The following is a 115343-nucleotide window of genomic DNA, read 5'->3' as shown; positions in this document are numbered from 1 at the left end:
ACCTCGGCCGGGGACATGGCGTTGATCACGAACTGAGCCGGGTTGTCGTCCCAAAGAACGATATCAACACGCTCACCGCCCAACTCACCCGACACTGCCTGGACGCGCGAACCGCGCATACCGATGCAAGCGCCTTGCGGGTCGATGCGTTTGTCCTTGGAGCGAACGGCGATCTTGGCGCGCGAACCCGGATCACGGGACGCAGCCATCACTTCGATCAGGCCTTCGGCAATTTCCGGCACTTCGATGCGGAACAACTCGATCAGCATTTCCGGCGCGGTACGCGACAGGATCAACTGCGGGCCGCGGTTCTCGGTGCGGATTTCCTTGAGCAGCGCACGCAAGCGCACGCCAACCCGGAAAGTTTCGCGAGAAATGATGTCTTCACGGGCCAGCAACGCTTCAGCGTTGTTGCCCAGATCGACGATCACGTTGTCGCGGGTGACTTTTTTCACGGTGCCGGAGATGATTTCACCCAGGCGCTCGCGGTAAGCGTCAACAACCTGAGCGCGCTCGGCTTCACGTACTTTCTGCACGATGACTTGCTTGGCAGTCTGTGCAGCAATGCGGCCGAACTCGATGGATTCGATTTTCTCTTCGACAACGTCACCGACCTTGGCGCCAGGATGCGTTTCGGCAACCTTGCTCGGCCAGGTTTCGATGGCCGGATCGTCCAGGTCTGCTTCCTCGACGACCGTCCAGCGACGGAAAGTCTCGTAAGCGCCAGTGTGGCGATTGATTTCCACACGCAGATCAACTTCGTCTTCAAAACGCTTTTTGGTCGCAGTGGCCAGAGCCAGCTCCAGCGCTTCAAAAATCACGTTTGCCGGTACGCCCTTTTCATTGGATACCGACTCAACAACCAGCAGTACTTCTTTGCTCATCGTACGCCTCGCCTTTCGCAAGCCATTGGATCCGCGGGATCCGCAGTATCTGGCACGCCTCAGTCAAAACTGGGAATAATGTTGGCCTTGTCGATCATATCGATCGGCAACAGGAACTCATGGTCTTCTACTTGCACCACGACATCCTGCTCTTCTACGCCGCGCAGAAGGCCCTGAAAGTTGCGTCGACCTTCAAAAGGCGAGCGCAGCTTGATCTTCACTTGTTCACCGGCAAATTTTGCAAACTGCTCAAGAGTGAACAGAGGGCGTTCCATGCCAGGCGAGGAAACTTCAAGGGTGTATTCAACGGCGATTGGATCTTCAACATCCAGCACACCGCTGATCTGACGGCTGACGATGGCGCAATCGTCCACCAGCACGCCGCCTTCTTTATCGATATAAACGCGCAACATTGAGTGGCGACCCTGGGCCGAAAACTCAATACCCCAGCATTCATAGCCTAGGGCCACGACCACCGGGGCCAGCAAGGCCTGCAACTCTTCTAGCTTGCTCGACACCTGAACCCCCTAGTGCATGTATGTGCATGCTATGCAAAATAAAAAAATGGGCTAAACGCCCATCCTTGAAACGCCGTCGAACAGCGGCGTTGAAAGTGTCCAGCTAACAAAAAGCCCCTTAAAAGGGGCTCCTTAAACTGGTTGCGGGGGCCGGATTTGAACCGACGACCTTCGGGTTATGAGCCCGACGAGCTACCAGACTGCTCCACCCCGCGACAAAGCTGGGGCGGAAGTATACGACCGATCCCCTACAGGGTCAATGTAACCTTCCACCTGCAAGAAAGCCCGCAACAGCGGGCTCTCCTGACTAATTGGTACCGAGAAGGGGACTCGAACCCCTACACCCTATGGGCACAACCACCTCAAGGTTGCGTGTCTACCAATTCCACCACCTCGGCAATACTACGTTTGAAACCCTTCTTACTTCTGCTCTTGAGCTGGAGGCACGTCAGTCGCTGGAGTAGCCGACTTTTGCTCTTGAAGCACCGGGACATCATCAGAAGCCGGTTGTTGCTTTGGAACTTCCAGTACCGCCGGGTTTGGGAGACCTACTTGAGTCAGCTGGTGAGCCTTCTCTTTAGCAAAGTAACCTAACCCCAAGCTGGTTATGAAAAAACCTGCGGCAAGTATAGCAGTAAACTTACTAAGAAAGGTAGAGGAACCTTGGCTTCCGAACACAGTATTTGAAGCACCTGCTCCGAAAGACGCGCCAGCGTCCGCACCTTTACCCTGCTGCAGCAAAACCAGAGCTACTACGCCCAATGCACCCAGCAGATGAAAAACGACTACGACTGTTTCCAGCATTTTTTCAGTTTCCCGCGGCGCGACAAATCGCACCGAACTCATCTGCATTCAGGGAAGCCCCACCAATGAGACCCCCATCGATATCCGGCATGCCGAACAGTTCGACCGCATTGGCCGCCTTCACGCTGCCGCCGTATAGAAGCCGCACACCTTGTGCGACCTCAGAATTCTCTGCCGCCAACTGGGCGCGAATGGCTGCGTGCACATCCTGCGCCTGTTGCGGCGTAGCAGTCAGCCCGGTGCCTATGGCCCAGACCGGCTCGTAAGCGATCACTGCCTTGGCAAAGGCACCGACACCCAGCTCCTCAATGATACTGCCCAGCTGACGCGAGACAACCTCAAGAGTCTTACCGGCTTCACGCTGCTCAAGGGTTTCCCCTATGCACAACACCGGAATCAAGCCACATGCCTGCGCCGCTGCGAACTTGCGGATCAGCACTGCGTCCTGCTCGCCCATGATCTGGCGGCGCTCGGAGTGCCCGACAAGCACCAGGGAACAACCTGCATCCACCAACTGACTCGGTGCAACTTCACCGGTCAACGCACCTTGTCCGGATTCCACCGCAGAATTCTGCGCGCCGACCGAAATCGACTTTCCTTTCAACCCATCAATCACTTGATTGATATGCAGAAAAGGTGGGAATACCGCGACATCAACACCGCTCGGCAAGGCCAAGTCACGAAGGCCGTTGATCAGCTCAGCGACGCTGGCGCGGGTACCGTGCATCTTCCAGTTACCAGCTACCATAGGGCGACGCATGCTGTACCTCGTCGGTCAAAGTGGGCGCAGATGTTACCCAACACAATCAAGGCTGGCAAGCCGAATTCAGGCAGAAACTTCAGTAACCAGTTTTGCCAGCTCTTCGGCATAGCCACGAACCTGCGCTTCGTCTTCGCCTTCGACCATCACACGCACCAGCGGTTCGGTTCCGGACTTGCGCAACAGCACCCGCCCACGCCCCGCCATGGCCTTGGTCACACGCTCGCTGGCTTCTTTGACCGATGGATGCTCAAGGGGGTTTGCACCACCGCCGAAACGCACATTGATCAGCACCTGCGGGCACTTGCGCAGCGCCTGCCGGGATTGCGCCAGACCTTCGTCACGCCTGCTCAGCGCCATCAACACCTGCAGCGCCGCAATAATTGCATCACCCGTGGTGGTGTGGCTGAAACACACGATGTGCCCGGAGTTTTCACCACCTACAATCCAGTTGCGCTCCAGCAGCTCGGCAATGACATAGCGGTCACCGACATTGGCACGCACGAATGGAACACCCAGATCAGCAAGGGCCAGCTCCAGCCCCAGGTTACTCATCAGGGTTCCAACCACCCCGCCCTGCAGCTTGTTGTGCTCATGCAGATCACGGGCAATGATGAACAGCAATTCGTCACCATCCACCACCGCCCCCGTGTGATCGACCATCTGAACGCGGTCGCCGTCACCATCGAAGGCGATACCCAGATCGGCCTGCTCAGCGACGACGGCAGCCTGCAGCTGCCCCATATGGGTCGAACCGCAATTGTCGTTGATATTCAAACCATTCGGCTGCGCCGACAGCACGACGACTTCAGCGCCCAACTCGCGGAACACGCTCGGCGCCACTTTGTAAGTCGCACCGTGGGCGCAGTCGATCACGACTTTCATACCCGAGAAGCTTGTGCCGGTCGGCACGCTGCTCTTGCAGAATTCGATATAACGCCCCGACGCATCGTTGATTCGCGACACCTTGCCGATCTTGCTCGACTCCACCACGGTCATTGGCGTATCGAGCAACTCTTCGATCATCAGCTCGACTTCATCCGGAAGCTTGGTGCCCTTGCCGGAGAAAAACTTGATGCCATTGTCATCATGCGGATTGTGCGACGCACTGATCACGATGCCGGCCTCGGCGTGAAAGGTGCGCGTCAGGTAGGCAATCGCCGGGGTCGGCATCGGACCAAGGAGCATTACATCGGCACCTGCGGAAGTAAGCCCCGCCTCAAGTGCAGACTCGAACATGTAGCCGGAGATCCGGGTGTCCTTACCTACCAGGACCTTGCAGGCGCCCATCTTGCGGAACGCCATACCTGCAGCCCAGCCAAGCTTGAGCATGAAATCAGGAGTAATCGGGTATTCACCGACGCGCCCACGAATACCATCGGTGCCAAAATATTTTTTGCTCATAAGTGCTCCATCATTCTTATTCGGCTGATTCCACTGCGGCGATCATCCGGACCACATCCACTGTTTCGGCTACATCATGGACGCGCAATATACGCGCACCTTTCGCCGAAGCCAGTGCCGCGAGCGCCAAACCACCATACAGTCGGTCTTCCACCGGACGATTCAATGCCTGGCCAATCATGCTCTTTCGCGAAACCCCGACCAACAGGGGCCGCCCGAAGGCATGCAGGGCTTCCATATGTTTGAACAAGCTCAGGTTGTGCTGCAAGGTCTTGGCGAAGCCAAAGCCGGGGTCAAGAATGATCCGCTCAGCTGGAATACCCGCCATTGAACACTGATGCATGCGCTCGGCGAGAAACTCACCGACTTCCCTTGTAACGTCCTGATACTGCGGATTGTCCTGCATATCGCCTGGCTCTCCCAGCATATGCATCAGGCAAACCGGTAGTCCGGTGGCTGCCGCTGCATCCAGCGCGCCATCGCGACGCAACGAACGCACATCATTGATCAACCCGGCACCCAGCCGCGCAGTTTCACGCATGACCGCTGGCGTGGAGGTATCGACCGAGATGATGACGTCCAACTCCCGACTGATGCGCTCGACAATGGGCGCTACGCGCTCCAGCTCCTCCAGTGGCGACACCGCCCTGGCACCAGGACGAGTGGATTCGCCACCGACATCGATCAGCGTCGCGCCGGCCGCCACCATGGCCTCGGCGTGGCGCATGGCCGCGTCGAGCTGGCTGTATTGGCCACCATCAGAGAAAGAATCAGGAGTGACATTGAGAATGCCCATGACATGCGTCTGGGCCAAATCAAGAACCCGGTTGCCGCAAGGCAACCGGGTCGAGGACTGAACAGAAGTCATTTCAAACCTTATACGTCAGCAGCAGGACCGCCGATCGGTGTTTCCGGACGCCCATCCTGCACCACCGGAGGGGTGCCGGAAGTACCCGTGCCACCCGACCAGTCGCGCGGCTCGCGAGGCGGACGACCCGCCATGATGTCGTCGATCTGTTCGGCATCGATTGTTTCGTACTTCATCAAGGCATCAGCCATTGCATCGAGCTTGTCACGGTTGTCCGTGAGAATCTGCTTCGCCGTGCCATAGCACTGATCGATGATGCTGCGCACCTCGGAGTCGATCAGCTTGGCTGTCTCACCGGAGAAGCTTGCATTCTGACCACCGCCGCCACGACCGAGGAACACTTCACCCTCTTCTTCGGCATACATCAACGGGCCGAGCTTTTCCGAAAGACCCCACTTGGTCACCATGTTCCGCGCAATCTGGCTGGCACGCATGATGTCGTTGGAAGCACCGGTGGTCACGCCATCGAAGCCCAGGGTCATTTCTTCAGCGATACGACCGCCGTACAGCGAGCAGATCTGGCTGATCAATGCACGCTTGGACAGGCTGTAACGATCTTCTTCCGGAAGGAACATGGTCACACCCAGCGCACGACCGCGCGGGATGATCGACACCTTGTACACCGGATCATGCTCAGGCACGACACGACCCACAATGGCGTGGCCCGCTTCGTGGTAAGCCGTGTTCTGTTTTTCTTTCTCGGACATGACCATGGATTTGCGCTCGGCGCCCATCATGATCTTGTCTTTCGCCAGTTCGAATTCCTTCATCTCGACGATGCGCTTGCCGGCACGGGCAGCGAACAGCGATGCCTCGTTCACCAGGTTGGCCAGATCGGCACCCGAGAACCCTGGAGTACCACGAGCGATCACGGCCGGAGCAACGTCGTCGCCCATCGGCACTTTGCGCATGTGAACCTTGAGAATCTGTTCGCGACCACGGATGTCTGGCAGACCAACCACAACCTGACGGTCGAAACGACCTGGACGCAGCAGTGCAGGGTCCAGCACATCAGGACGGTTGGTGGCAGCAATCACGATGATGCCGTCATTCATTTCAAAGCCGTCCATCTCGACCAGCAACTGGTTGAGAGTCTGCTCGCGCTCGTCGTGACCACCACCCATTCCGGCACCACGATGGCGACCGACAGCGTCGATCTCGTCGATGAAGATGATGCATGGAGCGTGTTTCTTGGCCTGTTCGAACATGTCGCGAACACGGCTGGCACCCACACCGACGAACATTTCGACGAAGTCGGAACCGGAAATGGTGAAGAACGGTACTTTGGCTTCGCCGGCGATGGCCTTGGCGATCAAGGTTTTACCGGTACCCGGAGGACCGACCATCAGGACACCGCGAGGAATGCGGCCGCCCAGCCGCTGGAACTTGCCCGGATCACGCAGGAACTCGACCAGTTCACCGACTTCTTCCTTGGCTTCGTCGCAACCGGCAACGTCAGCCAGGGTAGTTTTCACCTGATCTTCGGAGAGCAGGCGCGCCTTGCTCTTACCGAAGCTCATCGGCCCACCCTTGCCACCTGCACCGCCCTGCATCTGCCGCATGAAAAACATGAACACGGCGATGATCACCAGGATCGGGAAGCTGGCGACCAGAAGTTGAGTCCAGATGCTTTGCTGCTCAGGCTGCTTGCCTTCGACCACGACGTGGTTATCCACCAGGTCGCCGATCAGGCCGTTGTCCTGGATCGCCGGGCGAATGGTCTTGAAGCTGTCGCCATCGTTGCGTTTGCCGGTAATCACGTAGCCATCAACCGCCACGCGCTCGACCTTGCCATCCTTGACCTGCTGGATGAAGTCGGAATAGTTGAGGGTCTGCGGCTCGTTAGGGCTGGAGAAGTTGTTCATCACCGTCACCAGGACAGCCGCGATGATCAACCACAGGATCAGATTCTTTGCCATATCGTTCAATTAACTACCCTCTGAAGCAAGCTCCGCTACTGGCGCGCGCTTCGCATGATATTCACCGGCCTAACTTACTACATTACCTACAACTTGGCAGGCGCCGTCTGTAACCCTTTGTGAAACACTTCCTACACAATATTCGCTAATTCTGACAAGGCGTAATACAAAAATCCTATCACCCTGATCGAAAATTCACTCATTCCTCACTGCGGCCGCGGAAACCGCGGCCCAGCAGGTACTGCTCGCGAGAACGGTCGCGCGACGAGGTCGGTTTGCGCATCTGCACCTTCTCGAACTGCTGGCGAACGCTCTTGTGGAATTCGTCGAAACCTTCGCCCTGGAAGATCTTGATCAAAAAATCACCACCGGGTTTGAGCACCCGCGTCGACAGATCCAGTGCCAATTCGCACAGGAACATCGCGCGCGGCATATCAACGGCCGGCAATCCACTCATATTGGGGGCCATGTCGGAAATCACAAGGTCTACTTCTTTATTTCCGACGGCGTCGAGAATCTGGGCCAGCACGGCATCCTCGGTAAAGTCGCCTTGAATGAAGGTGACGTCGGGGATGCTGTCCATTTCAAGAATGTCAGAAGCGATCAGTGTGCCCTGCCCACCAATCAGACGACTGGTCACCTGGGACCACCCACCGGGTGCCGCACCAAGGTCGATTACGCTCATACCAGGGCGGATCAGGCGATCCTTTTCCTGGATCTCCAGCAGTTTGTAGCTGGCGCGGGAACGGTACCCGTCTTTTTGTGCCATTTTGACGAATGGGTCGTTGAAATGTTCTTGCAGCCACTTAAGGCTTGTCTTGGAACGGGCCACGGGATACCTCGGAAATAAAACGGGTCGTGATTAACTGGGCGGTCCCGGACTCGCTCGGGTAAACTGGCCGCCGCTTTTTACAAGATCAGACGCAGGGGTCAGATTATGCCGCTCACTCAAGAGCAGAAGAAACAGTACAAATCCATTGGCCACCATCTGAAACCAGTTTTGATTGTGGCAGACAATGGTTTGACTGAAGGTGTGTTAGCCGAACTCGAACGCGCTTTGGCGGATCACGAGCTGATCAAGATCAAGCTCAACATCCTCGATCGCGAATCGCGCCTGGCGTCCATTGCAGAGCTGTGCAAGGTCGGCAAAGCGGATCTGGTTCAGGTCATCGGCAAGATGGCACTGATCTACCGCAAGAACTTCAGCGTCAACAAGCAGCTGTCGAACGTCCATCGCTTCAAGTGATGGCAAGGGTCAAGGGTGTGCTTCGCGCACCCTGCCACTCCATCCCGGTATTGGCTGTAACACCAGCACCAGCCCGGAAAAACCCAGAACAAGATAGCTGAACGACTGCCAACGCACGGCATCCGGCCAGCCGAAACGCACCGCGAAGTACATCGCACACGCATACAGCGCCATCACCAGCAGTTGCCCGCGAATATCCCGCCATAGACTGACAAGGCCCTCGGCCTTTATCAGCACCAAAGCCTGAAATATCACACACGCCGTAGCGAACCCCACTACCAGCGTATTGAGCATGCCTGCGATTTCGTCGATCAGTAGCGGCGCCAGGCCAATTCGCCCCAGCACCGGCAACAGACCGATTTGCAGTAGCCACAAGCCGCCGACCCACAACATCTGGGTCAGCTGCCAAAGCGTGGCGCCCGCTCGAAACGGGCGCTGGCCTTCAGATGTGGCGAACTTCGACAATCTCGTACTCGATAACGCCGCCAGGCGTCTTGACTGCAACCACATCACCCTCTTCCTTGGCAATCAAGGCGCGGGCAATCGGCGAGCCGACAGAGATCTTGCCAAGCTTGATGTCAGCCTCGTCCTCACCAACGATCTGGTAAGTCACGCTTTCATCGGTTTCGACGTTGGCGATTTCCACGGTGGTACCGAAAATCACCTTGCCGCTGTGAGGAATGGTCGTCACATCGATAATCACCGCATTCTGCATGCGGCCTTCAATATCACGGATCCGCGCCTCGACCATACCCTGCTGCTCACGGGCAGCGTGGTATTCGGCGTTTTCCTTCAAGTCACCCAACTCGCGGGCCGTACCGATGTCCTGGCTGAGCTTCGGACGAACGACCTTGGTCAGGTGAGTGTGCTCTTCTTCCAGGGCGCGAGCGCCCTGAACGGTCATTGGGTACTTCGTTATGCTCATGCCTTCAATCCTGCGTGTAGATCCTGCAAGCGGCGTACGGTCTTCTCGGGACCGAACTTCAGCGCTTCGCAGATGGCTTCGCCAGCAGCAATGGTGGTGGTGCAGTAGATCTTGTGCTGCAGGGCGTTGCGACGAATGGAATAGGAGTCGGCGATCGACTGACGACCTTCGGTGGTGTTGATGATCAGCGTGACTTCGTCATTCTTGATCATGTCGACCACGTGCGGACGACCTTCGGTCACCTTGTTCACACGGCGCACTTTCAGGCCTGCCGCCTCGATCAGCTTGGCAGTACCGGCAGTGGCGACCACTTCGAAGCCCAAGTTGATCAGATCACGGGCCACGCCCGCAACCAGCGGCTTGTCGTCGTCACGTACGCTGATGAACGCAGTACCGCCGGTCGGCAACACTTCGCTGGCACCCATCTGGGCCTTGGCGAACGCTTCACCGAAGGTGTCGCCCACGCCCATCACTTCACCGGTGGACTTCATCTCCGGGCCGAGGATCGGGTCAACGCCAGGGAACTTGGCGAACGGGAACACCGCCTCTTTCACGCTGTAGAAGTTCGGGATGATTTCCTTGGTGAAACCCAGCTCTTTCAGAGTTTTACCGGCCATCACGCGCGCCGCGATCATCGCCAGGGAAACACCGATGCACTTGGACACGAACGGTACGGTACGGGAAGCACGCGGATTGACTTCGATGACGTAGATGTCTTCGCCTTGCAGCGCCAACTGCACATTCATCAGGCCGACCACACCCAGTTCCAGGGCCATTTTCTTGACCTGTTCGCGCATTTCGTCCTGGATGTGCGCCGGCAGCGAGTACGGTGGCAGCGAGCATGCGGAGTCACCGGAGTGAACGCCGGCCTGCTCGATGTGCTGCATGATCGCGCCGATTACCACGTCCTTGCCGTCGCAGACCGCATCCACGTCCATTTCGATGGCGCAGTTGAGGAAGTGGTCCAGCAGCACCGGGCTGTCGTTGGACACTTGAACCGCTTCGCGCAGGTAGCGCTTGAGTTCTTCTTCTTCGTAGACGATTTCCATCGCACGGCCGCCCAGTACGTAGGACGGACGCACCACCAGCGGGTAACCGATCTTCGCGGCGGCACGAATGGCTTCATCTTCGCTACGCACGGTAGCGTTTGGCGGCTGACGCAGGTTCAGGCGCTGGACCATTTGCTGGAAGCGCTCGCGGTCTTCAGCACGGTCGATGGCGTCCGGGCTGGTGCCGATGATCGGCACGCCAGCGGCTTCCAGGGCACGCGCCAGTTTCAGCGGGGTCTGGCCGCCGTACTGGACGATCACGCCTTTCGGCTTCTCGACGCGAACGATTTCCAGCACGTCTTCCAGGGTCACCGGTTCGAAGTACAGGCGATCGGAAGTGTCGTAGTCGGTGGAAACGGTTTCCGGGTTGCAGTTGACCATGATGGTCTCGTACCCGTCATCGCGCAGCGCCAGTGCCGCGTGTACGCAGCAGTAGTCGAACTCGATGCCCTGGCCGATACGGTTCGGACCGCCGCCCAGGATCATGATCTTGTCGCGACCCGATGGAGCGGCTTCGCACTCTTCTTCGTACGTCGAATAGAGGTACGCGGTGTCGGTGGCGAACTCGGCAGCGCAGGTGTCGACGCGCTTGTAGACCGGGAAGATTTCCAGCTTGTGACGGTGAGCGCGCAGGCTCTTCTCGGTCACACCCAGCAGCTTGGCCAGGCGCATATCGGAGAAGCCTTTGCGCTTGAGACGGAACATCAGATCGCGGTCGATGCTGGTCAGACCCAGGGTCTTGACCTTCTCTTCTTCCTTGATCAGATCTTCCATCTGCACCAGGAACCAAGGATCGATCATGGTCATGCCGAAGATGTCTTCAACGCTCATGCCGGCGCGCATGGCGTCCGCCACGTACCAGATACGCTCGGCGCCCGGCACGGTCAGCTCGCGCTTGAGCACGCTCATGCTTTCCGGATTGGCCAGGTCAACCTTCTCGTCCAGACCGCAAACACCGACTTCCAGACCGCGCAGGGCTTTCTGCAGGGATTCCTGGAAGGTACGGCCGATGGCCATGACTTCGCCTACCGACTTCATTTGAGTAGTCAGACGGGCGTCAGCCTTGGCGAACTTCTCGAAAGCGAAGCGTGGCAGCTTGGTGACGACGTAGTCGATGGACGGTTCGAAGGACGCCGGGGTCTTGCCGCCGGTGATGTCGTTCGACAGCTCGTCCAGGGTGTAGCCCACAGCCAGCTTGGCCGCGACCTTGGCAATCGGGAAACCGGTAGCTTTCGAAGCCAGGGCCGAGGAACGGGATACACGCGGGTTCATCTCGATCACGACCATGCGGCCGGTGTTCGGGCAGATACCGAACTGAACGTTGGAACCACCGGTTTCCACGCCGATCTCGCGCAGCACCGCCAGGGAGGCGTTACGCAGGATCTGGTATTCCTTGTCGGTCAGGGTCTGTGCCGGAGCCACGGTGATCGAGTCACCGGTGTGCACGCCCATCGGGTCGAAGTTTTCGATGGAGCAGACAATGATGCAGTTGTCCTTCTTATCGCGGACAACCTCCATCTCGTACTCTTTCCAGCCGATCAGGGATTCGTCGATCAGCAGCTCTTTGGTCGGCGACAGGTCCAGACCACGGGCGCAGATTTCTTCGAATTCTTCACGGTTGTAAGCAATACCGCCGCCAGTGCCGCCCATGGTGAAGGACGGACGGATGATGCACGGGAAGCCGAGCTTCTCGAGGACCGCGTTGGCCTCTTCCATGCTGTGGGCGATACCGGAACGCGGGCACGCCAGGCCGATGGACTTCATGGCCTTGTCGAAACGCGAACGGTCTTCAGCCTTGTCGATGGTATCGGCGTTGGCACCGATCATCTCTACGCCGAACTTCTCCAGAACGCCTTCGCGCTCCAGGTCCAGGGCGCAGTTCAGAGCAGTCTGGCCGCCCATGGTTGGCAGCAGCGCGTCCGGACGCTCTTTCTCGATGATCTTGGCAACGGTCTGCCACTTGATCGGTTCGATGTAGGTGGCGTCGGCCATGGCCGGGTCGGTCATGATGGTGGCCGGGTTGGAGTTCACCAGGATGACGCGGTAACCCTCTTCGCGCAGGGCTTTGCAGGCCTGGGCGCCGGAGTAGTCGAATTCGCAGGCCTGGCCGATCACGATCGGGCCAGCACCGAGAATCAGGATGCTTTTAATGTCTGTACGTTTTGGCATGGGTTTGTCACTCAAATCCGCAGGTCAGTCGGCAAGCCGTCTTGTTCAATCTCTGAAGACTTGAGGGGGCCACCGGTGTCGGGACCACCCTCAAGCTTTGCAACATCAGGGCGAGCGATCAGCGTCGCTTGGCCATCTCGTTGATGAAGCGATCGAACAATGGCGCTACGTCGTTCGGGCCAGGGCTGGCTTCCGGGTGACCCTGGAAGCTGAAGGCGCTCTTGTCGGTACGCTCGATACCTTGCAGGGTGCCGTCGAACAGCGATTTATGGATCGCACGGACGTTGGCTGGCAGGGTCGCTTCGTCTACGGCAAAACCGTGGTTCTGGCTGGTGATCATCACCACGCCGCTGTCCAGGTCCTGGACGGGGTGGTTGGCACCGTGGTGGCCGTGACCCATTTTCAGGGTCTTGGCACCGGAGGCCAGGGCCAGCAGTTGGTGACCGAGGCAGATACCGAAGACCGGGATCTCGGTCTCCAGCACGTCCTTGATCGCCTGGATCGCGTAGTCGCAAGGCTCCGGATCACCAGGGCCGTTGGACAGGAACACGCCGTCCGGCTTCAGCGCCAGCACATCGGCAGCAGGGGTTTGAGCAGGCACAACGGTCACGCGGCAACCGCGCTCGACCAGCATGCGCAGGATGTTCACCTTGACGCCGTAGTCGTAGGCAACCACGTGGTATGGCAGTTCGGACGCGTCGAGGGTCGCGTGGCTGTCGGTTTTCAGATCCCAGACAGTCGAACGCCATTCGTAGGAATCTTTGGTGCTGACGACTTTCGCCAGGTCCATGCCCTTGAGGCCAGGGAAGCCCTGGGCGGCGGCGATGGCAGCTTCTTCGGAGATGTTGTCACCGGCCATGATGCAGCCGTTCTGCGCGCCTTTTTCACGCAGGATGCGCGTCAGGCGGCGGGTGTCGATACCGGCGATTGCCACAACGTTGTTGGCTTTCAGGTAATCGGACAGGGACATCGTGTTACGCCAGTTGCTCGCAACCAGTGGCAGGTCACGGATAACCAGGCCAGCGGACCAGACGCGGTTCGACTCGGCGTCTTCCGGCGTGGTGCCGGTGTTGCCGATGTGCGGGTAAGTCAGGGTAACGATCTGTTGGGCGTAGGAAGGATCGGTAAGGATTTCCTGATAGCCGGTCATTGCGGTGTTGAACACCACCTCACCAACGGTTTGACCGTCGGCTCCAATGGCTTCGCCGCGAAAAATGCTGCCATCAGCAAGGGCGAGTATGGCTGGCTTAGTCAAGAAGACCTCCCGTAAATAAAGCCTGAAAGGGCGATCGCAGGTTGTAAAAAAGCGGAGTGACGTATGGACACGTCACCCCGCTTCTTCACTGAATTATTCTGCGCGCTTTTAGTGGACACACTAAAGCTGTAGCTTACAGAAAAAGGCATTTTTGGTCTACCGCCAATGAGCCTTAAAGGCTGGAGAATGCGACAGGACGTCGCTTGGCGGAACAAAACCGGGCTCAAACGCTGTGCGTGAGCCCGATTTCGGGTGCATCTTAACGCAGTTCGAGCACGTCTTGCATGTCGTATAGGCCAGGCTCACGCCCATCCAGCCACAACGCAGCACGCACCGCGCCCTTGGCGAATGTCATGCGACTTGACGCCTTGTGGGTGATCTCGACACGCTCGCCATCGGCTGCGAACAGCACCGTGTGATCACCAACGATGTCGCCGGCGCGCACAGTGGCAAAACCAATGGTCTCGCGCTCGCGAGCACCGGTCTGGCCTTCACGACCATACACCGCCACCTTCTTCAGATCACGACCCAGGGCATCTGCAATCACCTCACCCATGCGCACCGCAGTGCCGGACGGCGCATCGACCTTATGCCGATGGTGAGCCTCGGTGATTTCGATATCGACATCGTCGCCCAACACGCGAGCTGCCGTGTCGAGCAACTTCAGGCACAGGTTGACGCCCACGCTGAAGTTGGCCGCGAAGACGATCGGAATGTCCTTGCCCGCTTCCGCCAGCAACTGCTTTTCTTCAACACTGAAGCCGGTAGTACCGATGATCATCGCCTTGCCGTGTTTACGGCAGAAGGCCAGGTTCTTCAGGGTCACCGTCGGGTGCGTGAAGTCGATCAGCACGTCGAACTCGTCGACCACCCGATCCAGATCGCCGGACAGAGGCACACCGATACGCCCCAGCGCAGCCAGCTCGCCGGCATCCGCGCCGACCAACGTGCTGTCAGGACGATCCACTGCCGCCGTCAGACCGGCGCCCGGGGTTTGCTGCACCGCTTCAATCAGGGTCTTGCCCATGCGCCCGGCGGCGCCCATCACTGCAATACGTCGCATGCCTGTCTCCTTACAAATCGCCGAAGAAGCGCTTCACGCCTTCGAACCAACCGGTGGTTTTCGGTGAATGACTGTTGTCGTCCGCCAGGGAGCTACGGAACTCCTCGAGCATTTCGCGCTGGCGACGGCTCAGATTGACCGGAGTCTCGACCGCCACACGGCACATCAAGTCACCCGCACCACCGCCACGCACAGGCGCAACACCCTTGCCACGAACACGGAACTGCTTGCCGGTCTGCGTCCCCTCAGGGATCTTCAGCTTGACCCGGCCATCAAGGGTCGGAATCTCCAGCTCGCCACCCAGCGCCGCATCGACGAAGCTGATCGGCACTTCGCAGAACAGATGCTTGCCATCGCGCTGGAATATCGAGTGCTCACGCACGTTGATCACCACGTACAGGTCGCCAGTCGGGCCACCCTGAGCGCCCGCCTCGCCTTCGCCGGACAGACGAATGCGGTCACCGGTATCGACACCGGCCGGCACTTTCACCGACAGGGTCTTGTACTCTTCGACACGACCTTCGCCGTGACAGGAATCGCACGGATCGGAAATGATCTTGCCCTGGCCATGGCAGCGCGGGCAGGTCTGCTGCACCGAGAAGAAGCCTTGCTGCATGCGCACCTGACCGATACCACCGCAAGTCGGGCAGGTCACCGGCGAAGAACCTTTCTTGGCACCGGAGCCGTCGCAAGGCTTGCAGTTGACCAGCGTCGGAACGCGGATGTTCACGGTCGTACCGCGCACCGCCTCCTCAAGGTCCAGCTCCAGGGTGTAGCGCAAGTCACTGCCGCGCTGAGCGCCGCCACGGGAACCGCCGCGACCGCCACCGAAGAAGTCACTGAAGACATCGCCAAAGATGTCGGAGAAGTTCTGACCACCGAACCCGGCACCGCCGCCACCCATGCTCGGGTCGACACCGGCATGGCCGTACTGGTCGTATGCCGCGCGCTTGCTGGAATCCGACAGCACTTCGTAGGCCTCGTTGGCCTCCTTGAACATCTCTTCCGACGCCTTGTCATCGGGATTACGGTCCGGGTGGTGCTTCATCGCCAGGCGACGGTAGGCCTTTTTCAGGTCCGCTTCGCTTGAGCCACGCTCAACACCCAACACTTCGTAATAGTCACGCTTTGCCATAAGTCTTTGCACTCTTAAGGACGTCCGACACAACCCTCCTGAGTCTGCCGAACTCGTTGAGCCCCAATACAGGCCCGGACCCAACTCACGTCAATTCAACGATCCTGGTCTTTGATTCGATCTGGCACTTTCAGCTCGGAAAGCAGGAGCATTCCCGGCAATGCCATCAGCATTCGAGCGTTGTCGCATGCTGTAAAAATTCGCGTATTCCAGATACGCCAACGCGGGAGCAAGCTCCCGCGCGGCGACATCCTACCAGTCGCCGCCCAAAGGCAGTCAACCGGCCGACAAACTACTTACTTGTGCTCTTTAACCTCTTCGAACTCGGCATCGACAACGTCATCAGCCTTTTCAGCCTTGTCGTTGTGTGGTGCCGCGCCTTCAGCAGGCTGAGCCTGTTCGGCGTACATCTTCTGCGCCACTGGAGCGGAGACTTTCGACAGTTCTTCAACCTTGGCGTCGATAGCAGCCTTGTCGTCGCCTTTGACGGCGGCTTCCAGGGCAACGACTGCCGCCTCGATTGCAGTCTTCTCTTCAGCGGTCACTTTATCGCCGGCATCGGCAACCATTTTGCGCGTCGAGTGAACCAGTGCATCACCCTGGTTACGGGCAGTGGCCAGTTCTTCGAACTTGCGGTCTTCTTCGGCGTTAGCCTCGGCATCACGCACCATGCGCTCGATTTCTTCGTCGGACAGACCGGAGTTGGCCTTGATCACGATCGACTGGGTCTTGCCGGTAGCCTTGTCTTTCGCACCTACGTGCAGGATGCCGTTGGCGTCGATGTCGAAGGTCACTTCGATCTGCGGCACACCACGTGGAGCCGGTGGGATGTCGGCCAGGTCGAACTTGCCCAGGGACTTGTTCTGGGCAGCTTGCTTACGCTCGCCCTGCAGCACGTGAATGGTCACGGCGCCCTGGTTGTCGTCGGCAGTCGAGAACACTTGCGATTTCTTGGTAGGAATCGTGGTGTTCTTCTCGATCAGCGCGGTCATCACGCCACCCATGGTTTCGATACCCAGGGTCAGCGGGCTGACGTCGAGCAGCAGAACGTCTTTCACGTCACCGGCCAGTACCGCGCCCTGGATGGCAGCACCCATGGCAACCGCTTCGTCCGGGTTCACATCTTTACGAGCTTCTTTACCGAAGAACTCGGTTACCAGCTTCTGAACCAGTGGCATACGGGTCTGACCGCCCACCAGGATCACGTCGTTGATCGTGCCAACGTCGATACCGGCATCTTTCATCGCGATGCGGCAAGGTTCGATGGTGCGCTGAACCAGGTCTTCCACCAACGCTTCGAGCTTGGCACGGGAGATCTTCACGTTCAGGTGCTTGGGACCGGTGGCGTCTGCAGTGATGTACGGCAGGTTCACGTCGGTCGACTGGCTCGAAGACAGTTCGATCTTGGCTTTTTCAGCAGCTTCTTTCAGGCGCTGCATGGCCAGCGGGTCGCCCTTGAGGTTCATGCCGCTTTCTTTCTTGAATTCGTCGACGAGGTAGTCGATCAGACGAATGTCAAAGTCTTCACCGCCCAGGAACGTGTCACCGTTGGTGGCCAGTACTTCGAACTGGTGCTCGCCATCGACTTCAGCGATCTCGATCACGGAAACGTCGAAAGTACCACCGCCCAGGTCGTAAACGATCACGGTGTGATCGCCCTTGGCCTTGTCCATACCGTAAGCCAGAGCAGCCGCGGTCGGTTCGTTGATGATACGTTTTACGTCCAGACCGGCGATGCGGCCGGCGTCTTTGGTGGCCTGACGCTGGCTGTCGTTGAAGTAGGCCGGAACGGTGATCACCGCTTCAGTCACGGTCTCGCCGAGGTAGTCTTCGGCGGTCTTCTTCATTTTCTTCAGGATTTCAGCCGAGATTTGTGGCGGTGCCATTTTCTGGCCGTTCACTTCAACCCAGGCGTCATTGTTGTCAGCCTTGACGATCTTGTAAGGGACCATCTGAATGTCTTTCTGCACGACTTCTTCGTCGAAACGACGACCGATCAGACGCTTCACCGCGTACAGGGTGTTGTGCGGATTGGTCACAGCCTGACGCTTGGCCGACTGGCCAACCAGAATTTCGCCATCGTTGGCGTAAGCGATGATCGACGGCGTGGTACGCGCGCCTTCAGCGTTTTCAATAACTTTTGCCTTGCCGTTTTCCAGCACGGAGACGCAGGAGTTGGTAGTCCCCAGGTCGATACCGATAATTTTGCCCATGTTCACTCTCCCGAAACTTTGGATTTGGTTGCCGCAGCAGTGGTGGCTAACTGCGGTAGCACTTAAACGCTTGACTTATAAATGGGGGCCTTGCGGCGGATTTCAAGCCTGCTCGTCAATCGAAGGCGAAACCGGCGCAGGCGCCTTGCTGACCACGACCATCGCCGGGCGCAGCAGGCGACCATTGAGCTGATAGCCCTTCTGGAACACCTTAAGAACGCTGTTCGGCTCGACGTCGGCGCTTTCCTGCATGGCCATTGCCTGATGTTGAACTGCGTTGAACGGCTCACCATGCGGATCGATCGCTTCAAGCTGATAACGCTTGAGAGTGTCCTGGAACATTTTCAGGGTCAGCTCGATGCCTTCGCGCATCGGACGGATACTTTCGTCGTCCGGGCTGGACAGTTCCAGGCCGCGCTCCAGGCTGTCGACGATCGGCAGCAGGTCGCTGGCGAATTTTTCCAGCGCGAACTTGTGAGCCTTCTCCACATCCTGCTCGGCGCGACGGCGGACGTTCTGCAGATCGGCGGCTACACGCAAAGCCTGATCCTGAGCGCCTGCCAGTTGCTCTTCGAGCACTTGTACACGAGCCGCCAGGTCTTCACCCGAAGCCTCGGGCGCCTGGTTGGCGTCTGGGTTTTGCGTATCCACTGTCTGTTCGTCAGCCATAGATTTCTCCTTTCAATATCGTCCGCGAGCTCAACTCGCGCTTCTGCCCAGCTATATGGGGCCGCAAAATCCGGCTTCAAGGGGGGCCGACGATTAACCCTACAAAAAACAACCGCTTTGTCATTCCCGCTCGCGATAAGGGTTTTGTCGGACCAAGCGAATCGAGCTAACGAGAGGCATTGTCAGCCCGAAACAAAACACTGTATAAATAACCAGACCTAACACCTGGGAGCGGCCCATATGCTGGTGCACCTGTCCGTACACAACTACGCCATCGTTGAACATCTCGATCTCGAACTCGATCGCGGGATGAGCGTTATCACCGGGGAAACCGGCGCGGGCAAGTCGATCATGCTCGACGCGCTGGGCCTTACCCTGGGTGATCGCGCCGACAGCGGCGTGGTCCGCCCCGGCGCCGACAAGGCCGATATCCTGGCCACCTTCGATCTGGCCGACATTCCGGAAGCCAGCGCCTGGCTGGCCGAACGCGACCTCGAAAACGACGGCCCATGCATCCTGCGCCGGGTGATCACATCCGAAGGGCGCTCGCGTGGCTACATCAACGGCACGCCCTGCCCGCTTGGCGATCTCAAGGCGCTGGGCGAGCTGTTGATCGACATTCACAGCCAGCACGAACACCAATCCCTGCTCAAGACCGACACCCACCGTCGCCTGCTCGATGAATATGCCGGCGCGACCGACCTTGCCCGGCAGGTTCAGCTCGCCGCCCAGCGTTGGCGCCAGACCCGCCAGGAACTGGAGCGACTCTCCAATTCCGGTGACGAGCAACGCGCCCGCCATCAGTTGCTCAGTTATCAACTCGAAGAACTGGAAAACCTCGGCCTTGGCGACAATGAGCTGGGGGAACTGGAACAGGAACACAAGAACCTGACCAACGCCGAGACCTTGCTCGGCATTTGCCGGCAAGTCGTCGAGCAATGCAGTGAAAGTGATTCCGGGAATGTCCTGAACGCCCTCACCGCCAGCCTCAACCGCCTGTCGAGCGTGAACAGCTCGATCGGCGCGCTGGGCGAAGCCAGCAGCTTGTTGACCAGTGCACAGATCCAGGTTGAAGAGGCCGTGGGTGAACTGAACCGCTTCCTCGACAATTTCGATGCTGATCCGTCGCGCCTTCAATACCTTGAAGAACGCCTCGACGCGATCTACACCCTGGCGCGCAAACACCGCATCCAGCCGACTGAAGTTGCCGAGATGCAACAGAAACTGCTGGATGAAATCGAAACCCTCAACGCCAACGACGAATCCATCGAGCGACTGAGCGATGAGCTGTCGTCCTATGCCCGGCACTATCAGGAAAAGGCCCGGGAACTGAGCGATCTACGGCATCAAGCATCGAATAGCCTGGCCAGCGCCGTAGAGCAGGAAATCCAGCGACTGGGCATGCCCGGCGGTCGCTTCACCATTGAACTGCGCCCAAACAGCAGCGATGAACTGCTGCCAAATGGCCTCGAGCAGGTAGAGTTGCTGGTCAGCGCCAACCCTGGCCAGCCACTGAAAGCCCTGGCGAAAGTGGCATCCGGTGGCGAGCTGTCGCGGATCAGCCTGGCGATTCAGGTGATCACCGCGCAGACCTCCCGTGTACCGACCCTGGTATTCGACGAAGTCGACGTCGGCATCGGCGGCCCGACCGCAGAAATCGTCGGCCAGTTGCTGCGCAGGCTCGGCGAGCGTGGGCAAGTACTGACCGTGACCCACTTGCCGCAAGTCGCAGCGCAAGGTCATCAGCATCTATTTGTGCATAAAGTACGCGGAGAAGATGCCACCCGTACGGCCGTTTCCAAATTGAGCAAGAATGACCGCGTCGAAGAAGTCGCACGGATGCTGGGCGGCATCGATCTCACCAAGGAATCCCTGGCTCACGCGAAAAAAATGGTGGTTGCCGCCAAAGCTTGAGTAAAGCCGGAAAGCACGAAGGCGACCCTGGGGTCGCCTTCGCTCGTTTCGCGAACGGATGTTCGCGCGACATGCTTACTTTTTCTTGCGCACGTACAGCACCAGATTGTGATCAACCATCTCGAAGCCATACTTGTCGACGATTGCTTTCTGAAGCCGCTCGATTTCTTCGTCGAAGAATTCGATCACTTCACTGGTTTCAACGTTGACCATATGGTCGTGATGCTTTCCGTCGTCCAGTTCGAAGACCGCATGGCCTCCGTCGAAGTTGTGCCGCACCACAAGGCCAGCTGCCTCGAACTGGGTCAGAACACGGTAAACCGTGGCCAGACCGACGTCCTCACCAGCCTCCATAAGGGCCTTGTAGACATCCTCGGCACTCATGTGGCGCTGCTCGGCGGAATCGAGCATTTGCAGAATCTTGACCCGTGGCAGGGTCACTTTGAGGCCGGCTTTGCGTAGTTCGCTATTTTCAACCATGGTCAGCTTTCTCGCGATGCTGCTTCGCAGCTTCTCTTAATGCGGGTATGATCGGCGTTTACGTTGTCCCAGCCAAGATAGTGGAAGTCGCCCACCGATGCAAAACACCAAGCTCTTGCTAACCAGTTTCACCTTTGTGGGACTGCTCGCACTCGCCGGTTGTTCATTCCCCGGGGTTTACAAAATCGACATCCAGCAGGGCAATGTCGTCACGCAGGACATGATAGACCAGTTACGCCCGGGAATGACCCGTAAGCAAGTACGGTTTATCATGGGCAACCCTCTGCTGACTGACACGTTCCATGCCGATCGCTGGGATTATCTGTACAGCCTGCAACCTGGTGGCGGTGAACGCCAACAGGAACGCATCAGTGTTATCTTCAACCCAAATGATCAGCTTGTCAGCCTCTCTGGCGATTTCATGCCAGGCGTGAGCCGTGACGAAGCCATTCTCGGCAAGGACAGCGGCACGACAGTGGCTGCCCCGGCAGAAAACGTCGAGAAGCCAAAACCGGAAAAACCGGTCAAGCCAGGTTCGTTGCTGGATCAGATCCAGAAGGACGTCGACGGTGTAGAAACCGTTCCGGTCCCGACGCCGCGACCACTGGAAACCTCGCCGCAATAATTTGCGACGCAATAAAAAGCCCGGCATGCCCGGGCTTTTTAATGTCTGGCGTTCAAGCCACTCACTGATTACGGGCTTTGGCCTCGGCAGCCTTTGCCGCGCGCAGTCGGCGAACCTCTTTGGGATCGGCCAGCAAAGGTCGATAAACCTCGATGCGATCCCCAGCCTGGACTGCCCGACTCTCTGGATCGGCTACAACCTTGCCAAAGATACCCACAGGGCATTGGGTCAGATCCAGCTCTGGAAACTCTTGAGTCAGGACCGACCCAAGCAAGGCCGCCCGCACAGTCGTTCCGGCAGGCACCGCCACCGTCAACAGCACCTGACGGTCTACGGCCGCGTAAACCACCTCGACTTCAATCATCACCCATGACCTCAACCATGTATCTGCTTGGCACGCTGGCAGAACGCGTCCACCAGGGTATTGGCCGCCTGGTTGAACAGCGGCCCCAGGGTGGCGCGAACCAACGGCCCGGCATAATCGAACGACAGATCAAGACTGATCTTGCAGGCCTTCTCGCCCAGTGGCTTGAACACCCACACGCCATGCAGCTGATTGAACGGACCTTCCTCAAGGTTCATTTCGATCGATTGCCCGGGAACCAGGGTATTACGCGTCACGAAATGCTGACTGAGGCCGCCCTTCGCCACCCCGACACTCGCCCGCATATGCTCAGGGGAGCTCTCCAGGACTTCAGCCGACGAGCACCACGGCAGAAACTCCGGATAGCGTGCCACATCGTTGACCAGGTCATACAGCGCTTGTGCCGGGTACGGCAGCAAGGCCGAACGTGAAATGTGTGTCGTCATGTCAGCGTCACTTCCACAGCTGGGCGGCAAACACTACGAGAATGCCGATGGGCGCCACATAGCGCATCAAGAACAAGGACAGGTCAAACAGCGCAGGGTTGCGGATCGACAACTCGTCGCGCACCGCTTCACGCCCCATGATCCAGCCCGCGAACACCACGAAACACAAACCGCCAAGCGGCAACATGAGTCGCGAGGTGAAGAAATCGATCACGCCAAAGAAGTCGAGACCACCGGTTGCTCCCCATTGGTAGAGGTGGAACATCCCGCCTTCGTTCACGAAGAACTTGGCCTCCTTCCAGATATTGAAGGAGAACACCGTGCCCAGACCAACAAACCAGCAACTGAAAGCCAACCAGAAGGTGACCCATGCACGACTCACCTTAGTGCGTTCGACCAGGTAGGCCACCATCGGCTCAAGCAGGGAAATCGCCGAACTCCAGGCAGCAACCGCCACCAGCACGAAGAACACCACACCCATCAACTGCCCGAACGCCACGTTACCGAAGGCAAACGGCAGGCTGACGAACATCAGCCCCGGCCCTTCGCTCGGGTTCAGGCCCGCGGCGAAAACAATCGGAAACAATGCCAGACCGGCCACCAGGGAAACAAAGGTATCGAGCAGCGCCACGCCGACAATCGTGCCTGAAATCGACGAGTGCTTCGGCATGTAGGCGCCGTAGATCATGATTGAGCCGACGCCCACGCTCAGGGAAAAGAACGCGTGGCCCATGGCGGGCAGCAAACCGTCGAGGACTTTTTCGGGGTGGAAGTCGAACATGAAATGCACGCCTTCCATGAAATGTCCGGTGGTCATGCTGTAGCCCAGCAGCACGAGGACCATCACGAACAACAACGGCATCATGATGCGCAAGCTGCGCTCAAGCCCGGCAACCACGCCCTTTGCGATCACTACCGCTGACAACAGCATAAAAATCGTGTGCCAAAGTGTCAGGCGCCACGGATCGGCGATCACATTGCCGAAGTAGGCACCCACCTGGTCCGGCGTCGTTCCCTGGAAGTCGCCACGCCCCATGTCGATGATGTAATCCAGCGACCAGCCGCCAACCACACTATAGAAAGACAGGATCAGCAACGCCGTGATCATCCCGGCAAATGCCCCCCAGGACCATTTCGCCGAGTGCCCCGCCTCGACCGCCAGCATCTTCAAGGCATTGGCCGGGCTCTGCCGGGCACGCCGGCCGATCAGGGTTTCCGCCAGCATGACCGGCACGCCGATCAATGCAATACAGGCCAGGAACATCAGCACGAAGGCGCCGCCGCCATAGACACCGACCATGTACGGGAATTTCCAGATACTACCCAGCCCCACGGCCGAACCGGTCGCGGCGAGTATGAAGACCCAGCGGCTAGCCCAACTGCCGTGGACAGAAACCTTGTCTGTCGACATCGTTATCACGCCCAAGCGTTCAAAAAAGAGGCCGCATTGTCCGGGATTCAATCAACCTGCTCAAGCACGCAGCAACACCGTAGCCGACTCGCGTGCAACTCCCTATAATGCCGCCCCTATGGCTAAACAGAAGAAACACCCAACAGGGACCATCGCGCAAAATAAAAAGGCGCGACACGATTACTTCATCGAACATCGGTTCGAGGCTGGTCTGGTCCTGGCCGGCTGGGAAGTAAAAAGTCTGCGGGCAAGCAAGCTGCAGCTGGTTGACAGCTACGTACTGCTCAAGGATGGCGAAGCCTGGCTGCTCGGCAGCCACATTACGCCCCTGACGACCGCCAGCACCCACGTCATCGCTGACCCGGTGCGCACCCGTAAATTGCTGCTCAACCGGCGCGAGCTGGAAAAGCTGGCCGCCGCCGTGCAGCAGAAGGGTTACGCCTGCGTGTGCCTGTCCTGGTACTGGAGCAAGCACATGGTCAAGTGCGAGATCGCTCTAGGCAAGGGCAAGAAGGAATACGACAAGCGCGATACCGAGCGCGAACGCGACGCCGGTCGGGAGTTGCAGCGTGCGGTGCGCAACAAGGGCAAGGAAGAGTAATTCTTTCGCCTTGAGGTCCCCTTCGCGGGCAAGTCGGATCGCCGCACCGCCGCTCCCACAGGGTTTCGGTGTACCTGTGGGAGCGAGCTTGCTCGCGATGGCGATCGCAAAAACGATACACATCCGACTGACTACATCCCCTTGCGCCGCTCCGCCCGGGCCATGCGCTGCACTTCCTGACGCACTTCTTCCAGCACCTCCTGCACATACAAAATGTGCCGACTGGAAACTTCCCTTGCCTGCTCCGCCCGCCCTTCGATAATCGCCTGGTACAACTCCCGATGCTGCGTGATCAGCATGTCGCGGGTTTCTGTGCGCTGCTTGTACATGCCACCGATGTTGGTCACCACGTTGCGCTTGAGCAGGTCGAACAGTCCGCGAATGGTGTGCAGCAACACGGCATTGTGGCTGGCCTCGGCGATCGCCAGGTGAAAACTTGCGTCCGCCGCCCCCTCTTCGGCACGACTCACCTGTTCGTGACGCGAATAGCAGTCCTGCAATTCGTTGAACGCCGCGGTCAACCGCTCGCGATCCACATCCGTAGCGCGCAGCGCCGCGTAGTAGGCGCAAGACGCTTCCAGCGTATGGCGAAACTCCAGCAGATCGCGTTGCGCCTCGGGATTGCTTTCCAGCAGATGCAACAAGGGATCACTGAAAGTGCTACCCAGCGACTCCACCACATAGTTGCCGCCGCCCTGGCGACTGACCAGCAGACCCTTGGCGGTCAGCTTCTGAATGGCTTCGCGCAACGAAGGGCGTGACACACCAAATTGCTCGGCCAGCGCGCGCTCGGCCGGCAAGCGCTCACCCGCTTTCAGCGTGCCCTCGAGGATCATGCCCTCAAGCTGCTCGACAATATCGTCAGACAAACGGCGCTGACGAATCTGATCAAACCCCATAACTCGATTACTCCACGACCCGACGGCTCGCCGGGGCTCTATTCTGGCCTATCGGCGCCACGCCAGCACCTGTCACAACGCATTTGGTCATACCAGGCAGACGACCTGCGCACTTTGCATTCGACAAAAGTTTTAGGGCGGCAAATTGACACACCGCCTACAAGGCTTTTACCCTAGCCAACAGCGATTGTAAATTGGTCTTACCAATTATCCAAGAACGCTGATCAGTGCCTGACCAACAACAATTAGGGGCCACCCCATATGCAAACCTGGCAACAGCTCTATACCCCGCTCGGCAGCCTCGGCCTGTCCGCACTCGCCGCCGTCATCCCCATCGTGTTTTTCTTCCTGGCCCTGGCCGTATTCCGCCTCAAGGGCCATGTGGCTGGCAGCATCACCCTGGCCTTGTCGATTCTGGTGGCGATCTTCGCTTTCCAGATGCCGGTCGATATGGCGTTCGCCGCCGCCGGGTATGGCTTCGCTTATGGCCTGTGGCCGATTGCCTGGATCATTGTGGCAGCGGTGTTCCTCTACAAACTGACGGTCAAGAGTGGTCAGTTTGAAGTCATCCGCAGTTCGGTCCTGTCGATTACCGATGACCAGCGTCTGCAAGTCCTGCTGATCGGTTTCTGCTTCGGCGCCTTCCTCGAAGGCGCGGCCGGTTTCGGCGCGCCGGTAGCGATTACCGCCGCCCTGCTGGTAGGGCTTGGCTTCAATCCGTTGTATGCCGCCGGCCTGTGCCTGATCGCCAACACCGCGCCAGTAGCCTTCGGCGCCCTCGGCATTCCGATCATTGTTGCCGGGCAAGTGACCGGCATCGACGCGTTCAAGATCGGCGCCATGACCGGCCGTCAACTGCCACTGCTGTCGATGTTCGTGCCGTTCTGGCTGGTGTTCATGATGGATGGCCTGCGCGGCGTGCGGGAAACCTGGCCTGCTGCGCTGGTGGCCGGCTTGAGCTTTGCCGTGACCCAGTACTTCACCTCGAACTTCATCGGCCCGGAACTGCCGGACATTACGTCTGCCCTGGCCAGCCTGATTGCCCTGACCCTGTTCCTGAAAGTCTGGCAACCAAAACGCGCCGCCGGCCAACACATCGTGGGCGCCGTCTCGGCCTCCGTGGTGAGCGCCAGCGTAGGTGGTTTCGGCCAGAAGCGCACAACCGTGGCATCGCCTTACAGCCTCGGGGAAATTTTCAAGGCCTGGTCGCCGTTTTTGATTCTCACCGTACTGGTCACCATCTGGACCCTGAAACCGTTCAAGGCCATGTTTGCCGCCGGCGGCTCGATGTACAGCTTCGTCTTCAACTTTGCCATTCCGCACCTGGATCAGATGGTGATCAAGGTTGCACCAATCGTGGCCGCGCCGACCGCCATCCCGGCAGTATTCAAACTGGACCCGATTTCCGCGACCGGCACGGCGATATTCTTTTCGGCACTGATCTCGATGCTGGTGCTGAAGGTCAACTTCAAAACTGGTCTGACTACTTTGAAAGAGACCTTTTATGAACTGCGCTGGCCTATCCTGTCCATCGGCATGGTGCTGGCGTTTGCCTTCGTGACGAACTACTCGGGCATGTCCTCGACCATGGCCCTGGTACTGGCGGCAACGGGCGCAGCGTTCCCGTTCTTCTCGCCGTTCCTCGGCTGGCTGGGGGTTTTCCTCACCGGTTCCGATACCTCGTCCAACGCCCTGTTCAGCTCGCTGCAAGCGACCACCGCGCACCAGATCGGTGTCAACGACACCTTGCTGGTGGCGGCGAACACCAGCGGCGGCGTGACCGGCAAGATGATCTCGCCACAATCGATCGCCGTGGCTTGTGCCGCGACCGGCCTGGTGGGCAAAGAATCGGATCTGTTCCGCTTCACCCTCAAGCACAGCCTATTCTTTGCAACGATTGTCGGACTTATCACCTTGGCCCAAGCCTACTGGTTCACCGGAATGCTGGTGCACTAAGGACCACAAGCAACACGATAAAAACCGACGCCGGGCCACGCCCCCGGCGTCCGCTACTCACACCCCGGTCTGTAAGGCTGCTGAAAGCTTCTCTCTCTATATTCAGCGGCCTCAACGGACGAATAACCGGGACCACCCGGAGACACGCCTGATGAGCGAGCTTTTTTACAACGCTGTGCCGAATGCGACCCGTGTCGCCCCGCCACTGCCCGAGCCTCGGCAATACCCCAGCGAGAAACCGTCACGGGTCTATCTGTTCGGAACCTGCGTGGTGGATTTGTTCTACCCCGAAGCCGGAATGGACGCGATCCACCTGCTGGAGCGCGAGGGCATTCGTGTCGAATACCCGCAAGGGCAAAGCTGCTGCGGACAACCGGCCTACACCTCGGGTTACACCGAGCAGGCACGGACCGTGGCGCGCTCGCAACTGGCGTTGTTTGCCGGGGATTATCCGGTGGTGGTGCCTTCGGGCTCTTGCGCCGGGATGTTGCGCGAACACTATGCCGACTTGTTCAAGGACGAGCCGGAAACGTTGAAACAGGTTCAGGCGCTGGCCGCAAGAACCTTTGAGCTGGCCGAGTTCCTGTTATTCGTCTGCAAGGTGCAGCTCAAAGACAGCGGCGAACCGGTGAAAGTGGCGCTGCACACCTCGTGTTCGGCACGCCGTGAAATGAACACCCACCTGCACGGCCGCGAATTGTTGTCGCAGTTGAGCAATGTGGAGCGGGTCAATCACGATCACGAAAGTGAATGCTGTGGCTTTGGCGGGACATTCAGCGTCCGTATGCCAGACATTTCCGGCGCGATGGTGGCTGACAAGACCCGGGCGTTGAAGGAGTCCGGCGCGCACCAGGTATTGAGTGCCGACTGCGGCTGTTTGATGAACATCAACGGCTCATTGGAAAAACAGCAGGAAGCGTTGCGTGGTCAGCATCTGGCCAGCTTCCTCTGGCAGCGTACCGGGGGTGCCCGATGAGCACTTCCACGATTATTCCTACGGTTGCCGTAGAAGAAGATTTCCGCACCCGCGCCCACAACGCGCTGGGTGACGCGCAATTGCGAGGCAACTTTCGCAAGGCGATGGATTCACTGATGACCAAACGGGCAGCAGCTTTCAGCGATGCCCACGAAAGAGAACACTTGCGCGCACTGGGCAATGCAATCCGTGCCCGCGCGCTCTCCAAGTTGCCCGACCTGCTCGAGCAACTGGAACAGAACCTGACCCGCAACGGTGTGACTGTGCACTGGGCGGAAACGGTGGACGAGGCCAATGGCATCGTCCTCTCGATCATCCGCGCTCACGAGGGGCGGCAAGTGATCAAGGGCAAATCGATGGTCAGCGAAGAAATGGAGATGAACCATTTCCTTGCTGACCGGGGCATTGAATGCCTGGAATCGGACATGGGCGAGTACATCGTCCAGCTCGACCACGAGAAGCCTTCACACATAATCATGCCGGCGATCCACAAGAACGCCGGTCAGGTCGCGTCCTTGTTCCACGACAAGCTTGGAGTGGAATACACCAAGGACGTTGACCAACTCATTCAGATCGGTCGCAAGGTCTTGCGGCAGAAATTCTTCGAAGCGGACATCGGCGTCTCCGGCGTCAACTTCGCCGTGGCCGAAACCGGCACCCTGCTGCTGGTGGAAAACGAAGGCAACGGTCGCATGACCACCACGGTGCCGCCGGTGCACATCGCCGTCACCGGTATCGAAAAAGTCGTGGAAAACCTGCGCGACGTGGTGCCGCTATTGTCGCTGCTGACCCGCTCGGCGCTGGGTATCCCGATCACCACTTACGTCAACATGATCTCCGGCCCGCGCAAGGAACATGAACTCGACGGCCCGCAGGAAGTGCACCTCGTACTGCTCGATAACGGCCGCAGCCAGGCCTTTGCCGACAGCGAATTGCGTCAGACCCTGAACTGCATCCGCTGCGGCGCCTGTATGAATCATTGCCCGGTGTATACCCGAATTGGCGGCCATGCCTATGGGGAGGTTTACCCCGGGCCTATCGGAAAAATCATCACCCCGCACATGGTCGGCCTGGCGAAAGTCCCGGATCACCCGAGCGCCTCTTCGCTGTGCGGAGCCTGCGGGGAAGTATGCCCGGTAAAAATCCCGATCCCTGCTTTGCTGCGGCGCCTGCGCGAAGAAAACGTCAAGGCCCCGGACAGCCCCCATCAAGTGATGCGCGGTCAGGGCAGCAAGTATTCGCGCAAGGAACGGTTCATCTGGAACGCCTGGGCGAAGCTCAACAGTTCGCCGACGCTGTATCGCCTGTTCGGTTTTTTCGCCACCCGTTTGCGTGCCCTCACGCCGAGCAATGTCGGCCCGTGGACGCAAAATCATAGCGCACCGAAACCCGCTGCCCGCTCACTGCATGACATGGCCCGCGAGCACTTTGCCAAGGGAGACCGCTGATGAGCGCCAAGCAAAATATCCTCGCCAAACTGCGTAAAAGTCTGACAGGCACCACACCGGTGGCCGACAACTTTGATGTCGAACTGGTGACCCAGCCTTACACCTACGCTCCTGAGCAACGCATTGCGCAACTGCGCAAGCTGATGGAAGCGGTGCACACGGAAATTCATCTGACGTCCGGCGAAGAGTGGCCGACGCTACTCACTCAATTGCTGCGGGACCGCCAGTTGCCAAGCCTGCTGATCGCACCGACAACGCCCCACGGTCAACGCATCACACAACACTGGGCGAAGAATCCCGGCCTGCCAATGCTCAAGGCCTACGACCGCCCGGTCGAAGAATGGAAAGCCGAGCTGTTCAACGATACCCCGGCGAGCCTGACCACCACCCTCGGCGCCATCGCCGCGACCGGCAGCCTGATTCTCTGGCCGACCCGGGAAGAACCGCGCCTGATGAGCCTGGCCCCTCCGGTGCATTTCGCGCTGCTCAAGGCCAGTGAAATCCGCGACAACTTTTATCAGGTGCAACAGGAGTTCGAATGGGCGCAAGGCATGCCGACCAACGCGTTGCTGGTGTCAGGCCCGTCGAAGACCGCCGACATCGAACAAGTCCTGGCGTACGGCGCTCACGGTCCGAAAGACCTGGTGGTGCTGATCCTGGAGGACCAATGAGTCTACCGTCCGCTTTTCTGCGCGATGCACAACAACTGATTCCTCAAGAACGACGCTTCGACGACCCGCTGTCGACCCTGGCCTTCGGCACCGATGCCAGTTTCTATCGATTGATTCCGCAACTGGTGATTCGCGTCGAGTCCGAAGACGAAGTGGTGGCACTGCTGCAACTGGCGCAACGCGATCGGGTGCCGGTGACCTTCCGCGCCGCTGGCACCAGCCTGTCTGGCCAGGCGATCAGCGATTCGGTGCTGATCGTGCTGGGGGATAACTGGAACGGTCGCGAAATCCGCGGGCAAGGCGCGCAAATCCGCCTGCAACCGGGGGTGATCGGCGCCCAGGCCAACGCCTGGCTGGCACCGTTCGGACGCAAGATCGGCCCCGATCCGGCCTCGATCAACGCCTGCAAGATCGGCGGAATCGTCGCCAACAATGCCAGCGGCATGTGCTGCGGCACGGCGCAAAACACCTATCACACCCTGGCTGGCATTCGTCTGGTGCTGGCCGACGGCAGTCGTCTCGACACTGAAGACGCCGCCAGCGTTGCGGCATTTCGCCAAAGCCACGCCACCCTGCTGGAGCGCCTGGCGACTCTTGGTCGTGAGACCCGGACAAACGCTGAGCTGGCTGCGAGAATCCGTCACAAATACCGTCTGAAAAATACCACCGGCCTGTCGCTCAATGCCTTGGTCGATTTCGACGAGCCTGTGGATATCTTGAGCCACTTGCTGGTGGGCTCCGAGGGCACGCTCGGGTTCATCAGTGCCGTGACCTACGACACGGTGATCGACCACCCGAACAAGGCCTCGGCCCTGATTGTGTTCCCGGATGTCGAGACCTGCTGCAACGCGGTCACCGTACTGAAAAGCCAACCGGTGTCGGCCGTGGAACTGCTGGACCGACGCAGCCTGCGTTCAGTGCAGAACAAACCCGGCATGCCGCCTTTCGTACAGCATCTGTCGAACAATGCCTGCGCCTTGCTGATCGAATCTCGCGCCGCATCACCCACACTGCTGCATGAGCAACTGGCGCAGATCATGGCGTCGCTGAAGGCGTTCCCGGTGGAGAAGCAGGTCGATTTCACTGAAGACCCGCAGGAAAACGCCCGTCTCTGGGCCATCCGCAAAGACACCTTCCCGGCCGTCGGCGCGGTGCGCAAGACCGGCACCACGGTGATCATCGAAGACGTCACCTTCCCGGTCGAACAACTGGCCATCGGCGTCAACCGCCTGATCGAGCTGTTCGACAAACATCACTACGACGAAGCAATCCTTTTCGGACACGCGCTGGAAGGCAATCTGCACTTTGTCTTCACCCAAGGCTTCAACAACGCGGAAGAAGTCGCACGCTACCAGGCGTTCATGGACGACGTGGCGCAACTGGTGGCGGTGGAATTTGGCGGTTCACTGAAGGCCGAACACGGCACCGGGCGCAACATGGCGCCGTTCGTCGAGCTGGAATGGGGCAGCGATGCCTACCAGTTGATGTGGCAGCTCAAGCGTCTGCTCGATCCCAACGGCATTCTCAATCCGGACGTGGTGCTCAGCGAAGATCCGCAGATCCACCTCAAGCACCTCAAGCCCTTGCCGGCCGCCGACGAGATTGTGGACAAGTGCATCGAGTGCGGCTTCTGCGAACCCGTCTGCCCGTCGAAGGGACTGACCCTGAGTCCACGCCAACGCATCGTGATCTGGCGCGACATTCAGGCGCGAAAACGCGCCGGCATCGATACCACCGAACTCGAATCCGCGTACGAATATCAGGGCATCGATACCTGCGCCGCCACCGGCCTGTGCGCGCAACGTTGCCCGGTCGGCATCAACACCGGCGAGCTGGTGAAAAAACTCCGTAGCCGCACGGCAACCCATACGAAAACCGCTAACTGGCTAGAAGGAAATTTCGCCACGGCGCTACAAGGGGCGCGGTTCACCCTGCACGTCGCCAATGGCGCACGGATGTTGTTCGGCGCGCCACGCCTGGCAAAACTCTCGACGGCGCTGACGAAGCTGTCCAAAGGTCAGGTCCCGCAATGGACCAACGCCATGCCGCAGCCGGAAAAAGCCATCCGCTTCAGTCCCGCCGTGTCGGACGAACGCCCTCGGGTGGTGTACCTGGCGGCTTGTGTGTCGCGGGTTATGGGGCCAGCGGCGGGGGATAAAGAGCAGGTGTCGTTGTACGACAAAACCCGCGGGCTGCTGGAGAAGGCCGGTTACCAGGTGGTCTTCCCGGACAATCTGGACAACCTCTGCTGCGGCCAGCCATTCGCCTCCAAAGGCTACGCCGAACAAGCCGAACATAAACGCCAGGAACTGATCGGCGCCTTGCTGCACGCCAGTCGCGGCGGGCTCGACCCGATTTACTGCGACACCAGCCCGTGTACGTTACGGCTCACTCAAGACCTTGGCGAAGTTCGACTGGACCTCTACGACCCGGTGCGTTTCATCCGCACGCACTTGGTGGATCGCCTCGACTTCACACCGCAGGAAGCGCCGATTGCGGTACACGTCACTTGCAGCACTCAGCACCTTGGCGAAAGTCAGGCGTTGATCGATCTGGCGCGCAAATGCAGCAAAAACGTGGTCATTCCTGAAGGCATTCACTGTTGCGGGTTTGCCGGTGACAAGGGCTTCACCACGCCGGAGTTGAACGCCCATTCGCTGCGCACGCTCAAGGACGCGGTGCAACAATGCAGCGAAGGCATTTCCACCAGCCGCACCTGTGAGATCGGTCTGACGCAACATGGCGGCATTGACTACCACGGACTAGTCTATCTCGTGGACCGCGTTACCCAGGCTAGGGCGACCTGAGCAGAACCTCACGAAAGGCGCATTCATGCGCCTTTTTTAGTGCTTCCTGCCAGAACCGACAGCATTACAGCAATAAACAGAACCCTGACGTGCCGCCGCAGTCCACAGATCAAGTCCTGCAAACGTGGGACCTTTCCAATACTCGGCAGCCCGTCCTGATGGTCAGCGATGCCTGGCCACTCAGTTCAAGGAGATACTCATGAAACGTTCTGTACTGTTTGGTCTGTTCGTTACTGCCTCAATGCTGGCCTCCCCCTCGTTTGCCGCCGAAAAAGATCTATGCGCGGTCAATCTGCAAACCATCGAAAACGCAAAGGCACAGATTCCTCCCGAAATGGCTGAGCAAGTAGCGGACTCTGTCGAGAAAGCCCAAACCGACCATGCAAAAGGCACCAAAAAAGGTATTGATGATTGCGTCGCCGAGACCAACCAAACCATCCAGGACCTCAAGAACGCGAGCAAAGGCGGGAAGTAACTCTCAGCTCAGGGCCAGCCTTCGGGTTGGCCTTTTGGGCCTTGCATCAACAACAACGGAGTACTGGCAGCCGGGAGTTCAAAGCCCGGCTGCGTCCGATACGCAGCAAACCAAAACCCGCCAGTTGCGGGTTTTGTTGCATCCGGGGTTTGGAAATGTGTAACCGTGCGCATCTCTGGAAAAAGCTCGACACGTTTTCTGAAAAAACCGAATTCTTGCGTTGCGTCGTAGTCTTTTAGATAGGCCCCATCAATCGTGGCTGTTTTTCGGGCTCGGCCTGGCCGCCCGCTCATACGTCAGCACCGAGACCATCCGATCCAGGAGATATCCATGAAACGTACCGCACTCGCTGGCCTGTTCATTTGCGCTGCAATGCTGGCCTCTCCTGTGTTTGCTGCGGATAACAACCTCTGTACGAGCAAGCTGCAAGAGCTCAAAGGCAAAGTGAATGCGCTGCCGGCGACCTCCGGAAACACCACAATGGAGATCAAAAGACTGATGTCCAGCGCCGAAGCCTCACAAGCCTCCGGAGACGACAAGAAATGCGTCACCGAGGCCATCCAGGCATTGGCACTCGCTGACAAACAGAGCAACGAGCCCAACCCATAATTTATGGTGGCCAACCTTCGGGTTGGCCTTCTGAGTCACGTTGACGTACACTGTACAGGCTTGTTGCTCACTTGATTCAAAGAGCATCAGGCTCGGGGCCGTTTAGGATTCGACGCCGGTTGCGAAACTTTAGGTGCATGCCGAGTTGGTAACAGAACTCGTAAATCCACTGTTGCAACTTCCTATAGTTGCCAATGACGAAACCTACGGGGAATACGCTCTCGCTGCGTAAGCAGCCTTAGCCCTTCCCTCCTGGTACCTTCGGGTCCAGCAATCATCAGGGGATGTCTGTAAACCCAAAGTGATTGTCATATAGAACAGAATCGCCGTGCAGTACGTTGTGGACGAAGCGGCTAAAACTTACACAACTCGCCCAAAGCACCCTGCCCGTCGGGTCGCTGAGGGTTAACTTAATAGACACGGCTACGCATGTAGTACCGACAGCGGAGTACTGGCGGACGGGGGTTCAAATCCCCCCGGCTCCACCACTTCATCATCTAAAGACGTCCACGGACGTCTTTTTTTGTGCCTGAAATCCAGTAAACACGCGGCTTCCAGCGCTTTTGCGGTCTTTTGAGATTTTTTGAGTTCCAGCCATTCGGGTATTCCAAACGGTATTCCAGGCCATCCGGTGCTAATCTTTGGAATACCAAATCAGAGCCTGAGGAAAATCTCATGCCTGCTCAAACCCTCCGCCTCTCCGATCGGCAGCTCAAGGGAGTCAAACCCGCGTCCAAGGATTATGTCCTCACCGACGGTGACGGTTTACAGCTCCGTGTACGCAGCAATGGCTCTCTGCTGTGGAATTTCAATTACCGTGAACCGGTGACCAAGAACCGTATCAACATGGGCTTGGGCACCTACCCCGAACTGTCACTGGCGAACGCCCGAAAGATGGCGGTCGAAGCACGCGAGCTGCTCGCCCAAGGCATCGATCCGAAGGTGCAGCGCGATACGCTGAGTGAGGCCAAGCGCGCAGAAACGGAACACACCTTCGAGAACGTGGCCACCGCCTGGTTCGAGCTTAAGAAAGACTCGGTCACGCCGGCCTACGCCGAGGACATTTGGCGGTCGCTCACGCTGCATTTATTTCCAGACCTGAAAACAACTCCGCTTTCAAAAATCAGCGCACCAATGGTCATCGAACTGCTTCGCCCAATCGAGGCCAAAGGCAGCCTCGAGACAGTGAAGCGATTGAGCCAACGGCTCAACGAAATCATGACCTATGGGGTCAATTCAGGACTGATCTTTGCGAACCCCCTCAGTGGCATTCGCGCAGTATTCAAGAAACCCAAGAAACAGAACATGGCCGCGCTACGACCCGATGAGCTTTCCGAGCTCATGATCGAAATCGCAAACGCCAGCATCAAGCGGATCACCCGCTGCCTGATCGAATGGCAACTGCACACCATGACTCGCCCTGCCGAAGCGGCTACCACTCGATGGGCAGACATTGACTTCGACAAACGCATCTGGACCATCCCTCCGGAGCGCATGAAAAAGCGTCGTTCGCACACCGTCCCACTGACCGAACAGGCACTCGCGTTACTGGAGACGCTCAAGCTCCACAGCGGCCACAGGGAATACGTGTTCCCGGCAGATAGAAACCCGCGCACCCACGCCAACAGCCAGACCGCCAACATGGCGTTGAAACGCATGGGCTTCCAGGACCGCTTGGTCAGCCACGGCATGCGCTCCATGGCCAGCACCATCCTGAACGAGCATGGGTGGGATCCGGAGCTGATCGAAGTTGCGCTGGCGCATGTCGACAAGGATGAAGTCCGTAGTGCCTACAACCGGGCGGATTACATCGAACGCCGGCGTCCGATGATGGCTTGGTGGAGCGAGCATATCCAAAAAGCAGCAACAGGCAGTCTGTCCGCAGCTGCCATCAATGACACCAGGAACTGCAATGTCGTGCCGATACACTGAGCACTCACTGCCAATAAACTACCTTTCGGGTACAGCTGGCGCTCCTACCCACCGCGCGCGCTTCATCCGCTGGTACAGCTCACGTGCGAAGACCTAGATATCGAGCCAAGTGGCCGACTGCCAAATGCGGATGGAGATGCGGCCAGTGGGGCGTGAAGGTGTAGGACCTGGATTATCGTTGGGCACATGTACCAAGGGCGACTAACTGTACCTCCACAGGAAGGCAATCCTAATACCGACACGTACTGCTCAATTCGAGGTAGTTCAGGAGGTAGCTCAACTGCGCGAGCCGTACCATACTCCCGCGTTCTGTTTACGCGTAGAGCGCGCCACACATGAATTCGCGCAGCGAAAGACTTGGCTGGCTTAACACGGAATTGATGTCGAAGGGATCTGAGAACCATGTCTGACTATTTCACCACCGAACACTTCGAGTTGCTGAACAAGTGGATAGGGCAAAAGCGTGACGAATCAAACCCTGAACAAAACCAGGCCTACGATGATTTGAAGAAGGCCTACGAGGTAACAGAAACGTGGGCGAAAAAGCTAAAGACTGAGTTGTTTCCAATGGGCCGCGTGGAGATTCGCAAGCGCCCTACCAACCAAGGTAATAATTTCGCTGGCTACAACTGGGCAAAAATCTACCCCTCGTCCGAGGCGCCGAAGGAGTTGGCCTACACCGTAGGCATCGATGCCGATGACGGCTTCGTGGTCAAGATCGATACCGTGGGACTAGATGAGTCCGGTGCGCTGCGAAAAGCCTATCTAGCGTTGCGCGGCACCTATAACAACTCATCCCCCTTTGTCACCAAAATGCCTACAGGCGATGGTCTGGAGAAATCACTGGACCAGCTCGTTTCGTGGAGTATCGAAGCGATCCGTAGCTTCAAGCTGCGCTACGACGAAGTGGTTACCAAATTGAACCTCGGTAAGACACTGAGCGACGAGGACCTGCTCAAGCACTTCGACAGTAAACCCGCATTCCAGACTTTCCGTGCCTCGTGGTCACCACCTGACAAAGCGCTGTTCTGTCGATTGGCGCGGGCTGTCCATACGGCAGGTCTGGACTGGTGGCACATGAACAAGGGCGTCCAAGTGCGGTTTGGCCGCAAGAATCCCGGAAGCGAGCGCGCGGTTGGTGTGCTTGGCGTGATTCGGGGCACACGGACGCGGAAGCTCTCATGGATGCGGGAGATGGGTGCGTTAACCAAGCTCAACCGCGAACCGCTGACTGAGGAATTAGTCTCGAAGATCGAAGGAGCCCTTTCTGCTGAGCGTGAATCACTCGACGACTGGCTGGTGCTTGATACTGAGAGGCCGGGACTGTGGCCGGATCAACTTCGGGATGATCCAGTGGAGCAAGGTGATGATGCCGACGAAGACGAAACAGCCGACTCTGATGCAGCGAGATTTCCCATCAACCGTATCTACTACGGCCCTCCCGGCACGGGGAAGACCTACGAGTTGTCAAAGCTGCTTAAGCGAGAGTATGAGCAGGCCATGATCTCCGTATCCAAGGAAGAGTGGCAAAATCAATTTGTGGGCGAGAAGGCAGTGGGCCTCACCTGGTGGGAAGCAGCTGCAGCGGCTCTCTACCAGCTGGGCGGGAAAGCGAGCGTCGACACACTGCTCAACCACCCTTTTATGAAAGCTATTGCCGTCGCCAAGAGTGCGAACAAGAATGTACGAAACACCGTTTGGGGTGCCCTTCAGTACCACACGATTGAATCATCTGAAACTGTCAAGATGAGCAAACGGATGGCACCGGCTGTATTTGACAAGCTACCGGATTCGTCCTGGATACTTGCAGGGGACTGGGAAGACGCAGCCGCCGACCTGAAAAAGCTCGTGGATGAGTACGATGCCGGCCCACCCTCAGCCGAATACATCAAACGCTACAGTTTCGTTACCTTTCACCAATCCTATGGTTACGAGGAATTCGTCGAGGGGCTCCGACCGGTTCTCGACGGCGATACAGAGACCGGTGAAATCCATTACGAGATCCGCGCGGGGGCTTTCAAGGATCTGTGCCGGAAGGCACGATTGGCACCGGATCAGCAATTCGCGATGGTGATCGATGAGATCAACCGAGGCAACATCAGCAAGATCTTCGGCGAGTTGATCACCCTGATTGAAGCTGATAAGCGCGAAGGAGCTGTAAACGCCATTTCGGTGACGTTGCCGTATTCCGGCGAAAGTTTTTCGGTGCCAGCCAACATCGACATTATCGGCACAATGAACACGGCAGACCGATCGCTTGCATTGCTGGATACCGCGCTGCGCCGTAGATTCGAATTTGTGCCGGTGATGCCGGACGCTCGCGATGAGCCGGGTGCACCGCTCGCAGGCCTGCGGGTCAGTATGGGCGAGCAGCTGGTAGATGTGCCTCGCATGCTTGATGCCATAAACCAGCGCATTGAGATGCTCTACGACCGCGATCATTGTATCGGCCACGCATACTTCACACCATTAGCGCAGGTTCCTGATGGGGATGAACGATTTGTAGCATTGCAACAGGTGTTCAGTACTCGCATTTTGCCCCTGCTCGAAGAGTACTTTTTTGAAGACTGGCAAAAGATCCGTCTTGTATTGGCGGACAACCAGAAATCCCCCGCCGCAAGTTTTGTTGTAGAGGGGCAAGATCAGGAGGACGATTTGGCTCGTCTGTTCGGCAGCGACCATGGCATGGACAGCTACTCCACTAAGCGCCACTACGCCGTGCAGGAGGCTGCGTTCTCAAATCCGGATGCCTACATCGGCATCTACCTGACGTTGTCGACTTGAATGGTGAGGAGCGCGTGAGCGGCATCTCGATCTACGAATTTGACGTGCTAACAGCTGCGACGTCGAGTGATGTGCATTCCGAGGGTTTGCACACGGTCCCGGACAAGGTCTACGGATGGCTCGAACGCCAGTGCCTGCGGGCAGCCAACGAAAGTGGTGCGCAATGGCTACGTCTGACTCAGCGGCGTGGGTATCGTGTCGTTCAGGTCACCAGTTTTGTCGGAGTAATCCGCGCACCGGACGGTTACCAGATTGAGGTGCTACCCAAGGTCGGCAAAGCGATAGGCGGAGGCGCGATGGAGGCGCGTCAGCTTCTAATTGAGATGCTCTGCTGTCTTCAAGGCTTCCGCCACGTTCAAACCGACAGCGCCAAGCTCTCGGCGACACGAATGCCCTTGCTGGAAGTTTTTATTGCCGAGTTTCTGCGCGTGGTTGAGCACATCGTCAAACGAGGGTTGCGCAGCAACTATTCCTGTCGGCAGGACAACCTGTTTGCACTTCGCGGCAAGCTGATGATGGCATCGCATCTGCGGCAAAACCTATATCGGGCAGACCGTTTCTTCACAGAGCACGACGAGTTTTCGATCGATCGCCCGGAAAACCGCTTGCTGCACACCGCATTGCGACGAGTACTAATGCTGTCGGCGTCTCAGACTCATCAGCAATTGGCCTGTGAGTTGGAGTTCGTGTTTGCAGAGGTCCCGATGTCAATGCAGCCACGGATCGATTTCCAGCGGGTACGGCTTGACCGGGGCATGGGCTACTACAGCGATGCGCTGGCTTGGGCGAGATTGATTCTAGAGGAGCAGTCGCCCTTGACTGGCGACGGCGGTCACAATGCTCCATCACTCCTGTTTCCAATGGAGGCAGTGTTCGAAGCGTTCGTCTCCAAGCATCTCGCGAAACAACTGGCGCGACCGCTTGTCTTGAAAACCCAAGCACGCAGTCATCACCTGGTTCGTCATCGAGAGCAGAACTGGTTTTGCCTAAAGCCAGACCTGTTGATTCGGGATACCAACAAGGATCTGCTGGTTCTCGACACAAAATGGAAACTTTTGGATGGGCTGAAGGCGAATGGCACGAACAAATACGGCCTCGCGCAAGGCGATTTCTACCAATTACAGGCCTACGGACAGAGCTATCTGAATGGAACGGGGGATGTGGTGCTGATTTACCCTAAGACGGCCGCATTCGACCTGCCGCTCTCAGTATTCGAGTTCCCCAAGGTAGACGGTCTGCGGCTGTGGGTACTACCCTTTTGCCTGAAGTCACGCCAGCTTTTGGTTCCGGGCAGTGCTCCGTTTACTGCAGTTTTCAAGGGCACGCAAAGGGAAATTACCTCCGGACTTGAGCTACCGGTATTAGACTGACAACTGTCCACTCGTAGATCGCCAGAGCAGCAATAGCCAGACCGCCAACATGGCCGTGAAACGCATGGGCTTCGAGGCCGGTTGTTCAGCCTCGACATACGCTCCATGGCCAGCACCATCCTGAATGAGCATGGGTGGGATTCGGAGCTGATCGAGGTCGCACTGGCGCATGTCGACAAGGACGAAGTCCGAAGCGCTTACAGCCGAGCCGACTACATTGATTGAACGTCGGCGTCCGATGATGGTTTGGTGTAGTGAGCACATCCAAAAAGCAGCAACGGGCAGTCTGTCGACAGCTGCCATCAATGACACCAGGAGCTGCAATGTCGTGCCGATACGGTGAGCGCTCACCGGGCGCCGCCGGTAACCGAAAATGACTCCCCAGATGGAGTGATGGTTGATTTGGCGACAACGGCGACACCGGCGACAACCCGCGTAATACCTGGTCTGCAGCATGGCGACAGAAGTGGCGACCGTCGCCGCTGTAAGCCTCTCTCTTGGGGCTTTCTCGGCCAAGCCCACGCGAGCGGGAAGGCTCCGCATTCCCACTCGCATGGGCTCATATTAAAAACCGACGAACGACCACCCGGCCACGGAAAACCACCGGCCTCCAAGGTCTTCCAGCGCTACCGATTGGCGCAACAGTGGTCCCCAAAATACGGTTGACCGCGAGCAGAGCGAGCGTTACACCAGAGCCTTACAAGCGCTGTCCTCGACAGCACCCAGGTAGCCAGAACCTTTGAGGCTACGCCACACCGTGGTGGTTCTCCCCAAGTGCGATTAGCATCCGGCGGCTCGCACGGTCACAACGATGTGATGGATGCCACTTCTTCAAGAATGCCCACTGCGGCAACTCATGCCCCTCCTGGCTGCTCTGCAGCAATTTATCCGCTTGGCCATTTCTTGCGCCAACCTTTTGCCCGTCTCTTTGCCCCCTAAAGAGACGGGCGCTCCTACCACTGCTGCAGCCCTGCTCGCATGGGCCTTTTCCGCTTTCCCCCTCGTGACAATCGGCGTGACAAACACCGAATGCTCACTCGCCACAGCGATGCCGATGATGGTGCCGCAGCCCAAGGAATGGACTGCACCTGACTGACAGTCAGGCATGCCCCGGTCATTGCATCACTGCCTTCACCCGACTCAGGATCTCGCGGCATTGGTCTTGTCAGCCAGTGCAGCCTCCACCCGCCCACCTCTTCGGAAGTGTTCAGGAGGCCAGATCATGAGATGCCCAAGCTCCCGGTCGTAAGGAGCCGTCAGTCCCGCGCGAGTGGACAAACCTCACACAGGTCGCAGGGGCCTTGATCCCTGATAACACTCAACAACCGTGGCGGGATGAGTGAGGACGAAGTCGATAATCTCAGGAGAATAGCGATGCAACTGTGCGAAGCGTTCGAGCCACCACAACCATTGCTGGAATACCAGCAGGCGCCACTGTCCTACCCGGTCGAAGCACTCGGGGATCTGTTAGGCCCTGCGGTCGAACGACTGGCCGAAGTGATCGGCGTGCCCTGCGCCATGGCCGCGCAATCGGTGCTGGCTACCACGGCCTTGGTGAGCCAGGGTCATGCCAATGTCCAACTCGATGGCCGAACCTATCCGCTGTCCCTCTACCTACTGACGGTGGCGTCCTCGGGTGATCGAAAAAGCGCGGTGGATCACCTGGCACTGAAGGCGGCGCGCGACTGGGAACGACAGCAGTGGACCCTGTATGCGGAAAAGCTCAAAACCTATCGCGCCGCTACCAGCATCATGACCAAACCCAAAACCTCAAAGAAACCCTCGGAGGCGGAAGGCGGCGAAGTATCCGAGCCGGTACCGCCGAGACTGATCATTGCCGAGCCCACTATCGAGGCCCTGGTCAAAAGTCTGTGCCATGGTTTGCCCAGCATGGGCTTGTTCAATGATGAAGGTGGCCAGTTCTTGGGCAGCAGCACCATGAGCAAAGAGAATCTGCTCAAGGCAATCACCACCTTGTCGACACTGTGGGATGGCAGTCCCATCGACCGGGCGCGCTCCATGGCTGGGGAAAGCCTGCGTGCCTATGACCGCCGCCTCAGCCTGCATCTGATGCTGCAACCCTACCTCGCCAACCAGCTGTTCAAAGACCCGGTGATCAATGGCCAAGGCATCCTCGGCCGTTGCCTGATCAGTTGGCCCGAGCGCCTGGCCGGCCAGCGTCTCTACAAGGCAATCGACCTGACCCGAGATGCCAAAGTCCAGCGCTACCAACAGCGAATCACCGCCCTACTGCAAAAGCCCTGGTCACTCCACAAGGATGGCTCACTCAATCCTGCCGCGCTGGAGCTGACGTCCCGTGCCCGCCGGGCCTGGATTGATATTCACGACACCATCGAGTGCCAGTCTGGCGAGTTCGGCGAGCTGGCCGGCGTCCAGCCTGTCGCGAGCAAGGCGGCGGCGAACGTACTGCGTATCGCGGGCGTGCTGGCCATGGTTGAAGAGGCCAGTGCGTTGGACGAAGCACACATCCAGCGCGCCTCCACGTTGATGGATTACTACCTGGCCGAGATTCAGCGCCTGACCGAACAGGAGCCAGTCAATAGGCGATACGAAGAGGCGGATCGGCTGCTGCGCTGGCTGGTACAGAAAGGCTGGACCCACTTCAGCATCCGAGACATCAATCGCAACGGCCCTCGTTTTGCCCGCAAGAGCGCTGACCATACCGCCTCTTTATTGGTCGTACTGATCACTCATCTCTGGTTGAGCAGTCGCGATGGAAGAACCTTCGAGGTCCGCCATGTTCCGCCTCAATGACGCGGTGCGCCGCTACCAGGCGCAACATCAACCACAGCCAGAATCGCGGCGTGTCGCCGCCTCTGTCGCCACCCTGTCGCCACGCGCTAGGCCAGAAGCGACGCGGGTTGTCGCCACTGTCGCCGCTGTCGCCACACCACATCTAGACCCTGCCAACCTCGCCCTGCTGATCGAGCAACTGCGTGAGGATGGGGCACTGCTGCAACACCACGAGAACACCCTCCTGATCCGTCCGACACACTGGCAGCAGGTGGACAGGCTCAGCCCTCACTGGAAAGCCCTGCTGCTCTTTCTGCAAACAACCGAAAACGGTGATGACGATGGCTCTGGTCGGTCGGCGTGATGGTCGCAACTTTGGCTACGGCCGCCAGCTAAGTTATGCCGGCCCGCAAGCGCTAAAGGATTTGTTTGCCGGTGGCCACTTCGCCACGGTCAAAGCGCATAGCGATCGCTGGCAAGCGTTCGTGCGTTGGTGTCGGTCCGAGGGCGGCCCCGGTTACAACGATGCACGTCAGATCGATCGACGGACGCTGCAAGACTACGCCGCTTACCTGCGCCAGCAGATCCAGCAAGGTGAACTCTGCATCGCTACCGCGCAGAACCGCCTGAGCAGCGTCAACCGCACCCTCGCTGCGTTGCGCGGTGATCAGGACGTGAGGATCGCCAGTCCGAGCCAGGCGTTAGGACTGCAGCGCTCGAGCGTACGCACCCGCGCGCCGGATGGCCAAGACCGCCAACAGGTGCGGCGAGTGCTTGAGGTGCTTGGCGAACGGCAACATGAGCGGGTGGCGGCGATTGTCTGTTTGGCTCGAGAAACCGGTATGCGCCTGCGCGAGGCGATCCTGGCTGACCTGCCACGCTTGCAACGCGAAGCCGAGCGCCTCGGCCGCATCAACATCCAGGACGGCACCAAAGGCGGCCGCTCAGGCGCGTCAGCGCCGCGATGGGTCGTGGCGAATGAAGAGGTGAAGGCGGCGCTGCAGTTGGCTCGTCATGCGTCGCCGACCGGCAGCCGCAACTTGCTGGCCCGCGACGAAAGCTACGCTGCGTTCCTGCAACAGACCGTACTCCCCGCCCGCGAAGTGCTGCATGAACAAGAGCTGAAGGGCTTTCATGAACTGCGAGCAGCCTACGCCTGCGAGCGTTACGAGCAGCTCACTGGACACGCCGCACCGGTCAATGGTGGTCACTGCTATCGCATTGACCGCAACCTTGATCAGCAGGCGCGACAACAGATCAGCGTTGAACTCGGGCATAACCGGATCGATGTGGTTTCGGCTTACATTGGAGGTCGAGCGTGACCAAGCCCTTCGATATAGCACTGTTCCTGAGCGGCGTACTGAATGGCTCGAAGGCCACGCAGCAACGACACCTACGGCAAGCCCGAATCATGCAAGCAGCCATCCAACAGCGATGGCAACGAGACAATCCCTGGACATGGCAGCTCAAGCACCTTCGCTGGTTTTTGACTCAACATCTTAAAAATCACTCAGATGCCACCCGGCACTACTACCAACTCACTGCCGTATTGATCTGGAAGCGAGTAGGGAAAGATCATAAGCAAGTGGCCAACCCACCGACCGCCGCGGCACTATCAAATATCCTGCTCCAGAAGTGCGCCATGCTTCTGTAGCCACGCCTTGGCTTTCTCCATTGTTGGCGCCTGTGCATTTACAATGTTCCAGAAACGGGGCGTGTGGTTAGGTTCGATAAGGTGGGCCAACTCGTGTACGACTATATAGTCGATCACGAACATAGGTGCTTTGATCAAGCGCCAGTTGAAGATCACGTTGTCATTCGGTGTGCATGATCCCCAGCGGTATTTGCCATCCCCGATTTTGGCTTCCTTGTAAGTGACACCGAGGTTGTTAGCGTACATCTTGACGCGCGGCAGTATTTTCTCCTCGGCGCGCGCCACGAACCAGTTGCGAAATGCCACTGACTTGCCCGTCAGCGCCTGCGGCACCAGAAACTTCTGCTCAAAGCGGATGCCCCCATCTCCTGCCACCAGCTCAATGCGGTAATGCCGCCCCAGGTAAGGCATGGATTCTCCGGCCACCAGCTCCTTTCCCGGCGGATGCGGCAGCGGGCTGTATTTCTGCTCATGGCGGGTCTTTTCGTAGAGCCACAGCTTGCGCGATTCCACGATCCGATGAATTTTCTCTGGCGCTGTGCCTTCCGGCGCCTTCACCACAATAGAGCGGTCACGCTCGACCGAGATGGTTAGACTCTTGCGCTTCGAGTAAACAACTTTATAGGTCAATTCCATATCAACTCGCGTACAGAATCCGATCGTTGTTCTTCTCGGCGATTTCCATCACTCGCGAAATGATCTGGTTACGAAGGGGGGCTACACTTGGCAACGAAGCAAAGGACTCCGATAGTAGAATATGCTGAATCTCCGCCTTCAGCTTGTTACGCGCCGGCACACTTTCCCAGAAGCTTGCCAGTTTCAACTCACGCTCAACCACCAAGTAGATCTGTTGCGTCAGGTCGATCAGCACGGCAATACGCTCATCCGGTTTTCCTGCGTAGCTGGGGTGTTGCTCCATGGCATTACCCAGCTCGGCCTGAAGCATACGAAAGAATGGCATCTGCTTTTTCTTGTGCAAACCGTAGGTCGGTTCGTTGGCAGCTTCGATGATACGTTTGCGCAGTTTCTCCAGTTCTTCATAGATCGTCTGCCAATTGTTGGCGAATTCTTGCAAGATCTCCGCAAGAGCGACGGAAAAAGAAGCCTGTAGCTCCGGGTCGTCGTCAAGCTCTATGTCCAGATGGTGACGGATGGCGTGCTCCACCTCCGCGGCCTTGGTTTTGACGCGCTTACGCTTGCCAACCTGGCTCTCGAAGTCCTCATCAAGGATCGAAATCGGTTTTACCTTCTGATCAATGCCCTTCGAAGCCAGATATTCATCAGTGATCGCCCGCAATTTGGGCGGAATGCCTTTCATACTCAGGCGCTGGTCGTTCAGGTGGCGGCCAGCCAGCACATTGACCTCGGTAAGCGCGTTGTAGGTTTTCAGGTACCCCAGCGCCTCTTTGGCAGGGAAAACTAAGTCGAGGCTGCGGGTCAGCTTCTTGTAGGCCAGCATGAACTCAAAGCGCACATCCTCGTCGTAGAACAGGTCAAAGAAGGCATCAAGGTCGCTGAAGTCGGTCAGGCCGTACTTTTCCAGCAGTTCCATGATGGCTTTGTAGTCGGCCTGCAGAGCGCGCAGTTCGTCCTCGGGGAAGCTCAAGCAGTCAAGCACCTCCTTCTGCTCGCGTTCCTCATAGTTGTCGATGGCCTTCTTGAGATGGTGGCCGATGCCTACGTAATCTACAATAAACCCCTTCTCCTTGGCCGCTCCGCTTACCCGGTTCACGCGGGCGATGGCTTGCAGCAGGTTGTGGGCAACAATCACTTTATCCAGATACATCACCTGCTCGATAGGCGCATCGAAGCCGGTCAGCAGCATGTTGTTGACGATCACGATGCCGATCTCGCCGGTCACGCCTTCGTCGCTGCCATCGAAGGGCAACTTGAAGCTCTTGATGGTGCGCTGATGGCGGGCGCTGTCGGTGTAGGCCTTGATGTGGGGCAGGTCATTATGGCTACCTGAGATCACCACATCGGTCTTGAGCTTTTTCAACCGTTCTAGGTCGAGATTGAGCGGATTGGCCTGCTCCAACTTCTCAATGGCTGCCGCCAAAGCCGCATCCAACGCATCCTTGTAGCGCACCGCCGCCTCACGCGAAGTGGCCACTACCTGGGCCTTGAAACCGTTGGGAAACACGTGCTCCAGAAAGTGCGTCACCATATCCGTGGCCTTGGCCGCGATAGTGGACTTAGCTTCCAAATAGGCGTCGCGGGAGCCGTAACCAAGGATCTCCAGCCGCTGCTCCAAGTTGTACTCACTGAATACGTCGGCGAATACGCTGTCCATGCCAGCCTGGTCCGCCAACTCAGCGTTGTGGGTGCGGCCTTCGTAGACGATCTCCAGCGTCACGCCGTCCTCAATGGCCTGGCGCATGGTGTACTTGTCGATATAGTCGCCGAACACCGTTTCGGTCTTGTCGATGGGGGTGCCGGTGTAGCCAATGCGCGCTGAGTTGGGGATAGCCCTGTCCAGATTCGCACCGAGCAAAGAGTATTGCGAGCGGTGCGCCTCATCGGTCATCACCAGGATGTTCGTGCTGCTGTTCAACTCCGGGAAGGTTTCCGACAATTCCGTCTCGCGGAACTTGTGGATCATCGCCATCACCAAGTCAGAGGAGTCGCTACGCAGCAGCTCCTTCAGTTTGGCGATGCTGTCTGCCACCTTTACGGTAAAGCCGATACTGCCACCAGTCTCTCCGAGTTGCTGCTCAAGTTGTGTGCGATCGGTAACGAACACTACCTTCCATTTTGAGAGCTGCGAGTGTCGGTACATCTCGCGCACCATAAACATCATGGTCAGCGACTTGCCGGAACCCTGGGTGTGCCAGACAATGCCACTGCGCGCCCTAGGGGTCTTGCCACTCAACAGCCGCTGCACCGCCAGCTTCACGGCACGGAACTGCTGGTAACGCCCGACAACCTTGATCAGCTCCCCTTTTTCCGACTCCGAGAAAATGGTGAAGGTGCGGATGATGTCCAGCAAGTTCTGCCGATCTAGCATCCCCGCCACTAGGCGCTGCTGGTCGTTAGGACTGCTACCGCCGTGGGCGAGATCCTCCACTGTGCGCGGCCACGGGTCGGACCAACGGTAGAAGTGTTTTTCAATGTGGGTGGTGATGGTGCCGAACTTGGCTTGGTTGCGGCATGTGGCCACCACGAACTGATTGAAGTAAAACAGTGGCGCGCTGCCCTCACCCTTTGCGCCGCGCTGCTCGCTGTACCGCAGCATCTGGTCGATGGCTTCAGGAATCGGCTCCTTCACCTTGGGAGACTTGCACTCGATCACCACCACTGGCAGGCCATTCAGGAACAATATGATATCCGGCACGATGTGGTGCTCGGTGCCAAGAATGCGCACCTTGAACTGGCAGATTGCGATAAAGCGGTTATTGGTCCGCGTCGCAAAGTCGATGTAGCGCACCGTGGGGCTTTTCTCGCCGGTCTGGCGGTTCTCAGCCACGCTGGTGTTTTCCAGCAGCAGGTTCAGCACATGGCGGTTGTTTTCAAGCAGGTTGCTACCGGGGAAGCTGGCGGTAAGTCTCCTCGCCGCCTCCTCCACCTGGTCCTCCTCCAGCCACGGGTTGATTACCTTCAACTGCTCTCGCAGCACCGACCCAAGCACCACCTCGGTAAAGCTTTCGCGGAAGCTCTGCTTCGGTTCCTGCTTCATTTCCAGGTCTATGACTTCCCAGCCCAGTCCAACCAACTGGTGGAGAAATGGCTCTTCAACGTGGTTGCGCTCGTCGAGACGAATATAGGCGGGGGTCTTGTCCAGGTAGGCCACGCGGAGATCCTTTTATTGTTTGGCGGCTTGTGCAAGGAATGGCATGACACGCCGTGTACCGATCAAGAGATCATGCATTAGCCCACTCTTGAGAGATTTTGCCTTGCTCAATTGCTTTTTGTAGACACTAAGCATGCTCTCTTCCTTCTCCATCGTTTCTATAATTTTCGTCAGCTCCGCATTACCCGGCTCAGGAATGACAATGGACTGGATCTTCCCTTTCGTTAGATGAAGCTGTCCTGCGCCCCCTTCAATTTCGGTCCTAAGTTTAGGAAGGTAACTTTGAAGCGAATAATACACGAACGCTCTTAACGCCTCATCGGGAATAACCAAGTTATATATATGCTGGTTAAGTAGCGCACTAGGACCAATGTAACGGACGCAGTCAATTGATGAAGCGACTCCGGCCCAGCTAAACAGAATATCGCCCTCATGCACGAACCAAGTTTCCTTAGCCGAACCATCGTAGTGCCAATATGGAAAATTCTCCTTATGAAGATTCGATATTCGGACAACTCGCAAACCGGTTTCAGTGAGCTCTTGGTTTTTAAATGCATACCCTGATTGAAACTTAGCTACAGCCCCCAACGAGCTCACAGACCACTCCACCGGAATCCGTCCAAGCGGAGAGTCCTTGAAAGCGTGGGTGGTTTCGGAACGAATGTTACCGTGTTCATCGATGCCTTTGGTAAGCAGGTCCTGCATCAGACCAACCTTGATGCGATGTTGCTTGGCGATCAGCGCCTCGGTTTGCTCGATGGCGAGGTCGAGCGTTGCAAGGATCTCAGCGATTTTTTCTTGCTCTTCAGGGCAAGGCGTTGGAATCATAAGTTTGTAGAGACGCTCACGCGACAAACTTGGAACGCCGGTAGCCTCATTTAACGAACGAAGGTCTACAGTCTGCAAGAAGTAATACAGCCACCTTACTCTAGCCCCCTCTTGGAAGGCATTTAAATAATAAGCCGTATCAATTGGCCAAAACCTACCATCGATATACGACACTTTATCGATAGTCCCCTTCCGACCGAGAATAATAGATGCGCCATCATACAAATAGTCGCTGCCATATCTTTCAACTCCACCAGTACCGACAACAGGTATCTCTCCTTTATCCGACAGAATGGCACTAGCTGATTTCCCGTAATTGATCGTTGCCACCTCGCGCAATGACTTCCATTGCCACGAGTCAGGAAGATTGCTGGTCATGCCAGATACCCCAAGCTAATGAGGAAGCCGTTGAGCGCCTTCAACGTACTTTCCTGCTCCGCCTCCAGCGTCTGACTCGACACCGCGTACTTGTCCCACAGGTTCTCGACGATGGCGATCAGCTCCCGCTTCTCGGCATTTAGATATCGAAGCAATTCCGTGTTGGCGAGGTCGTGTAATTTTTTCAAGATCAGGCGCTTGGCGTCAGTCTCGCTCAACGGGCCGCCGATGGCCACGAGGAGGTCGTCAATGCGGGCGAGTCGCTTCTCAAGCGCAGCTAAGTCCTTTTGTAGGGCAACGCGTTTTTTATTCTGGTCCTTTATTTCCGGGTTCAGGCCCTGCATGGCGGCCTTGGCATGGGCGATAATCGTCCTGGTTTCAGCCTTTGGTTCTTCTCCACCGATACGTTTTAGCTGCAGCTTCTGCTCCAGCTCGCTCTGCTTGATCTTGAGTCGATCCTTGTGGTCCTTGATGCGTTTTTCGATGGCGCTGATACCGTCGCGCAGGTCGCCGTAATGCTTGCGCTCCTTTCTGGCGGAGTCGGTCCTGGCATCGGCGAAGTCATCAATAAGGGACTTCAGGTATTTTTTGATGACTGTGGCGGTAAGTTTTGCGTCGCCTTCTTCGCCTTCGGCCTCTTCCGGCTCATAGCTGACGTCTTCAGCGGCGGCTTCTACGGCCTCGGCTAGTTCGCCTTGGGCTTCGTTGATTTTGCCCTCCAGCGCCTCGATCTCGTCGGCTTCCCTCTGAAGGTATTCGGCGATGAGGTAGCTGTCCGGGATCAATGTGTGGTGCCAGCCGGTGGATACGACGGTCTTCAGGTCGTAGCGGATGGCCTGCCACCAGTTGACGAATACGCCGGCGCTCTTGAATTCGTCCAGCACACCTAGGGGCTGTAGTTTGTACTTGAGCGTGGTGAGCAGCTCGCAACGCACGTCGGGAAGTTTGCGTCCTTCCCTCAGTTGGGCGAAGTCGTCCCGTGCCACCTGCCACCACTGCTCTAGTGCGGTTTGATGCTCGGCGAGTCTGGCTTGCAGGTTCTCGTCTGCCTCCAGTGTCGTTTTGATGGCGGACTTGGTGCCTAGTGCAGGACCGAAGGACAGATAGCTCGAGCGCAGAGGTTCCAGGAGGGTATCGGGCTGCACGCCGAACTTGTCGAACTCGAACTTTTTAGCGGCGACCTCGCCCTTGGGGATGCCACCAATGAGGTGAGCCTGCACGTCTTCCGGCTCGGGGGCCGGAGTGTTATCCACGTAGCGACGGATGTTAAGGTTGTAGTCGTGCTGTTTAACGATCTCCTCCTTATCCACCATACGGCTGTATTTATCGATGGTCAGCTTGTGGGTGAAGACGTGGTCAATCTTCTCGATGTCTTCGGGACGCAGCTTGTTCTGGTTCTTGCCCTCGGCGTATTCGCGATCGGCATTGATAAACAGCACCTGATTGCGCAGCGCATCGGGCTTGCTTTTGTTAAGCACCAGCACACAGGCGGGGATTCCGGTGCCGTAGAACAGGCCGGGCGGCAGGCTGATGATGGCTTCAAGATGATCATCTTCGATCAGTAACTCACGGATGAGCTTTTCCTTGCCCCCCCGAAACAGCACACCGTGAGGCATAACGGTGGCCATGTGGCCGTCGGGCTTAAGGCTAGCGCTCATGTGCTGAACGAACATGAGGTCGGCCTTCTTGCCGGTTTCCGGGCAGAACTCACGGAAGCGGCTGGTGAAGGTCATACTGGCGCGGCTGTAGTTCTGCGAGAACGGCGGGTTTGCGAGCACGCGGTCGAACTTGCGCGGCTGGCCCTTTTCAAGAATTTGCGGATCTTCCAGCGTATCCCCGTTTTCGATGGTGAAACGGGTGATATTGTGGAGGATCATGTTCATGTTGCAGATGGACCAGACAGTGCCGTTGGAGTCCTGCCCGTAGAGGGCGAGATCATTCGGGTCTTGGCCCTGCTCTTCCACATACTGATGCGCCTGAATGAGAAAGCCGCCGGAGCCGGCGGTGGGATCGTAAACGGTATTGCCCGCCACCGGCTTCGTGAGCTGCACAAGCAGGCGCACTACTTCGGCGGGCGTATAGAACTCACCACCTTTCTTACCGGCGCTGTCGGCGAAATACTTGATCAGGTATTCGTAGGCAGCACCAAGCAGGTCGGGGAACTCGAAGTTGTCGTTGACCAATACGAACTGGGGCTGGTTGAAGTGATCGAGCAGGTCTTTCCACTTCTGATCAGATATCTTGGTCTTGCCTTTGACAGCGTTGAAGTCGATGTTGTTTTTCAGAACCCCGGCCAGGGCGTCGTTCTCGTCTTCGACGGCGGCAATTGCCTTGTTGAGCATGTTGCCGATGTCGTGCTTGAGGTGCTTGAGCGGCGGCACCTCGTTGCCCTCTTCATCCATCCAACTCTCTTGCCAGCGGGCGCGGAGCGGCACAAAGAAGGTGTCGCCATAGGAGGTCTTGTCATTGAGTAGTTCCTCCAACAGCTCGGGCTGCCCCTTCAGGTGGGCGTAGGTGGTATTGCGCAGCATCGTGCGCTTGCGGTCGAACTCGTCGGATAGGCGCTTGATGAACAGCATGCCAAAGATGAATTCCTTGAACTCGCTGGCGTCCATCTTGCCGCGCAGGATGTCGGCAGCTTTGAAGAGGAAACCTTCGAGCTGGGAGAGGGTTATTTTTTCGTGTTTCATGAACAATTCACTTTTCTGGATTCTTGGCGATGTCGTCTGACTGGTGAGCGCTCAAACCTTCCATCGATTGTTGTTTGATCCACATGTCGATGTCAGCGCGCGAGAAACGCCATGTCCCTCCGACCTTAAAGGCCGGAATTTTTTTGCTTGCCGCTAATCGATAGATCGTTCTCTTCCCGACCTTCAGATAGGCCGCAACGTCGTCGAGGGTAAATATTTCGCCGGTCTCGTCTTTCATCGTGCTCAACCCGCTGAGGCAGTGTGCATCAGCCTTGATGGTAATTTTGGCAAGGATACGGCAAGCTTGAGCAAGATTGAACAGATAGCCGATAGGGTTTGCGATGACCGCTAACGACTCAACTTAGTGTTAAGTGAGGCGTCGACGGCACCTTAAAGGCTGCACGGCCCCTGCACCTGCTATAAGGTCGGTAATGATCAACGCTGGACTTCAGTGATCGAAATAACTCACACATTCGCTGCGCAACGGCTAAAAGAAGTAGCACCTTCAAAGTGAAAAACTGGGTCGCCCATCGGCTAAAAAAGGGCAACGGCCACCTTGCCTCGAGTATCTCTGGGATCAGTCTTGGCAAATCACACAACCGAAAGCCCCCACCTCAGCACAGGCGGCAAAGTAAGACGAGAGGAGCCAATAGAGCTGGACAAAATAGGGGTCGACCCGTCCTCCGACGTTCATCCTCTCGAATTCTGCCGCTACGGCAGCCTTGCTGAGCGATGACGTCACAATCGCTACCCGCTTCATGGTATGCGGAGCACTACGGCACTGAGTAACAGCGGCTTGGACGGCGGGCATCGTCCCTCTACAGACTCGCTGGATCCTAGTTCTTTGTCTGTCGTTGTTGTAAGAGCGGCCCCATACCCCGAATTTCGTTGCCATTTTCAGCTCTGGAAGCGCCAGGTTTCCCAGGTTTTTCAGTGCCTGGCTAACCGAAATATGGAACGGGCTGGCACCTAGTGAAAGCGCCCCATGCTTGGCATGATAGAAGGTGATCCGAGGGGAAGCTGGGTCTGTTCTGAATCCGATGAAGTCAGCCCATTCTTCGTTGAGGTCGTCACACACGATGACATCATCCTCCGCCGCAATCGGGCCAAGAATTGCCCCAAAGGTCGAAGTATCATCAAATGTCGTATGCGCTGCCGAGAACGTACCCTTCTCATCCGTGACACGAGCAAGCTCTTCACTTGCGAATAGGTAACCCAAGAAAGTAGCCCCTCCGCTCGTGAGGGAGTCGTCCTGGTACACGCTTCCGTCGATATAGGCGTACTGAGGTTGATCGAACAACACAATGAAGGCGTCGTTCTGATCGATGAAGCGTCTAAGCGGTAGGCGGTCTTCATCTGTTCCCAGTACATACTGTGTACTCTCGACTGAGACGTCCGAGATCGAAAGGACATCCAGGCTCCTCAATGCGATTCGAGTTTTGTTCAGCGCGATTCCGCCAACTTCATCTCCTGTCACAGGATGCTTCAGCAACGCCTTCCCCCCCGTCTGCTCAACAGTAAGAACATGCGTCAGATCCTGAATGATGGCCTCAACCTCTACGCGTCCCAGCTCCCGATAGCCTGCGCCGTTCGGCTTCACGAATCGTACGGAGGCATCATCAAAAATGCTCTCCTGCAAGAGTGCAGTGTCTACCGCAAATTGTGTCGGCAGTGCGCTTAGTTGGGATAGCTCTAAAGGTCGGGCAAAGGTGCTCAGAAAGGCTGAAGAATCGGCGCCGGCATTGGCCGTAATCTGGTCGATAATTGCGATGGCGAAATCCACCAGATGCTCATGACCGGCGCGGTCAGACCGCTGGGAAATGCGTCCCGTCCGTGGGGTGGTGGAGAAGTGCTCTCCGTCGTGGCGGAAGCTGTACCCGAGCGGTGCGAAACGGCTGGATGAAGTCAATCCAACATTGTTCAGAAGGTTCTCTCCTTCAAGCGTCTTCCCTCGCAGGGCTAGTCTGGAGGTCGTCATATGCCGGAGCCGAACGCGACCGAATACGGAGCTCTCGGTGGTTATCCCGGTATCGATATCCTGAGCATTGATACGTAAGAGGTGCGCTTTGACAAACGCCGGGGTGAGCTCCAGCTGGGATTTGAACACTGCAATGTGATCGCTGTACTCGACAATCAGCAAGTAGCCACTCACCTTTTCAAACACTTTGGTGGTATCGGCCAAGAAGGCTGGCTTACGATCAAACTGGAAACATACAGCCGACCAAAGGGCGTCACCATGCGGCTGGCGGACGTAGCAAAAGTGGTTATTAGACGGGGCAATCTGACCTTGCCGCACCGCCCGAAAAAGCTGATTAACTGCTTTTGCTGTGAGAGGGGCGTTTTGTCTGTAGAAATAGCAGGACTTGCTGGCTTGAAGCTCAGTGATCATAACCGTATCCCTACCGAGGCGTGGTGGCCTGTTGTCGATGCACAAGCCCCCAAAGTAGCCTAATGCCATTAAAGGTGTCTAGCCGCAGCAGGCATACCTACTGCCTTCTTGAACTCCCCTCTCCTGACCGCTTCTGCCCCACCTATGCCTTAGGTGGCACAAAGCAGCTTGAGAAGGAAAATAGAGGCGAAAAGTTTACTCCGCCGGATTTTCCGTCGTGACATCGGTACATCTGACTCATAGAGAAAACCTGAGCAGAGCAGTTTTCAGCTAAACCGTATTCCAATCGGTATTCCACCAACAAAACATAAAAACTATTAGTCATATGAATCATAGATATACCGCAGCAGTTCAACTTACCCCGGCCCACCAATCAAAGCTGACAAGGCCCGCCCAGTGCGGGCTTTGTTGCATCTGGGGTTTGATAATTCATGCCTCACACCGCACCCTGTGGGAGCGGGCTTGCCCGCGAAGAGGCCAGCCAGATCAACACAAATACCCAGCGGCCACAGAAGCCACCGTCACCGCGACCTACCCCGGAGACGCCCATGCGCCAAGCCCTCCTGATCATCGACCTCCAGCCCAGTTTCGCCCCACCCCAATGGCTCATCGATGGAATCCAGACACTCATCGGCACGCTGCCCAGCGTCGCCACCGTCGAACGCCACGACGAATCCAAAACCCCCTTCCAGAAACAGCTCGGCTGGCACCCCGCCCCGGACGACGACTGTCTGATCCAGGCTGACCGCATCTTCATCAAGCACGGATACGCGCCGTCGCCCGAGACCATCGAGTACTTAAAAAGCCTGAAGGTGGACCGGGTATTGGTCTGCGGCCTTCAGACGGAGACCTGCTGCCTGGCGGCGGGGTTTGCGCTGTTTGATGCGGGTTTGCAGCCGACGTTGATTACGGATTTGACGGTGGGGTCGTCGCTGGACCGGACGGGCGGGTTGGGGGTCAGGCTTTGGGAGCATCATTTCAAGCATATGGTGCGATCGAGTGACCTGTGATCGGTGCAATGACTTCACCACGTCCTAGGAAACTTCCCGCAAAACGCATCGCCTTTCATGAACTGGCGAACGCATCTTCTCGCGGATAGCCTTCAGGGGTCGCTGTAAATCAGCGATCGGCTTTGACAGGCTGAAAAGTGTACTCTTCACACCTCCAAATCAGACTGCATGCAGTCACGATTATGGCGGCTGTGCGCGGGGCACCTTCGGGTGCACCGGGTTCTCACACTTCCGGTCTGTCAACCCGCGTATAGCTGCCACCCAATCCTGTTTGACAGCAGGGGATGGCAGCCTCTTTAAACAGTGTGAGGAAACGCCATCATGAAAAAGAACAGCCCCAATCCCCCGGAATCCCCAGCCAATTTAGCTGAAGACTCAATCGACTTATCCAAACTCTCCGAAACCACCGAACCCGCCATCAGCGCCCGCCTTCGTAACCCCAATCACCTCGACCCCGTCAGCCACGTCTTCACCATCCGCTCCAACGTCGACACACCGTCCCTGCTCACCCACGCCAGTGAAACCCTCGCCTCGCTCAACGTCATGAGCACCGACCTGGCCTGTGAGCTTGAGAGTTCGCGTCGCAACATCGCCTTGGCGATCCAGCAATTGGCTGTGTTGGCTGAATTACTGGTGAACCGGGCCCTGGACAACATCGCGCCGCTCGATGAAGTGGAGGCTTGAGATGGATCGATACATGCCGATGACCAGCATCGACTGCACCATTCCGTCACTACTGATCGACACCGAGGCTCCACTGGATGTGCTGCACGAAACAGCTGCCTACCGCATTCGCACCGCGACGCAATTGCTGGAGCGTTTCGCGGCGGACGAGGGCGTTCACAGTGAACTCGCACGGGTGCTGGTGACCTCGTTACGTGATGGTTGCGACTTGCTGGATGTGGTTGGACGGCGGCTGCAGATGCAAATTTGATCCTTGAAAAAATGGGCGATCTCATTGAGATTTCCCATTTTCATCACCTGCCTATGGCATTGAAACTAGCCAAACGTCAGGGCGAAAGGTGCGGCCGCGTGTTGTATAGCCCGCACCACATGAGGCGCTAGTTCCCGAAACCGTGAGTAGCGTTCAAGCACCACCTCAACCGCAGCCAGTAAACTCTGAATTCGCTCCTTGGGACGGTCTACCTCACACGTCAGTGCAAACTCCAACAGCCCCTGACGGGAAGCAAACAACGACTTGTTACCCACCAGGTCCAGCGCCAATACGTCTTCAGGGATGTAGGCCGTCGTATTAACGATGTCGTATGCCGGCGCGAGGCGGGCGTCACGTTGGGTCGGCTCCGAATAGAGCAAACCGAAGTTCTTCAAATGAGCATCGCCGTTCCCAACAATGCAGCTCAGCGCTACGCAATCGAAAAGTTGATCAAGCGAAGTTCGTTGATTGCTTGCCGGACAAAACAATCGAATCGCTTTGGCAATGGCTGCATAGCTTTTGCTGTACTTCTGATCGGCCGAGAGCCCCATCAAGGCTGCCATGTCCTCGAAACCAATCGGGTTGAGTTGATCATCCCGATCAAAGCGACGCATGACAAACAGCTTGGCATTGTCGGACAGGTAAAACTCCGGAACGGAAATACCCGCTTCCCTGGCAATGGACATGCAAAGGAACTCATTGATGGCCAGTCCTGGAAATTCTTCGCGACCACTCTTGATAATCAAGTCCGAGGTTTTCGAGGTGGCTCGTCGTAACTCGAAATCTTGCTGCTCAGGCACCAGCACCTTTGGCTGAACACCCGATATACCGGCCCTCAAAATATAGCGATCAAGCAAGTCGGCGAAGATATCTTCCGTACCATCCCACGTGAGAATTTCTTCGAGTTTTTCTCCAGGGAACTGCTGCTCACCCAACAAGGCATCAACGGCTTCGGAATGCACCTGAACCCTGCCAATAGGCGAACTGCTGCCAGAAAGAGCAAGCAGCAACATTGGATCGACGTTTACAGTTTTCGCAAGGCGATTGCGCAACTGCTCCAACATATAGCCTTCAGGGAGATTCATCTGGAATACGGGATGCAGATCCCGTCTACGGAACTCGTCAGCACGCACAGGCATCGACAGACTGATGGCAGTGTTGGGCAAAGCGTCTCCTTGATAGCGGAAAATAAAATCATCGCCGCTGGTGAGGATTCGGCCGCTATGGCCCTCTGGCGTACTGACTTTGAGGGAAGCCATTTTCATTCGAACAATTCCCCAAGCTCTTCAAGGGTCGGCATGGTCGCCGGAACAACGGCGAGCTCGCAGTCCAAAGCGCTCAAGACTCTTGCATAAGCGTTCATGGCAACACTATGGGTACCCTTCTCGACAGCAATGACTTTCTGCCGCGTCAAACCGGCGAGCTCAGCAAGTCGAGCTTGTGTCAGGCCGCGCCTGATACGGGTTTCACGTATTTGGCTACCGAGTCGAGAGATCAGCAGGACGTATTCCATGTTCAGCTACCGTGACATTTATTATTAAATGTATCGTATACAGAACATTATTGCGAATATGCCTTACTCACCCGCCTCACCCAAACCCCCACCAATATCCCCAACACAATCGACACCAACGGCACAGCGCCTACCCAGGTCAGTGTCGGAAACACCAACAATATCTGTGAGTCATTTCCGCCCAGCATCATCGAGGCACCGGTCCCCATCAGTACGCCAGCCAGTAAATGCCTGCCCGCCGTCATCGCTTCGAACCGCTGATAGTTGAACGTACGACGATGCAATGTGTAACAGAGCATGCCCCCCAGCAACAGGCTGAACACCGCGACACGTTGCTGGGTCAGCATGTTTTCGCCCGGTAACCAGAACATTTGCGAGAGATCGTAAAAGAACACGCTGGGCGTCCACTGCGGTTCGAAGGTGTAGAGGGCGCTGGTCAGCGCGCCCAGCAACAGGCTCGACAGCACCAGGTGTTTGTCGCCGTGGATCCGGATTAAAAACAGCAAAATCAGCAACACGATGCCGATGACCAGCCAGTAATGGCGGCTGGTAATCATCGGCATTTGCAGCGCCCGGTGTTCGGTCAGCATGTTCAGGTGATGCCACAGCACGATGCCCAGCACCCAGCCGAGGATGGAGAAGGCCTTGTTGAGGTTGCCGCTGGCGAGTTTGGTCAGGGTGCCGACGCTGCATCCGTCATTGAGCACCGAGGCGAGGCCGAACAACAGCCCGCCACCGACCAGCGACAAGTAGCCAACCTCGGGAATGAACAACGGCTGACTGACGCCAAACAAGGCGTAGAACGGCGCGAGCAACAGGCCGAACAAACCGCAACTGACCAACGACACGAACAGGGTCGGCCGGCGCTTGAGCAGCAGCCCCATGGCGTTGACCAGACACATGCCCATGCGTTGGGACACCCAGCCGATAAGGAACGCCAACAACAGCGAAATCAGCAGTGAAAGCACAGGCCTCCCTGTCTCCGGTCAGTGACATCGTGCCGATGCCTGACAGAGAGACTAGCCGCTGCGCAAACACTTGGGATGACCCCGTAAAGCCCTTCTACACTCAATCCGCATATGCCCTACAACACCTGTCGAATAGGCCCCCATGACCACCCTCACCGACCGCTTGAAGCAAGGCAAGGATGCGCGCAAGAAGTGCTCGCGCAGTTCGCAAGCCTCCTTGGGAAATGTCGCCCGCGACCCGATACCGCTGATCAAGGCCTCAAGTGAAGGACGCGTCAAATCGCTGGTGGAGTTGCGCTACGGGCGAATGCTGGTGTCACCTTTCACCTTCTATCGCGGCAATGCGCTGCTGCAGGCCCACGACCTGGCGGGCACCTCGAACATGGGGTTGAATTCGCCGATTTGCGGTGATAGCCACCTGATGAATTTCGGGGGCTTCGCAACGCCTGAACGCAATCTGCTGTTCAGCGTCAACGACTTCGACGAAGCCCATCCCGGGCCGTGGGAGTGGGACTTGAAACGTCTGGTGGCAAGTTTCCTGGTGGCGGCTCGCGATCTGCGTCATGGGGAAACGGTTGAGGAAACGGTTTGCCATCAGGTCGTGGGCGCCTATCAGAAAACCATGCTCGAATGCGCCGAACAAAGTGCGCTGGAAACCTGGTACGAGGCCATCAGCTATGACGACCTGCTGGCGCAGGCCAACAAAAGCACCCTGGAACACGTGGAACGGGCCATCGAAAAAGCCGAGCGTCGCACCCATGCCGAACTGCTGCCAAAAATCAGCGAACGCGACGCCCATGGTCGTCTGATCATTCGCGATGACCTGCCGGAAATCTTCCACCTGCACAAAAACACCACGCTGCTGGACGCCGATGATGACTGGTTGCGCCTTCCGGACTGGCGCCCGCTCTACGACACCTTCATGCGCGACTATCGCGGCACCCTGCAAGCGGACCGCCGCGATCTGGTGTCGCGGTTTCATGTTCAGGACATGGCGTTCAAAGTGGTGGGCGTCGGCAGTGTCGGCACCCGTTGCCTGGTGGCGCTGCTGACCGACGATCAGGAGTTCCCGTTATTCCTGCAATTCAAGGAAGCGCGGCGCTCGGTGCTCGCAGGCTACGTGAAAGCCAAGTCACGAGTGCGGCATGAAGGGCAGCGGGTGGTCGACGGTCAGCGGTTGATGCAATCGGCCAGCGACCTGTTCCTCGGCTGGACCACCGGCCCCAGCGGACGGCATTTCTATGTGCGGCAATTGCGCGATATGAAAATATCCGCCGAACTCGAGACTTTCGATGGCGACGCATTCGCGGCCTATGGCCGGCTCTGCGGCCGGGCCCTGGCTCGTGCCCATGCCAAGTCTTCCGGGCGCGCGGCGGTGATCAGCGGCTACATCGGCAAGAGCGAGGCACTGGCCGACGCGCTCTATAAATATGCCCGGGGTTATACCGAGCAGAACGAGCGCGATTTCGAGCGGTTCCAGCAAGCCTGCCGCAAGGGCCGTTTGCGTGCACGGTCGGAAGCCGACTTTGCCGCAGATCACCTGCCGTAGCGGTGTGGCAGGCTCTGGCGCGGGGCGTTGATCGAGATGAATTTTTCTTCACCCCACTGCTCCACTCCTGCCTGTACATTGCCCTCGCTCATTCAAGAAACTACGGTTTGCCCGCCCTCCCGCGGGCTTTTTTTTGGTTCTTTCACTGCTTTAAGCATGGGCACGGCCCCTTGTAGGAGCCAGCCTGCTGGCGATGGTCGTTAACGATAACGCGTATGAACTGGATGAACGCGGCGCACTTGAGTCCATCGCCAGCAGGCTGGCTCCTACAGTTTCCCGGGATTGCGTGAAGAACCTTTTTTGCCTGCGAATTTGCCTGACGACCACCGCTGGTTGTATCTGGCCGACACCGTCCATCACTGTGCCAACTGCGTGACGCTCCCTTGCGACTGCTCGGGCAGCAAACAGCCTTTGGCCATCCACTGGCAGTCTCTGGCCCAGCGATAACCGGATTCCAGCTCGCCTCGGTCGTTGTAATAACCCAGCCGCAATTGAGTGGCACTCAGGTCGAGTTTGGCAAAACCAGCCCGCGAAGCAGTAAACGCGCTATCCGGTGTTGGCGCGCTCAGAGCACTCAGCCTCTTGCCACCCGCCCCGGAAATGACCCACGCGGGTTCACCTGCACGTAACAGCAATTGCTGGTTGTGATCATGACCCGACAAAAGCATATCCACGTGGTTGCGTTCCAGCACTGGCAAGAGCCGGGTGACCAGATCCGACTCCTCGCCATGCTCGCCTTGATTGCGCACCGGGTGATGGGACGCGGCTATTCGCCATACCGGAGCCGGCCCGGGTGCCTGGAACGCCTGATCGATAAAGTCGATTTGCTGCTGCAAACGTTCACGTGGCGCCGAGGTGTCGAGGAACACCATCCGCACCAATGGCCGCCCGTCGACGTTACCGAAATCCCTGACGTAGAAATTCGCCGGCATCTGCCAGCGCCCCGAACCCTTGTGCTGTTGGCCGTACTCAATCTCGTATTTTTGCGACACCGGGTAATCGTGGTTACCCAGCACCGCGTAAAACGGCACATGGCTGAGCCAGCGCCCCCAATAGACACGCTCGAATCGGGTTTCCCAGTGGAAATCGTGGGTACTGGTCAATGGCTTGCCGTAGAAGTTGTCGCCCAGGAATACCACCATGTCCAGGCGCCCCTCTCTGGACGCAACCCGCTCCATGGCTTGCCCCACCCGCCACTGTTGCAAGTCACCACTGCCCTGGTCACCCACCGCGATCATCGACACTGATGCAGGGTCCAGACCGCTCAGCGGAACATAGGGTGAAGGCGGCGTGAACAGCCAGTAACTGCCCGCGGTCAGCAGTAGAGCGAAGACAATGCTTGAACCGAGCACGACCCTTCGGAGCACCAGGCGTTTTACAAATGTCGAGGGGGAATTTGTGCGATTCAATCAGGGACTCACCGGGCATCGAATGTCAGATTGGCTGGCGAAATGAAGGTCGACCTTCACCCCCAATAGATCACAACAGTTGTTCATGCTTCGTTAAGAAATCGTTCCGTATACTTTTTTCTGCCTGATTTTTTTCAGCCGTCCTTTACCGGTAACCAGAAGTCATGTCGCGCCCTGTCCCACTGCTGTTTGCACTGTGTTGCCTGCTGTTTTTCTTCGCCCTGGGCAACCACCAATTACAAGGCTCCACCGAAGCGCGGGTCGCCGGAATTGCCATGGAAATGCACCTGGATAATGACTGGGTGACGCCGCGACTTTTCAGCGAACCGTTTCTGGAAAAACCGCCCCTGAGCCTGTGGCTCGGTGCCGGGGCGATTCGCGCATTTGGCGGTACGCCGTGGGCCGTTCGCCTGACGTCTGCATTCGCCGGGCTGTTCAGTGTGATGCTGTTGTACGCCATGCTGCGCCGGCTCGGCCGGCCCGTTACTGTCGCGTGGACAGCGGCGATTCTGCTGGCGACCATGGCCAGCTACTGGAGCAACGTGCGCGGTGTCGGTGAGGATGCGTTGCTCGCCCTCGGGGTGAGCGCAGCGCTACTGGCGTTCCTTGCAGGACAACGACAAGCCGGCATCGGCAACGGATTGCTATTTGTGGCGGGGATCACCATCGCGACCTTAAGCAAGGGCGTGCTGGGCCTGGCCATGCCGGGGGTAGTGATCTTCGCGTACCTGCTGACCACCAGCCTGATGGACAAACGCCTGAACGTCGCGGGCTGGCTGCGGCCAGGCCTGCTGACGCTACTGGGGCTGGTACCGCTGATGATCTGGCTTGCGATGCTTTACCAGCGCGGCGGTGCCCATGCCGTGACCGAAGTGTTATTGACCAACAGCGTTGGTCGCTTCAGCGGTTCCTTTGTCGAGGCGGGGCATCACGAGCCGTACTATTACTACCTGGTCAAACTGCCCCAGGCCTTCTTGCCCTGGAATATTCTGGTGTACCTGGGCCTGTGGCATTTTCGTAAAAGCCTGATGGCCAACCGTTACTTGCTGTTCTTCGCCCTGTGGTTGCTGGCGCAATTTGTGATGCTGACGCTGGCGTCGAGCAAACGTACGGTGTACCTGATGTCACTGACGCCCGCAGCAGCGGTGGTCGCTGCCGAGTACGCGAGCGTGCTGCTCGAGCGCTTGAAGTCCCGTGAAGGTTCACCGACCTGGATCGGTCGCGTGGCCGGGTATCGTAACGGTCTGGCGGTTGGCACCCTGGCCGTGGTCATTTGCGGCTACTTCGCCGCGGCTCAATGGGCGATGCCCCATGCCGACCGGAAGTTGTCCTTCCTGCCGCTGACCGAGCAGATCCAGTCGATGCAGGCCAACGGGCAACAAGTTGCCCTGTACCAAGCCACTGAACGATTGGGCGGCGCCAGCGTGTTCTATACCCGCAGCGTGCTCAAAGGGCTCGATACCGAGTCGCAGTTGCATGAGTTTCTGGGTGCATCACCCGATCATGTCGCGGTGCTCTCCGGCGACACTGAGCCTGCCGCACCGTTGAAGGTGCTCAAGACGATGATGGTGGGGCGTCAAGCCTACTACTTCGTTGCGCAGTGAGGCACCCGCCACTTGTAGGAGCGAGTTTGCTCGCGATGGCGGTAGAGCAACCAATGATGATGCGGACTGACCTGCCGCTATCGCGAGCAAGCTCGCTCCCACAGTGGATCTTTGCTGCGCCCAAACCATGACTCACTGACATTTCCTCAAGCAACAAAAAAACCCGCAGCCCTTTCGGGTTGCGGGTTTTACTGTTCAAAGCGAATTCAATTCACTGGCTGGGTCTGAGTCGCCGGTAGCGGTTGTTGCGCCTTTGAAAGCACGGGCTGCTCCAGCCTCGCCCCCCCGTAAAACGCCAGCGCCGTCAGCAAACACGCCAACCACACAAAGATCCCGGCCCATAAGGTGTGGGACATGTAGTGCCAGCCTTGCAGTACCCGCGTGGTGCCGTAGATGAAGCCGAGGGTCAACGAGCCGTACATGATCGCTTTCGAATAGCGCCAGCGGTAGCGACGTGCCACGAAGTACAACGCCAGCATGGTGAACCCGCCCGACGCGTGCCCGCCCGGCCAGCAACGCCCCGGACCGGCAACTTTCAGCAGGTCGAAATTCTCGTACCACTCGACGTGCTCCATTTTGCCGCCGTACTGGGTCGTCTCGATCGGGCAATACACGCTGGTGTGGCCCTTGAGGTAGTGAATTACCCCGGTGCTGATGGAGAACGCGAACACCACGTAGAGAAAATCGCGACGGTGCCGGGTGGCAAAGCGCAGCACCGGTGCGACTTTGATTTTTTCCAGGAAGGCGATGATTTTCGAATGCTTTTCGGCCTTCAGGCGTGGCCAGAGAAATGACAACAAGGCACCGATAATCGCAATCTCGCCCGTCCAGTTCGGGATGATCCGCGCCCATTTATGGGTGATTTTTTCGAACAGATGAACATGGTCCAGCGGGTACGTCTGCGTCACCGGATCAAAAAAATAGTTGTTGAAGGCGATGTCGATACTGGTCATGTCGAACATCAGGAACACCACGACCGCGCAGGCCAGCGGAATACCGAAATTCACCCAGTAAAAGCGGTAGCGAGAAGCGGTCAGCATTGTGAATCCTGATTCAAAAAGAAGAGGGAAAAACTCAATGAGTACTCACCGAGCTCCAGTCAGAAGCCTCGATGAAACCAAGCATGCGCGGAGTTTGCGGGGTTTCGGCGGAAATAAACAGTGAAGCGCCATAACCCAGGGTCGAAGGCGGTAACTTGAGGTCTGTTTCCAGTTGCTCCATGCATTCGCTGTGGGTCACCAGAACCAGGTTACGTCCGGCAACCTTGTGCGCCAACGCGTCGCGCAGCATGGTGCCCTTGCAAATGATCAGCCAGTCTTCGCCCGTGCCGACCTTGTTGAACATGAAGTTGGCGGTCTGTGCCGTACGCAGGATCGGGCTGTTGTAGATATCGGCCTTGTCCAGGCCCAGGTGTTTGAACTGTGCCCCAAGGCTCTCGGCAACACGGCGAGAGCGCTCGGTAATGCCATCGTTACCAACCAGGCAAGGCGCAGAGGAGTGATCGCAGCGCTCGACGTGGCGCACCAGTACGATCACGTCGCCCTTGGCCCATCCCGTCATCAGCGCCTGTGCGCCGGCCACATTGCCGTGAGCCAGATCCGGCGCGGTGGCGGGACGCAGCAAAAACACGGTCAGCGGGATAACCAGCAGGGCCGAGGCCAACACCACCGCAGCGTTGCGATAGCGGGTAAAGCGGTTCAGATCGATCGAGCGTTTTATCCCGAAAAGACTCAGTCTTAATTCCACATCAAGCCGCCTCGCCGGCAAACACCACCCCATTAGATCCCGCAAGGTTAGAGAAACGTGCGTCGGTGACTGGTGAAACGCATGTGAAAAAAAGCTTAAAAGCGCTGTAAAAACCTTGTTACAGAATCCGTTCGGCAAAATCCTTTCAGCTCCCGGGATTGCGGCCGATACATCCTGCTTACACAGCTTGGCGGCCCCCAAAAAAAACAATCTTCCAGCCAACCGACAAACAAGAAGCACTACGTTCCTGGAGGAATTTGATGAATAGCTGGTTCGGCAACATCAGCGTGAACCTGAAACTGGGCCTGGGATTTGGCCTGGTCCTGGCACTGACCTGCGTCCTCGCCCTGACCGGCTGGACCAGCCTGGGCGGGTTGATCGACCGCAGTAACTGGATGAGCGACATCACCCAGCTCAATGGCGGCCTGACCAAGCTGCGCGTGGTTCGCCTGCAGTACATGCTGACCAACGGCGACGAAACCGCCGCGCAGACCGTACAGACCACCCTCGACGCCTTCTCGGCCCAGCAGCAAGCCCTGCTGGCGAAGTTCAAGAGCCCGGAAAACCTCAAGTTGCTCAGAGAACAGGGCGCCGTCATCGATGCCTACAAGACGTCCCTCGGCAAGATGCGCAATGCCTATCGCGCCGGCAACAGCGCCCGCGACGCAATGAGCGCCAGCGCCGAAACCGCCAACACGTTGATCAATGACATCAACGCCCGCGTGCAGCAAATGCCGTTGAGTGACCAGCGCTTCGAACAGTTCCAGGCCATCACCGCGACCAAGGAAGCGTTCCTGCTGGCCCGCTACGAAGTGCGCGGCTATACCGCCAACACCAATGCCGAGACCGAGCAAAAAGCGGTCGGCCAACTGGACGCCGCCATCGCCAGCCTGAAACCGCTGAACACGCATTTCGCCGACTCCCGGCAAGACGCCCTGCGTCAGCTGGAAACCGCGCTGGGCAACTACCGCAGCGCCTTGCAGGCCTACAAGGCCGCCAGCAACGACGCGGTGCAAGCGCGCAAGGAAATGACCGACCAGGGCGCCGCCATCGTGTCCCAGAGCGATCAGATGTACCAGATCCAGCTCGACCGCCGTGACGCCGAAAGCGCCCGGGCACGCACTCTGCAACTGATCAGTGCGTTGCTGGCGTTGCTGGTGGGCATCATTGCCGCCGTGGTCATCACTCGCCAGATCACCCGCCCATTGCGTGAAACCCTGGCGGTGGTCGATCGCATCGCCAGCGGTGACCTGTCCCAAAACGTCCTGGTTACCCGCCGCGACGAACTCGGCGTGTTGCAGCAAGGCATCGCGCGCATGGGCGTGACCCTGCGCGACTTGATCAGCGGCATCCGCGACGGCGTGACCCAGATCGCCAGCGCCGCTGAAGAGTTGTCGGCCGTGACCGAGCAGACCAGCGCCGGGGTCAACAGCCAGAAAATCGAGACCGATCAGGTCGCGACCGCCATGCACGAGATGACCGCCACCGTGCAGGAAGTCGCGCGCAACGCTGAAGAAGCCTCGCAAGCCGCTGCCGCGGCGGACGGCGAAGCCCGTGAAGGTGACAAGGTGGTCAACGAAGCCATCGCCCAGATCGAGCGTCTGGCCAGCGAGGTGGTGCGTTCCACCGAAGCCATGAGCGTGCTGCAACAGGAAAGCGACAAGATCGGCAGCGTCATGGACGTGATCAAGGCCGTTGCCGAACAGACCAACCTGCTGGCGCTCAATGCCGCCATCGAAGCGGCCCGTGCCGGTGAAGCCGGTCGTGGTTTTGCCGTGGTGGCCGACGAGGTTCGTGGCCTGGCCCAGCGCACGCAGAAATCCACCGAGGAAATCGAAGGGCTGGTGGCCGGCCTGCAGAACGGCACGCAACAAGTGTCGGCGGTGATGAACAACAGCCGCGTCCTCACCGACAGCAGCGTGGCCCTGACCCGCAAGGCTGGCGAGTCACTGGAGAACATCACCCGCACGGTGTCCAACATCCAGTCGATGAACCAGCAAATCGCCGCCGCTGCCGAACAGCAAAGCGCCGTGGCCGAAGAGATCAGCCGCAGCATCATCAACGTGCGCGACGTGTCCGAACAAACCGCCGCTGCCAGCGATGAAACGGCAGCGTCCAGTGTTGAACTGGCTCGGCTGGGGAATCAGTTGCAGATGATGGTGAGTCATTTCAGGGTCTAGGCCGAACAGATCAGCGAGTTGACAGGAAGCCCTTTGAATAAAGGGCTTCTCTCATTTCAGGCCGTCGAGCTGCTTATTTGGCGAAGTTTTCGATCTTTACCTGTCCTTCAGGAAAGGTGGCGATGATTTCCAGCTCACCACCCATGGCGCGGATGTAGTTGCGCAATGTGCTGATGTACATGTCAGTGCGTCGTTCCATTTTCGAGATTGCTGCCTGGTTGACGTGCAAGGCCTTCGCCAAGGTTTCCTGGCTCAGTTCCTGGGCTTTGCGAAGCTCATGCAGAGGCATTTCTTTCAAGTGTTGTTGGAGCAATTGCTCTGCATCTGCACGTGACTCAGGCGACATACGCGCTTGAAGCTCAGCGAATTTTTTAGCCATCGTTGCGGCCCTCTTTACGCAGTGTTTCCAGGTGTTCGTCATACAGTTTTTCAGCCATGGGGACATGATCGTCATACCAACGATCCCGACCGGTTTTATCGCCACCTATCAGCAATAATGCGCATCGTCGTGGATCAAATGCGTACAACACGCGGTAGGGGCGACCACCATGCTGCACCCGCAATTCTCGGAGATTGCCATGTCGCGAGCCTTTGATATCGCTGCTATGGGGAAATCCCAAACCTGGTCCGAAGAGCTCCAACAAGTCGACACTCGCCGATACACAAGCCTGCTCCTTTTCATTCAAATCGCCCCACCAATCGCCAAATTCATCCGTGTATTCAACGTCCCATTTCATACAAATATGCCACCCGAGGAATATAACCTCAAGGGAATAACTGTATGAGCTTCAGCGGCCCTCCGACTACCCTTGAGCCCCCACGCAATTGTTAATGATGATTACCGGATGGCGTTGCAAGTGGGTAGCATCAGCCTGGATACAGGCAAGGCCAGCTCCCACGCAGTGCATGGGAATCAATCAATGGAGAGCTAAACCTCAGACACAGATCGCATTGGTAAACACCAACCGATTGCCGAACGGATCACTGATGGTCATGTCCTGGCTGCCCCAGGGCATGGCCTGGATCTGTGGATGCGCAAACGCATACTCCTTGGCCAGCAGCTGCTGCTGGAAGGCTTCCAGTTCATCGGTCTCGATGCGCAAGGCCGAGCCTGGCGTACTGTCGCCATTGTGTTCGGACAGGTGCAGCACGCACTCACCCCGCGAGACTTGCAGGTACAGGGGGAAACCGGGCTCGAAACGATGTTGCCAGTCGATCCTGAAACCGAGGAAATCGACGTAGAATTCCACTGCCTTGGCTTCGTCGAAAATGCGCAGGATCGGAGTGGTTTTGCCGAAGCTCATCGAGTTGCTCCCTGTAGGAGCGAGCCTGCTCGCGATGGTCGTTAACGATAACGCGTTTTGACTGGCTAAACGCGGCACCTTTGACGCCATCACGAGCAGGCTCGCTCCTACATGATTGAACAGCATTAGTCGTTAATGATGACGCGTGTCTACTGGGTAAACGCTGCGCTCTTTTGTCCATCGCGAGCAAGCTCGCTCCTACAAAATACGTAACCGAACAGCAATGATAGTCGGACTTGATATCAGTCCTTCGGCGCGGAAACGCCATTCTTTAGCATCAAAGCGCCATCACTGTGACGCAGTCCTCGAAACGTCACTGAAACCCTGTGCGCAAATCCCCTTCCCGGGCCAGGAACCGCCCTTCCCTGCGCCCGTTGGCCTGGCCATCGCGGTAACTCAACACACCGTTGACCCATACGCCCTCGATGCCTTGCGCCGCCCGCTGCGGATCGTTGAAATCGGCGACATCACGGATGGTCGCCGGATCGAACAACACCAGGTCGGCCCAATGGCCTTCGCGTATTTCCCCGCGCTCCTTCAAACCGAAGCGTGCCGCCGACAGTCCGGTCATTTTGTGCACGGCGGTGTGCAGCGGGAACAGTCCTACGTCACGACTGAAATGTCCGAGCACCCGGGGGAATGCGCCCCACAAGCGTGGGTGCGGAAACGGGTCTTCCGGCAAGCCGTCGGAGCCGACCATCGACAGCGGATGCGCGAGGATTCTGCGCACATCCGCCTCATCCATTCCGTAGTACACCGCACCGGCCGGTTGCAGTTGGCGGGCGGCCTCCAGCAACGACAGATTCCATTCGGCGGCAATGTCCATCAGGTCGCGGCCGCCCATCCGCGGATGCGGAGTCGACCAGGTAATGGTGATGCGGTGGGCATCGGTCACCTGCTTGAGGTCCAGGGTCGATGAGCTCGCGGCATAGGGATAACAGTCGCATCCCACCGGGTGGGTCTTCGCCGCCTCTTCGAGGGACGCCAACAGCTGCGGACTACGCCCCCAGTTACCGGCGCCGGCGCATTTGAGGTGGGAAATGATCACCGGGCTTTGCGCATGACGACCGATCTGGAACGCCTCGTTCATGGCCTCCAGCACCGGTTCGAATTCGCTGCGCAAATGGGTGGTGTAGACCGCACCAAACGCCGACAACTCTTCGGTCAGTTGCATCACTTCATCGGTTGATGCCGAGAAGGCGCTGGCATAGGCAAGGCCGGTGGACAGGCCCAACGCGCCGGCCTCAAGGCTGTCGCGCAGTTGCTCGCGCATCGCGGCGATTTCATCCGCTGTGGCGGTGCGGAACAGGTCGTCCAGATGATTGCTGCGCAATGCCGTGTGGCCCACCAGCGCCGCGACGTTCAACGTAGTGTTCGCCGCTTCGACCGCCGCGCGGTAGTCGCGGAAGGTCGGATAAACGAACGCAGCGGCCGTGCCGAGCAGGTTCATCGGGTCCGGCGGATCGCCGCGCAGACTCACCGGCGAAGCACTGATCCCGCAGTTGCCGACAATGACCGTGGTCACGCCCTGGCTGAGCTTGGGCAGCATCTGCGGCTGACGAATGACCACGGTGTCGTCATGGGTGTGCACGTCGATGAAACCCGGCGCCAGCACATGGCCCTGTGCGCCGATTTCTTCGTTGGCGTGGGCATCGCGCAAGTCGCCGATACGCTCGATGCGACCATTCAGAATCGCCACATCGGCGGGGTAACCAGGGTTGTTGCTGCCGTCGATGATCAGGGCGTTGCGAATCAGCGTGTCGTACTGCATGTCAGTCTCCCAGCGGCAAGTGATCGTCGCCGCCGCGGTATTCGTCGAGGGCGAGTTTGATTCGCCGCAGACGTTCTTGATTGTCTTCAGGGTTGGCCAGGGCCAGCTCGGTGGCGAGCACATCGATGGCCAGCAGCATGCCGTAGCGTGCCGCCGTGGGTTTGTAGATGAACGAGGTCTCGGCACTTTGCAGGGGCAGGACGATGTCGGCCAGTTGCGCCAGCGGCGAATCGCCGCGAGTGATGGCCAGGATGCGCGCGCCGTAGTTGCGCGCCAGCTCCACCGTTTCAATCAGTTCCGGGGTGATCCCGGTCAGCGAGCAGACAATCACCACATGTTCGGCGCTGAGGCTGGCGGCGGTGACGCGCATCATCACCGCATCGTGGCACGCCGTGATCGGATAGCCGAGGCGCACCAGGCGCACTTGCAGTTCATCGCTGCACAGGGTCGAGCAGCCGCCCATGCCGAAAGCGTGAATCATCCGCGCCTTGCCCAGCAGTTTCACCGCATCGGCGAAACGCGACTCATCGAACGCCGCCAGGTGCTGGCGCAAGGTCGATTCGATGTCGCCGACGATTTGCCCGTAGAACGCCGACTGCTCGGGCGTGCCCGCCGGGTCGAGAAATCGGCTGCCAACGCCGCTGGCCTGGGCCAGTTGCAAACGCAAGTCACGCAAATCCCGGCAGCCGACCGTGCGGGCGAAACGCGACAGCGTGGCGCTGCTGACCTCTGCCCGCAGCGCCAGTTCATCGAGGCTGGCGGAGGCGGCAAATCCTACGTCGTCGAGCATCAGGCGTGCGATGCGTCCTTCACCGGCACTGAAGGAATCCTGACGGGCGCGGATCTGGTAGAGGATGTCCATGCGGGTAGCTCCGGCTAAATCAGATAAGAAAGGCCAACGGTCAAGCCGAAGGCGACGACCGAGATCAACGTCTCGAGCACGGTCCAGGTCTTGAAGGTTTGGGCAACGGTCATGTTGAAGTATTCCTTGATCAACCAAAAACCGCCGTCGTTAACGTGGGAAAAGATAACCGACCCGGCGCCTGTCGCCAGCACCAGCAGCTCCGGATGGGGATAACCCAGACCAATGGCCACTGGCGCGACCACACCTGAAGCAGTGGTCATGGCCACAGTCGCAGAACCGGTGGCGATGCGCATCAGTGCCGCGAACAGCCAGCCCATCAACAGCGGCGACAGGTGGAACTCGTGGGCCAGGCCGACGATCTGGTCGGTGACGCCGGCCTCCACCAGAATCCGGTTCAGGCCACCACCGGCGCCCACCAGCAGGGTGATGCTCGCGGTCGGCGCCAGGCATTCGTTGGTGAACTTGAGGATCGATTCACGGTTGAAGCCCTGGGCCAGGCCGAGGGTCCAGAAGCTCAGCAATGTGGCCAGCAACAGCGCGATCACCGAGTTGCCGATGAACAGCAGGAACTGGTTGAAACCACTGCCCGGCGTGGAAATCAGATTGGCCCAGCCGCCGATCAGCATCAGCACCACCGGCAACAGGATGGTCGCCATGGTGATGCCAAAACCCGGCAGGCTGTCGCGGGGTTCACGCTCAAGAAACTGACGCTCCAGCGGGTTTTCCGCCGGCAATTGAATGCGCGGCACGATGAACTTGGCATACAGGGGACCGGCAATGATCGCAGTCGGAATGCCAATCAGGATCGCGTACAGCAAGGTCTGCCCCACCGACGCCTGATACACCTGCACCGCCAGCATCGCCGCAGGGTGCGGCGGCACCAGCGCATGCACCACCGAAAGCCCGGCAACCATCGGCAAGCCGACCATCAGGATCGACACGCCCACGCGCCGCGCCACGGTAAAGGCAATCGGCACCAGCAAGACGAAACCGACTTCGAAGAACAGTGGCAGCCCGACCAGAAACGCGATAGTCACCATCGCCCAATGCGCGTTCTTCTCGCCAAAGCGGTCGATCAAGGTCCGCGCCACCTGCTCGGCGCCGCCGGACTCGGCCATCATCTTGCCGAGCATGGTGCCCAGCGCCACCACCAGTGCGATGTGCCCCAGGGTTTTGCCGACGCCCGCCTCGTACGCCCCCACCACACCGGACGGCGGCATCCCGGCAACCAGCGCCAGACCAAGGGATATCAGGGTGATGACAATAAACGGATTGAGCCGGTAACGGGCGATCAGAACGATCAGCGCGATGATGGCAACGGCGGCATACACCAGCAGCCAATAGCCGAAGGACAGGGTCATGCGGTACTCCTCGAGAGGGTCACGTCGAAATATTTGTGAAACTCTTAAAACATTTCGAGACGCGATATTCAAACGAGGTGAAAGTAATTTTCGTGCAGAGGTAAGGGATGTCGTACAGAGGTATGGCGTGTCGCGAATTATGAAAGTCGGCCGTGTGAATTTTCATCACCAACAACAGATCTTTCCCCCGCTCAGCGTGGGAAAGATCGAATGGCTGGATTCAGTCGTGATGCACCCGGGCGCGCTTGAGCAGTTTCTTGCAACGCTCGGACAAGTGCAGCACACGCAGGTGCTTGCCGGCCTTGGCGTAGCGCTCGCGCAAGGTGCCCAGCGCGGCAATGGCCGAGTAGTCGACAACACTCAGGTGACGACAATCCAGGGTCACTTGCACCGGGTCATTAGCCGGATCGAACTGATTGAGAAACGCTGTGGTCGAGGCGAAGAACAGCGTGCCATGCACCCGGTACAACTTGCTGTCGTCGTTCTCCAGGTGACTGTCGGCATACAGCTGCCGGGCCTGCTGCCAGGCAAAGTTCAGCGCCGCAATGATGATGCCGCAAAGCACTGCAATGGCCAGATCGGTGAAAACGGTAATCACCGTCACCGCAATGATCACCAGCACGTCGTTGAGCGGCACCTTGTTCAGCACCCGCAATGAAGCCCAGGCGAACGTCTGTTGCGACACCACGAACATCACCCCGACCAGTGCGGCCAGCGGAATGCGCTCAATCAGCGGCGACAGAAACAGAATGAACAGCAGGACCGACACTCCAGCCACCACCCCGGACAAGCGCCCGCGCCCACCGGAACTGAGGTTGATCATGGTCTGGCCGATCATGGCGCACCCGCCCATGCCGCCGAACGCACCGGACACCACATTCGCCGCCCCCAGCGCCACGCACTCGCGATCCGGGTAGCCACGGCTCTCGGTGATTTCGTCGGTGAGGTTCAGGGTCAACAGGGTTTCCAGCAACCCGACCAGCGCCATCAGGATCGCGTAGGGCGCGACGATGCGCAGGGTGTCCAGGGTCCAAGGAATGTCCGGCAACGCCAGCGTCGGCAAGCCTCCGGCGATGTGCGCCATGTCGCCGAGGGTGCGGGTCGGCAAACCAAGCAGATACACCGCCAGGCCCACGCCGAGAATCGCCACCAGCGCTGGCGGCACAGTGCGGGTCAGGCACGGCAGCACGTAGACAACGGCCATGGTCACCGCGACCAGGCCAAGCATCATGTACAGCGGCGTACCGCTCAACCAGGCTTCACCACTCTTGAAGTGCTCCAGTTGTGCCAGGGCAATGATGATCGCCAGGCCATTGACGAAGCCGAGCATCACCGGGTGCGGCACCATGCGCACCAGTTTGCCGAGCTTGAGCAGCCCGAACGCCATCATGATCAGCCCGCCCAGCAACACCGTGGCCAGCAAATACTGCACGCCGTGTTGCACCACCAGTGCGACGATCACCACGGCCATCGAGCCGGCCGCCCCGGACACCATGCCCGGCCGCCCGCCAAACAACGCAGTCAGCGTGCAAATGATGAACGCGCCATAAAGCCCCATCAGCGGATTGAGGTGGGCCACCAGCGCGAACGCGATGCATTCGGGCAACAAGGCGAAGGAAGTGGTAAGTCCGGCCAGGACATCGGCGCGTAGACGTTTTGCTTTCATGGAGGGACCGCACACAGGGAGAGACGGGAAAAGAGTGTGCGGATGTTACGGAAATGCAGTCAGACCGACCAGTTGTTGTGCCTCCGCAAACGCCATCGCGAGCAAGCTCGCTCCCACAAGGGATCTGCGTCGAACACAAAATCTGTGCCCTATGGAGATCAAATGTGGGAGCGAGCTTGCTCGCGATGAACGATGACGCGGTCTAAAGCGAACTCAAACCCTCTCATCGCGAATCCACTCAACCACCGACGTGCGCTTCGGCACCTAGCCTCACGCAGGAATCACAAATCAGCCCTTGAAATTCGCGTCCGCATAATCCGCCAACTTCCCCTGGATGAAGTCCAGGAAGCATTGAATCCGCAGGGCCAGTTGCGAGTTGCGGTAGTACACCGCGTTGATCGGCTGGCGATAGCCGCTGTTGAATTCAGCCAACAACACTTTCAAGCGGCCGGCCCGAATGTCTTCAATGGTCATGAAATGCGACAGACTGGCAATGCCCTGGCCGTCCAGTGCGAGATGGCGGATGGTCTCGCCGCTGGAGGCGCTGATCGACGCCTGGATCGGCCAGCGATCGCCATGCACATAACGCAACGGCCATTGGTTGAGGCCTTCGTTCTGGGTAAACCCCAGCAGCGTATGGTTGGCCAGGTCAGCCACGGCTTGCGGTGTGCCGTGCTTTTCCAGGTAGGCCGGGCTGGCGACGATGTGCAACGGGCTGCATCCCAGGGAGCGGGCATGCAGTGTCGAGTCGGTCAGGGTGCCGATGCGGATGGCGATGTCGGTGCTCTGTTCCAGCAGGTCGATGATCAAATCGTTGCTGTTGAGTTCGAGCTGGATGTCCGGGTAAAGCCTGCGGAATTCATCGATGTAGGGCACGATGGCATGCAGCATGAAAGGCGATGCCGCGTTGATCCGCAGGCGCCCGGACGGCGTTTGCTGGCGTGAGGTCAGGCGTTCTTCGAGTTCATCCATTTGGTCGAGAATGCGCTTGGCGTGTTCGAAGAAATACTTGCCCTCTTCGGTCAGGTCCATGCGCCGCGTGGTGCGATTGATCAACGTGGTGTCGAGCTTGGCCTCCAGCCGCGACAGCGTACGGCTGACCGCCGAAGGCGTTTGCCCGACCTGCTCGGCCGCCGCAGAAATCGACCCGCATTCAATCACGCAGACGAAAATCTGCAATTCATCGGATCTGGCTTTCACGTGTGTCCCTTATCGATAGTCCTGCGCCGTTCTATTGTGCAGCGGAAATCCAATGTGGCGAGGGGGCTTGCCCCCGTTCGGCGGCGAAGCCGTCGTAAGATCGACATACGCGGTTTATCTGAACCACCGCGCTCACCGGTTTTGGGTCCGCTTCGCGCACCAGCGGGAGCAAGCTCCCTCGCCACAAAAGCCCAACAAACAGACTCCGGCTTTCGATAGTAGCTGACAGTTACGCCTTCAGACCAAACACCTCAATCAAATGCTGCTCATAACGCGCCACATCGCCCTCGATGTTCGGGCGCTTCATCACGTCCACACAGAGGAACGTCGGCAATCCGGTCATGCCAAGGAACTCGTTGGCCTTGTGGAACGGGAAGTACACCGCGTCCACACCTTTGGCTTCGAAGAAATCTGTCGGGTCGTCGAAGGCTTGCTGCGGGGCGTTCCAGGTCAGCGACAGCATGTATTGCTTGCCGTGAATCAGGCCGCCGCTGCCGTACTTCTGCGACGCGTCCGAACGGGTGCGACCGTCGCTGGCATAGAGGCTGCCATGCCCTTCGGTAAAGACTTCATCGATGTACTTTTTCACGGTCCACGGCGCGCCCATCCACCAGCCGGGCATCTGGTAAATGATCACATCGGCCCACAGGAACTTGGCCACTTCTTCAGCGATGTCGTAGCCCTCGTCGATGAAGGTGGTTCTGACATCCACACCGCCGCGATCCAGCACGCTCAACGCGGTTTCATGCAGGGTGGTGTTGTAGCGGCCATCGGAGTGCGCAAACTTTTTGCCGCCATTGAGCAACAGGACTTTTTTCATGGGAGGTCTCGGGAAGGTCGGGAATCGGATGGCGGCAGAGTACCGACCGGCCTCACGCGGAGTAAGCGTCGATTGGGCAAAAATCATTTGACCCACAAGCACGAATCAATGGCCGATTGTTGCCTTAGACTGGCGCCAGTTCTGACCTGAGGAGAAATGTAGATGAGTGAAATCCAGGGCTTCATCCTGCACGCCAAGACCCGCCCGGAAAAATCCGACGCCTTCGAAGCGTTTTTCAGCGGCTACGTGGAAGCGAGCCGAGCCGAACCTGGTTGCATCGAATACCACATGTTGCGCGACAAACAGGACCCGACCCTGTTCATCTTCTACGAAATATGGCAGTCCCAGGCCCACCTCGATGTGCACTCGAACCTTCCACACATGAAGCAGTTCCTCGACCAGCGTGATGAATACCTTGAGCGGGACTTCGAGATCCGCGCCATCGAGATGATCAGCCCGTCGTCCGCTAGCCGCTGATCAGCAAATGGCCGCCGAGCAAACCCAGGCCAATGAAGAACACGCGCTTGAACAACACGGCACTGATCCGCTGGCGCAGCGATTGCCCCAGCCACATGCCGAGCATTGCCGGGATCAGCGCCAGCAGCGACGCGCTCAACTCGCCCCCGCCGAGAGCGTCGCGCCATAGCAAGCCTCCGGCCAGGGCCAGGGTCGAGACGGTGAACGACAGGCCCAGCGCCTGCACCAGTTCGTCCTTGCTCAAACCCAGCGCTTGCAGATAAGGCACCGCCGGAATCACGAATACGCCTGTAGCCGACGTGATGACGCCAGTCAGCACGCCACACAATGGACCGAGCCAGCGTTCGCTGCGCCGCCCCACGCGCAAGGTCGGCAGAAACAAACCGCTCAGCGCATACAGCAACAAGGCCGCCCCCAGCCCCCGCACCACCCAATGACCACCGCTCACGCCGATCCACAGCGTGCCCGCCCCGGTGCCGATGAAAATCGCCAACAACATCGGCCACAACCGTTTGACCAGCCCCGACAGATGCCCGCCAAACGCCAATTGCCAGACGTTGGTCAGGGTCGCCGGAATGATCAACAGCGCTGCAGCCTGCGTCGGCGCCATAGCCAGACCGAGCAGGCCCATGGCAACGGTCGGCAGGCCGAGGCCGATCACGCCCTTGATCATGCCGGCCAGCACAAAGGTGCCGATAACCAGTAGGGAAAAGGCTAGACCGAGGTTTTGATAAAACGCCGAGAGTGTGTTCATGGGGCTATGGTGAGCCCGCGAGGATTGATTGAAAATCTGCCATATACTGAGGCTGCCTCTCGTAAGGCAAGAGGCTGAATAACTGGGTGCGGCATCTGTCCCCATCGCGAGCAAGCTCGCTCCCACAGTGGATCGCATTTCTCCCGCGCGAACTCGGTCACTTGTGGGAGCGAGCTTGCTCGCGATGGCGTCCTCCCAGACAACACAAATCCAGAGGTTGCTGTAATGCACTTCGACCTGACCGACCTGCGCCTGTACCTGAACATCCTCGACACCGGCAACATCACCGCCGGCGCCGCACGCAGTCATCTGTCCCTGGCGGCGGCCAGCGCGCGCATTCGTGCCATGGAAGCCTCACTCGGGATCGGGTTTCTCGAAAGAGGACGGCGCGGAGTAACGCCAACGCCTGCCGGCAAGGCCCTGGCTCAGCATGCCCGTACCCTGATGCAACAAGCCGAACGCCTGCAGCAGGACCTGGCCGAATACGCCAAGGGCGTAAAAGGCCAGGTGCGATTGTTGTGCAACACCACGGCGATCACCGAGTACCTGCCGGAGTTGCTCGCCGACTTCCTGCGCGACCACCCCAACCTGGATATCGACCTGCAGGAACTGCCCAGTACCCGTATCACCCACGCCTTGCGCCTGGGTGCGGCAGACCTCGGTATCGTCTCCGACGCCATCGACACCCACGACCTGCAAACCCGCCCGTTTCGCGATGATCCGCTGGTACTGATCATGCCCCGCGAACATCCCTTGGCACAGGCGGCCTCAGTTAGTTTCACCGACACATTGCATCACGATTACGTCGGCCTGAACGCCAACAGCGCCCTCGCCGTGTACCTGGAGGAACAGGCGCTGCACACCGGTACACGGATGCAGATCCGCATCCGCGCCGACGGCTTCGACGGGGTGATGCGCATGGTCGCACACGGCGCCGGATTGGCGATTGTGCCGTTGGCGGCGATCCAGCGCGGGTCGCTCGATGAACCGTTGAAAAGTGTCGCGCTGGAGGAAGACTGGGCGCAGCGCAAACTGCTGCTCTGTGCTCGCTCATTCGACAACCTGCCCGGTTATGCCAGAGCCTTGTTCGAGGCATTGCAGAGCGACAGCCTTTGAAGACTGTCGCCCCGCCGTGTTGCTTCCAGACTAGACCTTGGGCAACGGACGCAAGGCTTCGGCAGTCTTGGGTTTTCTGAAAAAGATCCCGTAGATCACCGTGAGTACCAGCAGGAAAGGCACACCGAAGACCAGGGTCATCTTGAAGGCGTCGGTGAAATAGGTGGTGATCATCACCGCGCCCATCAGCAGCAGCCCCAACAGGGTCGAGTAAGGGAACAGTCGCATGCGGAACGACAGTTTGCGTTCACCGTTGCGCTGGTGATAACGACGGAAGCAGTAGTGCGTCAGGAAAATCATGAACCAGGTGAAAATGGCGCCGAACATGGAGATTGCCATCATCAAGGTGAACGAGCTTTCCGGATACAGGATGTTGAGCAAGGTCGCCAGGGCGATACCCGAGCTCGACAGCAACAGTGCGTTCAGCGGAATCCCGCTCTTGCTCAACACGCCCATGGATTTCGGCGCATAACCACCACGGGACAGGCTGAACATCATGCGCGTGGTGATGTACAACTGACTGTTCATCGCCGACAACGCCGCAATCAGAATCACGAAATTCATCACACCGGTCGCGCCGGGAATACCGATCGACTGCATGACCGTGACGAACGGGCTCTGGGCTTGACCGGCCTGGACCCACGGTACAATCGCCAGCATCAGCGCGAGGGTCAGCAGGTAGAATACCACCAGGCGCACGATGGTCGCGCGAAAGGCTTTCTTCACCGCCTGCTCCGGATCCTTCGCCTCTCCGGCGGCCACCGCGATCATCTCGACGCTCAGGTAACTGAAGATCGACACGATCACCGCGACCCACATCCCTTGCAAGCCATTGGGAAAAAAGCCGCCGTGGGAGGTGTAGTTATGCACGCCGTATTCCGGGTTGCCGGAGCCGAACACTACATACACCGCAAGAATGATGAAGCCGACAATCGCGCCGATCTTGATGGTCGAGAACCAGTACTCGAAGGTGCCGAAGGTCTTCACGCTGATGGCGTTGAGCACGATCAGCACACTGGAGAACGAGACGATCCAGATCCATTCCGGCACGTTGGCGAACCAGTACTTCATGTACATCGCCACCGCCGTTACTTCCGTACCGACCGCCAGCACGATCGCCGCCCAGTAGGCATAGCGCACCAGGAACCCGGCCAGCGGGCTGACATAGAATTCGGCATAGGCACCGAACGAACCCGAGGTCGAATGGGCCACGGTCATTTCCGCCAGGCAGCCCATCAACAGCAGGGTGATGATCGCGCCGATGGCGTAGCTGAGCAGCACGCTCGGCCCGGCATAGCCGATGGCGTATGCGCTGCCCATGAACAGCCCGGTGCCAATCGCACCGCCAATGGCGATCATGCTCATCTGCCCCGACGTCAGTTGACGCCGCAAGCCGTGTTCACGGTTGGATATCGTTTCAAAACCGGAGTTATCGGTCATTTGTCTGTCCTCTGAATATTGTCTTTCTTGAAGTGAGCACGTGGTTGGATGGTCTCGTGGGGATCAGCCACGTACAGCAGGACACGGATCAGAAAATACTCAGTGGATACTCGATGATGACGCGGACTTCGTTGTTGTCCGTGGTGTCGGCGCGCGCCACTTGAGCGGTCGAACGCACACTGGCCTGACGCACCCGCACCGACAGATCCCTGGCCTTGCCCGACTGCACGACGTAGCGCGCTTCAAGGTCGCGTTCCCAGCGTTTGCCGTCATCGCCGTAACGCCCGTAAGCGCCGTTGGGACCGCCGTCGTAGTGGCTGTCGTCGATATGGTCACCGCGGACGTAACGCGACATGAAGCTCAGGCCCGGCACGCCGAATGGCGCCATGTCCAGGTCGTAGCGCAGTTGCCAGGAGCGTTCGTTGGGGGCGTTGAAGTCGAGTACCTGGATCGAGTTGGCGAGGAAAATCGAAGTCCCCGGTTGTTGATCGAACCCCAGGTAATCGAACGGCTCATCGCCATCCACGCGTTGATAGGCCAGGGTCAAACGATGGGCGCCGAACTTGTACGCTGTGGCCAACGACCAGGTGGTGTTATCGATCTTGCCGGCCAGGCTCTGGCCATCGTCGTTGGTACGGTAAATATTGAAATCCAGGTTCAGCGACTGCCCTTCGCTCAAGGCAAAGGTGTAGTTGGTGTTGGCGTAATACTGCCGCCAGATGTCGGTGAACTGCGAACCGTACAGGCTGACGCTCAGTTGGTCGCTCACTGCATAGCTGCCGCCCAGATAGTCGACGCTGCGGGTTTCCACCCCGGCATACAGCGCTTTCAGGGCGCCATCGGCGTTGGTGGAATTACTGTCGTTGCCGGATGTGAAGTGGCCGATGTCCACTTGCAGCGCCTTGAGTTCATTACTGGTCAGCTGAAAGCCGGTGGCCACGCTGGTAAACAGCCGCGCATTGCCCGTGCCGAACACCGGGTTGAACGGGGTCAGGTTGCCGTACTTGAGTTCGGTGTTGGAGATCCGCGCCTTGAGCGCACCACCTGCTTCGGAATACTCATCCTCGGGGCGACCGTCGGAATCGACCGGCAGCAAACCGGTGCCGGTTCGTCCCTTGCCGCTGTCGAGTTTGAGGCCCAACTGCGCATAGGCATCGACGCCGAAACCCACCGTGCCCTGGGTATACCCGGAACGGTAATCGAGCATGATCCCGTGGGCCCATTCGTCCCGATAATTCTGGCCACCCGGGTTGTTGAGGTTGTTGCGGTAGAAATAAAAGTTGCGGTTGGTCAGGATCAGGCTGCTGTCTTCGACGAATCCATTGTCGTTTGCGGCGTAAGCCATTTGACCGAGGCAACTGGTGATGGCGAGCGGCAAGGCGGGCCAAAGGGACAATTTCATTCTGCGTGCTCCTTATTATTGTGTTTGCACAGAACTCTTGATTGACGGCACCCGAAGCCCTGCCGCCAGGAAAACCCGGCAGCAGGACGCGGACATCGGTTAACTCAGGTGACGCTGTGGCGGACCTGGAATTGCGCCTGCGCCCAGGTTTTCCGATCGAGGATTTCGCCGAGGATCTGCACGGCATCCCAGACCTCGGTGAACGTCGTGTACAGCGGGGTAAAGCCGAAGCGCATGATCCGCGGCTCGCGGTAGTCACCGATCACACCGCGGTCAATCAGGGCCTGGATCACGGCATAACCCTCGGGATGCTCGAAGCTGACATGGCTGCCACGCTTGGCGTGTTCGCGTGGCGTGACCAGGGTCAGTTCATGAGCAGCGCAGCGCTGCTCGACGAGTTCAATGAACAGGTCGGTCAGGGCCAGGGATTTACGGCGCAGGCTGGCCATATCGGTCTGGGCGAAAACATCCAGCCCACACTCGACCATCGCCAATGACGTGATGGGCTGTGTGCCGCACAGGTAGCGGGCGATGCCGCTGCTCGGCTCGTAGCGATGCTCCATGGCGAACTGCCGCGAATGGCCGAACCAGCCCGACAGGGGCTGCGGCACCAGATCGCACAGCTGCGGCGAGACCCAGACAAACGCCTGTGAACCCGGACCGCCATTGAGGTATTTGTAAGTGCAACCGATGGCGTAGTCGGCGCCCGCCTGATGCAAATCAACCGGCACCGCCCCGGCGGAATGCGCCAGATCCCAGATAGCCAGCGCGCCACACTCGTGGCTCAGTGCGGTCAGGGCCTGCATGTCGTGCATGTAGCCGGTCTTGTAATTGACGTGGGTGAGCATCACCACTGCCGTGTCCTGGTCAATCGCTTGCGGCAACTCTTCCGGGCTGTCGACCAGACGCAAGGTGTACCCCTGCTGCAGCATGTCGGCCAGGCCTTCGGCGATGTACAGGTCGGTAGGGAAGTTGCTGGTTTCGGTGACGATCACCCGGCGCTCTGGCGACCGGGTGGCCTGCACACGCAACGCGGCGCTGAGCACCTTGAACAGGTTGATCGAGGTGGTGTCGGTCACCACCACTTCGCCGTCGCGGGCACCTATCAATGTGGCCAATCGGTTGCCCAGACGCTCGGACAGATCGCGCCAGCCAGCGCTGTTCCAACTGCGGATCAGGCCATTGCCCCACTCCTCGGCGATCACCGCCTGAGCGCGAGCCAATGCCGCGACAGGGCGTGCGCCCAAGGAGTTGCCATCGAGATAAATCACGCCTTCAGGAAGCGCAAACTGCTGACGCAGAGGCGCCAGACTGTCCTGTGCATCAAGCGCCAGGCAATCGTTTCTTGTAGTCATTGGATGTCCTGTTTTTTTGAATGACATGCCGTCCGGGCACATCGTGAAAGTCGAGGCGAGCAGAGCGCCGAGCGCCCTGTTTCAGGCGCTATTTGCGCCTTTTTGGTGGAGAGATAATGAACTAAGCCTTGGAGAATTTTCGTGCAAAGTGAGCGACGCTATAGTACTTATCTCGCAGAAAATTCGACTCCAACGCTAATAAACACGGATTTATTTCAACCATGAATCTCGACTCGACAGACCTGCGAATCCTCCATCAACTGCAACAGGATGGTCGTATCAGCAACCAGGAATTGGCAGAGAAAGTCGCGCTGTCGCCGTCAGCTTGCCTGCGTCGATTACGCCTGTTGGAAAGCGAGGGAATCATCACCGGCTATCGCGCGGTGCTGAATGCCGAACGGCTGGGAATCGAACTGGAAGCCATCGTCCATGTGTCGTTGCGACAGGACGTCGCGGACTGGCACGAGACCTTCATCAAGAAGGTCCAGTCGTGGCCGGAAGTGGTCACCGCCTATGTGATTACCGGCGCGAGCAACTATGTGTTGCGAGTACAGGCGCGCAACCTGAAACACTTCTCGGATTTCATCGTGAATCACCTGAACCGCACGGTGGGTGTCACCGATATCCGCTCGGAAATCGTCCTGCAGAAAATCAAGGAGCGCGACGAATTGCTGGATCTGGTGGTGCGCAAGTAAGGGCGCCCTGCCCCTCAGAAGCCACGCATGCGGCGGGCTTCGTTGCGCTGCAAAGTCATGGTCGGTGTTTCGTCGAACAACTTGCGGTACTCGGCGGAAAAACGCCCGAGATGGGTGAAGCCCCAGCCCATGGCGATCGCAGAAATATTGCGCGCAGAACCGTGCTCAAGAATCTCCTGACGCACGGCGTTCAAGCGGTATTTTTTCAGGTAGACCATCGGCGACAAGGCGAAGTACTTCTTGAACGCCTCGAACAGCTTGAAGCGCGAGACTCCGGCGGCGGCTTCGATGTCCTCCAGGTGCAGGGCTTCGCGGGCGTTTGCATGGATGTACTGCCGGGCCCTGATCAGGTAGTGCGGCAACTTCACGCCCAGCACGTTTCGCAGTTCTTCTGAATAGTTGTTCGGCTGAGCGAGGATCAAGCCTTTGATCAGCGAACTTTCAATGTCCCGAGTGAAGGCCACCTGCTCATAGAGCTCGCTGCTGCGCTCCAGCTCGGCGATGAAATAGCGCGCCATGCGCCACCATGAGGCCGACGCTCCGTCGACCGCGTCCATCACCGGCTCGAACCGCAGCGGCGTATCCAGAGGCCGCTGTAGAAGCCCCTCCAGAGACTCGCTCATGGCGACTCGGGTAATCACCACCTGGACCTTGCGGCAATCGCCGGAGATCGCCAACAGCTGGTTTTCATTCGGGGAAATGATCACCCCTTGATCGCGGTCGGACTTCACCACGCTGCCGTTCTTGCTCAACTCCTGCTCGCCCACCAGCGGCAGACTCAGGCTGTAACTGCTGAAGTGCTCGGCGTCTTCGATATCGATGGTGACATCGGTGCCGTACTCGATAGTGCCAAGGGTCGTGGCCATCGACTTGAACATATTGGCGCTGTGATGAAAACGGATCCGTTCGGGCGTCGTGGTGACGAGTCGATGCGGCCCGCAGATACCGGACATCCAGCGCCTCGCGGCCTCAAGGTCATCGCTGTCGACACGAATGTCGCGACACTGCGGATCAGTTTTGCTGTTCATCACGGCGCACTCACGGGCTATTTTTTCGGCGCGCTCTGACGGCGCGTCTGCGGATTGGAAAGGCAAGTTCCAAGCCACAAAACACCAGCGCCAACTTAGCGGATAGCAATCCTCAACTAAGCGGATAACGCCGCCGGCCTGAGGCAGACAATCGCTATCAAACTGCATTCGACGCTGGACAAAACAGTACCTGATTGCTTCAAACAGGGGCAGCCGTTCATCGCCTGGTGCGCCGTTTGAGTCGTCGCTGCCCAGCCTGATACCGGATGGGTGTTACCGCACCAACTTTATGGACTGCCTTCGTCGACTAACCGGATAGACCCCTCCCCGCCCTGCCCCCTCTAATGAGCCCACGATTAGCCCCAATAAAAACAGGTACACACCCATGAGTGGCGAAAAAAACGTCGAGCAGTGGAAAGCGTTTATCGAAGGCTGCCTGGATTTCCGTCCGGTAGAGGGCGTGTTCCGCATCGCCCGGGACATTTTCACCGAGCCGCAGTTGTTCGATCTGGAGATGGAACTGATCTTCGAGAAGAACTGGATCTACGCCTGCCACGAAAGCGAGCTGGCCAACAATCACGACTTCGTCACCATGCGCGCCGGCCGTCAGCCGATGATCATCACCCGCGACGGTGAAGGAAAACTCAACGCCCTGATCAACGCCTGCCAGCATCGCGGCACAACCCTGACCCGCGTCGGCAAGGGCAACCAGTCGACCTTCACTTGCCCGTTCCACGCCTGGTGCTACAAAAGCGACGGCCGCCTGGTGAAGGTCAAGGCGCCCGGCGAGTACCCGGAAGGTTTCGACAAGGCCACCCGGGGCCTGAAAAAGGCCCGTATCGAGAGCTACAAGGGCTTCGTGTTCATCAGCCTCGACGTACACGCCGACAACAGCCTCGAAGACTTCCTCGGCGACGCCAAGGTGTTCTTCGACATGATGGTTGCCCAGTCACCAACCGGTGAGCTGGAAGTGCTGCCCGGCAAGTCGGCCTACACCTACGACGGCAACTGGAAACTGCAGAACGAAAATGGCCTCGACGGCTACCACGTCAGCACTGTTCACTATAACTACGTGGCCACGGTGCAACACCGCCAGCAGGTCAACAGCGAGAACGGCACCAGCAGCGGCAGTACCCTCGACTACAGCAAACTCGGTGCCGGCGACGCCAATACCGATGACGGCTGGTTCGCCTTCAACAATGGTCATAGCGTGTTATTCAGCGACATGCCGAACCCGACGGTGCGCTCCGGCTACGCGACGATCATGCCGCGCCTGGTCGAAGAACACGGCCAGCAAAAAGCCGAATGGATGATGCATCGCCTGCGCAACCTGAACATCTATCCAAGCCTGTTTTTCCTCGATCAGATCAGTTCGCAACTGCGCATCATCCGCCCGGTGGCCTGGAACAAGACCGAGATCATCAGCCAGTGCCTGGGGGTGAAAAACGAGTCGGACGCCGACCGCGAAAACCGCATTCGCCAGTTCGAGGATTTCTTCAACGTCTCGGGCCTGGGTACACCGGATGACCTGGTGGAATTCCGTGAAGCCCAACGCGGTTTCCAGGCGCGCCTGGAGCGCTGGAGCGACATTTCCCGAGGCAGTCACCAATGGGCCACCGGCGCCACGCCCAACAGCGAAGCGATCGGCATTGCCCCGGCCATGACCGGCACTGAATTCACCCACGAAGGGCTGTACGTCAACCAGCACAGCAACTGGCAGAAATTCCTGCTCGATGGCCTGGACGCGAAATCCCTGAAACTCCGTGAGGTGCAATGATGAATGCGCAATTGAAGTACCAGATCGAACAGTTTTTCTATCGCAAATCCGAACTGTGTGACGCCCAGGATTGGGACGCCTACATCCAGTTGTTCGACGAACAGAGTGAGTTCCACCTGCCGCAATGGGACTCGGAACACGTCTACACCCGCGACCCAAAACGCGAAATGTCGCTGATCTACTACCCCAACCGTTCCGGCCTGGAAGACCGCGTGTTCCGTCTGCGCACGGGCAAGTCCGCGTCTTCGACGCCGATGCCGCGCACCTTGCATTTGATCAACAACGTGCAGATCGACGAACTGGAGAACGGCGAGCTGGAGGTGCGCCTGAACTGGCACACCTTGTTCTATCGACTGGCCACGGCCGAGCAGTTCTTTGGCCGTGCGACCTATCATCTCAAGCCGCATGCCGACAGCTGGCTGATCAGCCGCAAGCATGTGCTGCTGCTCAACGACACCATCAACTCGGTACTCGACTTCTACCACCTCTGAATCCATGGAGACCGAGGCATGAATCACAAAGTAGCGTTCAGCTTTGCCGACGGCAAAACCCTGTTCTTTCCGGTACAGCCCAACGAAATCCTGCTCGACGCCGCCCTGCGCAACGGCATCAACATTCCCCTGGATTGCCGCGAAGGCGTCTGCGGAACCTGCCAGGGTCGCTGTGAATCGGGCGACTACAGCCAGGATTATGTGGACGAGGAAGCGCTCTCGAGCCTGGACCTGCTGCAGCGCAAGATGCTCACCTGCCAGACCCGAGTGAAGTCCGACGCGGCGTTCTATTTCGACTTCGCCTCCAGCCTGTGCAACGCCTCGGGTCCGGAACAACTGAGCGCAACAGTGACTGACGTCAGGCAGATTTCAGCCGGCACCGCGATCCTGCACCTGGATCTCGGTACGACGACCCCACTGGATTTTCTGCCGGGGCAATACGCCCGGTTGTCGATTCCGGGGACCGAAAGCAAGCGTTCCTACTCGTTTGCCAATCGGCCGAGTGAACACAATCAACTGCAATTTCTGATTCGCCTGTTGCCCGACGGGGTGATGAGCAACTACATCCGTGAACGCTGCCGGGTGGGCGACGAAATCATGCTGGAGGCCCCTCTGGGTGCGTTCTATCTGCGGCATGTGGCCAAACCGCTGATTCTGGTGGCGGGCGGAACCGGGCTGTCGGCACTGCTGGGCATGCTCGACGACCTCGCCGAACGCGGTTGCGCGCAGCCGGTGCACCTGTACTACGGCGTGCGCGACGCTGCCGACCTGTGCGAACGCGCACGGATCGAGGCCTATGCCGAACGCCTTCCGGGGTTTCGCTACACCGAAGTCGTCAGCGATCCATCGCCACAGTGGACGGGCAAGCGCGGCTACATTGCCGAGCATTTCGACATCAGTGAACTGCGCGACGCGCCGGTCGACATGTACGTCTGCGGTCCACCGCCGATGGTCGAGTCGATCAAGGACTGGTTGCAGACCCAGGCACTGGACAGCATTCACCTGTACTACGAAAAGTTCACCGAGAGTAATATCTGATCTTTCAAATCAGGCCTGACAACAATAACCAGAAGGGAACGAGATGGCGGATGAAATCTTGCAACAGGGAACGCTCAAGCGGGGGTTGAAAAATCGCCATATTCAACTGATCGCCCTGGGCGGGGCTATTGGCACCGGGCTGTTCCTCGGCTCTGCAGGCGTGCTCAAGTCGGCCGGCCCGTCGATGATCCTCGGTTATGCGATTGCCGGGTTCATCGCCTTCCTGATCATGCGCCAGTTGGGCGAGATGATTGTCGAGGAGCCGGTGGCCGGTTCGTTCAGTCACTTCGCCCACAAGTACTGGAGCGGTTATGCCGGCTTCCTGTCCGGCTGGAATTACTGGGTGCTGTACGTGCTGGTGGGCATGGCCGAGCTGACGGCCGTCGGCAAGTACGTGCAGTTCTGGTGGCCGGAGATCCCGACCTGGGTCAGCGCCGCGGTGTTCTTCGTCCTGGTCAACCTGATCAACACGATGAACGTCAAAGTCTTCGGCGAGATGGAGTTCTGGTTCGCGATCATCAAGGTCGTGGCAATCATCGGCATGATCGTCCTGGGCTGCTACATGCTGTTCAGCGGCACCGGCGGCCCGCAGGCGTCGGTCAGCAACCTGTGGAGCCACGGCGGTTTCTTCCCCAACGGCACCACCGGCTTGCTGATGTCGATGGCGTTCATCATGTTCTCCTTCGGCGGCCTGGAACTGGTCGGCATCACCGCCGCTGAAGCCAGCGAGCCGAGGAAGGTGATTCCCAAGGCGATCAACCAGGTGGTTTATCGCGTGTTGATCTTCTACGTCGGCGCACTAACCGTGCTGCTGTCGCTGTATCCCTGGGATCAACTGCTGCAGACCCTCGGCGCGTCCGGCGATGCCTACAGCGGCAGCCCGTTCGTACAGATCTTCTCGCTGATCGGCAGCGACACCGCCGCGCACATCCTCAACTTCGTGGTGCTCACCGCGGCGCTCTCGGTCTACAACAGTGGCGTCTACTGCAACAGCCGCATGCTCTACGGCCTGGCCGAACAGGGCGACGCACCGAAGTCGCTGATGAAACTGAACAAACAGGGCGTGCCACTGCGGGCGCTGGGCATCTCGGCGCTGATCACCATGCTGTCCGTGCTGGTCAACTACCTGGCGCCCCATGAAGCGCTGGAATTGCTGTTTGCCCTGGTGGTCGCCTCGTTGATGATCAACTGGACGCTGATCAGCCTCACCCACCTGAAGTTTCGCAAGATCATGGGCCAGCAAGGCATCGTGCCGGGCTTCAAGTCGTTCTGGTTTCCCTACAGCAACTACCTGTGCCTGGCGTTCATGGCCATGATCATCTGCGTGATGTGGATGATTCCGGGCATACGCGCCTCGGTCATCGCCATCCCGGTATGGGTGGCGATCATCTACCTGTTCTACCGGATACGTATGGCGCGGGATCGCAGCTTGTCAGTCGCTCAATAATCCTGCGTGCAACAAAAAGCCCCGGCATTCATTGAATGCCGGGGCTTTTTAATGCCTGTCAGGTCAAAGGGTCGAACGCACCCGCCACAACTCCGGGAACAGCACGGTATCGAGCATCTTGCGCAGATAACCCACCCCTTCAGTGCCGCCAGTGCCGGGTTGGAAGCCGATGATCCGCTCGACCGTGGTGACATGGCGGAAGCGCCACTGGCGGAACGAGTCTTCGAGATCGATGAATTTCTCGGCCAGTTGATAGAGATCCCAATAACGCGCCGGATCCTTGTAGACCACACGCCAGGCCGCTTCGACCGAGGCGTCATGCTGCGTCGGGGCGGTCGGATCATGCTCGAAACGCTGCGGGTCGATCGTCAGGCCGGCGTTGGCCATCAAGCGAATGGCTTCGTCATACAGCGAAGGGGTGGCGATGGCTTTTTCGAGCTCCTGCAACAGCTCCGGCCGATGGGCGTGGGGGCGCAATAGCGTCGCGCTCTTGTTGCCCAGGATGAACTCGATTTCACGGTACTGAAACGACTGGAAGCCCGACGATTGCCCCAGGAAAGGCCTGATCGAGTGGTACTCGGTGGGCGTCATGGTGGCCAGCACCGTCCACGCATGCACCAGCTGATCAAAGATCCGCGAGACCCGCGCCAGCATCTTGAAGGCCGGCGGCAACTCACCCAGCCGAACGTGTTCGCGGGCGGCCTTGAGCTCGTGCAGCATCAGCTTCATCCACAGCTCGGAGGTCTGGTGCTGGATGATGAACAGCATCTCGTTGTGGTCCGGCGACAACGGGTGCTGGGCACTGAGAATACGCCCCAGGTCCAGGTAGTCGCCGTAGCTCATGGAGTCGGAAAAATTCAGCTCGGCGTTATGCCATTCCTCTGTCTGATTGGCAGGCGAATACGGACATTGGCTCATTGAGCAGGCTCCTCATGTGGCGGTGAATTCAGTGGACGCAATATGGCCCGGACCGGGCTGGCATCGAGATTGGCAAAACGTAACGGCAGCGCGATCAGTTCATAATCGCCTTCGGGGACTTCATCGAGCACGATGCCTTCGAGAATGGCCATGCCGTGATGCGCCACCGCGTTGTGCGAATCCATGGTCTTGGATTGCTGCGGGTCCAGCGACGGCGTATCGATGCCGATCAGCCGCACGCCGAGGCTGGCCAGCAGATCGACGGTTTCTTTGGCGACGGCGGTGAAATTCGGGTCCCAGGTGGTCAGCGGTGCGTTTCGATAAGTACGCAGCAGGACGCGCTCAGGGAGATGGTCCAGGCGCCCCCGCAGTTGCTCCGGCTGCACCAGTTGGCCGCTGTCCAGGCAATGCAACACCCGGCAAGGCCCGATATAGACGTCCAGCGACACTTCGCCAATGGCCTTGCCATCCGCGCTGTAGTGCAGTGGCGCGTCGACATGGGCGCCGGTGTGCGGCGACAGCGTGATGCGCCCGACATTCACAGGGCACTCGGGCCCCAAGCTCCAGACGCGTTCTTCCTGAAACGGCGTATCACCCGGCCAGGTCGGGGTTGCGGTACTCAGGGGCGGGCTGATGTCCCACCACGACATTGTTTTTTTCATAGCAAAGCTCTCGGCCTTTTCCGAAGTGAATGATACGAGTGATACCAGTGCATGTTCTTGCGAAAACTTTCGGTAATGCTCGGGTCTTTCGCAGAAACCGCCGGAAATCGATCAATTATCGAGGGTAAATTTCAACCGCTTCGGGTAACGCGGCCAAGCAATGGCCGCTGTGTTTCTGGATACATCAATGTCGAGCACAGACAACTGATGCCCGGCCAGGCCCTATAGGGTGCGACTTCAGCTCTCCCTCATGCCCGGAGTCATCATGACCGCACCGATTACCGTTCTTCGCGACACCCACCCGCTGCCCGTACTCGACACCTGCAAATGGGAAAAACTCGAAGGCGACCCGCACACCGTCAACCTCAATGCCTACACCAGTGAAGACGGCAACAAGATCATGGGCACCTGGATCTGCACGCCGGGCAAGTGGTACGTGGAATACGTGAAGTGGGAATACTGCCACTTCCAGGAAGGCTACTGCATCATCACGCCGGAAGGCATGGCGCCGATCCACCTGCGCGCCGGCGACATTTTTGTCATCGAGCCCGGGATGAAAGGGACGTGGGAAGTGGTAGAAACCGTGCGCAAGTATTTTGTGTTTGCCTGATATAAAAAAACCGGGGGATCACCCGACGTGATCTCCCGGTAAATATCTTTGAGTACATGCAACCCCTGTGGCAGCGAGCTTGCTCGCGATAGCGGTGGATCAATCACTGCCAATGTTGAATGTGCCGTCCCCATCGCGAGCAAGCTCGCTCCCACAGTGAATCGCGTCACCTGTGGGAGCGGGCTTGCCCGCGAAGGCGCCCATCCAGACAACACAAATCCAGAGGTTGCTGTAATGCACTTCGACCTGACCGACCTGCGCCTGTACCTGAACATCCTCGACACCGGCAACATCACCGCCGGCACCGCACGCAGTCATCTGTCCCTGGCGGCAGCCAGTGCGCGCATTCGTGCCATGGAAGCCTCACTGGGGATCGGGTTTCTCGAAAGAGGCCGGCGCGGTGTAACGCCAACGCCGGCCGGCAATGCCCTGGCCCGACACGCCCGGGTGCTGCTGCAACAAGCCGAACGCCTGCAACAGGACCTGGCCGAATACGCCAAGGGCGTCAAAGGTCAGGTGCGCCTGCTGTGCAATACCACGGCGATCACCGAGTACCTGCCAGAGCTGCTCGCGGACTTCCTGCACAGCCATCCCAACCTCAACATCGACCTGCAGGAATTGCCCAGCGCCCGCATCACCCACGCCTTGCGCCAGGGTGCAGCGGACCTTGGCATCGTTTCCGACGCGGTGGACACCGATGACTTGCAGACCCGACCGTTCCGCGACGATCCGCTGGTGCTGATCATGCCCCGTGAACACTCCTTGGCACAGGCGACTTCAGTGAGCTTCACGGACACGCTGCATCACGACTATGTCGGCCTGAATGCCAACAGCGCGTTGGCGGTGTACTTGGAAGAACAGGCACTTCACACCGGCCTGCGCATGCAGGTTCGCATCCGCGCCGACGGTTTCGATGGCGTGATGCGCATGGTCGCCCGCGGGGCGGGACTGGCAATCGTACCGCTGGCCGCCGTCGAACGCGGGTCCGGTGGACTGTCTTTCAAAAGCCTCGCCCTGCAAGAACCCTGGGGCCAACGCAAACTGTTGCTCTGTGCCCGGGACTTTGCCGCATTACCCGGCTATGCCAAGGCCCTGCTGCACGCCTTGACTCTCCCCTGAGGGGCAGACTTTATCCTTGAAGTTTCATCTTCAAGGACAGCGATGATGGGCAAACGAATACTGGTGATCCTCGGGCATCCGTCCAGCAACAGCTTCTGCGCCGCCCTTGCCGAGCGTTACACACAGTCGGCAATGCGCACCGGGCATGAGGTGCGGCAGTTGTTTCTGGGCAGCATGGATTTTGACCCGGTGTTGCGCGAAGGCTATCAGCAGGTCCAGCCGCTGGAAGCCGACTTGGGTAACGCTCAGGCCGATATCCTGTGGGCCGAACAACTGACGCTGGTTTATCCGATCTGGTGGGGTGGCGTACCGGCCTTGCTCAAGGGCTTTTTCGACCGGGTGTTCTTGCCCGGTTTTGCCTTCAAGTATCGCCAGGGCAAAGCCTTCCCCGACAAACTCCTGCGCGGCCGAACCGCCCACCTGCTGGTGACCATGGACACACCGCCCTGGTACTTCCGCTGGATCTACCGCATGCCCGGTTTGCATCAGGTCCGTAAAACCACGCTGGAATTCTGTGGTATCAAGCCAACCCGAACCCTCACGTTCGGGCCAATTCTCGGCGCCAGCGCGGACCGGCATGCGGCTTGGCTACGGCAAGCCGAAGCTATCGCCAGTGGTTGAGTCTGTCGATAATGCACCGAGCGTTACCCTTGGAGAAAAGGAGCTTCCCATGTACATCGGCCAAGCCGCGCAACGTTCCGGAACCACTGTCAAAAGCATCCGTCACTACGAATCGATTGGCCTGCTGCCTGCCGCTCGCCGTCAGGGCAAGTACCGCATCTATGACCAGAACAGTGTCGACCTGCTGATGTTCATCAAGTGTGCCCAGCAGCTGGGTTTCAAACTCAAGGAGTTGCAGTCAGTCTTCGCTGGACATCAGGGCCCGCAGTTGCCATGGGAGCGGGCACATCAGGTCATCGCCAGCAAAAAACAGGAAATCGGCGAACGGATAGCGGCGCTGTCGCAACAGCACTCGCAATTGGTCGAGTTCGAGAACAACCTCGAACAATCCAGGCTCGACTGCCCACTGACCAGCCTTTGAGGGCCGTGCGTTTCTGGACAGCTCAGTGTCGACTACAGACAACTGAACAATGGACGGGCGCTATAGGGTGCGACTTCAGTTCTTGAGCCCACTGCCCGGAGTCATCATGACCGCACCGATTACCGTTCTCCGCGACACCCACCCGCTGCCTGTGCTCGACGCCTGCAAATGGGAAAAACTCGAAGGCGACCCGCACACCGTCAACCTCAATGCCTACACCAGTGAAGACGGCAACAAGATCATGGGCACCTGGATCTGCACGCCGGGCAAGTGGTACGTGGAATACGTGAAGTGGGAATACTGCCACTTCCAGGAAGGCTACTGCATCATCACGCCGGAAGGCATGGCGCCGATCCACCTGCGCGCCGGCGACATTTTCGTCATCGAGCCCGGGATGAAAGGGACGTGGGAAGTGGTGGAAACCGTGCGCAAGTATTTTGTGTTTGCCTGATATAAAAAAACCGGGGGATCACCCGACGTGATCTCCCGGTAAATATCTATAGGTAAACGCCGTACCCTGTGGGAGCGAGCTTGATCGCGATGACGGCAGTAGCTTCAACAATGAAGTGACTGACCGTCCGCTATCGCGAGCAAGCTCGCTCCCACAGGTTTTCCACCGCCCTTCTATTGCGGCTTGCGATAGCTGTTGATGATCGCCGAGAAGTCGTTGCCACCCTCCCCACGCAAACTCATCGCCTGATACAACTGCTGGGCCACCGCGCCGAGCACCACGGGCTGATGCGCCTGACGCGCCGCTTCAGTGGCCAGCCCCAGATCCTTGAGCATCAGTTCAGCCCCGAAACCGCCGGTATAACCGCGCGACGCCGGCGCCGTTTCGACGATGCCCGGCCACGGGTTGTACATCTCCGAACTCCAGCAACGTCCGGTAGAGCTGTTGATGATGCCCGCCAACACCTTGGTGTCGATGCCCAGGGCATCGCCCAGCGCCATGGCTTCGCTGACGCCGACCATGGAAATCCCCAGCAGCAGGTTGTTGCAGATTTTAGCGATTTGTCCGGTGCCGACCTCACCACAATGGACGATGTTGCGGCCCATTTGCGCCAGTACCGGTTGCAGGGTGGCGAACAGTTCGGGAGTGGCGCCGACCATGAAGGTCAGCGTCCCGGCGGCTGCGCCACCGGTCCCGCCAGAGACCGGTGCATCGGCCATGGCCACGTCCTGTTTGGCGGCGGCAGCGGCTACGTCCCGCGCGGTCTGCGGATCGATGGTGCTGCAATCCACGGCCGGTACACCTTTACCGATACCGGCGAGCACGCCGTCTTCACCCAGCCACACACTGCGCACATGCACCGCGGCAGGCAGCATGGTAATGACCAGTTCGGCGCCCTCTGCCGCTTCGCGGGCCGATGCGCTGATACTGCCGCCTAGTTGCTCCAGCTCCGCCAACACGGCTTTGTTCAAGTCCACCAGACGCAGTGCATGGCCGGCCTTGATCAGGTTGCGCGCCATCGGCGCGCCCATGTTGCCCAGACCGATAAAAGCAATTTTCATGTCCGGCTCCTTAACGCAGGTTGATCGTGGTGTTCACACCGTCGTTGACGCTGTCGTCATCGAACCAGCGGCTGGTGACGGTCTTGGTCTGAGTGTAGAACTGCACCACTTGCTTGCCATACGGGCCGAGGTCGCCGAGTTTGGAACCACGGGAACCGGTGAAGCTGAAGAACGGCACCGGCACCGGGATCGGGATGTTGATACCGACCTGGCCGACATCGATCTCGTTCTGGAACTTACGCGCCGCCGCACCGCTCTGGGTGAACAGGCCCGTGCCGTTGCCGAACGGGTTGGCGTTGACCAGGGCGATGGCCTCATCGAGAGTGGCGACTTCCAGCACCACCAGCACCGGGCCGAAGATTTCCTGGGTGTAGATCTGCATGTCGGTGGTCACGCCAGAGAACAGAGTCGGGCCGACGAAGTTACCCTTCTCGTAACCGGGAACCGAGATCTCGCGACCGTCCAGCTCCAGTTTGGCGCCTTCCTTGATGCCGCTTTCGATCAGATCGAGAATCCGTGCCTTGGCTTTTTTCGAGATCACCGGACCCACATCGGTGCCCGGCTCGCTGCCGGCATTGACCTTGAGTTTTTGCGCCAGCGCCTTGAGATCCGGCAGCCATTGCTTGGCCGCGCCCACCAGCACCACCACCGAGGTGGCCATGCAGCGTTGACCAGCAGCACCGAAGCCGGCACCCACCAGCGCATTCAATGCTTGTTCGCGATTGGCGTCCGGCAGCACCACGGCGTGGTTCTTGGCGCCCATCATCGATTGCACACGCTTGCCGTGTTTACCGGCCAGGTCATAGACATGAGTACCGACGGCGGTCGAGCCGACGAAGGAAACCGCCTTGATGTCCTTGTGGGTGCAGAGCCCGTCCACCACGTCCTTGCCGCCATGCACGACGTTGAGCACGCCAGCCGGAATACCCGCCTCGATCGCCAGTTCCACCAGCAGCATGGTCGACATCGGGTCCTGTTCCGACGGTTTGAGCACGAAGGTGTTGCCGCAGGCGATAGCCATCGGGAACATCCACAACGGGATCATCGCCGGGAAGTTGAACGGGGTGATGCCCGCGCACACGCCGATCGGCTGGCGCAGGGTGTAGGTGTCGACGCCACCGGCGACGTTTTCAGCGAATTCGCCCATTTGCAGGCTGCCGATGGAGCAGGCGTGCTCGACCACTTCCAGGCCACGGAAAATATCGCCTTCGGCGTCGGCAATGGTCTTGCCCTGCTCGGCGCTCAGGACCACGGCGATGCGCTTGGAGTGTTCGCGGATCAGCGCCTGGAGCTTGAGCATGATGCGCATCCGTGCGCCGATTGGCGTCAGCTTCCAGGTCTGGAAAGCACGATGAGCGGCGCTGATGGCAGCATCGACTTCTTCGGCGGTAGCAAACGGCACTTTGGCCAGCACTTGCTGGGTCGCCGGGTTGACGATGTCGTGCCATTCGGTGGACTTGGACTCGACCCACTGGCCGTCGATCAACAGTTTGACCTTCTGCACGGTGGTTTCGTTAGGCGTGAGCGATACGTTCATGTGGGTCTCCGGATGTTTATTTTTATCTGGGAGCCAAGGCGAAAAAGTCGCCTTGAGATGAGGCGTGTGCCGCGAAATGGTTAACGGACTGTTTTTGGAGTATAGATGTGCAAACTTCTAATAAGAACGCACATAAAAACCGGTCCAACATGCAAAAAAACATCACCTCCCTCGGTTCGTTGAACTGGGATGACCTCAAGTTTTTCCTCGAAGTCGCCCGCACACGCAAAGCCAGCACTGCGGCCAAGCGCCTGGCGGTGGACTACACCACAGTGTCGCGGCGCATCAGTTCCCTGGAAACGGCGTTGGGCACCTTGCTGTTCGAGAAATCCCGGACCAACGGCTTTGTCCTGACCGCCGAAGGCCAGCGGTTGATGGGGTATGCCGAGTCGATCGAAAGCACCTTGCACATGGCGTGCGAGCAGGTTTCCGGGTCCGGCGTGGCGCTGTCCGGCCACGTGCGCATGGGCTGCACCGAAGGTTTCGGCAGCTTTTTCATCACGCCGCAGCTGAGCCACTTCGTCGACACCTATCCAGCCATTTCGGTGGATATCCTGCCGCTGCCGCACTTCATCAGCCTGTCCAAGCGCGAGGCCGACATCGTCATCGCCCTGGAGCGCCCCGAGCATGGCCCGTACGTCTGCTGCAAGCTGTGCGACTATCGGTTACAGCTGTACGCGACCCAGGATTATCTGGACAGCCACCCGCCGATCCGCCGCCCGGCAGACTTGGCGAAACATTCGTTTATCAGTTACGTCGACGACCTGGCGTTCAGCTCGGAGCTGCTGTACCTGGCCAACGTGCTGCCAGGCGCCAGTGCCAATCTGCGCAGCACCAGCGTGATCGCGCAGTTCGTGGCGGCGCAGCAAGGACGCTCACTGGCAATCCTGCCGTGCTTCCTCGCCACTCAGGACCCTCGCCTGCTGCCGGTGTTGCCGCAGGAAATCAACATCACCCGACAGTTCTGGATGTACTGCCGCGAAGACCTGAGGAAGCTCAAGCGGATCACCCTGTTGTGGGATTACATCCGCCAGGTCACCGAGCAGAATCACGGCCTACTGATGGGTGAAAGCCGGGAGATGTTGTTTGCCGATTAGGGATTTTCTGTCAGATCCTCAAAGGCCACCGGTACGACCTTACTGCCTCAGTTCTTTAACGAAACCTGTTTGGCTTCGATTTTCAGATCACTTAGACGCTTGAGCATAGCAATGATGTTTACCCGAGCGGATCCTTCATTGGCCAAGCGTAGTCGCTTGATTCCTATAACCGAATCGCCCATGCCAGCGGTGAAAGGGGTCCGGATAATTTCACGCAGGATGACCTTGTTAGTGCCTGACTCTATCAAGGTGTATTCAACTTCACTGATCACTTCAAAATCCAGCCCAAATATAGGCTGGTCAACGCGCAGCAGGTTGGCACGCAGAGCAAAAGGGGCTGACTCGTCGCCAAGCAAATCAGCATTGACGAGCGATTGCTTGAGTGCAGCGCCGAAGTCGGGGGCGTCGATTTCGGAAGTCCACAGAGGGTTGGTTTTATCTCCACCATTCACCTCCGAAAGCCGTACATTGTTTCGCAGCTGGGCGTCATAGGTGTTTGCCTTGGCCTGATCAGCAGTTACTGACATGCCGGAAATTTGAGCAGGCGAGGCACAGCCAGTGCAAAGAGCAATCAGGGCTGAAGCTAAAAGCAAGCGAAGGTAGGTCATTCGAAAAGTCCTTTTAATTGCAAAAAGTACCAGAGAGATCACCGATAGTAGCACTACGCCACCAAGCCGAATAGTAAGCTCGACACCTGATACGGTGTCTGGAAACTCTCTGGTTCAGTCCTTCGAGCGCGAATGTGTGGATGGAATGGCCCCTGCATTCATTGGGTTGACCTGAGCTCCTTGCAGTTCTGGATGTAATGCCGCGAAGACCTGCGCAAGCTCAAGCGGATCACCCTGTTGTGGGATTACATCCGCCAGGTCACCGAGCAGAATCACGGCCTGCTGATGGGCGAAAGCCGGGAGATGTTGTTTGCCGATTAGTCGGAGCTGACGACGATTGCGACCCGGCGATTCTCGGTGCGGCCACTGGAGGTGCTGTTGGTGGCCACCGGTACGCTGCTGCCCAGGCCGCGCAACTGGATATTTTCCGGCTTCATGCCGACCGTGTTGAGCACCTTGGCAACGCTTTTCGCCCGGCGCACGGACAGTTGCTCGTTGTAGGCCTCTTTGCCCGATGCGTCGGTGTGACCATCGACCCGCACTCCCTCGATACCCACACCGAGCAGCGCCTTGCCGATGCGCTCGACGATCTCGGTGCTCTGCTTGTTCAGGCTGTCATCGTCGCTGCCGAACAACACCTTGCCGGACAAACCGAAGGCCCAGCCATCGTCGGTCAGTTCGAACCCTTGCTGTTTCAGCACGGCGATTTGCGCCGGGGTCAGGCCTTTTGGCGGGGTGGTCTGGCAACCGGCCAGGCTCAGCAAGGCCACGAGCAAAGTCATGGTGAAAAAACGCAGGGAACGCGGGTTGAAAATGAACACGGAAATCAGCTCCTGTTTTGAACATCGGCGGCAGGGTGATCCGACCCTGCCGTGTACTGTGCGCCTCGGGACAGGCGCTTGGCCTGGTACATCGCCCCATCGGCGGCATTGAGCAGGGCACCCGGTGTCGCGCCATGATCCGGGTACACCGCGACGCCGATACTGAGTGAGGTCAATACCTGGGTGCTGCCCGGCAATGGAATCGGCATGTCCATGCTGGCCAGAATCTTGTCGGCAATCCGTTCAGCGTCTTCGGTCTTGTGCAGCGGTGTCAGCAGCACGGCAAACTCATCGCCACCCAACCGCGCCACCAGGTCTTCTTCTCGTAGTTGTGCGCGGACCCGGTTGGCCACGGCCACCAACACCGCATCCCCCGCCGCATGGCCGAAACTGTCGTTGATCTCTTTGAAGCGATCGCTGTCGAGAAACAACACCGCCACTCGTTCGCCGTGCTTGTTGGCGTTGCGCAGCGCGCGCATCAGGCGACCTTCGAAAAACGCCCGGTTGGGCAGTCCGGTGAGGCTGTCGTGACTGGCCTGGTGAGCCAGGGATTCGTTTTCGCTTTGCAGGTGCGATTGCCAGGCTTCGAGCTCATCGAGCAGGGCATTGAAGTCGTTGCCGAAATCGTCGAGTTCGGCAATGTCGGCGGGCGGCACGCGCTTGTCGAAGGCCCGTTCACTGCGCGCGGCGTGGGCGACGGTGGCCAGGTTGCGCAGGGGCTTGATGATCCCGCGAAGTTGTCGGCGTGCCAAAAAGAGCGCAACCCAGGCACTCACGGCCGTACACAAGACGATCCCCATCAGGCCGCTGAGCAAAAAGCGCATCAGGTTGGCGCCATGACCGGTGAGCCTGATGCTGCCGATTTCCCGTCCTTGATGGAGGATCGGAATGTTCATCGGTTCTTCGAGAAACGCTTTGGCGATGTGCAGTTCGAGATCGGAGACCCATCCGGTTTCCGGTCGTTGCCAACGAGCCAGCAACTGCCCCTGCCGGTCGAACACCTGGGCGTCGGCCACTTCTTCGGTGGACGCAATCAACGCCAGCGCCTCGGTGGCAGCGGGTTTGTCGTTGAACACCACCGCGGCTTCCACGGTGTAGGTGATCGAGCGTGCGATCAGGTGCAGGTTTTGATCCACGTACACACGCAAAGCCAGCACGCCGAGCAACGTCAGCGAAACACTGGCCATGGCGATGCCCACCAGCGCGACGAGCAAGTTGCCGCGACCGATGACCGAATGCAAAGTCGGGCGACTGCCCGGTCTCAGTAGCTTCATGGTGCCGCCGGCTTGCGGCGGGAGAGTTGCAGCACACTCGGATGGATGCGTACACCGCTGCGAGCGACGGAGTCGAGATTGACCTCGAACGACACCTGCTCGTCGCTGACCCGCAAGCAAAACAAGCTGCCGACAGTGCACTGCTCGTCACTCTCGCTAATGCTCAACACCGGGTGCCCGATCAACGCGGCAAACAATCGGCTGCGTTGTTCGCCGGTGAGCTTACCGATGTAAACCGCATCGCAGTCACTGACAATCGAAGGATTGTCGGCCAGCAAGCGTTGCACCGTGACAGGTCGACCGGTCGCCTGGGTCGTGCCTTTGACCAGGTCGTCGGTGTATTCGGTAGGGCCAACCAGGCACAGGCGCAGCAGCTTTGGCTCAACGGGCCAGCGGGCATAGCTGAGGATGCCGAGGACCACCTGGGTTACCGCTTTGGCGCGTTGGTCCGCCATGCCCACCGGGGCTTGCGATTGAGCGAAACCGACGCTGGCCAGCAGACAAAGAAGGATGGCAAGCAGCGCTTTCTTACAGCCAACGACGCGCTCTGTCGTCCTGACAGCCACCTTCATGCCGGGATACTCATTGACCGAAGCGAAATGATGCCGCAACGATAGCACAGCGAGGAAATGCCAGCGAGGCCACGTACTACGCCGCTTCGGACAATTTCCTACAATCGCTCACTGACCTTTCAGTCTGTCGGCTCGCTGCCGTCCTTCAGCTCCAGCATCAGCCCACTCAAGCGCTTGACCCTGCGTTTCACCGCCTCTTCAAACACACCTGCACGCGACTCGATCAAGGTGAACCAGTTCTTGGCCCGGGTGATCCCGGTGTAGATCAGTTCCTTGGTCAGCACGAGGTTCAAGGCGTCGGGGAGGATCAACGCGGTGTGGGCAAACTCCGAGCCTTGGGATTTATGCACGGTCATGGCGTACACGGTTTCAACATCATTGAGCCGGCTCGGCAGGACAAAGCGCACGCCACCCTGGCCGTCATTGCGCGGAAAGGCGACACGCAGAACCTGCTTGCCGGCCTCGGGGCCCTCACGCTCCGGAAGCTTGAGGGCGATGCCGATATCGCCGTTCATCAAACCCAGGCCGTAATCGTTGCGGGTCATCAGCACGGGGCGACCTTCGTACCACTGCTGGTCACTGTCGATCAGGCGTGCCCTTAGCAAGGCGTCCGTCACTCGCTGGTTCAAGCCCTCCACACCCCACGGCCCCTTGCGCACGGCACATAACAACTGGAACGCGTCGAAGGCTTGCAACACTTCCCGGGCCCAGTCGGTCCAGCGTGAGTCTTCCAGCGGGCTGTCGAGCGCCGGGCGCTGATTGCGCAGCAGGCTCAAGTAGTGCCGATAACCCTGCGGCCCTTCACCGTGGCCTTCGAGCAGCAAGCGTTCCAGAGCCCGGTCCTGCTCCCCCTTGAGGGACAAGGAATACACGTCGTCATGGCTTCGCGCAGACAACAACTTGCGTGCTTCTTCGGGTTGCTGCTGGTTGACCCAACGAGCCAGTTGGCCAATACCGCTGCCTTCACCGAATCGCCGGGAGTGGCGCAACATCACCACCTGCTGGGCCAGTGGATGAGCGCCCTGCGTATCCTCCTGCAGTCCGCTGGCCTGCAGGCTTTCGCCACTGACGGCTTCCAGCCACTGGCGCGTCTGCGGGCTGTACCAGCCCGCCTCCGCGTCGCGACACAGATCCCCCAATACCGCACCGGCTTCTACCGAAGCCAACTGATCCTTGTCACCCAACAGCACAAGGCGCGCATGGGCCGGCAAAGCGTCGAGCAGATTGGCCATCATCTCCAGGTCGATCATCGAGGCCTCGTCCACCACCAACACATCCAGCGGCAGGCGATTGCCCACGTGGTGCCGAAAATGACGAGTCCCGGGCCGGCTGCCGAGCAGACGGTGAACGGTGGTGACGTCGGACGGGATCTTTTCCCGGATTTCTTCCGTGACCTTCAAGGTCCGGACTTGCTGGCTGATGGATTCTGTCAGACGCGCCGCAGCCTTGCCGGTAGGTGCGGCGAGGCGAATGCGCAGGGGCATGCCGGCCTCGACCGCCGGTGCCTGGAGCAACGCCAGCAAGCGCACGACGGTCGTGGTCTTGCCGGTTCCCGGCCCCCCCGTCACGATGCTGAAGGCGCTGCGCGTCGCCAGGGCGCAGGCAAGCTTCTGCCAGTCGATCACTTCACCGGACCGGGCAGGCCCAAACAATCCGGTGAGGCGCTGGAGCAAGTCGCTCGGCGTAGATTCGTGTTCCGTCAGACGCTCGCGCAACGAAAGGTCGATCCGTCGCTCGTAGGCCCAATAGCGGCGCAGGTACAAGCGTTTGCCCGATAACACCAAAGGTCGGTCGCGCACGTTGTCACGACTGTCTGCAGCCAGAGCCACCAGGTTGCTGGCGGCCAGTACCTTGCACCAATGGGCCCCGTCCAGCGATCCGAGCAATTGCGAGGGCAACAGCATTGCACCGCCTTGCACGTCACCTTCGGGCGGTAATGACAGGGCGAAGTCAGGTTCTTTCAGGGTCTCGAACAGGTCAAGGCAGACATGCCCGTGGCCCAATTGGTGGCTGGTCAGCGCGGCGGCCAGCAACACCAACGGATCACCATCCGGAGCCAGTTCATGCAGAAACGCAACAAAGGCTTTGTCCAGCGCTCGCAACCAGCCACGTTCGACCCAACGCGTGAGCAACAACAGCAAGTCATCGGCACGGCTCAGTGGCGCGAGTTCGGCCAGGCTTTCGGCTGCCAGCGAGGTGGGCAGCAAATCGGCGAATGTGCGACTCATAACAGTACTCCCTGTTCCCAGGCGGGCTCGGCCTTGGGCTCTGGCTTGCCCTGGAACAGCCGGTCCAGACGCTCGATCAGTTCTCTTGGCGGACGGGTGAAAAACATACCCTGGCTGGCCGCACGCGTACCCCGCAAAAACAGGTACAAGGCACCGCCGACATGCCGGTCGTAGTCGTAATCGGCGAGCCGCGCCTTGAGCTGGCGATGCAGGGCCAACAGGTACAACACGTATTGCAGGTCATAACGGTTGTCGAGAATCGACTGTTCCATGGCCTGCACTGTGTAAGCCGCATCATCGGCGCCAAGCCAGTTGGATTTGTAGTCGGCAACGTAATAGCGGCCGTTGTGCTCAAACGTCAGGTCGATGAAGCCCTTGAACATGCCGTTGAGCAACACAGGTTCGGCGGCCACCCGGGCGACGCCGTTATGGGTGTATTGGCACACCAGCGCGTCGAGCTTGAGCACATCGACCTTATGGCTGGCGAACCAGAATTCCATCTCGACCTGGTACTGCGTCAACTGCCCGAATATCACCGGGGCCTGACCGGCGCCCAGATGCAACGGCGACTTGAGCAGATGCTGCAGCCAGTCACTCAGCGTGGTGATCCAGCCTTCCCAGCCTCGACGATTGCAGCGACGGGCAATCGCGTCGATCACATCTTGTGGTGCCGCATCAAAACCCTCGCCCCCTGCCCATTCGAGTAAACCATGGAGGAAGGTGCCAGGGTTCGGACCGCGCGGGAAGCGATGGATATCGCCGCCACCAGCAACCACTTCTCTAGGGGCTTGCGGGTCGAGACGTTCGTCATCGAACAGTTTTTGCGCCTGCGGACTCTCCGGCGCTTCGTCCGTGCCGACACTCAGGGTGTCGCCAATGCGCAACGCGCTGTAGGAGGCAATCCACCAGTTTTCACTGGCCTTGCGTTTCGGGATCAGCGGAACCAGTAGCGCCGCTTCGTTTTGCGGTGGCTGGTAATGCTCTGTTGTCGCTTCAGGCAGCTCGGCATACGCCAGCGCCGGGCAGTCCTGTTGCAGGTCCCGCAACCAAAGCTGCAACGCCGGGGAGTCGGCCAATGGCGCACCGCCCCCCAACAGATAACCCAATGCCGACAGATGCAGCACCGAGCCATTGTTGTTGCCGCGCTTGAGGTCAGCCACCCCCAGCCAGCAGGCGTGTTGCGCCCGGGTCAGGGCGACATAGAGCAAGCGCAGATCCTCGGCCAGACGCTCATCGTCAGCCAGGGCAATCAATTCTGCCGTCGGCTTCAACGTGACCTGGGCATTGCCTGATTCATCGTGGTAGTGCAACGGCAGTCGGCTGCCATCCACCGGTTTCGCCGAACAAATGAACGGCAGGAACACCAACGGATACTCAAGGCCTTTGGATTTGTGAATGGTCACGACCTTGACCAATTGCTCATCACTTTCCAGACGCAGAATCTGCTCTTCGCCAGCCTGACCGGACAACGCCAGATGCTCGGACAAATGCCGGATCAGGGCTTGCTCGCCATCGAGTTCAGCGGCCGCTTGTTGCAGCAATTCGGACAGGTGCAGGAGGTTCGTCAAAACCCGCTCGCCGTCGCTGCGTGCGATCAATGCCTGGGGCAGACGGAAGTCGTGTAACAAACGGCGCAGCATCGGCAGCACACCCTGCTTGCGCCAGACTTCGCGATAGCCACGGAACTGCATGACCCGGGATTCCCAGGCCAACTCGTCCTGATTCAGCCGCTCCAGCTCAGTCAACGAAAGGTTCAACGTGATGCTGGCCAACGCGGCCCGCAGCGGGCGCTCGACATCCGGCTCGGCGCAGGCCTTGAGCCAGGTCAGCACGTCATGCGCCTCCTGGGCGGCGAACACCGAGTCCTTGTCCGACAGATAAACACTGCGCACGCCACGGGCGGCCAATTGCGCACGAACCGCCTGCGCCTCCTTGCCGTCGCGTACCAGGATGGCGATGTCCGCCGGCAGCAGGCCCCTGAAGGCTTTGCCGTCCTGGGTGAATCCCGCTTGCCCCTGTTGCCCGCCATTGAGCAATGCGGTGATTTCACTGGCGCAGGCAGCCGCCAGATGCTGCCGGTACACCGCGCCAGACAACGGCTGTTCGGCCGGCAAGTGCCAGATGTTCAAGGCCGGGACTGCCTGATCATTGATGCGCAAGATCTCTTTGCGGCCCTGGGAGGCCACCGGCATGAACGGAACCGGGTTGTCGCCGTTCTTCTCCCGAAAGAGGAAAGCGCCGCGTCCTGACTCCCGGGCTTCAGCGCGCTCGAACACATGGTTCACCGCGTTGACCATGCCATGGCTTGAGCGGAAGTTGGTGCCCAGGGTGTGCAGGCGGCCGGTGGTGGCCTGACGGGCGCGAAGGTAGGTATGGATGTCGGCGCCGCGAAAAGCGTAGATCGCCTGTTTCGGGTCACCGATCAGGAACAGGCCGCACTCGGGGCTGTTCTCTTCAATGCGGTAGATGCTCTCGAAGATCCGGTATTGCACCGGGTCGGTGTCCTGGAACTCATCGATCAGTGCGACCGGAAACTGTTCACGAATCAGGGTTGCCAGTCGCTCGCCGCCATCGGACTGCAAGGCTGCATCAAGGCGCAGCAACATGTCGTCGAAGCCCATTTCCGCACGGCGGCGTTTCTCTTCCTCGAATCGCGCCCCGACCCAACGGGCGGCGTGTTGCAGTACGGCGGCATCAGGCGTTGGCAGCCCATCGAGACAGGCCTTGAGGCCGGCCATCGCATCGAGCCCCGGATGTCGAGGCGCTTCGCCCTTCCAGGCTTCGGCCATGCCATCAGGGGTCAGGCGAGTGAAGCCGGTGCCGATATCCAGTTGCTCAAGGGATTCGTCCTCGGCCCAGGCTTTGATCTTTTCAAACCAGGGCTCGAAATAGCGTGCCTGCATCTTGCGACCGTCGACAGCCTTGCTGGCAACGCCCTGGTGACAGATCGCAAGCAACTCGTCCGCCCACTGGAGCCAGGGCTTCTTGAGTTCGATCAGGGCAACCCGTCGCTCCTGCAAGCATTGCGCAATCACCTCGGCGGGCTCTTTCCCTTGAGGCGTATCCCGCTCACTGGCGAACAGCGCACGAATCCGCGGCAGCAATGCCGCCGGTCCACCCCAATTGCTGCGCACCCAATTCAATGCGTCACCTTGCATCGGGTAACAGAACAGCCGCCAGTAATCGCGCAGGACTTCCCCCAGCAAGTCGCTGTGGTCGGTTTCCAGGGTCTGGGTAAACAGGCTGCCGCTGTCGAATGCGTGCTCGCGCAACATGCGCTGGCACCAACTGTGGATGGTCGACACCGCCGCCTCGTCCATCCATTGGGCGGCGATATCCAGGCGGTTTGCGCACCCGGGCCATTGCTCGGGCAAATACTGATCACGCAACTCGGCAATCAGGCTGTCGGGGGCGGGCGTTTCATCGCGGAAAAATCGTGCGGCCTCGGCGAGCCGCGTGCGAATGCGTTCACGCAGCTCTTTGGTCGCGGCGTCGGTGAACGTCACGACGAGGATCTGCGGCGGCAACAGCTCTCGCCCGAACCCCGAGCCCTCGTCACCGTGGCCAAGGACCAGGCGCAGATATAACGCGGAAATGGTGAACGTCTTGCCGGTCCCGGCGCTGGCTTCGATCAGTTGACTGCCACGCAGCGGGAAGGCCAGGGCCAGAGGTGTCTTCGTGCTCATCAACGCGACTCCTCGCTGGACAGTGAACGCCAGGGTGCTTCAAGCAGCGGGCGATAGAGCGCATTACACCAGTCGGGGAAGGTTTCATCGGCGGTCAAGCCATCGTAATCGGCGAATTGGCGTGCGAGTGCCGGGCTTTCGCGACGCTCTCCTTCCGTCGTCTGCCCATCACCTTCATAGGCCTTGCGCGCAGCGGCTTCGGCTTTGACCGGGTCGGTCTGCCCCAGCCACGCGAAGGCTGTCTTGACCGCGATCGGTAGCGGCTGGCGCATACCCGACTGCCAGGCCATCAACAGCTCGCCCAGAACCTTCTGTGCCGTGGACTCGTCCATCGGTCCGAGCAACAGGCTGTCGTCGCTGGCCACCAGTGCGGTGGTCAACGCCATGCCACTGGCATTAGCCACCAGATGCGTGAGCCACGGGCGCGTCAGTCGATGCCATTTGCGCGACTTGATCGAGCCGATACTGTTGGGGATCGTAGTGATAGACAGCAAACCACCATCAGCGCGTCGATGCAGGCCGCTGAGCCAGCCCTCGATCTGCAGGCCTTGCAGTTCAAGATTGACGGGCAACGCGCTGCTGAGCGGTGTTGGCCACAAAGCCAGGAGCTGTTGGTGGCGTTGCAACAAGTCAGGTAAAGGCTCGATCAATTCATGTTGCAGGCACTCACCGAATCCGGCCATGGGCAGCAGTCCGCTGTTTTGCAGGCGCTTTGCCTGATCTTCCAGTGCTTGTCCGGTATTTCCCGGATCTGCCAGCGCCGCTTCGAGCAAACGGTCGCTGAGGCTGTAACGCTGCAATGCATCCAGGACAAAAGGCTCCTCATCGGCCAACGGCACTTCAGCCGCCTCGAAGAAGACCTTCAGTCGCTGGCTGAAAAAGTGCCGTACCGGATTGCGCAGGAAATCCTGCAGTTGACCGAGACTGAGTGGTTCGTCCTGAACGTGAGCCTCAAGCACTTCGGCGCTCGCCTGTTGCTCTGCCACTTGATGAAGGACCTGCCATTCGGTGGCGTAGCTAAACGACTCATCCCCTTCGTGAAAGTAGCGGGCGCTGAAAGGTTGCAAGGGGTGTTCCCGGGTCATGGCTTCAAGCAGATCCTCGCCACTTTGTGCCAATCGCCAACCGCTGGCCAAGTGGTCACGTAACTGGCCGATCAGCACCGACGCAGGTCTCTCGCTGTTATCACGGATGCTGCGGCCCACCCAACTGATGTAGAGCTGGTCCCGTGCCGACAACAGGGCCTCCAATAGCAGGTAGCGGTCATCTTCGCGCCGGGAGCGATCGCCTGGCCGATAATCACTGCCCATGAGATCGAAATCCAGCGGTGGCTGCGCGCGCGGATAATCGCCGTCATTCATGCCCAGCAGGCAGACCAGTTTGAACGGGATAGCGCGCATGGGCATCAAGGTGCAGAAGTTGACCGCACCGGCCAAAAAGCGTTGGGACAAACGGCCCTGATCCAGACCTGCAAGCCAGGCTTCACGGACGACAGTCAGCGGCAACTCGTCCTGCAAGCCGACGGATTCGCAGGTCTCGAGCCAGGTCTCGCGCAGCTCTTCGAGCTGGGCCAGCAAGTAGTCATCGTGTTCGTTACCGGCAAGGAAGAACAACTGCACCAACGCCTGCAAGCGCAAGCCCCATTGCCCCGGCGGCGCAGGCTGAGAGAGTTCGTGGTGAGCCACTTCCAGCGCGTCCAGCAACGCAACCAGCGGACCAATGAGCGCAGCGTCCAGACCACCGATCTCGTCGTAGGGTTCGATCCCCTCATAAGCATCGGCGCTGCCAACGGCATAACCGAGCAACATCCGTCGCAAGCCGAAACGCCAGCTGTTTTGCTCCAGCTCATTCGGCAGCCCGAGCCCGGCACGTTGCTCGGCATTCATACCCCAGCGAATGCCGGCACCTTCGATCCAGCGGTGCAGCGTCGGCAGGTCACGCTCCTCGACACCAAAGCGAGCGCGCAGTGCCGGAACGTCCAGCAGATCGAGAATCTCACTGACGGGGAATCGGCTGTCAGGCAACTTGAGCAGGTGCTCGACAGCAATCAGCAGTGGATCGCGACCACGCTGGCCCTGGTCAGCCAGAGTAAATGGAATGAAGCGTGGGTCCTGGCGGTCAAGCTGACCAAACACTGCACGAATATGCGGTGCATAACTGTCGATGTCCGGGACCATCACGATGATGTCCCGGGGGCGCAATTGCGGGTCGGCGCTGAAGCGCGCGAGTAAATGATCGTGGAGGATCTCGACCTCTCGCTGGGCGCTATGAGCGATGTGAAAACGGATCGATCCGTCCTTCTGCAGATCGATGGCCGGCCAACGCTCCCGAGTCTCGTTGAGGGGCCGCAACTCGAGGATGTCATCCTGCAACTGGTTGAGCACATTCAACGGCTGACCGTCACTGAACAGGTCGATGCGCCCGTCGCGGAATGCCGAGCGATAGCTATTGGGATCGTCATAACTGTCGAGCAGGTTGATGTAGTCCCGCCCCTGTTTACCCCAGGCAGCCAGCAGCGGGTGAGCATGCTGGTGCAGGATTTGCGGATCGATCACTACCGGCATGCCGCTCTTGCGGGCCTGACGCTTGTATTGATGCCGCAACAGGTCTTTATCGGCGACGATGTCCGCCCAATGATGACGACATGGGTTATGTACACAGAGCAGGACCTGGCTGAATCGTGCCAATCCCGCCAATGCTTCCAGGGCTTGAGCAGGCAGCGAAGAAATCCCGAAAACGATCACTCGCGAGGGTAATCCCTTGGGGGCTGCCTCGAGATTATTGATTCGCTCGACAAACCGCTGATGGACGCCGGCACGGCTTTGCGCCATGCCTTCTTCTCCCACATCCAGCAAGAGTGCGCGCCATAACTCTGCCTGCCAGCAATTGGCCGGCGTCAGGGGTTGGGCTTCGCCTCTGGCGTTTCTTGTTTGATGTCGACCTTCTGCCCAGTCTTCGAGCCAGTCAGCTCGGTACACCTGATATTGGTCGAACAGGTCCGCCAGACGCTCAGCCAATTGATAGCGTTTGCGCAGATCGGTGTCATGGGTCAGGAAACGCTGCAGCGGCTCGAAGTGCGGTTGGTTGATCAACTGCGGCAGCAGGCGCATCAATCGCCAGGTCAGCGGGGCTTTATCAAGCAGGGACTTGGCCGGAATCTCATCGCGGCCAAGGACCATGCGATAGAGCTGCCACATGAAACTGCCGGGCAACTGCACGTCGATGGCGGCGGCGATGCCGCAGCCTCCCATGTCGTCTTCCTCGGAATCTTCCGCCAGTGCCAACTTCAGCCATTGGGCAATGCCATTGCTTTGCACCAACGCGATTTCATTCTCCAGGGGAGCCAGCGGGTAGCGCCGCATCCAGCTGACCACCAGGCTGCGCAACTCGTCCAGGCGGTTGCCGTGAACCACCATAAAACCAGCACTGAGGGACGTTGCGTCCGGCATAAGGCTTCCTTGGGAAATGCAAATTCGAGGGACGACTTTAGCATTTGTAGGAGCGAGCTCGCTCGCGAAGGTCGTCAACGATGACGCGGGTTGTCTGGGGTAACGCGGTGCCCTGAAGTTCTTCGCGAGCAGGCTCGCTCCTACAGGGAACAGCGTTTGAGGTGTACGGAGGCGCAAAAACAAAACCCCTACCTGCATACGCAGATAGGGGTTTCGGAATTTAATCTTGACGATGACCTACTCTCACATGGGGAAACCCCACACTACCATCGGCGATGCATCGTTTCACTGCTGAGTTCGGGATGGGATCAGGTGGTTCCAATGCTCTATGGTCGTCAAGAAATTCGGGTACCGAGTCGTGACCAGATGGCCTCGCTTCAGCAAATTGGGTAGGTGATAGCTTCGGTGTTTGGTGAGTATCTCGAACTTTCGGTTCTTGCGTCTTCACACACCGCAATCTGGCCTCTTCCGAGTTCGCAAATTGCTTGGGTGTTATATGGTCAAGCCTCACGGGCAATTAGTATTGGTTAGCTCAACGCCTCACAGCGCTTACACACCCAACCTATCAACGTCGTAGTCTTCGACGGCCCTTCAGGGGACTCAAGGTCCCAGTGAGATCTCATCTTGAGGCAAGTTTCCCGCTTAGATGCTTTCAGCGGTTATCTTTCCCGAACATAGCTACCCGGCAATGCCACTGGCGTGACAACCGGAACACCAGAGGTTCGTCCACTCCGGTCCTCTCGTACTAGGAGCAGCCCCTCTCAAATCTCAAACGTCCACGGCAGATAGGGACCGAACTGTCTCACGACGTTCTAAACCCAGCTCGCGTACCACTTTAAATGGCGAACAGCCATACCCTTGGGACCGGCTTCAGCCCCAGGATGTGATGAGCCGACATCGAGGTGCCAAACACCGCCGTCGATATGAACTCTTGGGCGGTATCAGCCTGTTATCCCCGGAGTACCTTTTATCCGTTGAGCGATGGCCCTTCCATACAGAACCACCGGATCACTAAGACCTACTTTCGTACCTGCTCGACGTGTCTGTCTCGCAGTCAAGCGCGCTTTTGCCTTTATACTCTACGACCGATTTCCGACCGGTCTGAGCGCACCTTCGTACTCCTCCGTTACTCTTTAGGAGGAGACCGCCCCAGTCAAACTACCCACCATACACTGTCCTCGATCCGGATAACGGACCTGAGTTAGAACCTCAAAGTTGCCAGGGTGGTATTTCAAGGATGGCTCCACGCGAACTGGCGTCCACGCTTCAAAGCCTCCCACCTATCCTACACAAGCAAATTCAAAGTCCAGTGCAAAGCTATAGTAAAGGTTCACGGGGTCTTTCCGTCTAGCCGCGGATACACTGCATCTTCACAGCGATTTCAATTTCACTGAGTCTCGGGTGGAGACAGCGCCGCCATCGTTACGCCATTCGTGCAGGTCGGAACTTACCCGACAAGGAATTTCGCTACCTTAGGACCGTTATAGTTACGGCCGCCGTTTACCGGGGCTTCGATCAAGAGCTTCGCGTTAGCTAACCCCATCAATTAACCTTCCGGCACCGGGCAGGCGTCACACCCTATACGTCCACTTTCGTGTTTGCAGAGTGCTGTGTTTTTAATAAACAGTCGCAGCGGCCTGGTATCTTCGACCGGCGTGGGCTTACGCAGCAAGTGCTTCACCCTCACCGGCGCACCTTCTCCCGAAGTTACGGTGCCATTTTGCCTAGTTCCTTCACCCGAGTTCTCTCAAGCGCCTTGGTATTCTCTACCCAACCACCTGTGTCGGTTTGGGGTACGGTTCCTGGTTATCTGAAGCTTAGAAGCTTTTCTTGGAAGCATGGCATCAACCACTTCGTCACCCAGAGGGTAACTCGTCATCAGCTCTCGGCCTTAGAATCCCGGATTTACCTAAGATTCCAGCCTACCACCTTAAACTTGGACAACCAACGCCAAGCTGGCCTAGCCTTCTCCGTCCCTCCATCGCAATAACCAGAAGTACAGGAATATTAACCTGTTTTCCATCGACTACGCTTTTCAGCCTCGCCTTAGGGACCGACTAACCCTGCGTCGATTAACGTTGCGCAGGAAACCTTGGTCTTTCGGCGTGGGTGTTTTTCACACCCATTGTCGTTACTCATGTCAGCATTCGCACTTCTGATACCTCCAGCAAGCTTCTCAACTCACCTTCACAGGCTTACAGAACGCTCCTCTACCGCATCATCCGAAGATGATACCCGTAGCTTCGGTGTATGGTTTGAGCCCCGTTACATCTTCCGCGCAGGCCGACTCGACTAGTGAGCTATTACGCTTTCTTTAAAGGGTGGCTGCTTCTAAGCCAACCTCCTAGCTGTCTAAGCCTTCCCACATCGTTTCCCACTTAACCATAACTTTGGGACCTTAGCTGACGGTCTGGGTTGTTTCCCTTTTCACGACGGACGTTAGCACCCGCCGTGTGTCTCCCATGCTCGGCACTTGTAGGTATTCGGAGTTTGCATCGGTTTGGTAAGTCGGGATGACCCCCTAGCCGAAACAGTGCTCTACCCCCTACAGTGATACATGAGGCGCTACCTAAATAGCTTTCGAGGAGAACCAGCTATCTCCGAGCTTGATTAGCCTTTCACTCCGATCCACAGGTCATCCGCTAACTTTTCAACGGTAGTCGGTTCGGTCCTCCAGTCAGTGTTACCTAACCTTCAACCTGCCCATGGATAGATCGCCCGGTTTCGGGTCTATTCCCAGCGACTAGACGCCCTATTAAGACTCGCTTTCGCTACGCCTCCCCTATTCGGTTAAGCTCGCCACTGAAAATAAGTCGCTGACCCATTATACAAAAGGTACGCAGTCACCTAACAAAGTAGGCTCCCACTGCTTGTACGCATACGGTTTCAGGATCTATTTCACTCCCCTCTCCGGGGTTCTTTTCGCCTTTCCCTCACGGTACTAGTTCACTATCGGTCAGTCAGTAGTATTTAGCCTTGGAGGATGGTCCCCCCATATTCAGACAAAGTTTCTCGTGCTCCGTCCTACTCGATTTCATGACCAAGAGATTTTCGCGTACAGGGCTATCACCCACTATGGCCGCACTTTCCAGAGCGTTCCGCTAATCTCAAAGCCACTTAAGGGCTGGTCCCCGTTCGCTCGCCACTACTAAGGGAATCTCGGTTGATTTCTTTTCCTCAGGGTACTTAGATGTTTCAGTTCCCCTGGTTCGCCTCTTGCACCTATGTATTCAGTACAAGATAACCATCTTATGATGGCTGGGTTCCCCCATTCAGACATCTCCGGATCAAAGTCTGTTTGCCGACTCCCCGAAGCTTTTCGCAGGCTACCACGTCTTTCATCGCCTCTGACTGCCAAGGCATCCACCGTATGCGCTTCTTCACTTGACCATATAACCCCAAGCAATCTGGTTATACTGTGAAGACGACATTCGCCGAAAATTCGCGATTAAACTCACAAATTTTACCTTAGCCTGATCCGTTACCAGTGAAAGTAACGTTCAGTCTATCTTTCTATCACATACCCAAATTTTTAAAGAACGAACTAGTCAAAGACTAGAAATCAACATTCATCATCGTCTCGATGGAATGCTCATTTCTAAGCTTTTACAACAGAAGCAGTAGTGGTGGAGCCAAACGGGATCGAACCGTTGACCTCCTGCGTGCAAGGCAGGCGCTCTCCCAGCTGAGCTATGGCCCCGTATTTCTACAGGCGTTTCCCACACAAAATTGGTGGGTCTGGGCAGATTCGAACTGCCGACCTCACCCTTATCAGGGGTGCGCTCTAACCAACTGAGCTACAGACCCAATTTCGGGCTGCTTCTTATCGTCTTCTTCAATGAATCAAGCAATTCGTGTGGGAACTTATGGAGCAGCTGAGTCGTCGATTAAGGAGGTGATCCAGCCGCAGGTTCCCCTACGGCTACCTTGTTACGACTTCACCCCAGTCATGAATCACACCGTGGTAACCGTCCTCCCGAAGGTTAGACTAGCTACTTCTGGTGCAACCCACTCCCATGGTGTGACGGGCGGTGTGTACAAGGCCCGGGAACGTATTCACCGCGACATTCTGATTCGCGATTACTAGCGATTCCGACTTCACGCAGTCGAGTTGCAGACTGCGATCCGGACTACGATCGGTTTTGTGGGATTAGCT

Annotated in this window: 95 protein-coding genes, 4 tRNA genes, 3 rRNA genes, 1 other RNA gene and 3 pseudogenes (2 of these 106 running past the window's edge); 41 read left to right on the top strand and 65 right to left on the bottom strand. The window is 58.4% G+C overall.

Going from position 1 to position 115343, the window contains the following annotated elements; translation table 11 throughout:
* The 10 genes from nusA to rlmE all read right to left on the bottom strand — a co-directional run.
* On the bottom strand, nucleotides 1-884 hold the 5' portion of the coding sequence (gene nusA, locus ACEN8Z_RS06460; protein ID WP_007988680.1) for a transcription termination factor NusA. It extends 598 nt beyond the left edge of the window; 884 of the gene's 1482 nt are visible here — the first part of the coding sequence; it begins with the start codon at nucleotides 882-884; the stop codon falls past the left edge of the window.
* 59 nt (nucleotides 885-943) lie between these two features.
* A complete protein-coding gene (rimP, locus tag ACEN8Z_RS06455) occupies nucleotides 944-1402 on the bottom strand; it encodes a ribosome maturation factor RimP (RefSeq protein ID WP_007993601.1) in 459 nt (152 codons plus the stop codon).
* Nucleotides 1403-1540: 138 nt separating this feature from the next.
* Nucleotides 1541-1617 (bottom strand) — tRNA-Met (locus ACEN8Z_RS06450).
* Between the two features lie 97 nt (nucleotides 1618-1714).
* A tRNA-Leu gene (locus ACEN8Z_RS06445) sits at nucleotides 1715-1800 on the bottom strand.
* A gap of 22 nt (nucleotides 1801-1822) precedes the next feature.
* Nucleotides 1823-2206 carry a preprotein translocase subunit SecG gene (gene secG / locus ACEN8Z_RS06440; RefSeq protein ID WP_017336473.1) on the bottom strand — a complete coding sequence of 128 codons (384 nt, stop codon included), beginning with the start codon at nucleotides 2204-2206 and terminating at the stop codon, nucleotides 1823-1825.
* Between the two features lie 4 nt (nucleotides 2207-2210).
* On the bottom strand, nucleotides 2211-2966 hold the full coding sequence (gene tpiA, locus ACEN8Z_RS06435) for a triose-phosphate isomerase (protein ID WP_442098363.1): 756 nt from the start codon (nucleotides 2964-2966) through the stop codon (nucleotides 2211-2213).
* A 66-nt stretch (nucleotides 2967-3032) separates the two neighbouring features.
* On the bottom strand, nucleotides 3033-4370 hold the full coding sequence (gene glmM / locus ACEN8Z_RS06430; protein ID WP_277534482.1) for a phosphoglucosamine mutase: 1338 nt from the start codon (nucleotides 4368-4370) through the stop codon (nucleotides 3033-3035).
* A 16-nt stretch (nucleotides 4371-4386) separates the two neighbouring features.
* Nucleotides 4387-5238, bottom strand: coding sequence for a dihydropteroate synthase (gene folP / locus ACEN8Z_RS06425; RefSeq protein WP_495597111.1), 852 nt, complete (start codon nucleotides 5236-5238; stop codon nucleotides 4387-4389).
* A gap of 8 nt (nucleotides 5239-5246) precedes the next feature.
* Nucleotides 5247-7157, bottom strand: coding sequence for an ATP-dependent zinc metalloprotease FtsH (gene ftsH, locus ACEN8Z_RS06420; RefSeq protein ID WP_495597110.1), 1911 nt, complete (start codon nucleotides 7155-7157; stop codon nucleotides 5247-5249).
* Nucleotides 7158-7356: 199 nt separating this feature from the next.
* A complete protein-coding gene (gene rlmE, locus ACEN8Z_RS06415) occupies nucleotides 7357-7989 on the bottom strand; it encodes a 23S rRNA (uridine(2552)-2'-O)-methyltransferase RlmE (protein ID WP_007988685.1) in 633 nt (210 codons plus the stop codon).
* A gap of 105 nt (nucleotides 7990-8094) precedes the next feature.
* Here rlmE and ACEN8Z_RS06410 point away from each other — a divergent pair, with 105 nt between their 5' ends.
* Nucleotides 8095-8403 carry a YhbY family RNA-binding protein gene (locus ACEN8Z_RS06410; protein ID WP_007942889.1) on the top strand — a complete coding sequence of 103 codons (309 nt, stop codon included), beginning with the start codon at nucleotides 8095-8097 and terminating at the stop codon, nucleotides 8401-8403.
* A gap of 9 nt (nucleotides 8404-8412) precedes the next feature.
* Here ACEN8Z_RS06410 and ACEN8Z_RS06405 read toward each other — a convergent pair whose 3' ends face one another.
* From ACEN8Z_RS06405 to grpE, 8 genes are all read right to left on the bottom strand, one after another.
* Nucleotides 8413-8796 carry an MFS transporter gene (locus ACEN8Z_RS06405; protein WP_495598090.1) on the bottom strand — a complete coding sequence of 128 codons (384 nt, stop codon included), beginning with the start codon at nucleotides 8794-8796 and terminating at the stop codon, nucleotides 8413-8415.
* A gap of 49 nt (nucleotides 8797-8845) precedes the next feature.
* Complete coding sequence (gene greA, locus ACEN8Z_RS06400) at nucleotides 8846-9322, bottom strand: transcription elongation factor GreA (protein ID WP_033051914.1); 477 nt, start codon at nucleotides 9320-9322, stop codon at nucleotides 8846-8848.
* Between the two features lie 2 nt (nucleotides 9323-9324).
* Nucleotides 9325-12546, bottom strand: a complete 3222-nt coding sequence (carB, locus tag ACEN8Z_RS06395) for a carbamoyl-phosphate synthase large subunit (protein ID WP_116260298.1) — start codon at nucleotides 12544-12546, stop codon at nucleotides 9325-9327.
* A 118-nt stretch (nucleotides 12547-12664) separates the two neighbouring features.
* Nucleotides 12665-13801, bottom strand: coding sequence for a glutamine-hydrolyzing carbamoyl-phosphate synthase small subunit (carA, locus tag ACEN8Z_RS06390; protein ID WP_277534476.1), 1137 nt, complete (start codon nucleotides 13799-13801; stop codon nucleotides 12665-12667).
* Nucleotides 13802-14060: 259 nt separating this feature from the next.
* Nucleotides 14061-14864: a 4-hydroxy-tetrahydrodipicolinate reductase gene (gene dapB, locus ACEN8Z_RS06385; protein ID WP_277534474.1), complete on the bottom strand. Its 804-nt coding sequence runs from the start codon at nucleotides 14862-14864 to the stop codon at nucleotides 14061-14063.
* A gap of 10 nt (nucleotides 14865-14874) precedes the next feature.
* Complete coding sequence (gene dnaJ, locus ACEN8Z_RS06380) at nucleotides 14875-15999, bottom strand: molecular chaperone DnaJ (protein ID WP_007973132.1); 1125 nt, start codon at nucleotides 15997-15999, stop codon at nucleotides 14875-14877.
* 296 nt (nucleotides 16000-16295) lie between these two features.
* Nucleotides 16296-18212: a molecular chaperone DnaK gene (gene dnaK / locus ACEN8Z_RS06375; protein WP_495597109.1), complete on the bottom strand. Its 1917-nt coding sequence runs from the start codon at nucleotides 18210-18212 to the stop codon at nucleotides 16296-16298.
* Nucleotides 18213-18314: 102 nt separating this feature from the next.
* Nucleotides 18315-18881 (bottom strand): nucleotide exchange factor GrpE, encoded by a 567-nt coding sequence (grpE, locus tag ACEN8Z_RS06370; protein WP_108218134.1) that lies wholly within the window; start codon nucleotides 18879-18881, stop codon nucleotides 18315-18317.
* Nucleotides 18882-19121: 240 nt separating this feature from the next.
* Here grpE and recN point away from each other — a divergent pair, with 240 nt between their 5' ends.
* Nucleotides 19122-20795 (top strand): DNA repair protein RecN, encoded by a 1674-nt coding sequence (gene recN / locus ACEN8Z_RS06365; RefSeq protein ID WP_108229190.1) that lies wholly within the window; start codon nucleotides 19122-19124, stop codon nucleotides 20793-20795.
* A gap of 75 nt (nucleotides 20796-20870) precedes the next feature.
* Here recN and fur read toward each other — a convergent pair whose 3' ends face one another.
* The gene (fur, locus tag ACEN8Z_RS06360; RefSeq protein ID WP_003197684.1) at nucleotides 20871-21275 is read right to left on the bottom strand and encodes a ferric iron uptake transcriptional regulator; all 405 of its coding nucleotides are present in this window, start codon (nucleotides 21273-21275) and stop codon (nucleotides 20871-20873) included.
* 97 nt (nucleotides 21276-21372) lie between these two features.
* Here fur and ACEN8Z_RS06355 point away from each other — a divergent pair, with 97 nt between their 5' ends.
* A complete protein-coding gene (locus ACEN8Z_RS06355; protein WP_007993578.1) occupies nucleotides 21373-21900 on the top strand; it encodes an outer membrane protein assembly factor BamE in 528 nt (175 codons plus the stop codon).
* A gap of 61 nt (nucleotides 21901-21961) precedes the next feature.
* On the opposite strand, the gene ACEN8Z_RS06350 is transcribed toward ACEN8Z_RS06355, so the two are convergent.
* From ACEN8Z_RS06350 to ACEN8Z_RS06340, 3 genes are read right to left on the bottom strand one after another with little or no spacing between them, the layout of a single operon-like run.
* Nucleotides 21962-22264, bottom strand: coding sequence for an RnfH family protein (locus ACEN8Z_RS06350; RefSeq protein ID WP_495597108.1), 303 nt, complete (start codon nucleotides 22262-22264; stop codon nucleotides 21962-21964).
* A gap of 11 nt (nucleotides 22265-22275) precedes the next feature.
* On the bottom strand, nucleotides 22276-22710 hold the full coding sequence (locus ACEN8Z_RS06345; protein ID WP_103394085.1) for a type II toxin-antitoxin system RatA family toxin: 435 nt from the start codon (nucleotides 22708-22710) through the stop codon (nucleotides 22276-22278).
* A gap of 7 nt (nucleotides 22711-22717) precedes the next feature.
* Nucleotides 22718-24121 carry a sodium-dependent transporter gene (locus ACEN8Z_RS06340; protein ID WP_495597107.1) on the bottom strand — a complete coding sequence of 468 codons (1404 nt, stop codon included), beginning with the start codon at nucleotides 24119-24121 and terminating at the stop codon, nucleotides 22718-22720.
* A 118-nt stretch (nucleotides 24122-24239) separates the two neighbouring features.
* Between ACEN8Z_RS06340 and smpB the strand changes: the two genes are divergently transcribed.
* Entirely contained in the window at nucleotides 24240-24722 is a 483-nt protein-coding gene (gene smpB, locus ACEN8Z_RS06335; RefSeq protein WP_007993569.1) for an SsrA-binding protein SmpB, read from the top strand.
* Between the two features lie 131 nt (nucleotides 24723-24853).
* On the opposite strand, the gene ACEN8Z_RS06330 is transcribed toward smpB, so the two are convergent.
* Nucleotides 24854-25621, bottom strand: coding sequence for an FCD domain-containing protein (locus tag ACEN8Z_RS06330; protein WP_442098355.1), 768 nt, complete (start codon nucleotides 25619-25621; stop codon nucleotides 24854-24856).
* Nucleotides 25622-25882: 261 nt separating this feature from the next.
* Between ACEN8Z_RS06330 and ACEN8Z_RS06325 the strand changes: the two genes are divergently transcribed.
* The 16 genes and pseudogenes from ACEN8Z_RS06325 to ACEN8Z_RS06250 all read left to right on the top strand — a co-directional run bounded on the left by ACEN8Z_RS06325 (nucleotide 25883) and on the right by ACEN8Z_RS06250 (nucleotide 45057).
* Nucleotides 25883-27577 carry a lactate permease LctP family transporter gene (locus tag ACEN8Z_RS06325; RefSeq protein WP_007993566.1) on the top strand — a complete coding sequence of 565 codons (1695 nt, stop codon included), beginning with the start codon at nucleotides 25883-25885 and terminating at the stop codon, nucleotides 27575-27577.
* Between the two features lie 151 nt (nucleotides 27578-27728).
* Nucleotides 27729-28553 carry a (Fe-S)-binding protein gene (locus ACEN8Z_RS06320; RefSeq protein WP_007993564.1) on the top strand — a complete coding sequence of 275 codons (825 nt, stop codon included), beginning with the start codon at nucleotides 27729-27731 and terminating at the stop codon, nucleotides 28551-28553.
* The gene (locus ACEN8Z_RS06315; protein ID WP_442098354.1) at nucleotides 28550-30001 is read left to right on the top strand and encodes a LutB/LldF family L-lactate oxidation iron-sulfur protein; all 1452 of its coding nucleotides are present in this window, start codon (nucleotides 28550-28552) and stop codon (nucleotides 29999-30001) included. Before ACEN8Z_RS06320 ends, ACEN8Z_RS06315 begins: the two co-directional genes overlap by 4 nt.
* The gene (locus ACEN8Z_RS06310; RefSeq protein WP_495597106.1) at nucleotides 30001-30672 is read left to right on the top strand and encodes a LutC/YkgG family protein; all 672 of its coding nucleotides are present in this window, start codon (nucleotides 30001-30003) and stop codon (nucleotides 30670-30672) included. The genes ACEN8Z_RS06315 and ACEN8Z_RS06310 overlap by 1 nt, the downstream gene beginning before the upstream one ends.
* Nucleotides 30669-33479, top strand: a complete 2811-nt coding sequence (locus ACEN8Z_RS06305; RefSeq protein ID WP_495597105.1) for an FAD-binding and (Fe-S)-binding domain-containing protein — start codon at nucleotides 30669-30671, stop codon at nucleotides 33477-33479. Before ACEN8Z_RS06310 ends, ACEN8Z_RS06305 begins: the two co-directional genes overlap by 4 nt.
* A 199-nt stretch (nucleotides 33480-33678) precedes the next feature.
* Complete coding sequence (locus ACEN8Z_RS06300; protein ID WP_277534442.1) at nucleotides 33679-33954, top strand: PA2433 domain-containing protein; 276 nt, start codon at nucleotides 33679-33681, stop codon at nucleotides 33952-33954.
* A 330-nt stretch (nucleotides 33955-34284) separates the two neighbouring features.
* Nucleotides 34285-34563 (top strand): PA2433 domain-containing protein, encoded by a 279-nt coding sequence (locus tag ACEN8Z_RS06295; RefSeq protein WP_495597104.1) that lies wholly within the window; start codon nucleotides 34285-34287, stop codon nucleotides 34561-34563.
* A 94-nt stretch (nucleotides 34564-34657) separates the two neighbouring features.
* Nucleotides 34658-35051: a transfer-messenger RNA gene (gene ssrA / locus ACEN8Z_RS06290) on the top strand.
* A 187-nt stretch (nucleotides 35052-35238) separates the two neighbouring features.
* Complete coding sequence (locus ACEN8Z_RS06285; protein ID WP_248914301.1) at nucleotides 35239-36495, top strand: integrase domain-containing protein; 1257 nt, start codon at nucleotides 35239-35241, stop codon at nucleotides 36493-36495.
* A 402-nt stretch (nucleotides 36496-36897) separates the two neighbouring features.
* Entirely contained in the window at nucleotides 36898-39279 is a 2382-nt protein-coding gene (locus ACEN8Z_RS06280; protein WP_495597103.1) for an McrB family protein, read from the top strand.
* Nucleotides 39280-39293: 14 nt separating this feature from the next.
* Nucleotides 39294-40649 (top strand): McrC family protein, encoded by a 1356-nt coding sequence (locus tag ACEN8Z_RS06275; protein WP_495597102.1) that lies wholly within the window; start codon nucleotides 39294-39296, stop codon nucleotides 40647-40649.
* A gap of 19 nt (nucleotides 40650-40668) precedes the next feature.
* Nucleotides 40669-40992: pseudogene (locus tag ACEN8Z_RS06270) on the top strand (integrase); the annotation flags it as partial.
* Between the two features lie 1031 nt (nucleotides 40993-42023).
* A complete protein-coding gene (locus tag ACEN8Z_RS06265) occupies nucleotides 42024-43424 on the top strand; it encodes a YfjI family protein (protein ID WP_495597101.1) in 1401 nt (466 codons plus the stop codon).
* On the top strand, nucleotides 43408-43767 hold the full coding sequence (locus ACEN8Z_RS06260; RefSeq protein WP_495597100.1) for a hypothetical protein: 360 nt from the start codon (nucleotides 43408-43410) through the stop codon (nucleotides 43765-43767). Before ACEN8Z_RS06265 ends, ACEN8Z_RS06260 begins: the two co-directional genes overlap by 17 nt.
* Nucleotides 43745-44725, top strand: coding sequence for an integrase domain-containing protein (locus ACEN8Z_RS06255; RefSeq protein ID WP_495597099.1), 981 nt, complete (start codon nucleotides 43745-43747; stop codon nucleotides 44723-44725). Before ACEN8Z_RS06260 ends, ACEN8Z_RS06255 begins: the two co-directional genes overlap by 23 nt.
* A complete protein-coding gene (locus ACEN8Z_RS06250; RefSeq protein ID WP_495597098.1) occupies nucleotides 44722-45057 on the top strand; it encodes a hypothetical protein in 336 nt (111 codons plus the stop codon). Before ACEN8Z_RS06255 ends, ACEN8Z_RS06250 begins: the two co-directional genes overlap by 4 nt.
* Here ACEN8Z_RS06250 and ACEN8Z_RS06245 read toward each other — a convergent pair.
* From ACEN8Z_RS06245 to ACEN8Z_RS06220, 6 genes are all read right to left on the bottom strand, one after another.
* The gene (locus ACEN8Z_RS06245) at nucleotides 45019-45693 is read right to left on the bottom strand and encodes a M48 family metallopeptidase (RefSeq protein ID WP_495597097.1); all 675 of its coding nucleotides are present in this window, start codon (nucleotides 45691-45693) and stop codon (nucleotides 45019-45021) included. The genes ACEN8Z_RS06250 and ACEN8Z_RS06245 overlap by 39 nt on opposite strands.
* A 1-nt stretch (nucleotide 45694) precedes the next feature.
* Nucleotides 45695-48847: a type I restriction endonuclease subunit R gene (locus tag ACEN8Z_RS06240; RefSeq protein WP_495597096.1), complete on the bottom strand. Its 3153-nt coding sequence runs from the start codon at nucleotides 48845-48847 to the stop codon at nucleotides 45695-45697.
* Between the two features lie 12 nt (nucleotides 48848-48859).
* Nucleotides 48860-50053, bottom strand: a complete 1194-nt coding sequence (locus ACEN8Z_RS06235; protein WP_495597095.1) for a restriction endonuclease subunit S — start codon at nucleotides 50051-50053, stop codon at nucleotides 48860-48862.
* Complete coding sequence (locus ACEN8Z_RS06230; protein WP_495597094.1) at nucleotides 50050-52743, bottom strand: type I restriction-modification system subunit M; 2694 nt, start codon at nucleotides 52741-52743, stop codon at nucleotides 50050-50052. The genes ACEN8Z_RS06235 and ACEN8Z_RS06230 overlap by 4 nt, the downstream gene beginning before the upstream one ends.
* A 7-nt stretch (nucleotides 52744-52750) precedes the next feature.
* Nucleotides 52751-52981 carry a methylation-associated defense system helix-turn-helix domain-containing protein MAD1 gene (mads1, locus tag ACEN8Z_RS06225; RefSeq protein WP_051065956.1) on the bottom strand — a complete coding sequence of 77 codons (231 nt, stop codon included), beginning with the start codon at nucleotides 52979-52981 and terminating at the stop codon, nucleotides 52751-52753.
* A 339-nt stretch (nucleotides 52982-53320) separates the two neighbouring features.
* Nucleotides 53321-55132, bottom strand: a complete 1812-nt coding sequence (locus tag ACEN8Z_RS06220) for a hypothetical protein (RefSeq protein WP_495597093.1) — start codon at nucleotides 55130-55132, stop codon at nucleotides 53321-53323.
* A 548-nt stretch (nucleotides 55133-55680) separates the two neighbouring features.
* Between ACEN8Z_RS06220 and ACEN8Z_RS06215 the strand changes: the two genes are divergently transcribed.
* The 3 genes from ACEN8Z_RS06215 to ACEN8Z_RS06205 all read left to right on the top strand — a co-directional run bounded on the left by ACEN8Z_RS06215 (nucleotide 55681) and on the right by ACEN8Z_RS06205 (nucleotide 57076).
* Nucleotides 55681-56142 carry an isochorismatase family protein gene (locus tag ACEN8Z_RS06215; protein ID WP_007993551.1) on the top strand — a complete coding sequence of 154 codons (462 nt, stop codon included), beginning with the start codon at nucleotides 55681-55683 and terminating at the stop codon, nucleotides 56140-56142.
* Nucleotides 56143-56463: 321 nt separating this feature from the next.
* Entirely contained in the window at nucleotides 56464-56826 is a 363-nt protein-coding gene (locus ACEN8Z_RS06210; RefSeq protein ID WP_495597092.1) for a DUF6124 family protein, read from the top strand.
* A gap of 1 nt (nucleotide 56827) precedes the next feature.
* Nucleotides 56828-57076: a hypothetical protein gene (locus tag ACEN8Z_RS06205; protein WP_495597091.1), complete on the top strand. Its 249-nt coding sequence runs from the start codon at nucleotides 56828-56830 to the stop codon at nucleotides 57074-57076.
* 65 nt (nucleotides 57077-57141) lie between these two features.
* Here the strand turns inward: ACEN8Z_RS06205 and ACEN8Z_RS06200 are convergent, their stop codons facing one another.
* Genes ACEN8Z_RS06200 through ACEN8Z_RS06190 form a run of 3 tightly spaced genes read right to left on the bottom strand, consistent with a single transcriptional unit; the run spans nucleotide 57142 to nucleotide 59557 of the window.
* The gene (locus ACEN8Z_RS06200) at nucleotides 57142-58341 is read right to left on the bottom strand and encodes a type II toxin-antitoxin system HipA family toxin (protein WP_495597090.1); all 1200 of its coding nucleotides are present in this window, start codon (nucleotides 58339-58341) and stop codon (nucleotides 57142-57144) included.
* Nucleotides 58338-58589 (bottom strand): helix-turn-helix domain-containing protein, encoded by a 252-nt coding sequence (locus ACEN8Z_RS06195; RefSeq protein ID WP_007989054.1) that lies wholly within the window; start codon nucleotides 58587-58589, stop codon nucleotides 58338-58340. Before ACEN8Z_RS06195 ends, ACEN8Z_RS06200 begins: the two co-directional genes overlap by 4 nt.
* 47 nt (nucleotides 58590-58636) lie before the next feature.
* Nucleotides 58637-59557 carry a YeeE/YedE thiosulfate transporter family protein gene (locus ACEN8Z_RS06190; RefSeq protein WP_495597089.1) on the bottom strand — a complete coding sequence of 307 codons (921 nt, stop codon included), beginning with the start codon at nucleotides 59555-59557 and terminating at the stop codon, nucleotides 58637-58639.
* A 142-nt stretch (nucleotides 59558-59699) separates the two neighbouring features.
* On the opposite strand from ACEN8Z_RS06190, the gene ACEN8Z_RS06185 reads away from it, so the two are divergent.
* A complete protein-coding gene (locus ACEN8Z_RS06185) occupies nucleotides 59700-61106 on the top strand; it encodes a DUF2252 domain-containing protein (RefSeq protein ID WP_495597088.1) in 1407 nt (468 codons plus the stop codon).
* Between the two features lie 356 nt (nucleotides 61107-61462).
* Here ACEN8Z_RS06185 and ACEN8Z_RS06180 read toward each other — a convergent pair whose 3' ends face one another.
* Nucleotides 61463-62458: a metallophosphoesterase gene (locus ACEN8Z_RS06180; RefSeq protein ID WP_495597087.1), complete on the bottom strand. Its 996-nt coding sequence runs from the start codon at nucleotides 62456-62458 to the stop codon at nucleotides 61463-61465.
* Between the two features lie 221 nt (nucleotides 62459-62679).
* Here ACEN8Z_RS06180 and ACEN8Z_RS06175 point away from each other — a divergent pair, with 221 nt between their 5' ends.
* Nucleotides 62680-64119 carry an ArnT family glycosyltransferase gene (locus tag ACEN8Z_RS06175; protein WP_495597086.1) on the top strand — a complete coding sequence of 480 codons (1440 nt, stop codon included), beginning with the start codon at nucleotides 62680-62682 and terminating at the stop codon, nucleotides 64117-64119.
* A 206-nt stretch (nucleotides 64120-64325) separates the two neighbouring features.
* Here ACEN8Z_RS06175 and ACEN8Z_RS06170 read toward each other — a convergent pair whose 3' ends face one another.
* Both ACEN8Z_RS06170 and pmrG read right to left on the bottom strand, forming a co-directional pair.
* Nucleotides 64326-65159 carry a phosphatase PAP2 family protein gene (locus ACEN8Z_RS06170; RefSeq protein WP_495597085.1) on the bottom strand — a complete coding sequence of 278 codons (834 nt, stop codon included), beginning with the start codon at nucleotides 65157-65159 and terminating at the stop codon, nucleotides 64326-64328.
* 34 nt (nucleotides 65160-65193) lie between these two features.
* Nucleotides 65194-65865, bottom strand: a complete 672-nt coding sequence (pmrG, locus tag ACEN8Z_RS06165) for a lipopolysaccharide core heptose(II)-phosphate phosphatase PmrG (protein ID WP_495597084.1) — start codon at nucleotides 65863-65865, stop codon at nucleotides 65194-65196.
* A gap of 260 nt (nucleotides 65866-66125) precedes the next feature.
* On the opposite strand from pmrG, the pseudogene ACEN8Z_RS06160 reads away from it, so the two are divergent.
* A pseudogene (locus ACEN8Z_RS06160) lies at nucleotides 66126-67187 on the top strand (methyl-accepting chemotaxis protein); the annotation flags it as partial.
* The gene (locus tag ACEN8Z_RS06155) at nucleotides 67182-68045 is read left to right on the top strand and encodes a methyl-accepting chemotaxis protein (RefSeq protein WP_495598089.1); all 864 of its coding nucleotides are present in this window, start codon (nucleotides 67182-67184) and stop codon (nucleotides 68043-68045) included. The pseudogene ACEN8Z_RS06160 and the gene ACEN8Z_RS06155, both read left to right, overlap by 6 nt.
* Nucleotides 68046-68118: 73 nt before the next feature.
* Here the strand turns inward: ACEN8Z_RS06155 and ACEN8Z_RS06150 are convergent, their stop codons facing one another.
* The 9 genes from ACEN8Z_RS06150 to mdaB all read right to left on the bottom strand — a co-directional run bounded on the left by ACEN8Z_RS06150 (nucleotide 68119) and on the right by mdaB (nucleotide 77032).
* Nucleotides 68119-68424 (bottom strand): helix-turn-helix domain-containing protein, encoded by a 306-nt coding sequence (locus ACEN8Z_RS06150; RefSeq protein ID WP_057396604.1) that lies wholly within the window; start codon nucleotides 68422-68424, stop codon nucleotides 68119-68121.
* Nucleotides 68417-68782: a type II toxin-antitoxin system RelE/ParE family toxin gene (locus ACEN8Z_RS06145; protein ID WP_495597083.1), complete on the bottom strand. Its 366-nt coding sequence runs from the start codon at nucleotides 68780-68782 to the stop codon at nucleotides 68417-68419. Before ACEN8Z_RS06145 ends, ACEN8Z_RS06150 begins: the two co-directional genes overlap by 8 nt.
* 198 nt (nucleotides 68783-68980) lie before the next feature.
* Nucleotides 68981-69349 carry a glyoxalase superfamily protein gene (locus ACEN8Z_RS06140; RefSeq protein WP_495597082.1) on the bottom strand — a complete coding sequence of 123 codons (369 nt, stop codon included), beginning with the start codon at nucleotides 69347-69349 and terminating at the stop codon, nucleotides 68981-68983.
* A 313-nt stretch (nucleotides 69350-69662) separates the two neighbouring features.
* Nucleotides 69663-71120: an N-acyl-D-amino-acid deacylase family protein gene (locus ACEN8Z_RS06135; RefSeq protein WP_495597081.1), complete on the bottom strand. Its 1458-nt coding sequence runs from the start codon at nucleotides 71118-71120 to the stop codon at nucleotides 69663-69665.
* 1 nt (nucleotide 71121) lies between these two features.
* A complete protein-coding gene (locus ACEN8Z_RS06130; RefSeq protein ID WP_495597080.1) occupies nucleotides 71122-71982 on the bottom strand; it encodes a MurR/RpiR family transcriptional regulator in 861 nt (286 codons plus the stop codon).
* Between the two features lie 14 nt (nucleotides 71983-71996).
* Entirely contained in the window at nucleotides 71997-73346 is a 1350-nt protein-coding gene (locus ACEN8Z_RS06125) for a GntP family permease (protein WP_495597079.1), read from the bottom strand.
* A 220-nt stretch (nucleotides 73347-73566) separates the two neighbouring features.
* On the bottom strand, nucleotides 73567-75012 hold the full coding sequence (locus tag ACEN8Z_RS06120) for a SulP family inorganic anion transporter (protein ID WP_495597078.1): 1446 nt from the start codon (nucleotides 75010-75012) through the stop codon (nucleotides 73567-73569).
* Between the two features lie 288 nt (nucleotides 75013-75300).
* Nucleotides 75301-76212: a LysR family transcriptional regulator gene (locus ACEN8Z_RS06115; RefSeq protein WP_495597077.1), complete on the bottom strand. Its 912-nt coding sequence runs from the start codon at nucleotides 76210-76212 to the stop codon at nucleotides 75301-75303.
* A 229-nt stretch (nucleotides 76213-76441) separates the two neighbouring features.
* Nucleotides 76442-77032: an NADPH:quinone oxidoreductase MdaB gene (gene mdaB / locus ACEN8Z_RS06110; RefSeq protein ID WP_495597076.1), complete on the bottom strand. Its 591-nt coding sequence runs from the start codon at nucleotides 77030-77032 to the stop codon at nucleotides 76442-76444.
* 162 nt (nucleotides 77033-77194) lie between these two features.
* On the opposite strand from mdaB, the gene ACEN8Z_RS06105 reads away from it, so the two are divergent.
* Nucleotides 77195-77509 (top strand): putative quinol monooxygenase, encoded by a 315-nt coding sequence (locus ACEN8Z_RS06105; RefSeq protein WP_442098310.1) that lies wholly within the window; start codon nucleotides 77195-77197, stop codon nucleotides 77507-77509.
* Here ACEN8Z_RS06105 and ACEN8Z_RS06100 read toward each other — a convergent pair.
* Nucleotides 77499-78263 carry a sulfite exporter TauE/SafE family protein gene (locus tag ACEN8Z_RS06100; RefSeq protein ID WP_495597075.1) on the bottom strand — a complete coding sequence of 255 codons (765 nt, stop codon included), beginning with the start codon at nucleotides 78261-78263 and terminating at the stop codon, nucleotides 77499-77501. The genes ACEN8Z_RS06105 and ACEN8Z_RS06100 overlap by 11 nt on opposite strands.
* A gap of 225 nt (nucleotides 78264-78488) precedes the next feature.
* Between ACEN8Z_RS06100 and ACEN8Z_RS06095 the strand changes: the two genes are divergently transcribed.
* Nucleotides 78489-79379, top strand: coding sequence for a LysR family transcriptional regulator (locus tag ACEN8Z_RS06095; RefSeq protein ID WP_495597074.1), 891 nt, complete (start codon nucleotides 78489-78491; stop codon nucleotides 79377-79379).
* Between the two features lie 30 nt (nucleotides 79380-79409).
* Here ACEN8Z_RS06095 and ACEN8Z_RS06090 read toward each other — a convergent pair whose 3' ends face one another.
* The 3 genes from ACEN8Z_RS06090 to kynU all read right to left on the bottom strand — a co-directional run bounded on the left by ACEN8Z_RS06090 (nucleotide 79410) and on the right by kynU (nucleotide 83576).
* Complete coding sequence (locus ACEN8Z_RS06090) at nucleotides 79410-80819, bottom strand: amino acid permease (protein WP_495597073.1); 1410 nt, start codon at nucleotides 80817-80819, stop codon at nucleotides 79410-79412.
* Between the two features lie 88 nt (nucleotides 80820-80907).
* Complete coding sequence (locus ACEN8Z_RS06085) at nucleotides 80908-82221, bottom strand: OprD family porin (RefSeq protein ID WP_495597072.1); 1314 nt, start codon at nucleotides 82219-82221, stop codon at nucleotides 80908-80910.
* A 104-nt stretch (nucleotides 82222-82325) separates the two neighbouring features.
* Nucleotides 82326-83576: a kynureninase gene (gene kynU, locus ACEN8Z_RS06080; RefSeq protein WP_495597071.1), complete on the bottom strand. Its 1251-nt coding sequence runs from the start codon at nucleotides 83574-83576 to the stop codon at nucleotides 82326-82328.
* A 221-nt stretch (nucleotides 83577-83797) separates the two neighbouring features.
* Here kynU and ACEN8Z_RS06075 point away from each other — a divergent pair, with 221 nt between their 5' ends.
* Nucleotides 83798-84271, top strand: coding sequence for an Lrp/AsnC family transcriptional regulator (locus ACEN8Z_RS06075; RefSeq protein WP_007994565.1), 474 nt, complete (start codon nucleotides 83798-83800; stop codon nucleotides 84269-84271).
* Nucleotides 84272-84285: 14 nt separating this feature from the next.
* Here the strand turns inward: ACEN8Z_RS06075 and ACEN8Z_RS06070 are convergent, their stop codons facing one another.
* Nucleotides 84286-85299, bottom strand: coding sequence for an AraC family transcriptional regulator (locus tag ACEN8Z_RS06070; protein WP_085719051.1), 1014 nt, complete (start codon nucleotides 85297-85299; stop codon nucleotides 84286-84288).
* A gap of 385 nt (nucleotides 85300-85684) precedes the next feature.
* Here ACEN8Z_RS06070 and antA point away from each other — a divergent pair, with 385 nt between their 5' ends.
* The 4 genes from antA to ACEN8Z_RS06050 are packed head-to-tail and all read left to right on the top strand — an operon-like array spanning nucleotide 85685 to nucleotide 90052.
* On the top strand, nucleotides 85685-87076 hold the full coding sequence (antA, locus tag ACEN8Z_RS06065) for an anthranilate 1,2-dioxygenase large subunit (RefSeq protein WP_007989003.1): 1392 nt from the start codon (nucleotides 85685-85687) through the stop codon (nucleotides 87074-87076).
* Nucleotides 87076-87567, top strand: a complete 492-nt coding sequence (antB, locus tag ACEN8Z_RS06060) for an anthranilate 1,2-dioxygenase small subunit (protein WP_495598088.1) — start codon at nucleotides 87076-87078, stop codon at nucleotides 87565-87567. The genes antA and antB overlap by 1 nt, the downstream gene beginning before the upstream one ends.
* Nucleotides 87568-87585: 18 nt before the next feature.
* Nucleotides 87586-88605 (top strand): anthranilate 1,2-dioxygenase electron transfer component AntC, encoded by a 1020-nt coding sequence (gene antC / locus ACEN8Z_RS06055; protein ID WP_495597070.1) that lies wholly within the window; start codon nucleotides 87586-87588, stop codon nucleotides 88603-88605.
* Nucleotides 88606-88648: 43 nt separating this feature from the next.
* Nucleotides 88649-90052 carry an amino acid permease gene (locus ACEN8Z_RS06050; protein ID WP_495597069.1) on the top strand — a complete coding sequence of 468 codons (1404 nt, stop codon included), beginning with the start codon at nucleotides 88649-88651 and terminating at the stop codon, nucleotides 90050-90052.
* A gap of 63 nt (nucleotides 90053-90115) precedes the next feature.
* On the opposite strand, the gene kynA is transcribed toward ACEN8Z_RS06050, so the two are convergent.
* Both kynA and kynB read right to left on the bottom strand, forming a co-directional pair.
* Nucleotides 90116-90970, bottom strand: a complete 855-nt coding sequence (kynA, locus tag ACEN8Z_RS06045) for a tryptophan 2,3-dioxygenase (protein ID WP_495597068.1) — start codon at nucleotides 90968-90970, stop codon at nucleotides 90116-90118.
* Nucleotides 90967-91632 carry an arylformamidase gene (kynB, locus tag ACEN8Z_RS06040; protein WP_007988993.1) on the bottom strand — a complete coding sequence of 222 codons (666 nt, stop codon included), beginning with the start codon at nucleotides 91630-91632 and terminating at the stop codon, nucleotides 90967-90969. Before kynB ends, kynA begins: the two co-directional genes overlap by 4 nt.
* Nucleotides 91633-91897: 265 nt before the next feature.
* Here kynB and ACEN8Z_RS06035 point away from each other — a divergent pair, with 265 nt between their 5' ends.
* The 5 genes from ACEN8Z_RS06035 to ACEN8Z_RS06015 all read left to right on the top strand — a co-directional run bounded on the left by ACEN8Z_RS06035 (nucleotide 91898) and on the right by ACEN8Z_RS06015 (nucleotide 94854).
* A complete protein-coding gene (locus ACEN8Z_RS06035; RefSeq protein ID WP_495597067.1) occupies nucleotides 91898-92242 on the top strand; it encodes a cupin domain-containing protein in 345 nt (114 codons plus the stop codon).
* A gap of 234 nt (nucleotides 92243-92476) precedes the next feature.
* The gene (locus tag ACEN8Z_RS06030) at nucleotides 92477-93361 is read left to right on the top strand and encodes a LysR family transcriptional regulator (protein ID WP_495597066.1); all 885 of its coding nucleotides are present in this window, start codon (nucleotides 92477-92479) and stop codon (nucleotides 93359-93361) included.
* 42 nt (nucleotides 93362-93403) lie between these two features.
* Nucleotides 93404-93982, top strand: coding sequence for an NAD(P)H-dependent oxidoreductase (locus tag ACEN8Z_RS06025; RefSeq protein ID WP_495597065.1), 579 nt, complete (start codon nucleotides 93404-93406; stop codon nucleotides 93980-93982).
* Between the two features lie 49 nt (nucleotides 93983-94031).
* The gene (locus tag ACEN8Z_RS06020; protein WP_007998798.1) at nucleotides 94032-94403 is read left to right on the top strand and encodes a MerR family transcriptional regulator; all 372 of its coding nucleotides are present in this window, start codon (nucleotides 94032-94034) and stop codon (nucleotides 94401-94403) included.
* A gap of 106 nt (nucleotides 94404-94509) precedes the next feature.
* The gene (locus ACEN8Z_RS06015) at nucleotides 94510-94854 is read left to right on the top strand and encodes a cupin domain-containing protein (protein WP_057396593.1); all 345 of its coding nucleotides are present in this window, start codon (nucleotides 94510-94512) and stop codon (nucleotides 94852-94854) included.
* A gap of 173 nt (nucleotides 94855-95027) precedes the next feature.
* On the opposite strand, the gene mmsB is transcribed toward ACEN8Z_RS06015, so the two are convergent.
* Complete coding sequence (mmsB, locus tag ACEN8Z_RS06010) at nucleotides 95028-95915, bottom strand: 3-hydroxyisobutyrate dehydrogenase (RefSeq protein WP_007994580.1); 888 nt, start codon at nucleotides 95913-95915, stop codon at nucleotides 95028-95030.
* 10 nt (nucleotides 95916-95925) lie between these two features.
* Entirely contained in the window at nucleotides 95926-97452 is a 1527-nt protein-coding gene (locus ACEN8Z_RS06005; protein ID WP_495597064.1) for a CoA-acylating methylmalonate-semialdehyde dehydrogenase, read from the bottom strand.
* Between the two features lie 149 nt (nucleotides 97453-97601).
* Here ACEN8Z_RS06005 and ACEN8Z_RS06000 point away from each other — a divergent pair, with 149 nt between their 5' ends.
* Nucleotides 97602-98549: a LysR family transcriptional regulator gene (locus ACEN8Z_RS06000; RefSeq protein ID WP_495597063.1), complete on the top strand. Its 948-nt coding sequence runs from the start codon at nucleotides 97602-97604 to the stop codon at nucleotides 98547-98549.
* Nucleotides 98550-98596: 47 nt separating this feature from the next.
* On the opposite strand, the gene ACEN8Z_RS05995 is transcribed toward ACEN8Z_RS06000, so the two are convergent.
* Nucleotides 98597-99157 (bottom strand): hypothetical protein, encoded by a 561-nt coding sequence (locus ACEN8Z_RS05995; RefSeq protein ID WP_495597062.1) that lies wholly within the window; start codon nucleotides 99155-99157, stop codon nucleotides 98597-98599.
* A gap of 183 nt (nucleotides 99158-99340) precedes the next feature.
* Here ACEN8Z_RS05995 and ACEN8Z_RS05990 point away from each other — a divergent pair.
* Nucleotides 99341-99478, top strand: a pseudogene (locus ACEN8Z_RS05990) (LysR family transcriptional regulator); the annotation flags it as partial.
* Here ACEN8Z_RS05990 and yfiB read toward each other — a convergent pair.
* From yfiB to ACEN8Z_RS05935, 11 genes are all read right to left on the bottom strand, one after another.
* Nucleotides 99475-99978 carry an outer membrane lipoprotein YfiB gene (yfiB, locus tag ACEN8Z_RS05985; protein WP_495597061.1) on the bottom strand — a complete coding sequence of 168 codons (504 nt, stop codon included), beginning with the start codon at nucleotides 99976-99978 and terminating at the stop codon, nucleotides 99475-99477. The pseudogene ACEN8Z_RS05990 and the gene yfiB sit on opposite strands and share 4 nt — an antisense overlap.
* A gap of 5 nt (nucleotides 99979-99983) precedes the next feature.
* Nucleotides 99984-101252: a diguanylate cyclase DgcN/YfiN gene (gene dgcN, locus ACEN8Z_RS05980; RefSeq protein ID WP_495597060.1), complete on the bottom strand. Its 1269-nt coding sequence runs from the start codon at nucleotides 101250-101252 to the stop codon at nucleotides 99984-99986.
* Nucleotides 101249-101824 (bottom strand): regulatory sequestration protein YfiR, encoded by a 576-nt coding sequence (gene yfiR / locus ACEN8Z_RS05975; RefSeq protein WP_495597059.1) that lies wholly within the window; start codon nucleotides 101822-101824, stop codon nucleotides 101249-101251. The genes dgcN and yfiR overlap by 4 nt, the downstream gene beginning before the upstream one ends.
* Before the next feature lie 119 nt (nucleotides 101825-101943).
* Nucleotides 101944-104052 (bottom strand): exodeoxyribonuclease V subunit alpha, encoded by a 2109-nt coding sequence (recD, locus tag ACEN8Z_RS05970; protein WP_495597058.1) that lies wholly within the window; start codon nucleotides 104050-104052, stop codon nucleotides 101944-101946.
* Nucleotides 104049-107738: an exodeoxyribonuclease V subunit beta gene (gene recB, locus ACEN8Z_RS05965; RefSeq protein ID WP_495597057.1), complete on the bottom strand. Its 3690-nt coding sequence runs from the start codon at nucleotides 107736-107738 to the stop codon at nucleotides 104049-104051. The genes recD and recB overlap by 4 nt, the downstream gene beginning before the upstream one ends.
* Nucleotides 107738-111187 carry an exodeoxyribonuclease V subunit gamma gene (gene recC / locus ACEN8Z_RS05960; RefSeq protein WP_495597056.1) on the bottom strand — a complete coding sequence of 1150 codons (3450 nt, stop codon included), beginning with the start codon at nucleotides 111185-111187 and terminating at the stop codon, nucleotides 107738-107740. The genes recB and recC overlap by 1 nt, the downstream gene beginning before the upstream one ends.
* A 224-nt stretch (nucleotides 111188-111411) precedes the next feature.
* Nucleotides 111412-111527: ribosomal RNA gene (gene rrf, locus ACEN8Z_RS05955) — 5S ribosomal RNA — on the bottom strand.
* 156 nt (nucleotides 111528-111683) lie between these two features.
* Nucleotides 111684-114577 (bottom strand): 23S ribosomal RNA (locus ACEN8Z_RS05950).
* Between the two features lie 234 nt (nucleotides 114578-114811).
* A tRNA-Ala gene (locus tag ACEN8Z_RS05945) sits at nucleotides 114812-114887 on the bottom strand.
* 30 nt (nucleotides 114888-114917) lie between these two features.
* A tRNA-Ile gene (locus ACEN8Z_RS05940) sits at nucleotides 114918-114994 on the bottom strand.
* An 81-nt stretch (nucleotides 114995-115075) separates the two neighbouring features.
* Nucleotides 115076-115343: ribosomal RNA gene (locus tag ACEN8Z_RS05935) — 16S ribosomal RNA — on the bottom strand; it runs 1269 nt beyond the window's last position.
* Together the 16S, 23S and 5S rRNA genes with 2 tRNA genes alongside form the textbook arrangement of a ribosomal RNA operon.

This window comes from Pseudomonas sp. Pseusp10 (assembly GCF_059492225.1).
Note: the sequence above shows the minus strand (reverse complement) of the source record. Positions and strands in the feature narration are given on the sequence as shown.

Coding starts and splice junctions, on each gene's coding strand:
- secG (WP_017336473.1), bottom strand. CDS start 2,206: ATGCTGGAAACAGTCGTAGTCGTTTTTCATCTGCTGGGTGCATTGGGC.
- tpiA (WP_442098363.1), bottom strand. CDS start 2,966: ATGCGTCGCCCTATGGTAGCTGGTAACTGGAAGATGCACGGTACCCGC.
- glmM (WP_277534482.1), bottom strand. CDS start 4,370: ATGAGCAAAAAATATTTTGGCACCGATGGTATTCGTGGGCGCGTCGGT.
- folP (WP_495597111.1), bottom strand. CDS start 5,238: ATGACTTCTGTTCAGTCCTCGACCCGGTTGCCTTGCGGCAACCGGGTT.
- ftsH (WP_495597110.1), bottom strand. CDS start 7,157: ATGGCAAAGAATCTGATCCTGTGGTTGATCATCGCGGCTGTCCTGGTG.
- ACEN8Z_RS06410 (WP_007942889.1), top strand. CDS start 8,095: ATGCCGCTCACTCAAGAGCAGAAGAAACAGTACAAATCCATTGGCCAC.
- ACEN8Z_RS06405 (WP_495598090.1), bottom strand. CDS start 8,796: ATGTTGTGGGTCGGCGGCTTGTGGCTACTGCAAATCGGTCTGTTGCCG.
- carB (WP_116260298.1), bottom strand. CDS start 12,546: ATGCCAAAACGTACAGACATTAAAAGCATCCTGATTCTCGGTGCTGGC.
- dapB (WP_277534474.1), bottom strand. CDS start 14,864: ATGCGACGTATTGCAGTGATGGGCGCCGCCGGGCGCATGGGCAAGACC.
- dnaJ (WP_007973132.1), bottom strand. CDS start 15,999: ATGGCAAAGCGTGACTATTACGAAGTGTTGGGTGTTGAGCGTGGCTCA.
- dnaK (WP_495597109.1), bottom strand. CDS start 18,212: ATGGGCAAAATTATCGGTATCGACCTGGGGACTACCAACTCCTGCGTC.
- grpE (WP_108218134.1), bottom strand. CDS start 18,881: ATGGCTGACGAACAGACAGTGGATACGCAAAACCCAGACGCCAACCAG.
- recN (WP_108229190.1), top strand. CDS start 19,122: ATGCTGGTGCACCTGTCCGTACACAACTACGCCATCGTTGAACATCTC.
- fur (WP_003197684.1), bottom strand. CDS start 21,275: ATGGTTGAAAATAGCGAACTACGCAAAGCCGGCCTCAAAGTGACCCTG.
- ACEN8Z_RS06355 (WP_007993578.1), top strand. CDS start 21,373: ATGCAAAACACCAAGCTCTTGCTAACCAGTTTCACCTTTGTGGGACTG.
- ACEN8Z_RS06350 (WP_495597108.1), bottom strand. CDS start 22,264: ATGATTGAAGTCGAGGTGGTTTACGCGGCCGTAGACCGTCAGGTGCTG.
- ACEN8Z_RS06345 (WP_103394085.1), bottom strand. CDS start 22,710: ATGACGACACACATTTCACGTTCGGCCTTGCTGCCGTACCCGGCACAA.
- ACEN8Z_RS06340 (WP_495597107.1), bottom strand. CDS start 24,121: ATGTCGACAGACAAGGTTTCTGTCCACGGCAGTTGGGCTAGCCGCTGG.
- smpB (WP_007993569.1), top strand. CDS start 24,240: ATGGCTAAACAGAAGAAACACCCAACAGGGACCATCGCGCAAAATAAA.
- ACEN8Z_RS06330 (WP_442098355.1), bottom strand. CDS start 25,621: ATGGGGTTTGATCAGATTCGTCAGCGCCGTTTGTCTGACGATATTGTC.
- ACEN8Z_RS06325 (WP_007993566.1), top strand. CDS start 25,883: ATGCAAACCTGGCAACAGCTCTATACCCCGCTCGGCAGCCTCGGCCTG.
- ACEN8Z_RS06320 (WP_007993564.1), top strand. CDS start 27,729: ATGAGCGAGCTTTTTTACAACGCTGTGCCGAATGCGACCCGTGTCGCC.
- ACEN8Z_RS06315 (WP_442098354.1), top strand. CDS start 28,550: ATGAGCACTTCCACGATTATTCCTACGGTTGCCGTAGAAGAAGATTTC.
- ACEN8Z_RS06310 (WP_495597106.1), top strand. CDS start 30,001: ATGAGCGCCAAGCAAAATATCCTCGCCAAACTGCGTAAAAGTCTGACA.
- ACEN8Z_RS06305 (WP_495597105.1), top strand. CDS start 30,669: ATGAGTCTACCGTCCGCTTTTCTGCGCGATGCACAACAACTGATTCCT.
- ACEN8Z_RS06300 (WP_277534442.1), top strand. CDS start 33,679: ATGAAACGTTCTGTACTGTTTGGTCTGTTCGTTACTGCCTCAATGCTG.
- ACEN8Z_RS06295 (WP_495597104.1), top strand. CDS start 34,285: ATGAAACGTACCGCACTCGCTGGCCTGTTCATTTGCGCTGCAATGCTG.
- ACEN8Z_RS06285 (WP_248914301.1), top strand. CDS start 35,239: ATGCCTGCTCAAACCCTCCGCCTCTCCGATCGGCAGCTCAAGGGAGTC.
- ACEN8Z_RS06280 (WP_495597103.1), top strand. CDS start 36,898: ATGTCTGACTATTTCACCACCGAACACTTCGAGTTGCTGAACAAGTGG.
- ACEN8Z_RS06265 (WP_495597101.1), top strand. CDS start 42,024: ATGCAACTGTGCGAAGCGTTCGAGCCACCACAACCATTGCTGGAATAC.
- ACEN8Z_RS06260 (WP_495597100.1), top strand. CDS start 43,408: ATGTTCCGCCTCAATGACGCGGTGCGCCGCTACCAGGCGCAACATCAA.
- ACEN8Z_RS06255 (WP_495597099.1), top strand. CDS start 43,745: ATGGCTCTGGTCGGTCGGCGTGATGGTCGCAACTTTGGCTACGGCCGC.
- ACEN8Z_RS06245 (WP_495597097.1), bottom strand. CDS start 45,693: ATGGAATTGACCTATAAAGTTGTTTACTCGAAGCGCAAGAGTCTAACC.
- ACEN8Z_RS06235 (WP_495597095.1), bottom strand. CDS start 50,053: ATGACCAGCAATCTTCCTGACTCGTGGCAATGGAAGTCATTGCGCGAG.
- ACEN8Z_RS06230 (WP_495597094.1), bottom strand. CDS start 52,743: ATGAAACACGAAAAAATAACCCTCTCCCAGCTCGAAGGTTTCCTCTTC.
- mads1 (WP_051065956.1), bottom strand. CDS start 52,981: ATGAAAGACGAGACCGGCGAAATATTTACCCTCGACGACGTTGCGGCC.
- ACEN8Z_RS06220 (WP_495597093.1), bottom strand. CDS start 55,132: ATGATCACTGAGCTTCAAGCCAGCAAGTCCTGCTATTTCTACAGACAA.
- ACEN8Z_RS06215 (WP_007993551.1), top strand. CDS start 55,681: ATGCGCCAAGCCCTCCTGATCATCGACCTCCAGCCCAGTTTCGCCCCA.
- ACEN8Z_RS06210 (WP_495597092.1), top strand. CDS start 56,464: ATGAAAAAGAACAGCCCCAATCCCCCGGAATCCCCAGCCAATTTAGCT.
- ACEN8Z_RS06205 (WP_495597091.1), top strand. CDS start 56,828: ATGGATCGATACATGCCGATGACCAGCATCGACTGCACCATTCCGTCA.
- ACEN8Z_RS06200 (WP_495597090.1), bottom strand. CDS start 58,341: ATGAAAATGGCTTCCCTCAAAGTCAGTACGCCAGAGGGCCATAGCGGC.
- ACEN8Z_RS06195 (WP_007989054.1), bottom strand. CDS start 58,589: ATGGAATACGTCCTGCTGATCTCTCGACTCGGTAGCCAAATACGTGAA.
- ACEN8Z_RS06185 (WP_495597088.1), top strand. CDS start 59,700: ATGACCACCCTCACCGACCGCTTGAAGCAAGGCAAGGATGCGCGCAAG.
- ACEN8Z_RS06175 (WP_495597086.1), top strand. CDS start 62,680: ATGTCGCGCCCTGTCCCACTGCTGTTTGCACTGTGTTGCCTGCTGTTT.
- ACEN8Z_RS06170 (WP_495597085.1), bottom strand. CDS start 65,159: ATGCTGACCGCTTCTCGCTACCGCTTTTACTGGGTGAATTTCGGTATT.
- ACEN8Z_RS06155 (WP_495598089.1), top strand. CDS start 67,182: ATGGGCGTGACCCTGCGCGACTTGATCAGCGGCATCCGCGACGGCGTG.
- ACEN8Z_RS06150 (WP_057396604.1), bottom strand. CDS start 68,424: ATGGCTAAAAAATTCGCTGAGCTTCAAGCGCGTATGTCGCCTGAGTCA.
- ACEN8Z_RS06145 (WP_495597083.1), bottom strand. CDS start 68,782: ATGAAATGGGACGTTGAATACACGGATGAATTTGGCGATTGGTGGGGC.
- ACEN8Z_RS06140 (WP_495597082.1), bottom strand. CDS start 69,349: ATGAGCTTCGGCAAAACCACTCCGATCCTGCGCATTTTCGACGAAGCC.
- ACEN8Z_RS06135 (WP_495597081.1), bottom strand. CDS start 71,120: ATGCAGTACGACACGCTGATTCGCAACGCCCTGATCATCGACGGCAGC.
- ACEN8Z_RS06130 (WP_495597080.1), bottom strand. CDS start 71,982: ATGGACATCCTCTACCAGATCCGCGCCCGTCAGGATTCCTTCAGTGCC.
- ACEN8Z_RS06125 (WP_495597079.1), bottom strand. CDS start 73,346: ATGACCCTGTCCTTCGGCTATTGGCTGCTGGTGTATGCCGCCGTTGCC.
- ACEN8Z_RS06120 (WP_495597078.1), bottom strand. CDS start 75,012: ATGAAAGCAAAACGTCTACGCGCCGATGTCCTGGCCGGACTTACCACT.
- mdaB (WP_495597076.1), bottom strand. CDS start 77,032: ATGAAAAAAGTCCTGTTGCTCAATGGCGGCAAAAAGTTTGCGCACTCC.
- ACEN8Z_RS06105 (WP_442098310.1), top strand. CDS start 77,195: ATGAGTGAAATCCAGGGCTTCATCCTGCACGCCAAGACCCGCCCGGAA.
- ACEN8Z_RS06100 (WP_495597075.1), bottom strand. CDS start 78,263: ATGAACACACTCTCGGCGTTTTATCAAAACCTCGGTCTAGCCTTTTCC.
- ACEN8Z_RS06095 (WP_495597074.1), top strand. CDS start 78,489: ATGCACTTCGACCTGACCGACCTGCGCCTGTACCTGAACATCCTCGAC.
- ACEN8Z_RS06090 (WP_495597073.1), bottom strand. CDS start 80,819: ATGACCGATAACTCCGGTTTTGAAACGATATCCAACCGTGAACACGGC.
- ACEN8Z_RS06085 (WP_495597072.1), bottom strand. CDS start 82,221: ATGAAATTGTCCCTTTGGCCCGCCTTGCCGCTCGCCATCACCAGTTGC.
- kynU (WP_495597071.1), bottom strand. CDS start 83,576: ATGACTACAAGAAACGATTGCCTGGCGCTTGATGCACAGGACAGTCTG.
- ACEN8Z_RS06075 (WP_007994565.1), top strand. CDS start 83,798: ATGAATCTCGACTCGACAGACCTGCGAATCCTCCATCAACTGCAACAG.
- ACEN8Z_RS06070 (WP_085719051.1), bottom strand. CDS start 85,299: ATGAACAGCAAAACTGATCCGCAGTGTCGCGACATTCGTGTCGACAGC.
- antA (WP_007989003.1), top strand. CDS start 85,685: ATGAGTGGCGAAAAAAACGTCGAGCAGTGGAAAGCGTTTATCGAAGGC.
- antB (WP_495598088.1), top strand. CDS start 87,076: ATGAATGCGCAATTGAAGTACCAGATCGAACAGTTTTTCTATCGCAAA.
- antC (WP_495597070.1), top strand. CDS start 87,586: ATGAATCACAAAGTAGCGTTCAGCTTTGCCGACGGCAAAACCCTGTTC.
- ACEN8Z_RS06050 (WP_495597069.1), top strand. CDS start 88,649: ATGGCGGATGAAATCTTGCAACAGGGAACGCTCAAGCGGGGGTTGAAA.
- kynA (WP_495597068.1), bottom strand. CDS start 90,970: ATGAGCCAATGTCCGTATTCGCCTGCCAATCAGACAGAGGAATGGCAT.
- kynB (WP_007988993.1), bottom strand. CDS start 91,632: ATGAAAAAAACAATGTCGTGGTGGGACATCAGCCCGCCCCTGAGTACC.
- ACEN8Z_RS06035 (WP_495597067.1), top strand. CDS start 91,898: ATGACCGCACCGATTACCGTTCTTCGCGACACCCACCCGCTGCCCGTA.
- ACEN8Z_RS06030 (WP_495597066.1), top strand. CDS start 92,477: ATGCACTTCGACCTGACCGACCTGCGCCTGTACCTGAACATCCTCGAC.
- ACEN8Z_RS06025 (WP_495597065.1), top strand. CDS start 93,404: ATGATGGGCAAACGAATACTGGTGATCCTCGGGCATCCGTCCAGCAAC.
- ACEN8Z_RS06020 (WP_007998798.1), top strand. CDS start 94,032: ATGTACATCGGCCAAGCCGCGCAACGTTCCGGAACCACTGTCAAAAGC.
- ACEN8Z_RS06015 (WP_057396593.1), top strand. CDS start 94,510: ATGACCGCACCGATTACCGTTCTCCGCGACACCCACCCGCTGCCTGTG.
- mmsB (WP_007994580.1), bottom strand. CDS start 95,915: ATGAAAATTGCTTTTATCGGTCTGGGCAACATGGGCGCGCCGATGGCG.
- ACEN8Z_RS06005 (WP_495597064.1), bottom strand. CDS start 97,452: ATGAACGTATCGCTCACGCCTAACGAAACCACCGTGCAGAAGGTCAAA.
- ACEN8Z_RS06000 (WP_495597063.1), top strand. CDS start 97,602: ATGCAAAAAAACATCACCTCCCTCGGTTCGTTGAACTGGGATGACCTC.
- ACEN8Z_RS05995 (WP_495597062.1), bottom strand. CDS start 99,157: ATGACCTACCTTCGCTTGCTTTTAGCTTCAGCCCTGATTGCTCTTTGC.
- dgcN (WP_495597060.1), bottom strand. CDS start 101,252: ATGAAGCTACTGAGACCGGGCAGTCGCCCGACTTTGCATTCGGTCATC.
- yfiR (WP_495597059.1), bottom strand. CDS start 101,824: ATGAAGGTGGCTGTCAGGACGACAGAGCGCGTCGTTGGCTGTAAGAAA.
- recD (WP_495597058.1), bottom strand. CDS start 104,052: ATGAGTCGCACATTCGCCGATTTGCTGCCCACCTCGCTGGCAGCCGAA.
- recB (WP_495597057.1), bottom strand. CDS start 107,738: ATGAGCACGAAGACACCTCTGGCCCTGGCCTTCCCGCTGCGTGGCAGT.
- recC (WP_495597056.1), bottom strand. CDS start 111,187: ATGCCGGACGCAACGTCCCTCAGTGCTGGTTTTATGGTGGTTCACGGC.